At 70.8% G+C, this 113731-nt stretch carries 102 protein-coding genes and 2 tRNA genes (2 of these 104 only partly in view); 53 read left to right on the top strand and 51 right to left on the bottom strand.

Features of this window, described 5'->3' with window-relative positions:
* Both AW270_RS25055 and AW270_RS25060 read right to left on the bottom strand, forming a co-directional pair.
* Nucleotides 1-1833 carry the 5' portion of a hypothetical protein gene (locus AW270_RS25055; protein WP_061298049.1) on the bottom strand. The gene continues 1122 nt to the left of window position 1, outside the view, so the window shows 1833 of its 2955 coding nt (coding positions 1-1833); its start codon is at nt 1831-1833; its stop codon lies off the left edge, out of view.
* Nucleotides 1830-8561, bottom strand: a complete 6732-nt coding sequence (locus tag AW270_RS25060; RefSeq protein WP_061298051.1) for an OmpA family protein — start codon at nt 8559-8561, stop codon at nt 1830-1832. Before AW270_RS25060 ends, AW270_RS25055 begins: the two co-directional genes overlap by 4 nt.
* A 525-nt stretch (nt 8562-9086) precedes the next feature.
* Between AW270_RS25060 and AW270_RS25065 the strand changes: the two genes are divergently transcribed.
* The gene (locus AW270_RS25065) at nt 9087-10277 is read left to right on the top strand and encodes a cofilin family protein (RefSeq protein WP_169807376.1); all 1191 of its coding nucleotides are present in this window, start codon (nt 9087-9089) and stop codon (nt 10275-10277) included.
* A 40-nt stretch (nt 10278-10317) separates the two neighbouring features.
* Here AW270_RS25065 and AW270_RS25070 read toward each other — a convergent pair whose 3' ends face one another.
* The gene (locus tag AW270_RS25070; protein WP_061298055.1) at nt 10318-11349 is read right to left on the bottom strand and encodes an NAD(P)H-binding protein; all 1032 of its coding nucleotides are present in this window, start codon (nt 11347-11349) and stop codon (nt 10318-10320) included.
* A 95-nt stretch (nt 11350-11444) separates the two neighbouring features.
* Here AW270_RS25070 and AW270_RS25075 point away from each other — a divergent pair, with 95 nt between their 5' ends.
* A complete protein-coding gene (locus AW270_RS25075) occupies nt 11445-12392 on the top strand; it encodes a helix-turn-helix domain-containing protein (RefSeq protein WP_061298058.1) in 948 nt (315 codons plus the stop codon).
* A gap of 352 nt (nt 12393-12744) precedes the next feature.
* Here the strand turns inward: AW270_RS25075 and AW270_RS25080 are convergent, their stop codons facing one another.
* Nucleotides 12745-13887, bottom strand: a complete 1143-nt coding sequence (locus AW270_RS25080; RefSeq protein WP_061298059.1) for an alpha/beta hydrolase family protein — start codon at nt 13885-13887, stop codon at nt 12745-12747.
* Between the two features lie 99 nt (nt 13888-13986).
* Here AW270_RS25080 and AW270_RS25085 point away from each other — a divergent pair, with 99 nt between their 5' ends.
* Together AW270_RS25085 and AW270_RS25090 are read left to right on the top strand one after the other, a co-directional pair.
* The gene (locus tag AW270_RS25085) at nt 13987-15123 is read left to right on the top strand and encodes a sensor histidine kinase (RefSeq protein WP_157522572.1); all 1137 of its coding nucleotides are present in this window, start codon (nt 13987-13989) and stop codon (nt 15121-15123) included.
* Nucleotides 15120-15767 carry a response regulator gene (locus AW270_RS25090; protein ID WP_061298061.1) on the top strand — a complete coding sequence of 216 codons (648 nt, stop codon included), beginning with the start codon at nt 15120-15122 and terminating at the stop codon, nt 15765-15767. The genes AW270_RS25085 and AW270_RS25090 overlap by 4 nt, the downstream gene beginning before the upstream one ends.
* A gap of 66 nt (nt 15768-15833) precedes the next feature.
* Here AW270_RS25090 and AW270_RS25095 read toward each other — a convergent pair whose 3' ends face one another.
* Nucleotides 15834-16379: a TetR/AcrR family transcriptional regulator gene (locus tag AW270_RS25095; protein WP_061298063.1), complete on the bottom strand. Its 546-nt coding sequence runs from the start codon at nt 16377-16379 to the stop codon at nt 15834-15836.
* 164 nt (nt 16380-16543) lie between these two features.
* Here AW270_RS25095 and AW270_RS25100 point away from each other — a divergent pair, with 164 nt between their 5' ends.
* The 4 genes from AW270_RS25100 to AW270_RS42180 all read left to right on the top strand — a co-directional run bounded on the left by AW270_RS25100 (nt 16544) and on the right by AW270_RS42180 (nt 21029).
* Nucleotides 16544-17383, top strand: coding sequence for an oxidoreductase (locus AW270_RS25100; RefSeq protein WP_061298065.1), 840 nt, complete (start codon nt 16544-16546; stop codon nt 17381-17383).
* Between the two features lie 138 nt (nt 17384-17521).
* Nucleotides 17522-18976 (top strand): aldehyde dehydrogenase, encoded by a 1455-nt coding sequence (locus AW270_RS25105; protein ID WP_061298067.1) that lies wholly within the window; start codon nt 17522-17524, stop codon nt 18974-18976.
* 91 nt (nt 18977-19067) lie between these two features.
* Nucleotides 19068-20474 (top strand): MFS transporter, encoded by a 1407-nt coding sequence (locus AW270_RS25110; RefSeq protein ID WP_061298071.1) that lies wholly within the window; start codon nt 19068-19070, stop codon nt 20472-20474.
* Nucleotides 20475-20717: 243 nt separating this feature from the next.
* Complete coding sequence (locus AW270_RS42180) at nt 20718-21029, top strand: hypothetical protein (RefSeq protein WP_369409004.1); 312 nt, start codon at nt 20718-20720, stop codon at nt 21027-21029.
* A gap of 48 nt (nt 21030-21077) precedes the next feature.
* On the opposite strand, the gene AW270_RS25120 is transcribed toward AW270_RS42180, so the two are convergent.
* The 11 genes from AW270_RS25120 to selA form a co-directional block, all read right to left on the bottom strand.
* On the bottom strand, nt 21078-21593 hold the full coding sequence (locus tag AW270_RS25120) for a hypothetical protein (protein WP_061298080.1): 516 nt from the start codon (nt 21591-21593) through the stop codon (nt 21078-21080).
* Entirely contained in the window at nt 21590-22090 is a 501-nt protein-coding gene (locus tag AW270_RS25125) for a MauE/DoxX family redox-associated membrane protein (protein WP_061298085.1), read from the bottom strand. The genes AW270_RS25120 and AW270_RS25125 overlap by 4 nt, the downstream gene beginning before the upstream one ends.
* A gap of 3 nt (nt 22091-22093) precedes the next feature.
* Nucleotides 22094-22567, bottom strand: a complete 474-nt coding sequence (locus AW270_RS25130) for a hypothetical protein (RefSeq protein ID WP_061298088.1) — start codon at nt 22565-22567, stop codon at nt 22094-22096.
* 87 nt (nt 22568-22654) lie between these two features.
* Nucleotides 22655-22807: a hypothetical protein gene (locus AW270_RS39030; protein WP_157522575.1), complete on the bottom strand. Its 153-nt coding sequence runs from the start codon at nt 22805-22807 to the stop codon at nt 22655-22657.
* On the bottom strand, nt 22804-23301 hold the full coding sequence (locus AW270_RS25135; RefSeq protein WP_157522578.1) for a hypothetical protein: 498 nt from the start codon (nt 23299-23301) through the stop codon (nt 22804-22806). Before AW270_RS25135 ends, AW270_RS39030 begins: the two co-directional genes overlap by 4 nt.
* Nucleotides 23302-23306: 5 nt before the next feature.
* Nucleotides 23307-23813: a hypothetical protein gene (locus AW270_RS25140; RefSeq protein WP_061298094.1), complete on the bottom strand. Its 507-nt coding sequence runs from the start codon at nt 23811-23813 to the stop codon at nt 23307-23309.
* A gap of 5 nt (nt 23814-23818) precedes the next feature.
* Complete coding sequence (locus AW270_RS25145; RefSeq protein ID WP_061298096.1) at nt 23819-24427, bottom strand: hypothetical protein; 609 nt, start codon at nt 24425-24427, stop codon at nt 23819-23821.
* A gap of 129 nt (nt 24428-24556) precedes the next feature.
* Nucleotides 24557-25306: an AfsR/SARP family transcriptional regulator gene (locus tag AW270_RS25150; RefSeq protein ID WP_061298098.1), complete on the bottom strand. Its 750-nt coding sequence runs from the start codon at nt 25304-25306 to the stop codon at nt 24557-24559.
* 28 nt (nt 25307-25334) lie between these two features.
* Nucleotides 25335-25428, bottom strand: a tRNA-Sec gene (locus tag AW270_RS25155).
* 10 nt (nt 25429-25438) lie between these two features.
* Entirely contained in the window at nt 25439-27115 is a 1677-nt protein-coding gene (locus AW270_RS25160; protein ID WP_061298101.1) for a selenocysteine-specific translation elongation factor, read from the bottom strand.
* Entirely contained in the window at nt 27106-28392 is a 1287-nt protein-coding gene (selA, locus tag AW270_RS25165; protein ID WP_061298106.1) for an L-seryl-tRNA(Sec) selenium transferase, read from the bottom strand. Before selA ends, AW270_RS25160 begins: the two co-directional genes overlap by 10 nt.
* A 48-nt stretch (nt 28393-28440) precedes the next feature.
* On the opposite strand from selA, the gene selD reads away from it, so the two are divergent.
* Nucleotides 28441-29424: a selenide, water dikinase SelD gene (selD, locus tag AW270_RS25170; RefSeq protein ID WP_218009338.1), complete on the top strand. Its 984-nt coding sequence runs from the start codon at nt 28441-28443 to the stop codon at nt 29422-29424.
* A gap of 27 nt (nt 29425-29451) precedes the next feature.
* On the opposite strand, the gene AW270_RS25175 is transcribed toward selD, so the two are convergent.
* The gene (locus AW270_RS25175) at nt 29452-30045 is read right to left on the bottom strand and encodes a TetR/AcrR family transcriptional regulator (protein WP_061298114.1); all 594 of its coding nucleotides are present in this window, start codon (nt 30043-30045) and stop codon (nt 29452-29454) included.
* A 91-nt stretch (nt 30046-30136) separates the two neighbouring features.
* Between AW270_RS25175 and AW270_RS25180 the strand changes: the two genes are divergently transcribed.
* The 3 genes from AW270_RS25180 (at nt 30137) to AW270_RS25190 (ending at nt 33114) form a co-directional block, all read left to right on the top strand.
* Nucleotides 30137-31312 (top strand): cytochrome P450, encoded by a 1176-nt coding sequence (locus AW270_RS25180; protein WP_061298117.1) that lies wholly within the window; start codon nt 30137-30139, stop codon nt 31310-31312.
* A gap of 63 nt (nt 31313-31375) precedes the next feature.
* On the top strand, nt 31376-31963 hold the full coding sequence (locus tag AW270_RS25185; protein ID WP_061298121.1) for a TetR/AcrR family transcriptional regulator: 588 nt from the start codon (nt 31376-31378) through the stop codon (nt 31961-31963).
* Entirely contained in the window at nt 31960-33114 is a 1155-nt protein-coding gene (locus AW270_RS25190; protein WP_061298125.1) for a GDSL-type esterase/lipase family protein, read from the top strand. Before AW270_RS25185 ends, AW270_RS25190 begins: the two co-directional genes overlap by 4 nt.
* Nucleotides 33115-33123: 9 nt before the next feature.
* Here the strand turns inward: AW270_RS25190 and AW270_RS25195 are convergent, their stop codons facing one another.
* On the bottom strand, nt 33124-34122 hold the full coding sequence (locus AW270_RS25195; protein WP_061298130.1) for a TrmB family transcriptional regulator: 999 nt from the start codon (nt 34120-34122) through the stop codon (nt 33124-33126).
* A gap of 90 nt (nt 34123-34212) precedes the next feature.
* Here AW270_RS25195 and AW270_RS25200 point away from each other — a divergent pair, with 90 nt between their 5' ends.
* Nucleotides 34213-37485 (top strand): S8 family peptidase, encoded by a 3273-nt coding sequence (locus AW270_RS25200; RefSeq protein ID WP_061298135.1) that lies wholly within the window; start codon nt 34213-34215, stop codon nt 37483-37485.
* A gap of 59 nt (nt 37486-37544) precedes the next feature.
* Nucleotides 37545-39584 carry a WD40 repeat domain-containing serine/threonine protein kinase gene (locus tag AW270_RS25205; RefSeq protein ID WP_061298142.1) on the top strand — a complete coding sequence of 680 codons (2040 nt, stop codon included), beginning with the start codon at nt 37545-37547 and terminating at the stop codon, nt 39582-39584.
* Between the two features lie 13 nt (nt 39585-39597).
* On the opposite strand, the gene AW270_RS25210 is transcribed toward AW270_RS25205, so the two are convergent.
* The 3 genes from AW270_RS25210 to AW270_RS39035 all read right to left on the bottom strand — a co-directional run bounded on the left by AW270_RS25210 (nt 39598) and on the right by AW270_RS39035 (nt 45043).
* Nucleotides 39598-42786, bottom strand: coding sequence for an FG-GAP-like repeat-containing protein (locus AW270_RS25210; protein WP_061298145.1), 3189 nt, complete (start codon nt 42784-42786; stop codon nt 39598-39600).
* A gap of 69 nt (nt 42787-42855) precedes the next feature.
* The gene (locus AW270_RS25215) at nt 42856-43401 is read right to left on the bottom strand and encodes an RICIN domain-containing protein (protein ID WP_157522581.1); all 546 of its coding nucleotides are present in this window, start codon (nt 43399-43401) and stop codon (nt 42856-42858) included.
* Between the two features lie 1102 nt (nt 43402-44503).
* Nucleotides 44504-45043, bottom strand: a complete 540-nt coding sequence (locus tag AW270_RS39035) for a TetR/AcrR family transcriptional regulator (protein WP_063819330.1) — start codon at nt 45041-45043, stop codon at nt 44504-44506.
* A 92-nt stretch (nt 45044-45135) separates the two neighbouring features.
* Here AW270_RS39035 and AW270_RS25225 point away from each other — a divergent pair, with 92 nt between their 5' ends.
* Nucleotides 45136-46041 (top strand): NADP-dependent oxidoreductase, encoded by a 906-nt coding sequence (locus AW270_RS25225; RefSeq protein WP_061298155.1) that lies wholly within the window; start codon nt 45136-45138, stop codon nt 46039-46041.
* 76 nt (nt 46042-46117) lie between these two features.
* On the top strand, nt 46118-46633 hold the full coding sequence (locus AW270_RS25230; protein ID WP_169807377.1) for a DUF1697 domain-containing protein: 516 nt from the start codon (nt 46118-46120) through the stop codon (nt 46631-46633).
* 41 nt (nt 46634-46674) lie between these two features.
* Here the strand turns inward: AW270_RS25230 and AW270_RS25235 are convergent, their stop codons facing one another.
* Entirely contained in the window at nt 46675-47331 is a 657-nt protein-coding gene (locus AW270_RS25235) for a TetR/AcrR family transcriptional regulator (protein ID WP_061298165.1), read from the bottom strand.
* Between the two features lie 58 nt (nt 47332-47389).
* On the opposite strand from AW270_RS25235, the gene AW270_RS25240 reads away from it, so the two are divergent.
* Nucleotides 47390-48220: an SDR family NAD(P)-dependent oxidoreductase gene (locus AW270_RS25240; RefSeq protein WP_061298168.1), complete on the top strand. Its 831-nt coding sequence runs from the start codon at nt 47390-47392 to the stop codon at nt 48218-48220.
* 146 nt (nt 48221-48366) lie between these two features.
* Nucleotides 48367-48690, top strand: coding sequence for a nuclear transport factor 2 family protein (locus AW270_RS25245; protein WP_061298171.1), 324 nt, complete (start codon nt 48367-48369; stop codon nt 48688-48690).
* A 395-nt stretch (nt 48691-49085) separates the two neighbouring features.
* On the opposite strand, the gene AW270_RS25250 is transcribed toward AW270_RS25245, so the two are convergent.
* Complete coding sequence (locus AW270_RS25250) at nt 49086-49865, bottom strand: hypothetical protein (RefSeq protein WP_061298175.1); 780 nt, start codon at nt 49863-49865, stop codon at nt 49086-49088.
* A gap of 152 nt (nt 49866-50017) precedes the next feature.
* A complete protein-coding gene (locus tag AW270_RS41880) occupies nt 50018-50143 on the bottom strand; it encodes a hypothetical protein (RefSeq protein WP_275477775.1) in 126 nt (41 codons plus the stop codon).
* A 249-nt stretch (nt 50144-50392) separates the two neighbouring features.
* On the opposite strand from AW270_RS41880, the gene AW270_RS25255 reads away from it, so the two are divergent.
* The 5 genes from AW270_RS25255 (at nt 50393) to AW270_RS25280 (ending at nt 56584) form a co-directional block, all read left to right on the top strand.
* A complete protein-coding gene (locus AW270_RS25255) occupies nt 50393-50617 on the top strand; it encodes a tautomerase family protein (protein ID WP_061298178.1) in 225 nt (74 codons plus the stop codon).
* Between the two features lie 110 nt (nt 50618-50727).
* Complete coding sequence (locus AW270_RS25260) at nt 50728-51609, top strand: haloalkane dehalogenase (RefSeq protein ID WP_061298184.1); 882 nt, start codon at nt 50728-50730, stop codon at nt 51607-51609.
* A gap of 515 nt (nt 51610-52124) precedes the next feature.
* Nucleotides 52125-53087, top strand: coding sequence for a 5'-nucleotidase C-terminal domain-containing protein (locus AW270_RS25265; RefSeq protein WP_082801825.1), 963 nt, complete (start codon nt 52125-52127; stop codon nt 53085-53087).
* A gap of 390 nt (nt 53088-53477) precedes the next feature.
* Nucleotides 53478-54053 (top strand): hypothetical protein, encoded by a 576-nt coding sequence (locus tag AW270_RS25275; protein WP_157522584.1) that lies wholly within the window; start codon nt 53478-53480, stop codon nt 54051-54053.
* Between the two features lie 845 nt (nt 54054-54898).
* Nucleotides 54899-56584, top strand: coding sequence for a lamin tail domain-containing protein (locus tag AW270_RS25280; protein WP_061298196.1), 1686 nt, complete (start codon nt 54899-54901; stop codon nt 56582-56584).
* A 60-nt stretch (nt 56585-56644) separates the two neighbouring features.
* Here the strand turns inward: AW270_RS25280 and AW270_RS25285 are convergent, their stop codons facing one another.
* From AW270_RS25285 to AW270_RS25295, 3 genes are all read right to left on the bottom strand, one after another.
* Nucleotides 56645-57022 (bottom strand): hypothetical protein, encoded by a 378-nt coding sequence (locus AW270_RS25285; protein WP_157522587.1) that lies wholly within the window; start codon nt 57020-57022, stop codon nt 56645-56647.
* Between the two features lie 66 nt (nt 57023-57088).
* Complete coding sequence (locus tag AW270_RS25290; RefSeq protein ID WP_061298205.1) at nt 57089-57862, bottom strand: hypothetical protein; 774 nt, start codon at nt 57860-57862, stop codon at nt 57089-57091.
* A gap of 246 nt (nt 57863-58108) precedes the next feature.
* Nucleotides 58109-58741, bottom strand: a complete 633-nt coding sequence (locus tag AW270_RS25295; RefSeq protein ID WP_061298209.1) for a dihydrofolate reductase family protein — start codon at nt 58739-58741, stop codon at nt 58109-58111.
* Between the two features lie 344 nt (nt 58742-59085).
* On the opposite strand from AW270_RS25295, the gene AW270_RS25300 reads away from it, so the two are divergent.
* Complete coding sequence (locus tag AW270_RS25300) at nt 59086-59502, top strand: hypothetical protein (RefSeq protein ID WP_061298214.1); 417 nt, start codon at nt 59086-59088, stop codon at nt 59500-59502.
* 71 nt (nt 59503-59573) lie between these two features.
* On the opposite strand, the gene AW270_RS25305 is transcribed toward AW270_RS25300, so the two are convergent.
* Entirely contained in the window at nt 59574-60146 is a 573-nt protein-coding gene (locus tag AW270_RS25305; protein WP_061298218.1) for a TetR/AcrR family transcriptional regulator, read from the bottom strand.
* Between the two features lie 87 nt (nt 60147-60233).
* On the opposite strand from AW270_RS25305, the gene AW270_RS25310 reads away from it, so the two are divergent.
* From AW270_RS25310 to AW270_RS25325, 4 genes are read left to right on the top strand one after another with little or no spacing between them, the layout of a single operon-like run.
* Nucleotides 60234-60686 carry an anthrone oxygenase family protein gene (locus AW270_RS25310; RefSeq protein WP_061298222.1) on the top strand — a complete coding sequence of 151 codons (453 nt, stop codon included), beginning with the start codon at nt 60234-60236 and terminating at the stop codon, nt 60684-60686.
* A 33-nt stretch (nt 60687-60719) separates the two neighbouring features.
* Nucleotides 60720-62708: a WD40 repeat domain-containing protein gene (locus AW270_RS25315; protein WP_157522590.1), complete on the top strand. Its 1989-nt coding sequence runs from the start codon at nt 60720-60722 to the stop codon at nt 62706-62708.
* Between the two features lie 54 nt (nt 62709-62762).
* Nucleotides 62763-63377: a TetR/AcrR family transcriptional regulator gene (locus AW270_RS39705; protein ID WP_082801826.1), complete on the top strand. Its 615-nt coding sequence runs from the start codon at nt 62763-62765 to the stop codon at nt 63375-63377.
* Nucleotides 63374-64258, top strand: coding sequence for a ketopantoate reductase family protein (locus AW270_RS25325; protein WP_061298234.1), 885 nt, complete (start codon nt 63374-63376; stop codon nt 64256-64258). The genes AW270_RS39705 and AW270_RS25325 overlap by 4 nt, the downstream gene beginning before the upstream one ends.
* 89 nt (nt 64259-64347) lie before the next feature.
* Here AW270_RS25325 and AW270_RS25330 read toward each other — a convergent pair whose 3' ends face one another.
* The 3 genes from AW270_RS25330 to AW270_RS25340 form a co-directional block, all read right to left on the bottom strand.
* Nucleotides 64348-65100, bottom strand: a complete 753-nt coding sequence (locus tag AW270_RS25330) for a DNRLRE domain-containing protein (protein ID WP_061298237.1) — start codon at nt 65098-65100, stop codon at nt 64348-64350.
* Nucleotides 65101-65168: 68 nt separating this feature from the next.
* Complete coding sequence (locus AW270_RS25335) at nt 65169-66485, bottom strand: DNRLRE domain-containing protein (RefSeq protein WP_157522595.1); 1317 nt, start codon at nt 66483-66485, stop codon at nt 65169-65171.
* A 148-nt stretch (nt 66486-66633) separates the two neighbouring features.
* Nucleotides 66634-68016 (bottom strand): Ig-like domain-containing protein, encoded by a 1383-nt coding sequence (locus AW270_RS25340; protein WP_061298243.1) that lies wholly within the window; start codon nt 68014-68016, stop codon nt 66634-66636.
* 169 nt (nt 68017-68185) lie between these two features.
* Here AW270_RS25340 and AW270_RS25345 point away from each other — a divergent pair, with 169 nt between their 5' ends.
* Entirely contained in the window at nt 68186-68563 is a 378-nt protein-coding gene (locus AW270_RS25345; RefSeq protein WP_061298246.1) for a serine hydrolase domain-containing protein, read from the top strand.
* Here AW270_RS25345 and AW270_RS25350 read toward each other — a convergent pair.
* On the bottom strand, nt 68511-71636 hold the full coding sequence (locus AW270_RS25350; protein WP_157522598.1) for a DUF7824 domain-containing protein: 3126 nt from the start codon (nt 71634-71636) through the stop codon (nt 68511-68513). The genes AW270_RS25345 and AW270_RS25350 overlap by 53 nt on opposite strands.
* A gap of 138 nt (nt 71637-71774) precedes the next feature.
* Between AW270_RS25350 and AW270_RS25355 the strand changes: the two genes are divergently transcribed.
* Nucleotides 71775-72338, top strand: a complete 564-nt coding sequence (locus AW270_RS25355; RefSeq protein ID WP_061298417.1) for a DUF3887 domain-containing protein — start codon at nt 71775-71777, stop codon at nt 72336-72338.
* 26 nt (nt 72339-72364) lie between these two features.
* Nucleotides 72365-73318, top strand: a complete 954-nt coding sequence (locus AW270_RS25360; protein WP_082801835.1) for a CPBP family intramembrane glutamic endopeptidase — start codon at nt 72365-72367, stop codon at nt 73316-73318.
* On the opposite strand, the gene AW270_RS25365 is transcribed toward AW270_RS25360, so the two are convergent.
* Nucleotides 73260-74294, bottom strand: coding sequence for a Gfo/Idh/MocA family protein (locus AW270_RS25365; RefSeq protein WP_061298253.1), 1035 nt, complete (start codon nt 74292-74294; stop codon nt 73260-73262). The genes AW270_RS25360 and AW270_RS25365 overlap by 59 nt on opposite strands.
* A gap of 176 nt (nt 74295-74470) precedes the next feature.
* On the opposite strand from AW270_RS25365, the gene AW270_RS25370 reads away from it, so the two are divergent.
* The 3 genes from AW270_RS25370 (at nt 74471) to AW270_RS25380 (ending at nt 77548) form a co-directional block, all read left to right on the top strand.
* Nucleotides 74471-75778: an ABC transporter substrate-binding protein gene (locus tag AW270_RS25370; protein ID WP_082801827.1), complete on the top strand. Its 1308-nt coding sequence runs from the start codon at nt 74471-74473 to the stop codon at nt 75776-75778.
* 61 nt (nt 75779-75839) lie between these two features.
* Nucleotides 75840-76718, top strand: coding sequence for a carbohydrate ABC transporter permease (locus tag AW270_RS25375; RefSeq protein ID WP_061298258.1), 879 nt, complete (start codon nt 75840-75842; stop codon nt 76716-76718).
* Nucleotides 76715-77548 (top strand): carbohydrate ABC transporter permease, encoded by an 834-nt coding sequence (locus AW270_RS25380; protein WP_061298261.1) that lies wholly within the window; start codon nt 76715-76717, stop codon nt 77546-77548. Before AW270_RS25375 ends, AW270_RS25380 begins: the two co-directional genes overlap by 4 nt.
* A 5-nt stretch (nt 77549-77553) precedes the next feature.
* Here the strand turns inward: AW270_RS25380 and AW270_RS25385 are convergent, their stop codons facing one another.
* Nucleotides 77554-78306 carry a GntR family transcriptional regulator gene (locus tag AW270_RS25385; protein WP_061298264.1) on the bottom strand — a complete coding sequence of 251 codons (753 nt, stop codon included), beginning with the start codon at nt 78304-78306 and terminating at the stop codon, nt 77554-77556.
* Between the two features lie 226 nt (nt 78307-78532).
* On the opposite strand from AW270_RS25385, the gene AW270_RS25390 reads away from it, so the two are divergent.
* The 5 genes from AW270_RS25390 (at nt 78533) to AW270_RS25410 (ending at nt 85043) form a co-directional block, all read left to right on the top strand.
* Entirely contained in the window at nt 78533-80410 is a 1878-nt protein-coding gene (locus tag AW270_RS25390) for a primary-amine oxidase (RefSeq protein ID WP_245674846.1), read from the top strand.
* A 22-nt stretch (nt 80411-80432) separates the two neighbouring features.
* The gene (locus AW270_RS25395) at nt 80433-81455 is read left to right on the top strand and encodes an SIS domain-containing protein (protein ID WP_061298270.1); all 1023 of its coding nucleotides are present in this window, start codon (nt 80433-80435) and stop codon (nt 81453-81455) included.
* Nucleotides 81452-82354 carry a BadF/BadG/BcrA/BcrD ATPase family protein gene (locus tag AW270_RS25400; RefSeq protein WP_063819331.1) on the top strand — a complete coding sequence of 301 codons (903 nt, stop codon included), beginning with the start codon at nt 81452-81454 and terminating at the stop codon, nt 82352-82354. Before AW270_RS25395 ends, AW270_RS25400 begins: the two co-directional genes overlap by 4 nt.
* Complete coding sequence (locus AW270_RS25405) at nt 82351-83721, top strand: aldehyde dehydrogenase family protein (protein ID WP_061298275.1); 1371 nt, start codon at nt 82351-82353, stop codon at nt 83719-83721. The genes AW270_RS25400 and AW270_RS25405 overlap by 4 nt, the downstream gene beginning before the upstream one ends.
* Nucleotides 83722-83837: 116 nt before the next feature.
* Nucleotides 83838-85043, top strand: a complete 1206-nt coding sequence (locus AW270_RS25410) for a cysteine desulfurase-like protein (protein ID WP_061298279.1) — start codon at nt 83838-83840, stop codon at nt 85041-85043.
* On the opposite strand, the gene AW270_RS25415 is transcribed toward AW270_RS25410, so the two are convergent.
* The 3 genes from AW270_RS25415 to AW270_RS25425 form a co-directional block, all read right to left on the bottom strand.
* Nucleotides 85015-85926: an aminoglycoside phosphotransferase family protein gene (locus tag AW270_RS25415; protein WP_061298283.1), complete on the bottom strand. Its 912-nt coding sequence runs from the start codon at nt 85924-85926 to the stop codon at nt 85015-85017. The genes AW270_RS25410 and AW270_RS25415 overlap by 29 nt on opposite strands.
* 155 nt (nt 85927-86081) lie before the next feature.
* Nucleotides 86082-87065: a DNRLRE domain-containing protein gene (locus tag AW270_RS25420; protein WP_169807378.1), complete on the bottom strand. Its 984-nt coding sequence runs from the start codon at nt 87063-87065 to the stop codon at nt 86082-86084.
* Nucleotides 87066-87159: 94 nt separating this feature from the next.
* A complete protein-coding gene (locus tag AW270_RS25425) occupies nt 87160-91053 on the bottom strand; it encodes an SGNH/GDSL hydrolase family protein (RefSeq protein WP_157522603.1) in 3894 nt (1297 codons plus the stop codon).
* A gap of 389 nt (nt 91054-91442) precedes the next feature.
* Here AW270_RS25425 and AW270_RS25430 point away from each other — a divergent pair, with 389 nt between their 5' ends.
* Nucleotides 91443-91967, top strand: a complete 525-nt coding sequence (locus tag AW270_RS25430) for a DUF2690 domain-containing protein (RefSeq protein ID WP_061298292.1) — start codon at nt 91443-91445, stop codon at nt 91965-91967.
* A gap of 127 nt (nt 91968-92094) precedes the next feature.
* Nucleotides 92095-93075 (top strand): AraC-like ligand-binding domain-containing protein, encoded by a 981-nt coding sequence (locus tag AW270_RS25435; protein WP_061298295.1) that lies wholly within the window; start codon nt 92095-92097, stop codon nt 93073-93075.
* Here the strand turns inward: AW270_RS25435 and AW270_RS25440 are convergent.
* Nucleotides 93062-93472, bottom strand: a complete 411-nt coding sequence (locus tag AW270_RS25440; RefSeq protein WP_061298298.1) for a pyridoxamine 5'-phosphate oxidase family protein — start codon at nt 93470-93472, stop codon at nt 93062-93064. The two genes, AW270_RS25435 and AW270_RS25440, sit on opposite strands and share 14 nt — an antisense overlap.
* A gap of 95 nt (nt 93473-93567) precedes the next feature.
* Between AW270_RS25440 and AW270_RS38005 the strand changes: the two genes are divergently transcribed.
* Nucleotides 93568-95106, top strand: a complete 1539-nt coding sequence (locus tag AW270_RS38005) for an Acg family FMN-binding oxidoreductase (protein ID WP_169807379.1) — start codon at nt 93568-93570, stop codon at nt 95104-95106.
* 4 nt (nt 95107-95110) lie between these two features.
* Here AW270_RS38005 and AW270_RS25450 read toward each other — a convergent pair whose 3' ends face one another.
* From AW270_RS25450 to AW270_RS25460, 3 genes are all read right to left on the bottom strand, one after another.
* On the bottom strand, nt 95111-95965 hold the full coding sequence (locus AW270_RS25450) for a universal stress protein (protein WP_061298302.1): 855 nt from the start codon (nt 95963-95965) through the stop codon (nt 95111-95113).
* A gap of 116 nt (nt 95966-96081) precedes the next feature.
* Entirely contained in the window at nt 96082-97281 is a 1200-nt protein-coding gene (locus AW270_RS25455) for a cytochrome P450 (RefSeq protein WP_061298306.1), read from the bottom strand.
* A gap of 64 nt (nt 97282-97345) precedes the next feature.
* Nucleotides 97346-97753, bottom strand: a complete 408-nt coding sequence (locus AW270_RS25460; RefSeq protein ID WP_061298309.1) for a VOC family protein — start codon at nt 97751-97753, stop codon at nt 97346-97348.
* Nucleotides 97754-97846: 93 nt separating this feature from the next.
* Here AW270_RS25460 and AW270_RS25465 point away from each other — a divergent pair, with 93 nt between their 5' ends.
* Nucleotides 97847-98818 carry a helix-turn-helix transcriptional regulator gene (locus AW270_RS25465; protein WP_061298312.1) on the top strand — a complete coding sequence of 324 codons (972 nt, stop codon included), beginning with the start codon at nt 97847-97849 and terminating at the stop codon, nt 98816-98818.
* Between the two features lie 4 nt (nt 98819-98822).
* On the opposite strand, the gene AW270_RS25470 is transcribed toward AW270_RS25465, so the two are convergent.
* Both AW270_RS25470 and AW270_RS25475 read right to left on the bottom strand, forming a co-directional pair.
* On the bottom strand, nt 98823-100163 hold the full coding sequence (locus AW270_RS25470) for a sensor histidine kinase (protein WP_061298425.1): 1341 nt from the start codon (nt 100161-100163) through the stop codon (nt 98823-98825).
* Nucleotides 100164-100252: 89 nt separating this feature from the next.
* A complete protein-coding gene (locus tag AW270_RS25475) occupies nt 100253-100885 on the bottom strand; it encodes a CPBP family intramembrane glutamic endopeptidase (RefSeq protein ID WP_061298317.1) in 633 nt (210 codons plus the stop codon).
* Nucleotides 100886-100915: 30 nt separating this feature from the next.
* Between AW270_RS25475 and AW270_RS25480 the strand changes: the two genes are divergently transcribed.
* Nucleotides 100916-101572, top strand: coding sequence for a hypothetical protein (locus tag AW270_RS25480; RefSeq protein WP_061298320.1), 657 nt, complete (start codon nt 100916-100918; stop codon nt 101570-101572).
* Here AW270_RS25480 and AW270_RS25485 read toward each other — a convergent pair.
* Entirely contained in the window at nt 101495-102427 is a 933-nt protein-coding gene (locus AW270_RS25485; protein ID WP_061298323.1) for a DMT family transporter, read from the bottom strand. The two genes, AW270_RS25480 and AW270_RS25485, sit on opposite strands and share 78 nt — an antisense overlap.
* A gap of 142 nt (nt 102428-102569) precedes the next feature.
* On the opposite strand from AW270_RS25485, the gene AW270_RS25490 reads away from it, so the two are divergent.
* The 3 genes from AW270_RS25490 to AW270_RS25500 are packed head-to-tail and all read left to right on the top strand — an operon-like array spanning nt 102570 to nt 104422.
* Nucleotides 102570-103019, top strand: a complete 450-nt coding sequence (locus AW270_RS25490; RefSeq protein WP_061298327.1) for an Lrp/AsnC family transcriptional regulator — start codon at nt 102570-102572, stop codon at nt 103017-103019.
* A 33-nt stretch (nt 103020-103052) separates the two neighbouring features.
* Nucleotides 103053-103457 (top strand): MerR family transcriptional regulator, encoded by a 405-nt coding sequence (locus tag AW270_RS25495; protein WP_063819333.1) that lies wholly within the window; start codon nt 103053-103055, stop codon nt 103455-103457.
* Nucleotides 103454-104422 carry an aldo/keto reductase gene (locus tag AW270_RS25500; protein ID WP_061298331.1) on the top strand — a complete coding sequence of 323 codons (969 nt, stop codon included), beginning with the start codon at nt 103454-103456 and terminating at the stop codon, nt 104420-104422. Before AW270_RS25495 ends, AW270_RS25500 begins: the two co-directional genes overlap by 4 nt.
* On the opposite strand, the gene AW270_RS25505 is transcribed toward AW270_RS25500, so the two are convergent.
* On the bottom strand, nt 104373-105293 hold the full coding sequence (locus AW270_RS25505) for a helix-turn-helix transcriptional regulator (RefSeq protein WP_063819334.1): 921 nt from the start codon (nt 105291-105293) through the stop codon (nt 104373-104375). The two genes, AW270_RS25500 and AW270_RS25505, sit on opposite strands and share 50 nt — an antisense overlap.
* Nucleotides 105294-105427: 134 nt before the next feature.
* Between AW270_RS25505 and AW270_RS25510 the strand changes: the two genes are divergently transcribed.
* From AW270_RS25510 to AW270_RS25515, 3 genes are all read left to right on the top strand, one after another.
* Nucleotides 105428-106471 carry an NAD(P)-dependent alcohol dehydrogenase gene (locus tag AW270_RS25510; RefSeq protein ID WP_061298334.1) on the top strand — a complete coding sequence of 348 codons (1044 nt, stop codon included), beginning with the start codon at nt 105428-105430 and terminating at the stop codon, nt 106469-106471.
* Nucleotides 106472-106543: 72 nt separating this feature from the next.
* Nucleotides 106544-106741: a TIGR02452 family protein gene (locus AW270_RS42185; protein ID WP_369409003.1), complete on the top strand. Its 198-nt coding sequence runs from the start codon at nt 106544-106546 to the stop codon at nt 106739-106741.
* Between the two features lie 12 nt (nt 106742-106753).
* Entirely contained in the window at nt 106754-107356 is a 603-nt protein-coding gene (locus AW270_RS25515) for a TIGR02452 family protein (RefSeq protein ID WP_369409005.1), read from the top strand.
* Here the strand turns inward: AW270_RS25515 and AW270_RS25520 are convergent.
* Complete coding sequence (locus AW270_RS25520) at nt 107346-107897, bottom strand: NADPH-dependent FMN reductase (protein ID WP_061298338.1); 552 nt, start codon at nt 107895-107897, stop codon at nt 107346-107348. The two genes, AW270_RS25515 and AW270_RS25520, sit on opposite strands and share 11 nt — an antisense overlap.
* Before the next feature lie 114 nt (nt 107898-108011).
* Here AW270_RS25520 and AW270_RS25525 point away from each other — a divergent pair, with 114 nt between their 5' ends.
* Nucleotides 108012-108944: an AraC family transcriptional regulator gene (locus AW270_RS25525; protein ID WP_061298340.1), complete on the top strand. Its 933-nt coding sequence runs from the start codon at nt 108012-108014 to the stop codon at nt 108942-108944.
* 238 nt (nt 108945-109182) lie between these two features.
* Nucleotides 109183-110646 (top strand): RICIN domain-containing protein, encoded by a 1464-nt coding sequence (locus AW270_RS25530; RefSeq protein WP_218009339.1) that lies wholly within the window; start codon nt 109183-109185, stop codon nt 110644-110646.
* On the opposite strand, the gene AW270_RS40660 is transcribed toward AW270_RS25530, so the two are convergent.
* The 5 genes from AW270_RS40660 to AW270_RS25555 all read right to left on the bottom strand — a co-directional run bounded on the left by AW270_RS40660 (nt 110643) and on the right by AW270_RS25555 (nt 113426).
* Complete coding sequence (locus AW270_RS40660; RefSeq protein WP_061298346.1) at nt 110643-110954, bottom strand: ankyrin repeat domain-containing protein; 312 nt, start codon at nt 110952-110954, stop codon at nt 110643-110645. The genes AW270_RS25530 and AW270_RS40660 overlap by 4 nt on opposite strands.
* On the bottom strand, nt 110879-111928 hold the full coding sequence (locus tag AW270_RS40665) for a hypothetical protein (RefSeq protein WP_061298348.1): 1050 nt from the start codon (nt 111926-111928) through the stop codon (nt 110879-110881). Before AW270_RS40665 ends, AW270_RS40660 begins: the two co-directional genes overlap by 76 nt.
* A 30-nt stretch (nt 111929-111958) precedes the next feature.
* Nucleotides 111959-112031, bottom strand: a tRNA-Ala gene (locus AW270_RS25545).
* Between the two features lie 12 nt (nt 112032-112043).
* Nucleotides 112044-112859: a cytochrome c biogenesis CcdA family protein gene (locus AW270_RS25550; RefSeq protein ID WP_061298350.1), complete on the bottom strand. Its 816-nt coding sequence runs from the start codon at nt 112857-112859 to the stop codon at nt 112044-112046.
* Complete coding sequence (locus tag AW270_RS25555) at nt 112860-113426, bottom strand: TlpA family protein disulfide reductase (RefSeq protein ID WP_157522609.1); 567 nt, start codon at nt 113424-113426, stop codon at nt 112860-112862.
* Between the two features lie 149 nt (nt 113427-113575).
* Between AW270_RS25555 and AW270_RS25560 the strand changes: the two genes are divergently transcribed.
* A protein-coding gene (locus AW270_RS25560) for a YciI family protein (protein ID WP_061298355.1) crosses the window boundary here: on the top strand, nt 113576-113731 show its beginning. It continues 186 nt past the right edge of the window; only the first 156 of its 342 coding nucleotides appear in the window; its start codon is at nt 113576-113578; its stop codon lies beyond the right edge, outside the window.

Here is a 113731-nt window from a genome sequence, read left to right on the forward strand (position 1 = left end):
GGGATCGTGGAAGGTGGCCTGTTTCGGCTCGGCCGGGTCGGAGTCGGCCCCGGCCGAGTCGGTCCACAGGGCCGTCACGGTCACCACGCCGGTCGCGGTCGGGGCCAGTGCCGGTCCGGGCACCTCGACGACCATCGTCTCCGCCGCCGTGATCGGGTGGACGGTCTGGACGCCGCCGACGACGAGCTTGAGGCTCTGGAGCAGCCGTCCCCCGGCGGGCAGGCCGGAGACCGGCGGCACCGAGACCTCGACACGCAGCGTCCCGGCGAGCGGACCGGCCTGCGGTGGCGTGGTGAGGGCTGGTGGCCGGACGGTCAGGGTGAACACGGGCCGGGGCGGGCGTGGCCGGTCGGCCCCGCTGAAGTCGGTGCGTTCGGCCTTCGACCAGCGCCCGAACCAGTCGGCCTGGGACAGTTGCCAGGTCCCGTCCTGTTCGCCGACGCCGCGTTCGGCCAGCAGGCCGCTGGTGGTGCCGTCGCGGGCGGTGAGTAGCAGCCGGCGTTCCGGCGGCAGTTCGGGGTTGCGCTCGGCGAGCGTCCCTCCGGCAGGCTGGGCCATCGCCGAGGCGAGCCCGGCCGCGGGGACCAGCCGGTCGAGGCCGATGACGAGTTCGCGTTCGGCGTTCGGCGCGGTCGTGGGCAGCCAGCCGCCCGGCACGGGGGCGGCCAGTTCGAGTGCGCCGGGCGGGTCGAGCGGATGTCCGGCGGTCACCGCGAGGATCATGTGCAGCCGGACGAACGGCCGGGTGTCCATCTGGCCGACGCGGTCGGCGTACTGCGCCAGCTCCGGGGCGCGCTGCGCGATCGCGTGCACGGCCGCCGCCCCGTCATGAACCTCGGGGCCGGGGTCGAGCCGCGCCTGCGCCAGCGCCGCCCAGTCGGGCGCGAACAGGCCCTCGACCAGGTAGGCCATGACGGTGCCGAGGGGCGGCGCGAGATCGTCCACGTCGAGGAAACCGAGCCAGCGGGCGATCCCCGGATCGACTGCGCCCTGGTAGAGGTCGATCAGTAGGGGCCGTTCGGAGCCGCCGAGGGTGTCGCCGTTCTCGTCCACGACCGCTTCGGTGGCCGACAGCAGCCACTGCGGCGCGGACAGGTCGTTGACGAGCCGGTCGAGGCTCTTCTCCGGTTCTGGGATCAGGGCCTTGACGCGGTCGTACTCCTTGGCGGGGTCGGCGTAGGGGCACGAGAAGGGGTCGGTCGCCGCGGGGTACTCGTGCATGCCGTAGCGCTGCGGGGCGCCGGTCTTGACGCGGCCCAGTCCCTGGTCCATGCCGTCGTCGGGGCCGGCGTAGCGGGCCCCGGACCGGGTGGGCAGCGGCGCGGTGCGGAACTTGTCGGTGCCGGTCACGACGTCGGCCGGGAGCCAGGCCAGACCCGAGACCACGCCCTTGCCGCTGACGACCACCCGCTCCAGATGGGAGGCGTACACGTGGTAGGGCGCGGCGCCGCGGCGGGCCACCGGCGCGTCGCCGTAGGGCGTGGCCACCACGCCCTCGACCAGCAGACCGGCCGGCCCGCTCTCGCTCCTGCCCTCCACCGAGGCCCAGCAGCAGACGTGGCCCGCCGGGAAGTAGGCGGTGACCGGGTTGTCGGGGGCCACGGTGAAGGGCGGGGTGAGGATTCTCCGCCGCGAGTCCACCCAGACGACGTCTCTGCGGGTGTAACCCTTGGCCTCCTGGCCGAGGGAGGTCCTGCTGACGGCCAGAGGCAGGACGGGCAGCCCGAGCAGCGGGCCGACCAGGACGCGGTAGTGGATTCCGGGGGTGAGGTGGGCGTCGCCCACCCCGTCGACGGCCTGGCCGGAGAAGGCCCAGGAAGGGCTGAGGGTCATGCTCCTGCCTCCATGCGCACCGATCGGGGGACGGCGAGGGCGAACCGGCGGCCGGTGACCGTGGTCGCGGTGACGGTCCCGGTCCGGCTCGTCACCGAGCGGGTGAGGGTGAGGGTGATCGTCTCCGCCGCCGGCACGGCGGTGGGGGCGGCCGGGGTGAGCAGTACCCGCGTCCCGGCCGTGTTGCGGCAGCGCGGGCTCAGCGGCACGCCACCGTAGTCGCAGGCGGTGACCGCCAAGGCGGTCCTGCCGGTCCGTACGACGGCCTCCGGTCCTTCGAGCAGCAGACCGGCGACCTGCCAGGTCCCGCCGGCGTTGAGCCACAGGACCGAGGTGCGGGCCCGGTCGGACAGCGGCCACGGGTCGAGCCCGGCGCCGCGCAGCAGCGTGTCGAGGTCGCCGTCGCCGACCGTGGGCGGACCTGGCGGGATCGCCGCCGTCACGACGGCGTCGGGTGCGATGAACGGTTCGGGCTCGGGCGCGGTGAACCCGAGCGCGGCCAGCAGTCCGGCCGGGCCGCGATGGCGGGAGGCCTGGAAGTGGGTGCGGGAGACGACGACCTGCTCGGCGTCCGGCTGGCCCGTCGGGGTGGCCATGAGCATGAGGTCGTACCAGGCGCCGGGGACCAGGTCGGCGTGGATCTCGCCGGTCGTGCCCCCGAGTGGCGGCTCCTCCAGGCAGGGCGCCTCGCGGATCGCCTCCAGGAACAGCCGCTGCCCGAGCGGGCGGTGGACGTCGAACAGCGGGCCCCAGGTGACCTCGGTCGGCTCGTCGGGGGCGTGGGCCTGCCCGGCCATGCTGCCCGGCGGCGGGTCGGTGCGGCGCAACCGCACCGCCAGCGTCCTGCCGTACCGCGCGGCAAGCTGGTCGCCGTGGTCGATCGCCAGGTGGACCAGGAGCGGGTCGTCGAGCAGGTGGGGCGCGGAGTGCGTCTCCGGCTCGAAGGCGATCAGGTAGCGCAGCAGGGAACGCGGGTCGAAGGCGCGCTCGTCGGTGAGTTCGGCGGGCGGGGCGCCGGTCGTGACGGCCGTCGCGGCGGTCTTGAACCGGTAGGACTGCGCCGGGCCGTCCTTCCAGCCGCCCGCCGGTGGCGTGGCCGGGGGCGCGGGCTGGGCGTCCGACTTCACCCAGCCCTGCCACTGCCAGGAGATCCGGACCGTGTAGCCGCGGCCGGGTTCCAGCAGGTGGCGGTGGGCCGGGACGGCCTGCGCGGCCCGCAGGTTGATCTGGTCGCGCAGGCCCATCAGGAAGGCGGCGTTGGCGTCGGCCTGGGCCGCCGCGGCGGCGCTCACCCCGCACAGCCGGACCAGGCCGACGCGGTCGGCGTCGTTGTCGCCCGTGCCCGGCCATTCGAGGACGCGGACCGCCGACCAGGTCGTCTTGGGCGGCGCGGTGTAGGCGACCAGCGCGCAGGAGCCCTCGCGGGTGCGGACCTCACGCAGCACCTTGGGGGTCCACTCCTGCTCCGGGCCCTCGACGGTGACGCCGAGCACGACCGGGAGCCGGCCGGTGTCGCCGCGGTCGGGATCCTCCTCCTTCGGCGGGCGTTCGCGGAAGTCGCGGCAGACCACCAGCAAGAGCTCGCCGTCGGTCAGGTCGGGGACGAGCCGGGCGTGCAGTTCGCTGCTGCGGACGGTGAAGCCGTGGCGGGTGGCCGTCGCGAGCCACCACACCTCGTCCTCGAACGGGCCCGGGCCCACCCGGCCGGGGGTCAGCGCCTCCCCCTTGGCGGCCAGTCTCGGCAGCGCGGTGGCGATCGGCAGCCCGTACAGGAGCTCCTGACCCTCGGCGGCGAAGCGCGAGGGGAACGGCGGCGAGCCCGGGTCGGGGGTGGTGAAGCGGACCGTGTCCGGGCCGGTGCGGACACCGCCCTTGCCCGGCGCGCAGTTCGAGCGGGGCCGGGGCGGCGGGTCGCACAGCCGGCCGGGGGTCTGCGACGGGTCGGCGTCGGTGCCCGCGCCGCCGTCGGCCAGCCAGTACGTCCACGGCGCCGGATCCCAGGCCAGCAACGCCAGGAACATCCCCTCGGACTCCGAGACCGCGACGTCTCCCTCGGCCAGGACGCCCGGCCGGTGGGTGGGCAGCCACCATCCGGAGTCGAGCGGGCCGGGCAGCGCGGCCCCGCCGTCGGGGATGATCTCGACACGGGTCAGCCGGTAGGCGTACTTCAGCTCGCTGGTCCCCGACCAGAGAGGCCCGGCAGGGCCGGGACCGGGGTTGAACGCGCTCCCGGCCAGCGCGACCGCGACGTGGTGGGTGAACTCGATCACCGGCACGGTGTCGGGCCAGACCGTCTGCTCGGGCCCCGGCGCACCGGTGGCAGCGGTCGCGGTGGTGAACCCGCGCCGGTCGGTGAGCGAGACCTTGCCGATCGGCGGTGGCGGCGGCGGGGCCTTGGGCGTGATCGGGTCGCCGATGTCGATGCCCACACAGCCCTTGATGGAGAAGAAGAACATCGACACCGAGCCGCAGAACCGGCCCTTGAGGTTGACCTTGAGTACGCCGTTGTCCTCCCAGACGGTCGCCACGATCTCACCCGTGGCCGCGACCTTCACCACGACCAGGCTGAGCTCACCCTTGACGAAGATGCCGCCCTTGAGCAGGAACGGGTTGGTGCCGAAGCCCACGAGCAGCTTGGCCGAGGCGGTCAGCTTGATCGGCCCCGCCGCCCACTTGATCTGCCAGCCCGCGCCGAACCCGACCGAGAAGCCGTCGAAGTTGAAGTCGGGGTTGCCGCCCAGCCGGTGGAGCCTGCGCTGCTCGACCATGAGGTAGGCGAAGGCGGAGGCGTTGAGCGTGCCGGGCAGCAGCTTGATCGTCACGGGGTCGCCGGGACGGTTCTCGCTCACCACGCCGTCGGAGCCGATCCGCAGGTAGGCGTCCTTCTTCGGGACGCTCGGATAGGGGAAGTAGCCGTCGATCGGCACCAGCAGTTCCAGCACCTTGGGGATGGTGTAGCGGCCCCGGACGCCGATCAGGACCGCCTCGTCGTCGACCGCGATCAGGCCGACGATGTTCAGGCTCGGGCTGGGCGGGTCGCCCTTGGCGCTGGGCTTGGCCGGGGGCTTCCTGATGAGCTTGGCGTCGATGCCGAAGATCACGGCGGGGTCGGGGAAGGCGACGACGAACATGCCGGTGGCGTTGAAGGTGAACGCGGTGTCCGGGAGCGTGCCGACGATCATGCCGAGGCCGACCGCCCACTGGCCGCGCGCCGGGGCGAACTTGCTCTCGGCTGGAACGTTCCGGTACCAGGCCAGCTCACGGCCCACCGGGTCGTTGGGGAAGCCCGAGGGCAGCGCGCGGGCGCCGTTGGCGACGAACTGGCCGATGAACCCGAACACGCCGAGCCCCGTCGCGCCGAGCGGGATGCCGACCGGCAGCAGCAGACCGAGCGAGATCGACACGAAGTCGGTGGCCGGGTCGAAGGCGAGCGTGCCCATGGCCTTCACACCGACGCTGACCAGTTCGAGCTCCAGCGCCGCCTGGAACGCGCCGCCGTCGCCGACGACCAGACGGCCCTCGCCGCGCAGCACGCCCGGGATGTCCACCCCGACCGCCAGGCCGCGCAGTTCCGCCGAGATCCCGTCGTCGCCGAACACGAACCGGACCGTCGCCCCCTGCACCGAGACGATGCCCAGGTCCAGCGCGAACTCCAGGTCCAGCTCGAACCACGACGACCCGAACCCGGCCCTGGTCCCGGTCACCTGGAGGAGCTGCCCGAGCGGGCCGTCGATCTGCCAGCGGCCCGGATCGGCCAGTTCGAACGACGCGTCGTCGTAGACGAGGGCGACCTTCTCGTACCACTCGGTCTTGGCGTCGTCGAACTCCAGGCCCACCTTCTTGTAGCGGACCTTGAGCGTCGAGTCCTTGGTACGGGCCCTCCCGAGGCCGCCCGCGTCGAGGTCGAGTTCGAGGGAGGCGGTGTAGTCCAGCAGCACCCGGGTCCGGAAGCCCGTGATGTCGGTGAGGCCGCGCTGGCGGTGCTCGACCTCCGCCGAGTGGATGACGACCTCACCGCTCTCGGCCACGGTGGCCAGCGCCCCGGCGGCCACGGCGAGCGCGGCCAGCCGCACGGCCTGGCCGTCCACGCCGGCCGCGCCGATCCCGGCCAGCAGCGCCGGGGCCAGTGCCAGCGCGACGGCGAGGAACTCGGAGTCGACGGCGGCCAGGCCCTGGGGGTCCCCTGAGGAGGCGATGCCCAGCGAGAAGACGGTCTGCCCGGACCGGGAGTCGTGGGTCCAGCGGCCGGTCAGCGTGTAGACCTCGGTCGACGGCTGCCCCTTGGGTTCGGACGGGGCGCGGACCGGCAGGTTCGCCTCGCCGCCGCCGGGCGCCGGCATGGTGACGACGTTCGTCGTGGCCCACTGGAAGGTGAACTCGGCCTGGGTCGGGATGGCGTCGGCCCACGCGGTGACGGTGGGCGAGTCCCAGCGGACGAGCAGCCGGACGAGCCAGGCCAGGCGGGGGTCGCGCGGCGGCGCCGGGGTCACCTCGGTGACGTCGGCGCCGGGCAGGTAGGCGCGGCGCAGGTCGGGGGCGTGTTCCTGGGTGTCGGTGGGCTGCGTCTGACCGGCCGGGTCGGCTCCGGCGGGCGGGGTGTAGGTGCCGCCGACCGCGTAGACGTCGATCCTGCGGTAGCGCTCGCGGGTCTCGTTGGTGACCGTCTGACCCCAGGAGCCGCGTTCCTGCGCCGAGTGTTCCTCTTTGATGAGGTGGGCGGCGGCCTTCTCGTCGTCGGTCAGGCCGGGGATCGCGTTCTGCGCCTGCTCCATGGCCTGGGACGGCGGGTCCTGTTCGCCGCGCGCGTGCACCGTGCCGAGACCGGAGAGCCAGCCGGCCACCGCGTTGGCCCGGTTGCGGGCGAGCACCTTGTTCGTCGCGTCGGCGCCGATGTCGCAGGCGCGGCCGATGACGACGAAGGTCGCGTTCTGGAAGAACCCCGCCCATCCTCGGATGGCCTCCCGGCCGGGGTCCTCCTGGTCGCGGGGCAGGTACTCGTTGAACACCGTCGGATCGCTGGTCTCGAACTCGAACAGGATCCGCAGCCGCCGGATCTCCTTCTCCTCGACCGGCGGCGGAGGCGTCTCGGGCTTGGTCCCGCTGCCCAGCTCGACGGTCACCTCGGCCAGCCCGCCGTCGGGCACGGTCACCGTGTTCCCGTCGAAGGTCGCCCGCTCCGGGAGCGGCGTCAGCGCGGCGTCCTTGAGGAACCCGCTCAGCCGGTACGTCTGCTCGACCGCCCGTACCTGCACGGGGTTGCCCGCGCCGTCGAACACGCCCTGCGCGGTGCCGACGAGGAGACGGCCCTCGCTCAGCACGTCGACCCTGATCCGGCGGGTGCGCCTGTCCGGATCGGTGACCACGATGTAGCTGGTGCCCGGCTCCTCGCTCGGGAGGAGCGAGAAATCGGGTCCGGTACGGGTGTGGGCGTCGGTCCCCTCGCCGTGCCGCCACTTCAGCCGGGCCGCGTCGGCCGGATTGAGCGCCGACTCGAACTCCAGCAGCCGCAGCGCGTCGGCCGTACCGGAGACGAACACCACGTTCGCGAGATCCACCGACCCGACGTGCACGTTCACCTTGGCCGGGTGTCGGACCGCCGGCTCCGACTGGACGAAGGTGTAAGCCGTCGGCGCGTCGCTCACGCGTTCCCCGTCGACCTCTTCCGAGAACGTTCCATTCATGGTCTCGCCCACCGAGGTGGTGAACCAGCCGGAGTCGTTCGCGTTCACCCGCGTGCCGTCGGGGAGGGTCCAGACCATCCTCGGCTGGGTCGCCGCGCCGACCGCCGACGGGTTGAGCTTGGCGCGCATCCTGCCGGTGGCGGGCGTACCCGTCAGGAACGGCACGGTGAGTTCGCGGCCCGTCCCCTGCACCGGCCGGGCCTGTTCCGCTCCCGCGAAATCCTGGAGGAAGTCGACGGCGGCGGCGTTGATCGGCGTCCGGCCCAGCTCGACCTGGATCTCCCCCTGCAACCCGGCCGGGCTGCCGAGCAGCACGTCGCGGACACCGATGTTGACCTTGTCCACGAGCGGCGTGTTCGGCGGCAGGAACAGCGTCGCCTCCGCGATCGAGATGCCCTGCCAGCCGGGCGTCTGCCCGCGCGCCACGATCTCGGGCGGGGTGACCTGCGTGGAGGCGTCGAAGACCAGGCGGTCGACGGTCATCCCGATGTCGGACCCGCCGATGAAGAAGCTCACCGGGTCGAACGTGAGCCGGTAGACCGCGCCCGACGGCGCATCGGGATCGAACGGGTCAGGCCAGTCGACGAACCGGACCACTTCCCCCGAACCGCTCAGGTCGATCCGGACCACACCGGAGCCGACGATCCGCACCCCGCTGCGCGCCGGATCGGGCAGCAGATGCGCGGCCACGGCCGGAGCCGAGGGAACCAGCGTCGCCGGCCGCAACCCCGGCACCTTGATCGCGATGCGGTCGACCACCAGATCCAGGAAGACCGCGTCGCCCGCGGGTTCCAGATTCTGCCCCGCGCTTCGCTGAGCCCGCTTGCGCACCAGGTGGAACGGTAGGCCGGTGTTGAGGCCGGGCACCTCGACGTCCCAGTTGCGCAGCGCGGGGAAACCCAGATCGGCCAGCGGCTGGATCACCCCGGAATGGGTGATCGCGCCCGCGCTGGTGGTCGCCCGGTGGGAGACGACGGCGAGGTTCTCCAGTCGCGCGGCGAGCGCGGCCGGGATCAGAGCTCCCGCGCCGGCGAAGGGCGCGGCCAAATCGAGAAGGGAAATCCCGCGTTTTGCCATAGCCTGACCCCCGTAGTGGTGACAAGCCCCGATGCCCAGGATGGGCAGCCCTCGCAATTTGAAGTCTTTTTCCTGCGGATGGCAATAGTTCGGACCGCTTCCTCCGCTCTGGTGCGCCGCCAGTGGCCCTCTCCAGTGCCGCTGCCTCGCGATTCGGCCGCGCGGCGGCAGAACTGATTGTTCCGAATACCGCTTGGGAGCGACGAATCCGGAGCTCCATCTCGTGGGCGCGATTGATGAAGGCCGAAATGGAGCCCGGGGAAGCTATTGGCATCACGGAATGCCTTGCAGCCGCCGGGGTCGCTCACGCGTGAGGTTCAGGGCCCGTTCCGTGACACACCACGGATGGCCGTCTCGCGATCAGCAGCCTGCGGAGTTCTGGTCGAGCTCGGCCGGGAACCTCTCGGCCCGGCGGGTCGAGCAGGGTCGCCCGCAGAAATGTCGCGTCCCGCCAGTGAACTCCCGTCAACAGCCTCACTATGGTTCCGGAATTCGATGGGCAATGTCGCCGAGAGCCACAACTTTGTGATCTTTCAATGGCATCGGCGGCCCATTAGCGTGGGGCAGGCCGCGCGAAGGGAGCCGTTGATGTCCGGAAACCTCGATCTCGATCCCGATGTGATGACCGCATACTCCAATGTGGTGGAATACCTGGAGTCCAGCTATGTGATCTACCGGATCGACGAGGCCGAATCGGTCATCATCCCGGAGAACGACGGGTCGCAAGACGACGAGGACTCGGAGGACGGCGAGCCCGATCCCCGGACCTTCGACGATTTCCTGGCCGCGCTGCCCGCCGACGAATGCCGGTGGGGTCTGTGCGCGATGGACCTCGGTTCGTACGGCAGCCTGTGCAGTTTCGAGCCTGTCTTGTTCACCTGGCTGCCCGAAACCGCCCCCGCGGCCCAGAGGAAACTCTACGAGGAGTCCACGGCGATTCTCACGCGGGCGTTCGACCGGGTGCTGGTGTTCCACACGGCCACCGACCACGCCGCCCTGTCGAATGGGGCGGTGCTCGACCGGCTGGTGGCCGCCGGGCCGTCACGCGGACTGCCCGTCCCCGACCGGGCGGTCTCCGTCGACCGGCTCGCCCCGAAGACGGGGCAGTTGCTCATGCAGATCCGCGACGAGGCCGGATCGGAGACCGCGACGGCGACCTACGGGCACGTCATCTTCAAGATCAATCGGTTCTTCACGCTCGACGTGGCCCAGACCGGTGACCCCGCCGCACCCTACGACGAGTTTCTCGCGGGCCTGCCCGCCGACGACTGCCGCTGGGGTCTCTACACCCTGGACATCCGAGACCTGGGCTCGGATTCCCACCCCACCCTCACCTTCTTCTTCACCTGGATTCCCGGCGCCGCTCCGGAGAAGACGAGAAGCCTTTATTACAGCGGCAGCGACGGAACCGCCATGGGAGCTTACGAGGCCAGCTTCACCCCCACGGGAATCATGAGGGACAAGGTCGAGGTGATCGCCGAATATTACCTGGGCGATGTCTCCGACCATTCCGCGGTGTCCCGTGACGCGTTGTGGGAAAAGGCCCGCCGAATGTTCAAGCCGACCGAGGCCGAGCAGGAGTGGGACAAGTGGGAGGAGAAGAAAGTGATGCAGGAGGCGAGGGACGCGGAGCAGGAAGCCCACATCAGGCAGGCTGAGGCGGAGGAGGGCGGTATCTACTACTAGCCTCGATCCTTCGCCCCTGGGAGATCGTCGCATGACTTGATCAACCGAATCCGCGGGTCGGAACGTCTAGGGACAGATGTGCCGACAGGGAGCGCAGGAAGTCGAAGGCGTCGAAGGCCGCACCCGCGGACGCCACGCCGGTCGCCTTCGTGCGCCCGGTGAGGATGCGCTCGACGGCCTCGACCGCGAGCGGCGCCGTGATGGCGTAGATGTCCTGGCCGGTGGCGGCGATCCGGCGTTCCTCGTCGCCGGAGCGGACCAGGACGTCGACGACGAAGGTCTGCGCGGACCGCCCGCGCCCGTCGACGGCGGCCGGCGGCCGGGCGCCGGGAGCCGACAGGTCGGCGGCCGCCTTGACGGTCATGTACGTGCGCACCTCCGGCACATCCAGGTGACTGGGCACCGTGACGGCGTCGGCCATGGTGAACTCCCCGAAGACGTTCTGGGGGCCGAGCGGGGCGGGGAAGGACCACTCCAGGGTCGGCCGCGCGCCATCGTGATACTCCAGGCGTCCGCCGGTGAACCGGACGCGGCGGCCACCCCGTCGCCGGTCGGAGACCACGCCGGAGGCGAGCGTCCCGGCCGTGGGGTGCCAGCTGCTCAGGCCGTAAGCGATGTGCACCTCGTCAGCAGCCGTCCAGCCGCCCATCGCGGTGGTGACCAGCAAGTCGCCGAGGCCGCCGTAGAAGGCCATCGCCGGGACCACCAGCGTGCCGGCGGCGCGCTCGGCGAAGTCGGTGAACGTGTCGAGGTTCGCCTCCAGTTCGGCGGCCACGTCGACGTAGGGGATGCCTGCCCGCAGCGCCGCCTCGATGACCGGGCCGGCGGTCGCGGCGAAGGGGCCGGCGCAGTTGATCACGGCGGCCGCGCCGTCCAGCGCGCGGTCGAGCGAGGCCGGATCCTCCGCCGACGCCTCCCGTGCTCGCAGGCCGGGCTCCGCCTGCGCCCGCAGCCTGGCGGGGTCGCGGCCGAGCAGGAGCGGGACGTACCCGCGTTCACACAACTCCGCGACCACGAACCGCCCGGTGTGCCCGTAGGCGCCGAACACCGCCACATTCTGCTTCGTTTCCATGTCTGCTCCTGGGTGTCGTCGTCAGTTGGTGATCCTGTCGCCGCCGGATCCGAGCGGCCAGTGTCGGAAACGACGTGATCCGTACAATTCCCGACATGAGTTCGTTTTCGCGGTCCGTCGCGGTCGCCGCCACCGACGGGATGCTGCACTTCGAGCTGGCCTTGGCCGCCGAGGTGTTCGGCTCCGCGCCCGACGCTCTGCCCGGCCCCTGGTACGAGGTCAGCGTGTGCGGCACCGGTCCCGTCCGCGTCGGCCGGTTCCTGCTGGAGCCCGACCGCGGCCTCGACTGGCTGGTGCGGGCCGGCACCGTGATCGTCCCCGCGCTGACGGACGTGGGGCAGGACCCGCCGGCCGACCTGGTCGAGGCGGTGCGGGCGGCTCACGCGTCGGGTGCGCGCGTGGTCTCGTTGTGTACGGGCGTATTCGTGCTCGCCGCGGCCGGTCTGCTCGACGGCCTGCGGGCGACCACCCACTGGGCCCACACCGGGGAACTGGCCGCGCGCTTTCCCCGGGTGAAGGTCGACCCGGACGTGCTCTACGTCGACAACGGCAGGGTGCTCACCTCGGCGGGCAAGGCCGCGGCGATGGACCTGTGCCTGCATCTGGTCCGCCGCGACCACGGGTCGGCGGTCGCCAACCTCGTCGCCCGCCGCCTGGTCGTGCCGCCCCACCGGGCCGGCGGCCAGGCCCAGTTCGTCAGCACGCCGGTCCCCGCCCACGACGGCCATCCCCTGGCCGAACTGCTCACCTGGGTGATGCGACGGCTGGACCAGCAGCTCACCGTGGAGGATCTGGCCCGCCAGGCGAACATGAGCTCGCGCCACCTGGCCCGGCACTTCCGCCTGATCACGGGCACCACCCCGTTGCAGTGGCTGCTGACGCAGCGGATCCGCCGCGCCCAGGAACTGCTGGAGACCACCGACGACAGCGTCGAGGCCATCGCCTCGGCGGCGGGCATGGGAACGGCGACGACCCTGCGCCGCCACTTCCACCGCACGGTCGGCGTGCCACCGGACCTGTACCGGCGCACCTTCCGCGCCTGAACCGCCGCCGCGCATTCGATCGTGGCGTGCGGGCGCTGGCCGAGCGGCGGCGACATGGACGGGCGGATGGATCCTGTGCAAGGATCCGGCGCGCCCGCAATGCCCCGGATGCCACCGGCGAGGGAAGAGGCGCTGACGCCGAACCGCCTGCGCCCCGCCTGACCCCGCACGGCACAGGCGGAGTCTGGTCACCATCCACCACCCGCCATAGGCGCCTCGGACCCTTGCGCCAAGTGAGCAGTGGTCAGGGGCTGAAGCATCCAGTACCGCCGGGGATCAGTCGGTCGAAGTCAGTTGGGCTGACCGGTTCCCGCAGCGCGGCAGCGGCCTGGTCGTCGACCACGACACGGTTTCAACGTCCGGGCTTGACCTGGGGGAACTCCTTCCAGGGCCGGTCGAGCACGGGCGACGGGCGGCCGTGCAGGAACTTGGTGAAGAAGGCCGAGGTCAGCCTGGTCACGATGCGCTGGCTGGTGCGGTCGCCGATGTCGCCGAAGACCGTGCGCCACGTCTCCGGGTCCTTCGGCTTGATCTGCTTGTCCAGGCCCCACTTGCGGACGCTGCCGCCGAGGTCGATGAACCGGTAGTGGCCCGCGTCGGTCAGGCGGTACCAGCGGTGCCAGCCGGTCAGCTTGGGCAGGAACGTCCCCCATGAGGGGTCCTGTCTCCGGTCGTGGTAGCTGCTGCCCAGGACGAGGAACGGCTTGTCGAGGCCCGTTCTCGCCGTCGGGCCGATGACGAACCCGTCGAGGTTCACGCCCGCGACGAACCGCTTGTCGGACCGCATCACGGCCGCCGTGGTGCCGCCGCCGAAGGAGTGGCCGTACATGCCGACCTTCGCGGTGTCCATCGACAGGCCCGCGGGCGCGATGGAGGGAAGCCGGTCCAGCACCCAGCGGGTGTCGGCGACGCGGACCGCGAGCAGCCGGTTGAGGATCGCCTGGTTGGCCTTGGAGAACGGGTCGCCGCCCGCCAGGCAGAATTTGGGGTCGCTGGTCTTCACGACCCGGCCGCCGGGGAACTCGACGGCGGGTGACTCGTGCGTGCCGCCCAGGGCGACCACCACGAAACCCATGCTGGCCAGCTGCTCGTTCACCGAGGTGTTGTCGGTACGTGAGGCGCACAGCCCGTGGTGGTAGAAGATCACCCGGTGGCGTCCGGGAGCGGGTGCGGCGCCCAGGCGGCTGTGGGTGGTGGCGGTGAACGCCCCGGCGGGGACCGGATAGGTCTGCTGGAGCGCCGCGGCCTCGCCGGGCGGGGCGTAGGGGGCCAGGGGTTTCTTCGAGCCCGGCCGGGCCGGGTACCAAAGCTGGACCATGACCTCACGGGGCGCGCTCTTCGGGTCGAGCGGGTCGAGGCGGTGCGGGTCGGTGAGGTGGACGAGGGTCGTCCCGGTCGGCAGCGGGCCGGTCGGACGGGCCAGCGTGATCGCCGCCGGGGCCGGCATGAGAGTGGCGGCGACGATCAGGGACAGAGCTCCGTGCACGTCGATCATCTCCTGCGGTTGGCTGGATCTCCGAGGGTAGGAAGGGGCCCGGCGGCAGGTCTTCCCCCACGGTGGGGAGGGCGTCCCCGACCGGAGGGGGAGATGGCGGTGGGACCGCAGGTCAGAGACGTCGCGGGCGCGGGCGCGCTGACGGGATTCCTCGTGCTGGGGCAGCTGTTCGTCGTCTGGCTGGTGCAGACCCGGCAGCCCGTGCCGCCGCCGCTGCCGCCCGGGTCGGTGGTGACGGTGTGCCTGCTGACGGTCGCGGCGGGCGCGGCCGTCGCGGTCCGGCGCCGGTGGCCGGTGGTCTCGCTGGGCGCGGCGACCTCGCTGGTCCTCGTGTGCGCGGCGGTCGAACTGTCCGCCCTGGGACCGGGGGTCGCGCTGGTCGTCTGCGCCTACACGGTGGCGACGCTGCGACCGTGGCGGCATACGGTGCCGATCTTGCTGACGGCGGCGGCGGCGCACGCCGCGGGCGGCATCCTCGCGGGTTCCGTCCGGGGGTTGCCCACCTTCTGGGGTGTGCCGGGCCAGGACATCGACGCCATGATCACCGCCACGGTCGCCAGCTACGCGATCCCCGGGACGGTCGGGTTCCTCGTCCGGCGGCGCCGGAGGCAGACCGTGGTGCTGGCGGCCGAGGCCGCCGCGCGGGAACGCGGCCGGATCGCCCGTGAGCTGCACGACATCGCCGCCCACGACCTGTCGGCGATCGTGGTCCAGGCGGGCGCCGCCGACCGGCTCGTCGACCGGGACCCCGAAGCCGCGAAAGAGGTCCTGCGGGCGATCCGGGGGCAGGGCCGCGGCACCCTGGAGGCGTTACGCGCCCTGGTCGGCATCATGCGCGACGACGACGCGGGCGGCCGGTCACCTCAGCCCGGCCTCGACCGGCTCGGTGACCTGTTCGCGGTCGCCGAGGCCGCCGGGATGTCGCTGACCACGTCGATCACCGGCGATCCTCCCCCGCTGGGGCATCAGACCGACCTGGCGGCCTACCGGATCGTCCAGGAGGCTCTCACCAACGCCCGGCGGCACGCCCCCGGCGCGCCCGTGACCGTCACGGTCACCTGCGGCGACGATGTCCGGCTGGAGATCCGCAACCCGCTGACCGGCGGCGAAGCGGGACGGGGACACGGGCTGGCGGGCATGCGCGAGCGGGTGCGGCAGCCCGGCGGCACCCTCGACGCGGGCCCCTCGGGCTCCGAATGGGTCGTGGTCGCGACTCTCCCGGCAGGTGGGCGATGATCCGCGTGGTGCTCGCCGATGACCAGGCGATGGTGCGGACAGGTCTGCGGACGATCTTGTGCGCCGAACCCGACCTGACCGTCGCCGGGGAGGCCGTCGACGGCGAGCAGGCCATCGAGGTGGCCTGCCGGGTCCGTCCCGACCTGGTGCTGATGGACGTGCGGATGCCCCGGATGGACGGCATCCGCGCCACCGGGCGGCTCGCCCGCGAAGGGCTGACGGTGCTGGTCATGACCACGTTCGACCTCGACGAATACGTCTTCGGCGCGCTGCGCGCCGGGGCCGGCGGGTTCATCCTCAAGGATGTCGAACCCGACGACCTGGTCGAGGCCGTCCGGACCGTCGCGGGCGGCCACGGGCTGGTCGCGCCTCAGGTCACCCGGCGGCTGATCGCCGAGTTCGCGCGGACCAGCCCGCCCCGGCCCGACCGGCGCCGCATGTCCCGGCTGACCGACCGCGAACGCGAGACGCTGGTGCTGGTGGCCCGGGGGCTGTCCAACAACGAGATCGCCGAGCACATGATGGTCGGCCCGGCCACGGTGAAGACCCACGTCGGCAGCCTGCTGGCCAAACTCGGGCTGCGCGATCGGGTGCAGGCGGTCGTGTTCGCCTACGAACACGGGGTCGTGCTGCCGGGTCACTGAGCGCAGCGGGCACCAGCATGCCGCCACCTCCGGCGCGGACCGCCGGCGACTGGCTCACCCGCAGGGTCAGGCCACGCCGAGGCCGCGCAGGAAGGCGTCCGCGACGAGGTCGGCCGCCTGCGGGGCATCCACTGCGGGGAACCGGTGGGCGATGCTGTCGACGAGTGCGTCGAGGACCGCACGTGCCCAGGCCGCATCGATATCGGCGCGCAGGTAGCCCTCATCGCAAGCGCGCTGGATGAAGGCGCTCAGGCGCGCACTCTGCGCTTCACGGCGAGCGCTGGCTTCGGGGTCCTTCTGCATCATGCGGCGCGTGTCGACAGGCCACTCGCGGGCGACCGGGATGATCCCCTCCAGATAGCGGTGGAGAGCGACCGGCACCGGCGCCTCGGTCAGCCGCGCCTCGTCCAGCACCCGCTCGGCCGAGTCGAGTTTGGCCTGGAAGACGGCGCGCAGCAGCGCCTCCCGATTCGCGAAGCGGCGATGAACGGTGGTGCGGTCGACACCCGCCGCAGCGGCGATGGCCGCCATCGACGTGCTTGGATCCTCCGCCAGGAGGCGGGCCCCGGTGCGGAGGACGGAGGACAGGTTGCGTGCGGCATCGGCTCTCATGGTCCGGCGATCCTAACCAGCAGTGGTGATTACAGCGCCATCATCTCATGGTGAGATTCATCTCCTCCATATATTGCAACATCGATGTTGCAGTTGACGAAGAAACGACTACATTGAGGTCGCGCCCTGGAGGGCGGCAAGAACCGAGATGAGAGGAGCACGCCATGTCACGGACTTGGCTGATCACTGGTGGTTCCCAGGGGCTGGGCAGGGCCCTGGTTCTTCAGGCTCTTGAGGACGGTGATCGAGTCGTCGTGACGTCCCGCAGGCCGGAGGCTCTGGCTGATCTGAAGGCGAAGTATCCGGAGCGGCTGGAGACCGTGGCGCTGGATGTCACGTCGCCGTCCGAGGCTCGGGGCGTGGTGGCGGCCGCAGTGGAGCGATTCGGCACCGTCGACGTCGTCGTGAACAACGCGGGTTACGCCACCAGCGGTTCGATCGAGGACTTCCCGGAGGACGAGTTCCGGGCGCAGGTCGAGGCGAACCTGTTCGGCGTGATCAACGTGACCCGGGCTGCCCTGCCCGTACTGCGTGGCCAGCGGTCCGGGCACATCGTGCAGATCTCGTCCATCGGCGGCCGGGTCGGCGGCACGCCCGGGCTCAGCGCCTACCAGACAGCGAAGTTCGGAGTCGAGGGCTTCTCCGAGGTGCTGGCGAACGAGGTGGCCCCGTTCGGCATCAAGGTGATCATCGTGGAGCCGGGCGGTATCCGCACCGGCTGGGCCGCCGGCGCCGCGAAGCCGTCCGGACCCATCGCTCCTGACTATCAGCAGACGGTCGGCGCATGGCTGGAGCAGTTCGCGGCCTACAGCGGCAACGAGCCCGGCGACCCCGCCCGAATGGCCCGGGCCGTCATCGCCGCCGTGGACGCGCCCGAGCCCCCGCGCCGGCTCCTGCTCGGCAGCGACGCCCTGGAAATCGCTGTCAGCGCGGAAAAGGCTCGCCTGGCCGAGGCCGACACGTGGGCCGAAGCGAGCCGCTCCACCGACCACCAGACCGCGTAACGACCCTGCAGCTTCGCGTGCCGTCGGTCGCCTGCCCGACGGCACGCGGCCCCGGGCCCCGGTGACAGCGCGGATACCCGCTCGCTCCGGTGGTCTCGCCCCGCATCCACCACGTTTCACCCGAAGAAATCGACAGACATGACTCTTCGCGACAGGCTCTACATCGGCGGCTCCTGGGTCACCCCCAGCAACCCGGAACTGCTCGACATCCTTTCCCCCCACGACCAGTCGGTGCTGGGCCGCGTGGCCCAGGCCGCACCCGCCGACGTGGACGCGGCCGTTGCCGCGGCCCGCGAGGCCTTCGACCACGGCCTCTGGCCACACACCACGCCCGAGGAGCGGCAGGAGATCATCCGGCGCTACGACGCCCTGCGCACCGCCCGCGCCGACGAGGTCGCCACGGCCATCTCCGTCGAGAACGGCTCGGCCGGCTGGTTCACCAAGGTCGGCCAGTCCTTCCTGACCCGCCAAGTCAACGCTTACCTCAAGGCGGCCGAGGAGTTCGGCTGGGAGGAGGTCATCGAACCCTCCGACCCGTCGGTGGCCTTCGACACCATCGTGCGGCGTGAGGCGATCGGCGTGGTCGCCGCGGTCATCCCGTGGAACTCGCCGTTCTCCGCCGCCACCGCCAAGCTGATCCCGGCCCTGCTGGCCGGCAACACGGTTGTCTTGAAGGTCTCCCCGGAGAACTCCCTCAGCATGATGCTGCTGGCGGACCTGTGGCACGAGGCCGGGCTTCCCGCGGGCGTGCTCAGCATCCTTCCCGCCGACCGCGAGACCAGCGAGTACCTCGTCTCCCACCCGGACGTCGACAAGATCGCCTTCACCGGCTCCACGCGTGCCGGCCGGCGCATCGCCTCCATCGCCGGAGAGCACCTCAAGCGGGTCAGCCTGGAGCTGGGCGGCAAGTCCGCGGCTCTGATCCTGGAGGACGCGGACCTGGACGCCGCCGTACAGGGCCTGCGCTTCGGCTCCCTCGGCAACAACGGCGAGGCCTGCATCCTGCAGACCCGCATCCTGGTCCCCCGGAGGCGTTACGAAGAGGTCGTCGCCGCGCTCAAGGACATGGTCGAATCGCTGAAGGTCGGCGACCCTTCCGCCCCCGACACCTTCATCGGCCCGATGATCCGCCCCGACCAGAAGCAGCGTGTCATCGACTACATCAACATCGGCATAGCGGAAGGCGCCCGCCTGGTCACCGGCGGCCCGCACGTCCCCCAGGGCCTGGAAAAGGGCAACTACGTCACCCCGACCCTCTTCGCCGACGTCGACAACTCCATGCGCATCGCCCAGGAGGAGATCTTCGGCCCGGTCCTGGCCGTCATCGCCTACGACGACGAGGACGACGCCGTCCGCATCGCCAACGACTCCGAATATGGCCTCTCAGGCGGCATCTGGAGCGCCGACCCCGAGCGCGCCCTGGCCGTCGCGCGCAAGCTGCGCACCGGAACCATCACCGTCAACGGCTCGCCCATCAGCTTCGACGGCCCCTTCGGCGGCTACAAGGCCAGCGGCCTCGGCCGCGAGTACGGCAAGGTCGGACTCACCGGCTACATCGAGCACAAGTCCATCACCCGGCTCCGGCAGCCGTAGCCCACCGGAGAGGCGCCACCCGCATGCGCGAGACCCGCGACCTGTCCCGCGCCGTCGTCAAGACGCACCCGTTTCCCGGAGAGACAACCCCATGCCCAGCAAGTCCACCCGCCTCATCTTCGCGGTCCTCGCGAGCGGGGCGGGCGTGTTCTCCATGCTGCAGTCACTGATCGCGCCGGCTCTGCCGACCATCCAACACGCACTGCACACCTCCCAATCCACCGCCACCTGGGTGATGACGGCCTACCTGCTGTCCGCCTCGGTGTGCACCCCGATCATCGGCCGGGTCGGCGACCTGGCCGGCAAGAAGCGCACCCTCGTCGCAGTCCTGCTGACCGTCCTCGCCGGCTGTCTGCTCGCCGCCCTCGCTCCGAACGTCGACGTCTTGATCATCGCCCGCGTCATTCAGGGCGCCGGAGGCGCGGTGTTCCCACTGTCCTTCGGCATCATCCGCGACCAGTTCGAACCCGGCAGGGTCAGCGGCAGCATCAGCAACCTGTCCGCCGTGATCGCCGCCGGCGGCGGTGTCGGCATAGTCGCTGCCGGTCCCATCGTGGCCGGGCTCGACTACCGCTGGCTGTTCTGGTTTCCCGTCGTCATCGTCGCCGTCACCGCCCTGCTGGCCCTGCGCCATGTCCCCGAGTCGCCCCGACGGGCGAAGGGACGGGTCAGTTGGTCCGGCGCGGTGCTGCTGTCCGGATGGCTGGTCGCGCTGCTCCTGCCGGTCAGCTGCGGCAGCCGGTGGGGCTGGAGCTCCGCTGCTGTGATCGCGCTGTTCGCCGCGGCCGTCGTGCTCTTCGCCCTGTGGCTGTTCGCGGAGTCCCATTCCCGCAGCCCGCTGATCGATCTGCGCATCATGCGCGTGCGGGCCGTGTGGGCCACGAACGCCGCCGCTCTGCTGTTCGGCGCAGGCATGTCTTCGGTCTGGTCGTTCCTGCCCGGCTTCGTACAGACACCCCGCTCCGCCGGCTACGGATTCGGCGCCAGCGTCACCACGTCCGGACTGCTCATGCTGCCCATGCTGATCGCGATGTTCGTCGCCGGTGTGGTCAGCGGACGCCTGGAACCCAAGGTCGACGCCAGACGCCTGCTGATCTCGGGGGCCGTCTCCGCCGCAGTCGCCTGCGCCATCCTCGCCCTGTGGCACACCCAGCAGTGGCAGATCGCCGTCGCGGCGGGCGTCTTCGGCCTCGGCGTCGGTCTCGCCTTCGCATCCATGGCCAACCTCATCGTCGGCGGCGTACCTGCCGAGCAGACCGGCGCCGCGACCGGCATGAACGCCAACCTCCGCTCCGTCGGCGGCGCCATCGGAACCGCGATCACCAGCCTCCTGGTCACCAGCCACCTCCAGTCCTCCGGCCTGCCGTACGACTCCAGCTACATCCACAGCTTCTCCGCGCTGACCCTCCTCCTGCTCGGAGCCGCCCTCGCCGCCGCCCTCGCCCCGGCCCGCAAAGCCGTCCGTACGCCCCAGCTGACTCCCGCCGCCGCAGAGTAAACGCCGCAAAGTAAACAGGGATGGACATCACCCTGTGAAGATCACCCCGGCCCCGGCCTCCGCGACGACGCTGGCCGACCCCGGCACCCCGTTCGCCGTCGTCGACGTTCACAGGGCCCGGCGCAACATCGAACGACTGGCGAAGCGGGCCGACCGGCTCGGGGTCACGGCGGCACCCCGTGTCCGGTCACCGTCTCCACCCTCGCCGAGGCCGAGGCGTTCGCCGACGGCGGCTACACCGACATCACGTACGCCGTCGGTATCGACCCGCACAAGCTGCCCCGCGTCATCGCCCTCCTGCGCCGCGGCGTCACCCTGCGCGTCCTGCTCGACAGCCGCGAACAGGCTGCCTTCGTCGCCGACGCCTCCCGTGAAGCCGGTCTCGTCGTCCCGGCGCAGATCGAGATCGACTGCGACGGCCACCGCGGCGGCCTCGGGGCCGATGCCCCCGGACTCGTCGCCCAACACCGCGGCTACCACGTCATCGACAGCGCCCGGCCCACGGACGCCGCACCCGCCGTCCAGGCCCACTGGGAGCGCATCACCGGCTGGTGACCAGCACCAGGACCGATGTCACCCTCCTCGACCCGGGTGCGGCATGACTCATCCGGCCTTCGCCGCCTGCGCGCGGGCGGCGTCGGCGATCGCGCCGGCGTCGGCTCCGGTGCCGCTGACGACGATCAGATGGTCTTCGGTGAACACGGCGACCTCTGTCGTGTCGCCGCGCCGCACGAGGTTGGCCGGGCCGGGCCGGGACTCCACCTTCCCCGTCGAGGAACACTCGGCGTAGAAGCGCTTGAAGGTCTGGAAGACGTCCGTGCCGGAGACGACGAGCTCCGAGACCGAAGCCCCGCCGGCCGCCTCGAACACCCGGAACCGCACGCGGGCCTCGGCCGGGGCGATGTCGCGCTTCCCGCACGGCACCATCGCCTCGTCGAGGTCGGCCCAGCGCGTGTCGCCGCTCGCGCCGGCTGTCCAGGGGCCGCCGGGGAGCTGCGCCGCGTCCAGGAGCACCTGCCGCGCCGCCGGACTGCTGGCCACGACGGGCTCCGGCTTCGCGGTGCAGGCGGACAGACCGGTCACCGCGACCGCGACGGCGACGAGTGCCCTTCGGCTCATCCGGGCCTCCTTCCAGCAGACGACGACAGAACCGACAGCGCCGACAGCGCGACGACCGCCAGCAGGGCGGTGAACCCGGCCAGGGCCAGGTGCGGAAGGCGGTCGAGCACGGCCTCCGGAAGGGGCACCGCTCCCGCCGCCATCACGGCGCTCGCGGCGCTCCACACGGCGCCGATGACCGCCTTCGCCGGGGACACGGGGGTGACCGCGTCGAGACAGCCACACGGGACCCGGCCGCGTACCCGCAGCAGAATCAGGAGATACCCGGTCAGCGCGGCGTGCCAACCGGCCGCCAGCGCCCAGACGGCCCGGCCGGGAGCTCCCCCGACCCAGACCGCGATCACCGCGACGCCGAGCACCGGTTCGGCGAGTCCGGCGGCGCGGATCACCCAGAAGGGCAGCAGGCCGTGCCGCCGCGTGACCTCCTCGGCGCGGAGGAACCCCGCCGCCACGAGGAGCAGCGCCCCGGCCAGCGCCACGTCCGCGACCAGGATCACCGGTCACCACCCCATCAGCAGGACCAGCAGCGCGAGCAGGAATCCGGCCGCGCACCACCGGCCCACCCAGGCCAGCCTGCCCAGCAGGTGGCGGTCCCACCGGGCGGGGTCACCGCTCAGCGACCTTGTGAGCGGCATCAGCACCCGGCCCAGGCCGAACCCGAGCCCGGCCAGCAGGCCGGGCAGCAGGCCTCCGACGAGCACGAGGGTGAGCACCAGCGCGTGCGGGAGAGCGGTCGGGGTGAAGGTGCGCACGCCCGTGCCCATCTCGAAACCGAACTGGAAAGGCCCCTCGAACCGGCTGCGCGGGATGATCTCCTGCGGCACCAGCCTGCGGTTCTGGATCAGCCCGAGCGGACGTCCGGCCAGTTCGAAGGCGAGCAGCACGGCCGCCACCGGGATCAGCGCCCAGGTCCGCCAGGTCTCCGGCACCACCGAGACGAGACCGCCGAAGGCCCCCGCGACCGTGCCCGACACCAGCGCGCCCAGGACCAGCCCGGAGGAGAACGCCGTCAGTTGTCCCCGCCAGACCGGCGAGGTCAGCAGATCCGCTGAGTTGAGGCTTCAAACGGAGCCGGACAGCGAGAACCCGGCGACCACCCCCATCAGCGCCCAGGCGAGGAAGTCCAGCCGGCCGGGCCAGACCGCTCCGGCCACCGCGACGACCGCGGTCAGGACGAAGAGGAGCCCGGCCGTTCGGGTGGCGGGCAGGGTCACGGGTTGGCCCGCGAGCAGATGTAGAAGGTGCTGCCCGCGCCGTACACCACGAAGCGGCCGTCGGCGCAGCGGTAGGGGGTGCTGCCGTGCGTCCAGCGCCAGGCGTTCTTCTTCGAGGCCCCGCTCGCGCCGCACTCCACGATCGGCGTGTAGTAGGAGTAGGCGTTGCCGTCGGTGCGGAACCAGCCGTCGCTGCCGCAGTAGCTGCTGGCGTAGGACCCGCCCACGCACACCCGCTGGGGGGTGCCGTCCTTGTAGCCGTCGAAGTTGGCGTAGCCGCTGTTGGAGCAGCCGGACCACTCCGAGCCCGCGGTCGCCGAGGCGCTCTTGATGCGGGCGGGCGGCAGGGCGCCCACCACGGTCAGCGCCAGGGCTCCGCCGAGCACGCCGACCGACTTGACCATCGTGCGTCGCGACACCCGGACCCGGACCGGCGGACGCGCCGCCACGTCCTCGTCGGCCGCCGGCACGTCGGACCAGTAGTCGGGGGTCATGTCCTTCACCTCACGTTCGACGATTCGGGCAGATCCACCCCGAGGAGCCGGTCCAGGTCCGGGTCGGACCCGACCGCGCGGCGCCATTCCTCGACGCCGTCGGGCGTGTACTTGACGAGCGAGGGGGTCGCGCCGACCGCGACCGAACCGAGCAGGTCGGCGTCGATCACGGCCTCGACGTGCGGGGCCGGTTCGACCCAGGCCGCGCACGCCGCACCCGCGCTCAGCAGGACCAGGTGGCCGTCGACCCGCGGCGTCCCGGCCAGATGAACGGCGCGATCCCGGCAGCTCGGGCACTGCTCGGAGACCACGAGGACGAAGGTCGGCCGCCCGTCGGCGGAGGCGAAACGGGCCACCCGCCGGACGGCGGCCGGACCGGGTTCGGCGGCGGGTGCGGCCAGCACCGCCTGCTGGAGCTCGCGCACGATCCTGAGCAGGGCGGAGATCGCGAACAGGGCGATCACCATGCCGAGGAAGGCGAACACGGCCAGCGAGTTGACGACGTTCTGCACGGCGATCAGCTCAGCACGCAGGTGAGGGAGTCGGCGACGGCCGCGAAGCGCGGGTCCCCGGCCTCCCGCGCCGTCAGGATCGTGGTCGTCGAGGTGTTGACCAGGATGGCCGAGCGCAGGACCCGCCCGTCGTCGGCCCGCTCGTCGCGTTTCCACAACGCGCCGCCGCGCACCCGTTTGCCCGTGCCGCCGGGGGTGGGCAGCGATCCGGCCGGGTTCACCTGGATCGAGCAGACGCCTTCCAGGCTGTTGACCGCCAGCAGGCCGTCCATGCGGACCCGCGCGCCGAGCCGGGGGGCCAGGACGACGCCCTCCGGGGCGTCGCGGACGTCGAAGGCGGCGAGCAGGCCGATGAACACCTCGAACGGCACATTGGTCCCCTGGATGAAGGTGTAGACCTCATGGTGCGGCCCGATCCACAGCATGGTCGTGCCGCCGTTCTCCGGGTCCTCGTGGGAGACCAGACGGGCTCCGTTCCACGACACCTCGCGGACGGTGAACCGGTCGTACTCGCCGAGGTGGCGGGCGATGAGCTCGCGCGCACCCGCGGCGCCGGTGTGGAAACGCTGGGCGCCGCTTTCGTTCCGCGCCCAGAACAGGTAGCTCCAGGCCATGGTGAAGGGCTCTGGACCGCCGTCAGCGGTGAGCGTCCGGCCATCAGGTGTTCGCGCTAACATCGCCACGGCACCAGAGTGAGCGGTGGGCGTCCACGGCCGCCATACGACCGCCATACGACCGCCACATCACAGGCCGGCGTCCTCCATGAGGATCCGGTCGTGCAGAGCCGTCAGCGTGGTGGACGGCCCGACCCCGATCTGCTCGACCAGGGCCGCCCGGCAGTCGTGGTAGGTCAGCAGCGCGTCGGCCCGGCGTCCGCTCTTGTGCAGGGCGAGCATGAGGCGCGCGCGCAGGTCCTCGCGCAACGGCGCGCGGGCGACCGCGATCCGGAGCTGGTCGATGGCCTCCTCGTAGGCCCCCAGGCGGATGCAGGCGCCGGCGAAGTCGCCTATCGCGGCCGTCCGGCGCTCGTTGAGCTGGGTGGCGGCGTTGCGCAGCGCCTCGGAGCTGTCGGCGAGATCCTGGAGCGCCGCGCCGCGCCAGAGCGCGAGCCCCTCCCTAAGCAGGCGGGCCGCCGAGGCGTCGTCGCGCTCGCCCAGCGCGGTGGCCGCGGCCGACCGGGCCGCCTCGAAGTCGGCCAGATCGAGCCGGTCCTCGACGTCGGTCACCCGGTAGCCGCCGGGCTCGGTCCGGATCTCCACGCCGGAGCAGGCCAGCCCCTTGCGCAGGTCCGCGATGTAGGTCTGCAGGTTCCGCCGTGCCGACGGCGGCGCGCCGTCACCCCAGAGGACGGCGGTGCAGCGCTCGGTCGAGACCGTGTGAGGGGCATCGAGCAGCAGCAGAGCCAGGAGCTGCCGGTGCTTGATCCGGGTCACGGCGAGCCGGCCACCGTCCGCTCGCTGGATCTCGAAGTGCCCGAGCAGGAGAAATCGCATAGAACTCCAGCCGACTCTGGGGGGAGCAGCGGAGACGGACGGGAATCGAACCCGCCGCGCCGAGGTCCTCGGCGCCACCGGTTTTGAAGACCGGGAGGGCCACCAGGCACCTGCACGTCCCCGTTGATAACGCTACCAAAGAAACGTTCTGGAACCAGAGGTGTCCACGCGGCGGGTGACGCCAAGCCGGTCGAGGTGCTCCAGGAGGGGGACGGCGACCCGGCGGCTGGTGTTCAGCGCGATCCGCGCCTGCGCCACGGTGAACGGCCGGGGCAACCGGGACAGCACCGCGACCGCGTCGTCGGGCGCCTCGGGCGGCAGGACGACGCCGGGCGCCAGCCGGACCAGCTCGCCCGCCGCCTCGGCGGCGGCCAGCGCACGCGCGTCGAGCCCCAGTTCCGCGAGCCGGTCCGCGTCCGGCGCCGCGAAGGGGTCGGCGGCCCAGCTCCGCCGTAGTTCGACGACTCCGGGGGTGCTGGCCGGCAGGACCAGCCGCCCGCGCACCACGCGGACGGAGGTGCCCTCGGCCAGGGCGTCCACGAGCGACCGGTCCGGCAGGCCGAGCGCCTGGCGCGCGGTCTCCGCCGCCATGCCGGGCTGGGCGGCCACGACCTCGGTGAGACGGTGGCGGAGCCCTTCCCAGTGGGCCGGGTCGGCCATCCAGTCTCCCAGGACCGGCTCCGCGGCGACGGGCGTGCCCATGGCGGCCAGTTCGTCGCGCCGGGCCAGGCCGCGCCGGCGCAACTCGGCCGCGCCGTCCGGCCGGCCGGACATCCCGGCGAGCTCGGCGGCCCGCGCCTTCGCCGCTCCCCTGCGCCGCAGCTCCGGCGGGCGGACGTCCAGCACCACCGCGCCCCACACCCGGCGGCTGCCGGGATCACGCAGCAACGCCCGGTCGCCGACCCGTATCGGCATCGGCGCGGGCAGGCTGACCCGCACCGTGTCGGCACCGAGCGCGCGCAGCCGCGCGGGCTCCGCCGCCGTGCCGAGGTGCCACGTCACGTGCTCCGGCGGAGGATCCACGCCGGAGACCCGGATGTCGAGCACCCGCACGTCGAGCCAGCGTCCCGGGGTCGTCAGGGTGTGCCCGCGCCGGGGGCGCGCGCCTCCGCGCAGGTTGACCGCGACCCGCGCGGGGCCGGTGACCTCGGTCCTCGCCACGTTGAGACTGTGCAGCCCGCGGACGCGCACGTCGTCGCCGCCGAGCCGGAGCACGTCGCCGACCCGGATCACTCCCGCGCCGAGCGTCCCGGTGACGACGGTCCCCCGCCCTTCGACGGTGAAGACCCGGTCGATCCACAGGCGTACATCCGCCTCCGGGGCGAGGTCGCCTGTGGGGATGGAGGTCAGCAGAGCGCGTAGCTCCGGCAGGCCGTGTCCGGTGACCGCGCTGACGGCGGTCAGGGGAATGTCCTCCACGGTGCTGCCGCGCAGTCGCTCACGGCAGTGGGCCAGTACAGGTCCGGGGTCGGCGAGGTCCGACCGGGTGACGGCCAGCACGCCCCGGCTGACTCCCAGAGCGTGCAGGATCTCCAGGTGTTCCTGGGACTGCACCGCCCAGCCCGCGTCGGCCGCCACCACGAACAGCACCGCCGTGATCGGGCCGACCCCCGCCAGCATGTTGCCGACGAAGCGTTCGTGGCCGGGCACGTCGACGAAGGCGAGATCCCCCTCCCAGACGTAACCGAGGTCGATGGTCAGCCCGCGCCGGCGCTCCTCCTCCCACCGGTCGGGTTCCATGCCGGTGAGCGCCCGCAGCAGGGTGGACTTGCCGTGGTCGACGTGCCCGGCGGTGGCGATCACCCGCACGCGGCCACCACCGCGTCGAAGAGTTCGCCGTCGCGGTGCGGTGCGACCGCACGCAGGTCCAGCAGGCAGCGACCGCCCTCGACCCGGCCGACCACCGCCGGCCGGCCCGTCCGCAGCGGTCCGGCCAGCGCCTCGGCCACCGCCACCGCCGCGCTCGGGAGCGTGACGCCAGGCGCTCCCCCGCCGCCGACGGCCGCTTCGGCGTCCACCGCCTCGGCCTTCACCCCCGCCTCGGCCAGCCTTCTCACCAGCTCGTCGGCGCGGCGGCGCAGCACGACCGGGTCGGCGCTCAGGGCCTCGCGGGCCGGGTTGGCCGCGTGGGTGAGGGTGGCCTCCAGCGCCGCGAGCGTCAGCTTGTCGACCCGCAGCGCCCGGGCCAGCGGATGGCGGCGCAGTCGCTCCACCACGTCGGCCCGCCCGAGCAGCAGGCCGCACTGCGGGCCGCCGAGCAGTTTGTCGCCGCTGGCCGTGACCAGGTCGGCGCCCGCGCGCAGCCACGTCGCCGCGTCGGGTTCGTCGGGCAGCAGCGGTTCGGGCGTCAGCAGTCCCGAGCCGATGTCGGCGACCAGCGGCACGCCCAACCCGGTCAGCTCGCCGACGGACGGCGTCGCCGCGAATCCCTCGATGCGGTAGTTCGAGGGATGCACCTTGAGCACGAAACCGGTCGCGGGCCCGATCGCCCCGGCGTAGTCGGCCACGGATGTGCGGTTGGTGGTGCCGACCTCGCGCAGGCGGGCGCCGGTGGAGGTCAGCAGCTCGGGCAGCCGGAAGCCGTCGCCGATCTCGACCAGTTCCCCCCGGCTGATGACGATCTCCCGCCCCTGGGCCAGCGCGGTCGCGGCCAGCGCCAGCGCGGCGGCGTTGTTGTTGACGAGGTGGACCGCCTCCGCGTCCGGGACGGCCCGCGCGAGCGCGGCCAGAGCGGCCCGGCCGCGCCGGGCCCGGCGCCCGGTCTCCAGGTCGAACTCGACGTCGGTGGTCCCGCCCGCGCCGCGGATCGCGTCCAGGGCCGGGGCGGAGAGCGGAGCCCGGCCGAGGTTGGTGTGCAGCAGCACCCCCGTCGCGTTGAGCACCTCGCGGGGACCGCCGCCCGGCAGCGACCGCACCACCTCGTCGGCCACGTCGGCGGGGCTGATCTCGCCGTCCCTCGCCCGTCGTTGAGCCGCCCGGACGGCCCCTTTGACGCGGTCGCGTCCCATGAGCTCGACGAAGGGGGCGAGGCGGGGATCGTCCAGGAGCGCGTCGGTGCGCGGGATGTGGCGCCGCGAGTCGGTCACGATAAATCGGGATATACCAATCGGCCGATCCGCGCAATGATCCCGATCATGGTGAGACTGACCCAATACGCCCAAGGCGGCGGCTGCGCCTGCAAGATTCCTCCCGGCGAACTGGAGGACGTCCTGACCGGGCTGGGCGTCACCCCTGCCGACCCGGCCGGGGAACTCCTGGTCGGGCTGGAGACCGGGGACGACGCCGCGGTCGTCCGGGTCGAGGGCGGCACGGCGATCGTCAGCACCGCCGACTTCTTCACCCCCGTGGTGGACGACCCCTACGACTGGGGCCGCATCGCCGCCGCCAACGCCCTGTCCGACGTGTACGCCATGGGCGGCCGGCCCCTCATGGCGCTCAACCTGCTCTGCTGGCCCCGCGAGACCCTGCCGTACGACCTGGCCCGCGAGGTCCTGCGCGGCGGCGCGGACGTGGCCGCGCAGGCCGGCTGCCACGTGGCGGGCGGCCACAGCGTCGTCGACGCCGAGCCGAAGTACGGCATGGCCGTCACCGGCCTCGCCGATCCCGCCGCCCTGATGCGCAACGACGCCGGCCGGGCCGGGGTGCCGCTGTCGCTGACCAAGCCGCTCGGCCTCGGCGTGCTCAACAACCGCCACAAGGCGACGGGCGAGGTGTTCCCGCAGGCCGTCACGGTCATGACCCAGCTCAACGCCGCCGCGAGCGAGGCCGCACTCAGCGCCGGGGTGCGCTGCGCGACGGACGTGACCGGGTTCGGGCTCCTCGGTCACCTGTTCAAGCTGGCCAGGGCCTCGGGTGTCACGGCCGTGCTCGACAGCCGGGAGGTGCCCATGCTGGACGGAGCGCGCGAGGCCGTGCGGGACGGATTCGTGCCCGGCGGCTCGCGGCGCAACCTCGACTGGGTGGCGGCCCACCTGACCGGCTCGGCCGACGAGGAGACGATGGTGCTGCTGGCCGACGCGCAGACCTCCGGAGGGCTGCTGATCGCCGGGGAGGTGCCCGGCGCCCCGGTGATCGGCGAACTGGTGCCTCGCGGGGAGTTCCCGATCGTGATCAGATGACCCGACCGCACCGGATCCGCTCAGCGTTCAGGGTGCGGTCGGTCGCGAGGGTGCCCCCGCGGCGGTCATGACGCCGTGCACCACCCCGGCGATGCGGTCGGCCACCTGGTCGGGATCGGGTCGTCCGGCGTCGAGCCAGGCGATGACCGCCTCGACGGTGAGCACCGGGATCAGGTCGGCGGCCCATTCCAGCCACGGGCCCGGAGGGAGGACGCGGGCCAGGTTGCGATGGGCGACCTCCCGGGAGGCGACTGCCATGAAGTCGGTCAGGTCGCGGAACTCGCGCTCGCGCGCGGCATGGCGGAACAGCAACCGGAATCCGTCGGGATCGGCGCTCGCGGCCTCGACCAGAGCGGGAATCGCGCGGTCGTCGTAGTTGCCGGGGCCGGTCGCCTCGACGAGGCGGGCGCAGGACCGGTCGAGCACGGCCCGGTAGAGGTCGGCCTTGGATTCGAAGTGCCGGTAGAGCATGGCCCGCGTCAGTTCCGCCTCGGCGGCGATGTCGTCCAGGCCGGTGTCGGCGAACCCGTTGCGGGCGAAGGCGCGGGTGGCCGCGTCGAGGATCTGTTCGCGCCGCTCGGCGCGCCGCAACCGCCGGACCGGCGCCGCCTGGTCGACCATTCGGACTCTCCTCTTGTATCCCCCAAAGTGTACAAGTTAGATTCTTATACGTCGGAGTATACAAAGGAGTGTCTACTTATCGGGAGGTCCCATGTCCACGCTTCCGTTCGAGCAGTCGGAAGGCCCGCTGCGCCGCTCCCCTGAGCTGCGCGAACTCCAGACACAGGGTCCGGTGCACGCGGTGACCACGGCGGTCGGCGACCCCGCCTGGCTCGTCACCGGATACGAGGAAGTACGCCGGCTGCTCGCCGACGAGCGGTTCGGCCGGGCCCATCCCGAGCCGGAGCGCGCCTCCCGCAGCGGAGAGTCCGCCCTCTTCGGCGGCCCGCTCGGCGACTTCGACACCGAGCAGAGCGACCATCGCCGCATGCGCGCTCTCCTCCAGCCCCACTTCTCCCCCAAGCGCATGCGCGCCCTGCGTCCCCGGATCGAGGAACTCACCACCACGCTGCTCGACGAGATGGAGGCCGCCGGCTCCCCCGCCGACCTGCACAGCGCTCTCGCGCTGCCGCTGCCGATCGCCGTCATCTGCGAACTTCTCGGCGTGCCCTACGACGACCGCGACCGGTTCCGCGCCTGGAGCCAGGCCGCCGCCGACGTCACCGACCGCGCCCGATCCGAGCAGGGCTTGGCCGACCTGTTCCTGTACGGCCGCGACCTGGTCGCCCGCAAACGCGCCGAAGGCGACCCGGACGCCGATGTGATCTCCCGCCTGGCCGCCACCGAGGGCGTCAGCGACGACGAGGCCGCCATGCTCGGCATGTCCTTGCTGTTCGCTGGTCACGAGACCACGGTCACCGCGATCGGTATGGGCACGTTGTGGATGATGTCCACTCCCGGCCAGTGGCAGGCCCTGGCCGCCGACCCCACCCGCGTCGACGCCACGGTGGAGGAGATCCTGCGCGGCTTCGGTCTGGGCGGCAACGGCCTGGTGCGTTACGCCCGCACCGACCTCGACATGGAGGGTGTCCCGGTACGCGCCGGCGACCTGGTCCTGCTGGACACGGGCGCGGCCAACCACGACCCCGCCGCCTACCCCGAACCGGAGCGTTTCGACCCCGGCAGCCCCGTGGCGCCCCACCTGAGTTTCGGCCACGGGCCGCGCTACTGCATGGGCGCGCCGCTGGCCCGCATCGAGCTGAGCGTGGTCTTCACCCAGCTCGTCACCCGCTTCCCGGCCATGCGCTTGGGACGCCCCTTGGAAGAGATGACCTTCGACCCGAAGACCCTCACCGGCGGGCTGACCGCCCTGCCGGTCACCTGGTGAATCAGCCCGTGCGACTACTGGATCTAGGGAAAAGCCTAATGGCATTAGGTATATCCTGATGGCATGAAGGCAAGCCCTTTGACGGTGGCCTCGATCGTCGAGGCGGCCGCCGACCTGGCGGACGCGACGGGGTTCGACTCGGTCACGCTGTCCGCCGTCGCCCGCCGGCTCGGAGTGCGGAGCCCCAGCCTGTATTCACACGTGAAGGACCGCGACGCGTTGCTGGAGGGGGTGACGGTCCTCGCCCTCACCGAACTGGCGAGCCGGGTGTCGGTCGCCGTGGCGGGACGGGCCGGGCGGTCAGCTCTTCAGGCGCTGGCCGACGCGCACCGCGACTACGCGCGCGAATCGCCGGGCCGCTGGGACGCGTTGCAGCGCCCCGTCGGTGAGGAAGCGGCCCGGTCGGCGGGCGCGCGCGACGTCGTCGCCCTCACCGCCGCGGTCCTGCGCGGCTATCCGCTGCCGGAGAGCGAGCACGTCCACGCCGTGCGGTTCATCGGCAGCACCGTCAACGGCTATCTCCGCATCGAGCGCAACGGCGGCTTCGCTCACAGCCTGCCGTCCGCCGCCATCTCCTGGCAGCGGATCGTCGACGCGCTCGACGCCGCTCTGCGGGCCTGGCCCGCGCCCTCCGAAGGAGACCGACCATGATCACCACCGCCTTCGACGACCGGCTCGTCCGGGGGGTCGCCGAGCTTGAACGCACCCCGCGAGGCGTCCGGCTCCACCGGCTGCCCGGACGGGTGCGCGAACAGTTCCCGGATCCGCAGCTGTCGATGATGGAGGCGCAGCCCTCCGGCGCCCGTCTCGCGTTCACGACCGTGGCGCGGACGATCGAGCTGGTCGTCCATCCCACCCGGGTCGCCTATCGGGGCGCGGATCGGCCGCGCGGGGGGATCGACCTGGTCGTCGGCGGAGAACTGGTCCAGGAGGTGCGGCTGGCCGACGGCGATCTCGTGGAGGTCGACCTCGAAACAGGGGCGACGCGGTTCCGGCCGGGTCCCTCGCAGACGGTGTCGTTCCAGCGGCTGGGCCCAGGTGACAAGGACGTCGAGATCTGGCTGCCGCACAACGAGGGGCTTGAGCTCGTCGAGTTGCGGACGGACGAGCCCGTCCGTCCCGTCGATGCGAAGGGCCCGTTGTGGGTCCACCATGGCAGCTCGATCAGCCACGGCTCGAACGCGAGCGGACCCACTCAGATCTGGCCCGTCGTCGCGGCCCGGCACGCCGGTGTCGAACTGCGCAACCTCGGCCTGGGCGGAAGCGCGCTGGTCGACCCGTTCACCGCTCGCGTCATCCGTGACTCCGCGGCCGACCTGATCAGCGTGAAGCTCGGAATCAACGTCGTGAACCTCGACGCCATGCGGCTGCGGGCCTTCGTCCCCGCCGTCCACGGCTTCCTCGACACGATCCGCGACGGACATCCCGACACACCGCTTCTGGTGATCTCCCCCATCCTGTGTCCCATCCACGAGGACACCCCGGGACCGGGAGCCGTGGACCCGGCGACGCTGGGCACCGACCAGGTCCGCTTCACCGCGACCGGCCGGCCCGGAGACCGTGAGCTGGGACGCCTCACGCTCCGGGTGATCCGCGACGCGCTCGCCTCGCTGGTCGAACGGCGCGGTGACGACCCGAACCTCCACTACCTCGACGGGACCGCGCTCTACGGAGAGGCGGACGCCGCCGAGCACCCCCTCCCCGACGCGCTCCACCCCGACACCGCCACGCACCAGCTCATCGGCCGGCGATTCGCCGACCACGCCTTCGCCCCAGGGGGTCCCTTCGCCTCACCACGGTGACGCGAGACGTCAGACCAGCCCCCGCCGGCTGGCCTGGGCGCCTGCCTGGAACCGGGTCTCGGCGTTGAGTTCGTCGAAGAGGTGGCGCAGCCGGCGGCGGAGGCTGCGCGGGCTGGTGCCGAACTGGCGGGCGATGGCGTCGTCCTTGAGCCCGGCCGCCAGCAGGGCCAGCAGGCGGCGGTCCTCCAGGCCGAGGTCCATGCGGTCCTCGTCCTCCTCGGGAGCGGGATCGCCCACCGGCTCGGGCGGGCTGGCCTGAGGGTACATCGGCACCGCTTCGCGCCACATGCGCTCGAACAGCTCGACCAGGGCGACCACCATGGTGGATCCCCTGATCAGCACACTGCGGCTCAACGGTTGGTGCAGGTGGAGGTGCAGCGGCATGATCGCCACCCGCTGGTCGGCCAGCACCATCTTGAACGGCAGGCCCGGCAGCACCCGCGCCTCCTCACCCACCCTGAGCATGGTGTCCAACTGGTCGAGCGCGCCCTCGTGCTGGAAGGCCTCCGGCGCGTAGATGGTCCGGTAGCGCACGCCGTCGCGCAGGCGGTCGCTCTGGAGCGGGTTGCGGTAGTCCAGCACGTACGGAGGGCGATCGAAGGTGAGCACCTCGTCCTTGGCCTCCTGCTGCACCTGGCGGTACCACCGGGCGAGCACCTCGGGACCGGCCAGCACCTCGAAATGGCCGATGTCGTCCGGATCCTGGCCGACGGCGCGGAAGGCGGTCTCCAGCTCGTCGGCCGTGTCGGTGATCCGGTCCAGTTCGCCCTGGAGGCCGCGGACGAGAGAACGGATCGCGGTCCCCGGGCTGATCGCGGTCCAGCGGGGCGAGCGGCCCCACAACCGGTTGATCAGGCCCTTGGCCTGGAGTCTCGTCAGCGAGGACTGGATGCGGCCCGAGCTCTCGCCGCTCCTGGCGACGAGCTCCTGCAACGTGATGCCGGGAGAGGCCAGCACCGCCCGGTAGATCCGTTCGTCGAACGCGCTGATGCCCAGCACTTCCAGCATGGAGAGATCATGGCCACTTCCGGCGGCTGCCGCAATAGGACACACAGGCACCATTGGCACCAGTGTTAACAAACAGTTAGAAATCTGGTCGTGCTACAGCGAACCCTCCTCACCGGCGTTCTGATATCAGCGCTGGTCACGGCCGCCGCCCCTGCTCAGGCGACCCCCTCCGCAGGCCCGGCCTCCCCCGAACCCGGGCGGGTACCCCCCAAGACGATCACCCTCATCACCGGGGACACGGTCACCCTCCGCCCGCTCCCCGGCAAGCAGACCCAGCTGGACGTCAAGCCCGGACCCGGCCGCGAGAAGATCACCTTCGTGCACCGGCGCGGCCAGGACGGCCTCAGCGTCGTCCCCGTCGACGCGATGCCCCTGCTGGCCGAAGGCAGGCTCGACCCCCGCCTGTTCAACGTCACCCAGCTCACCGCGTTCGGCTACGACGACGCCGCCACCCCCGCCCTCCCGCTGATCGTCACCTACGGCGGCGACGTCTCCCGCCTGCGCGTCGCCGGCGGACGCCCGCTGACCGCGATCGACGCGATGGCTCAGCGTGAGCCCCGCGCCGCGGCGGGCACCCTCTGGAAGTCGCTGACCGCCGGGGCCAGGGCCGCCGCCGCGCCGGAGAAGATCTGGCTGGACGGCAAGGCGAAGCTCTCCCTCGACGTCAGCGTCCCGCACATCGGCGCGCCGCAGGCGTGGGCGGCCGGGCACACCGGCGAGGACGTCAGCGTGGCCGTGCTCGACAGCGGCTACGACCCCGACCACCCCGACCTCAAGGGCCTGGTCGTCAAGACCGCCAACTTCACCGCCGAGCCCGACGTCCGTGACCTGAACGGGCACGGCACCCACGTCGCCTCCACCATCGCGGGCTCCGGCGCCGCCTCGGGCGGTACGCACAAGGGCGTCGCGCCGGGCGCGAAGCTGATGATCGGCAAGGTCTGCGAGCAGAGCGGCAATTGCCCCGACTCGGGCATCATCGAGGCGATGACGTGGGCGGCGGAGAACGGCGCCCGGGTCGCCAACCTGAGCCTCGGCAGCCCCGACGCGCCCGGCGACGACCCGCTGGAGCAGGCCGTCGACTTCTTGACGGAGAAGTACGGCACGCTGTTCGTCGTCGCCTCGGGCAACTCCGGGCCGCAGTCGCTCGGCTCGCCGAGCAGCGCCGACTCGGCGTTGTCGGTCGGCGCGTCCTACCGTGACGCCGACGTCGTCGCCGACTTCAGCAGCACCGGCCCGCGCGTCGGCGACGGCGCGGTCAAGCCCGACCTGATCGCCCCCGGCGTGGGCATCGTGGCGGCCCTGGCCGGGAGCGACTCGTACACCTCGATGGACGGCACGTCCATGGCCACCCCGCACGTGACGGGTGCGGCGGCGATCCTCGCCGGGCTGCACCCCGGCTGGAAGGCCGACCGCATCAAGGCCGCGCTCATGGCCTCCACCGCTCCCGGCGAGGAACTGGGCGCCTACGTCCAGGGCTCCGGCCGGGTGGACGTCGCCCGCGCCGTCACCCAGCAGGTCACCTCCGAGCCCACGGCGCTGACCATGGGCGACTTCGAGCTGCCCGTCCCGCCCGCCAAGCGCACGCTCACCTACCGCAACGACGGCGACGCCGCCGTCCGGCTGAACCTGAGCGTCGTCGCCAAGGACGGCCAGGGCGCGACGGTGACGCCGTTCACGCTCAGCGCCACCACGGTGGAGGTGCCCGCGCACGGCGCCGCGCAGGTCGAGGTGACCTCGGAGGCGTCCGCGATCGGCCGCTACAGCGGCACCGTCATCGCCACCGGTGACGGGGTGTCGGTGCGTACCGGCATCGGCATGCGGGTCGAACCGGAGAAGCGGCGGGTCAAGCTGACCTTCACCGGCTCGGACCGGAAGCCCGCCTCGGCCGCTTTCGCCGGTGTGATCGACCTGGACGCCCAGGAGCAGACGAACTTCGACGTCTCCAGCGGCGGCCTGGAGCTCAAGCTGCCGAAGGGCCACCGCTACACGGTCGTCACGCTCATGCTCGACCACGACGGCACGCTCGTGATGGCCGCCGACCCGGAGTTCACTCTCAACGCCGACCGCGTCATCGCCGCCGACGCCCGCGCGGCCCGGCCGGTGGACGTGCGGACCCAGGAGCCGACGGCCCGCCTGGCCATGGGCATGCTCGGCATGCTCCAGCTCGTCGAGGGCAAACAGCCCTTCGGCGTGGACGTCGACCTGGCCCGGGACACCGACCGCGTCGAGGGGATCAAGGCCATCCCGTCGGGACGCATGGTGAGCAAGAAGTTCGCCTACTACCGGTGGACGCAGTGGGCCAAGCCGAACGGCGACGGCTACGACGCCAGCCCGTACTGGTACCACCTGATGAAGGCCGAGCCGGGCATCCCCGCCGACCCGGGGTACCGGCCGCGCCGCCAGGACCTCGCCGAGGTCGCCTCGGCGTACGCCACCCAGCAGGACGGCAAGCACGGCGAGCGCTTCGCCCTTCCGGTCCTGTACGGCAAGGAGCCGGCGTGGATGCCCTACGGCTCGTTGTCCACGTTCCCGCTGCCGTTCCGGCGCACCGAGTACTTCACGCCGGGCGAGACCACCTGGTACCCGTCGTTCATCCAGTACAAGGCGCTGGACGCCTGGGACAACATCGACCAGTTCTTCTTCGGCCGGATGACGTCCTTCCGGGCGGGCCAGAAGAGTTCCGACCGCTGGAACTCCGGCGTCTTCGCCGCCTCGCTGAACCCGGGCGACGACTCGTGGCGGGAGGACAACTACCTCCAGTTCGCCACCGGCCAGTTCGAGGACGCCGTACCGGGCCGGTACTCCTTCGGCGAGTACCAGAACCCGCGCGCCACGCTCTACCGCGACGGCAAGGAGATCTTCACCTCCGACTCCTACCTGCCCGGCACGGTCGACGTGCCCGTCGACACGAAGGAGAGCCAGTACCGCATCACCATGACGGCCGACCGGGCGGCGGCCATGACCCGCTTCTCCACCCGGGTCGACGCCGAGTGGACGTTCCGCTCGAAGACCCCCGAGCCGGGCACCCGGCAGGTACTGCCGCTGCTGGCCGTCAAGATCAGCCCGGAGCTGGACGACCGGAACCGCGCCGCCACCGGCCGGATGCGCATCCCGCTGACGCTCCAGCGCCAGAACGCCTCCCCCGCCCTAAAGGTGCACCCGCCGACCGTCGAGATCTCCTACGACGACGGCCGCACCTGGCAGTCGACCAAGGTGCACGCCGCGGGCAAGGACGCCTGGGCCGCCGAGACCAACCACCCGGCCACCACGCGCGGGCGCTTCGCCTCCCTGCGCGTGAAGGTCGCCGACGTCGGCGGCAACGCCTTCACCGAGACCGTCATCAGGGCCTACGAGATCAGGTGAACCCGGGGGGCGGCCGTCGTAGGGTGTAGATCGCCCGAGTGATCCGAGAAAGGAGCGGGATGCCGGACGTCCACCCGCTCCGATCCGGAGACCCCGAGCGCATCGGCGCCTACCGGCTGGTGGGCGTGCTCGGCGCCGGGGGCCAGGGAGTGGTGTACCAGGGGTTGGACGAGGCCGGGCACCAGGTCGCCGTCAAACTGCTGCATCCTCATCTGAGCCACGACAAGAACGCCACAAAGAGCTTCCTGCGCGAAGTGGAGGCGGCGCGCCGGGTGGCCGCGTTCTGCACGGCCGCCGTGCTCGACGTGGGTCTGCTGGACCAACAGCCGTACATCGTGAGCGAGTACATCGCCGGAGACACCCTCCAGGCGCTCGTACGCTCCGCCGGCCCCCGGACGGGAGGCGCGCTCGACCGGCTCGCGATCTCCACCCTGACGGCGCTCGCCGCCATTCACGAAGCCGGGATCGTGCACCGCGATTTCAAGCCGGGCAACGTGCTGGTCGGTCCAGAGGGACCCATCGTGATCGACTTCGGCATCGCGAAGGCACTGGATTCGACCACCCTGGCCTCAGGGCCGATCGGCACGCCTGCCTACATGTCGCCCGAGCAGTTCAGGGGCGACCGGGTCACACCCGCGTCCGACATCTTCAGCTGGGCGGGCACGATGGTGTTCGCCGCGACCGGCCGCCAGCCGTTCGCGGGACAGACCGTCCCCGCCCTCGTGAACGCCGTCCTCAGCGAGCGCCCCGACCTGTCCGGAATGCCCGCTCACCTGCTGGATCCCATCGCAGCGTGCTTCGCCAAGGACCCCGCGGCCCGCCCGTCGGCAGCCGATCTGCTGCGACACCTGATCAGGCCGGCGGGCCCGGCCCCGTCTCCGGCGAGGTCCGAGCCCGCGCGCGTACCGGTGAACGACGCGGACACCCACCCGCATCAGACCAGGAAGATGAGTCGCCGGGTCCTGATCGGCGGTGCCGCCGCCGCGGGCGCGGCGGCGATCTCCGCTCTCGCCGTCTTCCGGGACAGAGACCGAATCCCCACCCCGAACGCCGGTGAACAGCACCGAGGTTCCTCCGTGACCGCGTCCCCTCCCCCTTCTCCTTCCCCTTCGCCGACCGCGTCGGCCGAGCCCTTCGGCACGGAGATCAGGGGGCCGATCCCCCTGGCCTCCGGAGACGGCGATCCGACGGCCGTCACCGCCGCCGGAGCCGTCGTCGCCTGCGGCACGTCCAAGGGGATCACCTTCATCTGGGACGCGAACACCACCACCCTCACCCGGCTCGGCGACCGAGGCCCCGCGGTCACCTCGGTGGCGATCGGCACCCACAGCGGCACGCAGGTCGTGGCCACCGGGCACACCGACGGGAGGATACGGCTGTGGAGCCTGACGGGCGCGAAGCTCGCCGTGCTCCGGGCCCGCGACCCCATCGTCGCGGTCTTCGCCGGTCACCGGGCACTGGCCGTCTCCCAGAAGTACGACAGCCTGCGTGACCTGCACAGTGTCGTGCGCCTCACCGACATCGCCACCGGTGAGCAGATCGGCGGCACGATCACCGACCACTTCCAGGGCATCAGCGGCCTGGCGTTCGGCCGGATCGACCAGGACGACGTGCTCGTCACCGGTGACGGCGCGGAACGGATCCGCGTCTGGAACCTCTCGACGGGAAGACTGAGGCATTCCTTCCGCACCGGCGACGTCGGCGGCATCGAACTGCTCGCCTGCGGAGAATCGGACGGCAGACCCATCCTGGTCTCCACCCACCTGGACGCCACCCTCCGCGTCCACGACCTGGTCACCGGGAAGAGCCGGAAGAAATGGTCCTTCAGCGACCGCAGCCCGGACGACCGGGGCGCCGCCGCCCTCGCCACCGGTCACCGCGGCGACATGCCCATCGCGGTGGTCGCCCACAACCCGCTCGGCGGACGCATCACCGTACGGATCTGGAACCTCCGCGACGGCGCGGTCATCGGCGAACTCAGCTCAGCCCCCGGCGGCGCGACCGCCACCGTGGCCCTGGCCGAACTCACCGGCCGCTCCGTCGTCGTCGGCGCGACCGAGGACCGCACACTTCACGCGTGGAGCCTCGGCCGCACCTGACGCTGACGACAGCTCAGCCCTTGCGGATCAGGCCGTTGCTGGTCCAGCCCGTCACGACTCCCGCGGTCGAGGAGACCAGGTAGTCGTCACGGAGATCGCCGTTGAAGTCGGCCAGGAAGAGCTGGTCGCGGGTCGCGCCGACACCCGCGGCGATCTGGCCTTCGGCGATCCAGGTCGCGCCACCGCCGCCGCGGTTGTTCCGCCAGGCCCAGACCCGGGCATGGTCGTTGACCACCAGGTAGTCGTCCCGTCTGTCACCGTCGACGTCGGCGAAGTCGATCAGTGAGCCGGGGACGCCCAAGCCTGAGGCGATGTCACCCTGGGCCACCCACGAGACACCACCACTCCCACCGGGGGTGTTGAACCAGGCCGTCACCTGTGCCTGCGCGCCGACCACGAGGTAGTCGTCGCGGCCGTCGCCGTTGACGTCGCCGAACCTGATCGAGTCGCGCGGCCCCGACCCTGAGGCGACCTCGCCCTTCGACTGCCAGGAGATCCCGGTGGGACCGCCGGGCACGTTCACCCACAGTCTCACCTGGCCCTGCGCGCCGAGCAGCAGGTAGTCGTCGCGGCCGTCGCCGGTCAGGTCGGCGAACCGGACCTCCTCGCGTGGCCCGGCCCCGGCGGCGACCTCGCCGAGGTACTTCCACGACGAGCCGTCGGCACGGTCGTTCAGCCAGGCGCGCACCTGTCCCTGCGGGCCGACGACCAGGTAGTCGGCCCGGCGGTCACCGTTGAGGTCGGCGAACCGCACCTCCGCCAGGGTCGCGCCGACGCCGGACGCGATCACCCCCAGCCGGTCCCACCGGTCGGACGTGGCGTACACGTCGCTCACCCAGGCCGAGACCTGGCCCGAGCCGTTCACCACCAGGTAGTCGCTGTTGCCGCCGCCGTCGACGTCGGCGAACTCGACGTTGGCCAGCGAGGCCCCGACCCCGTCGGCGATCTGTCCCTGGTTCAGCCAGCCCGCGCCGGACTCGCCGAACGTGTTGAGCCAGGCCCGCACCTGCCCCTGCGGCTGGACGACGAGGTAGTCGTCCCGGCTGTCGCCGTCGAGGTCGGCGAAGCGCACCTGGTCGCGCGTGGCGCCGACGCCGGAGGCGACCACACCGGCGTAGCTCCATCCCATCCCGCTCGGGCTCCGGGTGTTGAGCCAGCCCTTCGCCACGCCGTCGGCGTCGAGCACCACGTAGTCGTCGCGCCCGTCACCGTTGACGTCGGCGAAACGCACGGCGTCGCGGGAGGCGCCGACCCCCGAGGCGACCACACCTTGAGAGGCCCAGGAGACGCCATCGCCGGTGCCGGCGTTGAGCCAGCCCTGCGTCACGCCCTGGGCGTCCACCACGAGGTAGTCGTCGCGGCCGTCACCGTCGAGGTCCGCGAAGCGCACGGCCTCCCGTGCCCCGGCGCCGGAGGCGACCTGGCCCAGCGAGCTCCAGGACGTGCTGCCCCCGGCGCGGTTGTTGATCCAGGCCCGGACCTGGCCCTGGGCGCCCACCACCAGGTAGTCGTCGCGGCCGTCGCCGTTCAGGTCGGCGAAGCGGACCTCCTCGCGGGTGGCGCCCACGCCGGAGGCCACCTGACCGTCGTACCGCCAGCCGTTCATGCTGCTGGTCGTCGGGTTCTCGGCACCCTCCGTGGTCCCGCCGCCGGCCCCGCTGTCGGGGCCGGTGCCGCAGGCGCCGGGGAAGCCGTTCCTGGCGGTGAAGAACCCGCCGGTCCGCTGGACGCCGTCGATCGTCCTGGCGAAGGCCTCGGCCATCTTCCGGTAGCCGTTCGCGTTCGGATGGAGCGAGTCGGTCAGGTCGCCGGGAGTGACCGCGCCCATGTCGGCCAGGAAGACCGGCCGGCCCCGCCGTTGGAACTCCGCGACGATGCCCGGAATCGCCTCGTTGTAGCGCTGGATGCGGTTCATGGTCGTCGGGACCGTGGACGGGATGAGGGTGGCGACGACGACCGAGGTCTCCGGCGCCTGGTCGGTGATCCTCCGGATGAGTGAACGCAGCCGGTCGGGGGCGGTGTCGACCGCGACGTTGCGCGCCATGTCATTGGTGCCGATGTGCAGGGTGACCACATTCGGCCGGTGTTCACGGATGGCGCAGGGCGCGATCGCGTTGATCTGGCTGATCGTCCAGCCCGGATGGCCCTCGTGATCCCTGTCCGCCAGCGTGCCGTTCCGCTGGGCGCCGACGTAGTCCAGACCGTCCACGTCTCCGGCCCGGAGCAGGTTCGACAGGTGGGCGCGGTAACTGGAGTTGTCCGGCGTCCCGACTCCGTAGGTGATCGAGTCGCCGAGCGGGAGGACCCGCAGGTTCACGCTGGGAGAGCCCACAGCGCGCCATGCCGCGAGGAAGCCCTCGATGAAAGCGGGCGTCCCGCTCACCAGTCTCGAACCCAGTCGCTGCATGCCGGCGCCGGCCGCCTCCCAGTACTGGACGAAGGCCTTGCCCTGCTCGAACAGCCACTTACCTGCCTTCCCCAGGACGACGGGCAGCAGCTCCTTGGAGAACTTGCTGATCGCCCCTTCCCAGAGGACTCCCTGGAGGGCCGACATCAGGGCCTTCAACAGCGCGTTGCCCCAGGCTCCCGGGTCTGGCTCGGTTGTCTGGGAGATCACGATCGCCTGGTAGATGAGCTGCTGGAAGAACCCGGCGGCGCCGGCACAGAGCACGATGGCGGGCAGGGTCGCCGTGCCGGCGCTCGCCGCGGCGAAGGCGCCGACGCACAGCGACCGGATCACGATCTGCAGGACCAGGGTGGCGCCGTAGACCAGCGCGTCCGCCCACCAGCTGAGGTCCTGGGCCTGCGCCTCGGGGGCCTCGATCGTGAGCGTCAGGTGGGAACCCGAGAGGGCGAAGACGCCGTCGAAGTCCGTCTCCACCGAGAACGGGGCTCCCGGGAGAACCATGCCGTACAGGTTCGACCATTCGTGCGTGGTGTCGGTCAGCAGACCGGGACGGCTGTTGATGTCGTCCACCAGCCCTTGGAGCTGGTGGCGATCGACTTCCGCGGGGATCGGGATGGACAACGTCCGCATGCCGGGCGGGAGCTCGGCCGCGTGCGCCGTCTGCGCGGTGTGGGCCAGGTTCACCACCAGCGTGACCAGGGCGACGATCGCGATCGTGAGCCGCCGCCAGCCGCGAGGTCGTGGCGGCCGCCAGTACCCTCGCGCTTCGACGATGCCGACAGTACTGACAGCCATGCTGCCTCCACTCGGGGGAACGGAACGGCGCCCGCCGGGGGCGGTTCCCCGGCGGGCGGTCACAGTCGGCTAGAAGCCGAACTTCCAGCGCTGGATGCCGTGGGTCGTGAACGTGGTGGCGGGGTAGACGTTGCCGTTCCCGTTGCTCTCGATGAACCGGTTCTGCGAGCCCCAGGGCAGGTAGAAGCCCACGTTGTTCCAGCCGGTGCCGTGCGCGTACCACTTGCGGTTGGAGACGGTGTCGTCCTCGTGGCACTGGTTGGACGTGCGGATCGTGTTGTTGCTGAAGTAGGCGACGCACCGGCCGGTCGCCTTGTTCTTCAGCGCCACCACGTCGTACTGGGGGCCGTTCGGGCCGCTGCGCAGGAGCAGCAGGGGCTCCCAGATCTGGTGGGCGTTGCTGCCGACGGGCAGGTTGCACGGCAGCGTGTACACGTTGCCGTTGAAGTCGCTGTCCAGGCAGCGCCCGGTCTCCCAGTTCCGCAGGACGTTGGCGCCGACGTAGGCGGCGGCCTCGGCGCGGTCGGCCCCCACCAGGCCCAGGGCCAGCGCCATGGACGCGATCATCGCGGCGGCGATCATTCCCCGGACGCGATCGATTCCGATACCTGACATGTTCCCTCGCTGTCGATTCAGGAAGGACACCCCCTCGCGGGTGTCGCGGATTCCCTAATCGCGCATACAAGCCGGACCGAAGTACCGGCTGGTGTACGAGAGATGAACAGACCCTCTTGCCGGGATGTCGATAACGACATCATTCGCCGAGTCGCCGGATGAGCGCACTCGGTGAGCAGGTTTCCGGATTATTAAGAGACGTTTGCCGACCGCATTCGAATCCACGTCCTGTCAACGTGAGAACGGCTCGCCGACACCATGAGAATCTGGCGCGCGCCGCCGTTTCCGGCGCGCGTAGCCGCGTGGCTGCTTGTCAACGTCCAAGACCTTACCGATCCCTTACGCACTTCACCTGCTGACTCATCTGTGGCGCAGCTCACCCAGCCGAGTCCGGGAATGGGGAGAAAATGAGGTGATGCCATAGCGCAGGGTGGAAATCTGCGCACTCAAGAAAGAGCAAAATTCATCTGCCGCTGTCAGGCGGCACACCAGTCCCCATCAGATTGATCGAAGCGGCGGATTCTTTGCCGCGGCATCTACGTGCGACCATTCCAGTCGGCCGCTATCTTGTGGATGGATCTCGTTCACATTCGCAGGAACTGGCTGGGGATGACGCAGAAGATGAACGATAACGGCCCGGTGATCTCCTCCTTTCAGGCACGGTGCCGGAATCGCGGTAAAGCCCTCTCGTCTTTCGCGTGACCTGCTCCCGGTCGGGTGGCGGGTGGTGCCGGGACTGAGGGTGATCTGAGGACTCCCTTCCGTCTTGCTGGTATGCGGCCCGACTGGCTCGTCGGGCTTCCGCTCACTGGTGATACCGGTCGGGTGGAGTTCTCGTTGCATGCGGCCGAAGATTTCTGGCGCCTGCACCGTGGCTGCGGCTCGCGGAGCCGGGAGCCTGGAGACGCGACATGGGAGGCGACGCTGCCGCTCCACCGCCGATTGGGTGCGGTCGAGGGTATTCGGCACTGGTACCGGAGCTGGAGGCGATCTGCGCGACAGGATGGGTGACAGCCCTCACCGGCTCAGCGTCTTGCCCACGATCCGGTGGCCACCTGCCGCGGCTCATCAGGGTATGCCGGGGACTGCTCCGTCGGGCTCGTCAGCTTCCCGCTTTGATCCCGGCCAGCAGCATCTCCAGCAGCCTTTCGATCGCGGCCTCCCGGCTGATCCCCCGCGACCCCCGGACCGACGCGATGGCCAGCATCGCCACCTGTACATCCCGTGGAGACACCCCCGCCCGTTCGACCAGGTCCCGCAGCAGCAGCGCGTTCGCGCGCCGGTCATCCCCGAACGGGTCTCCCGCGTCCCGCGTGCCGAACAGCGCCTGGACCAGCCCCACCGACCGGGCCTGGTGGGCCGCGAAGCGGCGGATGGCCGAGTCCAGGGCCGTCCACGGGTCGGGTTCGGCGTAGGCGGCGCGCATGTCGGCGCGGCAGGCGGCCACGTGGTCGGCGAGGGCGGCGGTGACGAGGTCGGTGCGGGTGGGAAAGTGGCGGTAGATCGTCGCGACGCCGAGCCCGGACAGGCGGGCGATCTCTCGGGTCGGCACGTCCAGGCCCTCCCGCGCGAAGGCGTCACGGGCTACGGCGACGATGGCGGAACGGTTCGACCGGGCGTCCACCCTCTCTTTCCGAGACACTCCGCCCGCACCTCCTCTCACTTCGTCCTGTTCCGGAACATGTGCTTCGGAACCGTGTTCCACCCAGTGTCGTCCACGAAGGAGAGGCAACCATGCTGGCAGTGCAGTTCGACCGATTCGGCCCGCCGGACGTGCTGGAGATCGGTGTCGCGCCGGACCCCCGTCCCGGCCCGGGACAGGTGCGCATCAGGGTCAGGGCGGCAGGCGTCTCGCCGGTCGACCTGGCGCTGCGCGCGGGAACGTCCCCGGGGAGCAAGAACCTCGCGCTGCCGCACATCCCGGGCGTCGACGCCGCCGGAGTGGTGGACGAGGCCGGTCCGGGTGTCGTCGACGTCTCCCCTGGTGACAAGGTGTTCGGCACGGTAGCCCTCGCCGCTCTCGGCGGGGCCACCGCCGAGTACGCGATTCTCGACTTCTGGGGACGCAAACCGGAACAGATGTCCTGGCACGAGGCGGGCGGGGCGGGTTCCGGGGTGGAGACCGCGACCCGTGCGCTGGACCTGCTCGATGTCCGCGACGGCATGACCCTTCTCGTGCACGGGGCCGCGGGCGGCGTCGGGAGCATCGTCGTGCAGCTGGCCGCCGCACGGGGTGCCCGGGTTCTGGGGGCGGCGCGAGTGGAGAGCCATCCGTTCCTGGAGTCCCTCGGTGTCCGGCCGGTGAGCCTTGAAGACGTCTCGCAGAGGGTGGACAGGGCGCTCGACGTCGCCGGAGCCGGGGTCCTGGACGACCTCATCAAGATCACTGACAGCGCGGACGACGTCGTCACCCTGGCCGACTTCGCGGGTCCGTCCAAAGGCGTCCGCCTCTCCATGGGGCAGCCGGCCGGGCAGGTCGATGGCCGTCACGGGCTGGCGGACGTCGCGGCGCTCGTCGAGCGGGGGCTTTTCCGGGTTCCCGTACGCGAGGTCTTCCCACCCCACGACGCGGCGGCGGCCCATGCGCTGGCGGCGCGGCCTCCCCGGCAAGGAAAGGTGATCATCGAGGGCACCGTCTGACCGTGATCCTTGGCCGCCCAGTCCCGGAAGGCTGCCTTCTCCCCGCTGATCCCGACGAGCTGCCAGCATGGGGCGCGTGACCCGATACGTGGCCCTGTTGCGCGCCGTGAACCTCGGCAGCCACAAGAAGATCGCCATGCCCGACCTGCGTGAGCTCTGCGCGAGCCTGGGCCACAGCGATGTCCGGACCTACCTGCAGAGCGGCAACCTCGTCTTCTCCACCACCGAACCAGCGGCCGAGAAGGTCGCCCACGACCTCGAGGAGGCGCTCGCCACCCGACTCGGCCTGACGACCGAGGTCATCCTGCGAACCACGGACCAGATGCGAGCGGTGATCGACGGCTGCCCCATCGAGGTGAACGACCCGACCAAGGTGTCAGTGCTGTTCCTGCGCGACACACCCGCGCCCGGCTGGCTCGACGGACTCGACACCGCTTCGTTCACCCCTGAACAGATGTGGGCGGCGGGCCTCGACATCTACTTCCACCTGCCCAACGGCACCGGCCGGGCGAAACTGCCCCCCGCTGTCGGACGCCGCCTCAAGACCCCGGCGACCATGCGCAACTGGCGGACCGTCACCAACCTCGCCTGAAGAATCGATCACAGTCTTCCCGCTCGGCCACACCGCGTGCTCTAGCGGGCCAGGCGGTCCAGCAGTTCGCCGAGCAGCGCGCGTTCGCCAGGGGTGAGGTCGCCCGGGTCGTCGCCGACCAGCGCGCGCAAGGTCAGTGCGGCGCTCGCACGGGTCGCGGGGGCGTCGGCGGAGGGCGTGTGCAGGACTCCGGCCAGCGCGGCCTCGCGGACGCGTCCGGACAGCCCGAAGTCCGGCTCCGACTGGCTGATCAAGGTGAGCGTGATGCCGACGTTGGCGGCGAGCACCTGTTCGGCGGCGTCGTCGGCCGGCACCTTGAGCAGGCCCTGGGCTGCGGCGGCGGTCAGCCGCTCGCGCAACGCGGCGTGTGCGGGAGCGGTGACGGCGCAGGGCTTTCCCGGCTCGACGCGGCCGTAGAGCAGCCCGTAGAACGACGGGTGCTCCAGCCCGAACCGCACGTGCCTGTCCCAGCCCTCGCGCAGGTCGTTCAGCGGGTCGCCCGAGCTCTCGACCGCCGTGTACTGGGTGAAGCCGTGGTTCACCACGGCGTCGATCAGGCCCTGCTTGCTGCCGAAGTGGTGGTAGAGCGTCGGGGCCTGCACCCCGGCGCGTTCGCACACCGCCCTCGTGGACACCGTGCCGCCGCCCTCCAGCAACTCCGCCGCGGCGAGCAGGAGTCGATCCCGTGCGTTCTGCATGCTTGCTATAGTAACTCATATAGCGCTACATTGCCTGCTATAGCGAAAGGAGAAGTCCATGAGGACTTGGTTCATCACCGGTGGGACGCCCGGAGGGTTCGGCCTGGTCTACGCCGAGGCTGCGCTGGCACAGGGCGATCAGGTGGCGGTGACCGCGCGTCGGCCCTCTGAACTGCAAGAATGGGCTGAACCGTACGGCGACCGCGTGCTGGTTCTCCAGCTCGATGTCACCGATGCCGAGCAGGTGCGCGCGGCGGTCAGGACGGCGGAGAAACGGTTCGGCGGGATCGACGTGCTCGTCAACAACGCGGGCCGTGGCTGGTTCGGCTCGGTCGAGGGAGCTCCTGACGAGACGATCCGCCGCACGTTCGACCTCAACCTGTTCGCCGTGGTCGAGGTGATCCGCGCGGTCCTGCCAGGTATGCGGGCACGCGGCGACGGCTGGATCGTGAACATGTCGTCGGTGGCGGGCCGCGTCGGCGCGCAGGGGTTCGGCTACTACTCGGCGGCGAAGTTCGCGCTCGAAGGACTGTCGGAGACACTGCGCCAGGAAGTCGAGCCGTTCGGCGTGCGCGTGCTCGTCGTGGAGCCGGGAGCGTTCCGCACCAAGGCTTTCGCCGGCTTCCAGGACGAGCCCGTCAACGAGACCGTCGACGCCTACGTGCCGATGGTCGAGGGCGTCAAGGCGGCGTTCGTGGCACACAACGGCAAGCAAGAGGGTGACCCCGAACGCGGAGTGCGCGCCGTGATCAGCGCGATGAACGCACCCGTTCCGCCGCAACGGATCGTGCTCGGCAACTCTGGCTACGACGTCGTCGTCGCGATGCACGAAAACGCGCTCGCGGAACTGCGCGCGAACGAAGAACTCTCACGCGGTGCCGACTTCTGATCGTGCTGCGAACGCGAGGAGCCTCATCGGAGTGGATCGAGTCACCACCCACAACCGACCCGACGAAGCCTGACCTGCTCGGCACCTCGAGCAGGTCAACGTGACGCCGAGGTGCTGCGGGCACCCGAGAAGACCGGAGAGCAGAAATGAACGACATCATCCTTCCCAAGGCTGTCGAGAACTTCATCGCGGCCACCAACGCACACGACGCGAACGCGCTGTCCGCGGTCTTCGGCGACGGGGCCACCGTGCGCGATGACGGAACGACCTTTGCCGGCGAGATCGAGATCCGCAAGTGGATCCAAGAACACCTGATCAACCCCAAGATCGTGATCACGCCGATCTCGTTCGCGGGCGACCGTCTGGTGGCCTCCGGGGACGGTGAGTTCCCCGGCGGCCCCCTGTCCTTCGCGTTCGTGTTCGGCATCAAGGACGACCAGGTCACCGACCTCGCGATCGACCCCGTCTGACCCATCGGCCGGGGCGGTTTGAGGGCTGCCCGGCCATCAGATAAGCGCTTATGGTGCGAGGAGGCGAGCTGACCGACAAGGTCCCGCAACGGATCGAGGCCCTGCTGCCCGCAACGGCCGACCGGGACGGCCCCAGCGTGATCGCCGCCAGGGCATCAACGGGTCTTGTGGCGGTTGCGGCGTCCGGAAGAGGCCGAGCGGGAGACCCGGGCGGTGCTGGACATCCGTACCCCCGTGCTGGGGCCCGAGCACCCCCACATCCTGGGCAGCCGGGACGACCTCGGCGACGCGCTGCGAGCACTCGGGAAGGCGGCTTTGACTGTGTCGTATTCATCGTCACACCGCAGTCCACCGCGACACACTTCTTCGCTGCTGGTGCGGCAGACCGCCCTTCGTCAGTAGGGGAACCATTCGCCGGGAGGGACCGTGGCCGTGTCGCTCGCCGCCGGTTCGGGGACATCCGTCTTCGCGCCCCACCCGCTGAGAAGGGAGTCGGTGAAGTCGGTCCTGGACAGCGTCTCCAGGAGGCTTGAGGTCGCGGACGTGTGGATCCGGCGGACCAGGCCGTCCTGGCCGATCCACAGCCGCCAGGCGATCGTGTTCCCGGCGTCCTTCCCGGTCGGCTTGGTCCGGTTGTAACGGGCCGCAGGCGAGAGCCGGTAGAGCTCCGCTTCGGTGATGACGCCCCGGTAGATGGTCGTCCGGGTGCCGTCGTAAACACCGCCCCGGCCCTTGCTGGTGGCCTTGGCCAGGAGCGCCTTGATCGTGGCGGGCTCGGTCGGGCTGATCCGTCCTGATTCCAGGTGAGGGCTGTACCGTTTCCCGTCCTGCCTGAGCCAGTTCTTGTCGGGAGGGGCCACACAGGTCAGCTCGTAGTGCTTGCAGTAGGCGCGCCCCCTGAAGATCCTCCGGATCGGTGGCGGGTCGAAAGGGGTAGCCGGCTTGTAGAAGGCGCGCCTTTCCACGGCCACGAGCCCGCCGCTTCCGAATTCCGCGCGGAACTTGTGAAGGGTGCCGGGCTGCTGCTTGCCGTCGAATTCCGACCAGTACCTCGTCGTCATCGTGACGCCGTCACCGGCCTTGAACTGGGCGCGGAGCGCGTCGGGCGGGGGCGTGAACGCCGTAGTGGACAGCAGGGCCGCCGCAGCCACCGCGATGCGAAACAGGAGCCTCATTCCACCTGGTGATCACGACGGTCGGTCACGAACGTGTCGCGGAGATCAGCAGGAATTGTGGAGGTTTCGAAAGCCTCCCGCGAGGCCGGTCTCCATATAACGGACGTCGCCGGAAGCGTTGGGGAGTAGTTCCGCCCATGGCGCGCGGCGACTCAGAAGGTGCGCTGCGAACCCATGGCGGTCGGCCCGTCGTAGTCGCTGGTGAGAAGTTCCTCCGGGACGACCACGTAGCCCAGTTCGGTGAGCGCCTGTTCGACTTCCGCGAGACTTGCATCCAACTGCCCGGAAGCGTAACGTCCCAGGTAGAGAAAGCTTTCATTTTGCAAGCCAGGGTCGGCCGAACCGTCATGAGACAGTTGCCGAGACCGGCGGCCCATCGTACGGCGACGCCCCTGTCCCGGCCCCGCCCTTGAGCGAGATGCCGAACCGGCCCGGACCGGTGACGGGCTTCACCACGACACGTATCGAGACACGCCGGACCGCGAGATCCGTAACCGGTCGCAGATGGACATGAGGAGGTCGGGAAGATGCCACTCATCAGGGTTGACGTGCTGGAAAGAACGTTCGACACCGAGGAGAAGGAGCGGATCGTCCGTGACCTGACCGACGCGATGGTCAAGATCGAGGGCGAGAACCTGCGCCCGATCACCTGGGTCCTCATCGACGAGGTGAAGGGCGGTGAATGGGGAATCGGAGGGAAGCCCTACACCGCGGAAGACGTGCAGGCGCTCGCCAAGGGCACGGAGGCCTGATCATGCGGCGGCCGCACTCCGGTCCCCGCGGTGCGAGCGGCCCGCCTCACAGCGAGAGCACTCCACACTCCCGCCGCACCGTTGAACTTGTTGTCAGAGGGAGGCCGAAGATGAACGCCCGTCCCTACGCGGAGAAGAAGTTCGCCGAGATCAACGGCGTCCGGATGGCCTACATCGACGAGGGCCAGGGCGATGCGATCGTGTTCCAGCACGGCAACCCGACCTCGGCCTACCTGTGGCGCAACGTCATGCCACACCTCGAAGGACTGGGCCGGCTCATCGCCTGTGACCTCGTCGGCATGGGTGACTCCGGCAAGCTGCCCGACTCCGGCCCGGACCGCTACTCCTACCGGGAGCACCGGGAGTATCTGTTCGCGCTGTGGGAGCACCTCGATCTCGGCGACGACGTCGTCTTCGTCGTGCACGACTGGGGGTCGGCGCTCGGCTTCGACTGGGCATACCAGCACCAGGACCGGGTCGCCGGCATCGCCTACATGGAAGCCATCGTGGCCCCCGCCACCTGGAACGACCGGCGGGAAGAGGCGCGGCGGACCTTCCAGGCCCTCCGCTCGCCCGCCGGCGAGGCCATGGTGCTCATCGGCAACGCGTTCGTCGAGGAGGTACTGCCGTCGGGGATCCTGCACGAGCTCGGCGAGGAGGAGATGGCGGTCTACCGCGCGCCGTACCTCGAGCCGGGCGAGAGCCGCCGCCCCACGCTGAGCTGGCCCCGCCAGCTCCCGATCGAGGGCGAGCCCGCCGACGTGGTGCGGATCGTCACGGAGTACGGCCGGTGGCTGGCCACCTCCCCGGTCCCCAAACTGTTCGTCAATGCCGATCCCGGCAAGATCCTCATCCGCGGTCCGCGCGCGTTCTGCCGCACCTGGCCCAACCAGACCGAGGTGACGGTGCCTGGCGCGCATTTCGTCCAAGAGGACAGCCCGGAGTTGATCGGCGCCGCAGTGGCGGACTTCGTCCGCGGCATCCACAAGTGACAGCGGGTGCGGCGACCTTGGGGTTCGTCCTTGAGAACCCTGCGCGAGGCGCTCGTCCGGGTCCCCCAAGCCTGTGGCTCCGAGTATGGGCCTCTCAGGAGCGCGACGGCGGGGGCTCGGTAACGCAGGCACCCTGCCTGCGCGGACGAGCGGTCGTCGTCACCGAACCCTCCTCATCATGCGAGCTGAAGGGCCGTCGTGACGGCGTCTGCCAGGGCACGGAGCGGGACGCCGGGGACATCGTGATGGCCGGTGGGGCGGCGCTGATCGGGATTGGCGCGAGATCGGGCGCGTGTTCGGCCGGCAGGGTCAGCGCCCGCCATTCCCGTTCGGGCCGGCCGCCGAGAGCCTGAATCGCTTGACCACGACCTCGGATCCCATCATGACGTCATGAGTGTTCCGTTCTCCGGCCAAGAATTCTCCTTTAAAGGCGTCAATTACCGACATTTAAATAAATGTCAGTCGGCGTCGTTAGTCTCTGCTCGTCCTTGTCATGATCGACAGATGGGAACACTGTGGGATTACCCAGTAAGGCTGGGCGGCTGGCGGCCGTCGCGGTGCTGGTGTGCGGTGCGTTCGCGCCCGCCGCGCGGGCCGATGTGACGCCCGCGGCGGTGCAGAAACTGACCCTCGCCTTCGAGCGTACGACCGCGTCGAAATGTCCGGTGAACTTCGAGGTCTACGGCACGTTCCGAGGGGTGCCGAAAGGTCAGCAGCTCATCCAATATCGGGTCGTCGGCACCGAGACCTGGCAGGACGTCCTGTCCCCCAAATGGCACAGCGGCCGTTTCACCGCCCTGCTCACCACGATCGACTGGGATTACGACTTCGAGAACCCCGACCCGACGTCGGTCCGGATCGAGGTCAGGCAGCCCGACGGTCTCGTCTCCAACGCCCTGTACTACTTCGAGTGCGGCCCGCCCGCTCCCGACGAGACGTTCGGCGAGACCGCGGAACCCGTCGTCCGGACTACATCCGGCGGCCCGCTGGCCGAACTGGTCGCCGACGCCTACCTCGACGCGGCGGCGCGTTCCGGCGCGGACGCCGCCCTGGTCAGCAGGTATGGCTTCCACCTCGACCTCGACGCCGGCCCGGTCACCTACGAGGAGATCTACGCTACCCAGCCGGGCGGTTTCGCGATCGACGCGTGGCAGGTCACCGGCGCCGCGCTGAAGACCGTGCTCGCCCATCCGAACGCGCGGGGCTGGGTGCTCACCCCGTCGTCCTCGCTCCGCTACACGCTGGAGGGCGGCGCCGTCACCGAGCTCACGCTCCACGGCGAACCGGTGGCCGACGACCAGGTGCTCACCATCGCGGCCAACTACCTGCTGGTGGGCGGCTACGAGGGTTTCCCGCGCTGGCCCGGGGTGAGCGCCGTCTATCGCGGCGGCCCGGACGACCGGGGCGCACTGGCGACGTACATCGCGAAGAACTCGCCGATAAGCGCGCCCGCCGGGGACCGGGTCACCATCAACTGAACGATGGCGCCGGGCGGAGGGAATTCCGCCCGGCGCATTCATGGCCGCCCCAGAGATCGCCGAGCCGATCCTGGGCGGGCACCTCCGGGACGAGGGAGACGGTACGGAGCATGGCCTCGATGCCGTACTTCACGTCAGGATCGGCCGGGCCACCATCCCGCAGGGCGTGGCTCAACATGGTGCATGTCCAGTTGGCAGCTCCTTGGCTTCGCCATTCTCATCTGAGCTGGGACATCCCCAGACGGCATCGGTGCACGTGAGTGTGGTCGGGCCGGTCGGTGCCAGGGTGCGACCCTGGCTCGCGGGGGCGGAAAAGTCCAGGGTGAACGAATCCCCCCGAGGCCCGCAGAATGACGGTGTCGTCGTCTCAGGCCTGACAAGGAGCTTGGCATGCGTTCAGCACTCCCACGCGCGCTGATGGCGGCGGTCATCGCCCTCGCAGCGGTCCTTGTCCCGGCCGGGCCCGCGTCCGCGGGCATCTGGCAGCTCTCCGACGGCTTCGAACCGGTGTCGAACCCGGCCGCCCGGTGGGCGTTCACCGACCAGGGCGACTGCGACGCCCCGTACTTCCAGAGCGTCGGGGTCGCCTCGCCGCGTACGGGCACCGGAATGGCCGGTCTGCGCGTTCATAACAGCGGTGGCTGGTGCTCGCTCAGCCGGACCATCGTCCTCACCCCGGTGCCCGCCCACCCCGGCGCCCGCTGCAGCGCGGGCGTCTGGCTGGACCTGCGCAACGCCGCGGCCACCTTCAACCTGGAGGTCATCAACCCGGCCAACTGGACCTACATCGCTCTGAAGACGGTACCGGTGGATCAGACGGTGGACCCGGCCTGGGAGCTGCACACGGTGAGCTGGACCGCGCAGCGCTCCGACGTCGTGCTGCGGCTGACCGTGGGAAAGGCCTTCAACCACACGTTCGCCGCACGCGCAGAACTCGACGACGTCGTCGTCCAGTGCGCCTACTGACTCGAAAGTGGCACCAGCTGGTTGGCTGGCCTGTTTCTGTCGCCGCACGCCCGAGCGGATGTCACCAAGCCTGGACGGGGACCCGGCGGGCGACTACCAGTTGCCCGAGTTGCGCATGACATCGGTCCGCTCAGCGCCGCTGGGAGCTCGGTGCCCAGCGGGCCGAGTCTGGTTGTCGAGCGTCGCGCCGACTCCGCGCACTTGACCAAACTTGATGTTGGGTGAGCGGCAGTAAGACCTGCCGCTCACGACGCCATCAGGCGATATGCGCGATGCCATTCCCTGAATCATGAGAATTGGGCGCAGCGCCATTTACCGGGGGCGATACTGCCGGATTCGAGTTATCGGAAGCCCAGCCGCCTACGCGGGCCAGAAAAGAACGTGACCCCATCAGAATCGGGGGCAGCCCTTGCCACTCCCCCACCTCCGACATAGGTGAGAACCGTGGTGAAGTGGGGCTCGCCTGCGGCGTCAGCTGGCCCAGACGTCAGGCCCAATGGCCAGTCGCTGCGGGGACGGCCCGCCACGCCGGCCCCGAAACGCCAGTCGGGCGAAGGGCTGTAGCCGCCCGGCATGTCGGTCCAGCCGAACGCGCGGATCGCCGACCAGATCCGGACTCGCGGCTCCATCCGGCCGGTAGTGGGCGTGAGTGACAGAATTTCGGCGTTCGAATTGTCATTAATTCGACGTTCCACACGTCCGATCGCTCCGCCTGTCGAATGTTCACCATGACGAGGCCGCATGTTTGCGGCGGGCTCGGTGTGCGTCTGATGACACTTCCGTGAGCCCGCCGTCAGCATGGTCGCGGGCCCGTCCCGCACTTCGACCCGGAAGGTCTCTCGCCGATGAATTCCAGGCTCCGCGCGCTCACGGGGGCCCTGGCCGCCGCCATGGCGCTGGCCATGCTCCCGACCACTCCGGCGGCGAACGCCGCCACGGTTCCGTCGCAAGGATCGACGACGCAGCTCGACGTCGGCAACTGGAACATCGAATGGTTCGGCGCGACCGGCAACGGCCCGGCCAACGAGGCGCTTCAGCAGCAGAACGTCCGGGACGTCATGGCGGGCGCCGGCATGGACGTGTGGGGCCTGTCCGAGATCGTCAGCACCTCGGCGTTCAACACCCTCGTGGCCGGTATGCCCGGGTACACCGGGGTCGTGGCCAACGATCCAGTCGTGGTGAACGGCGCGCAGTACTACTCGGACTTCAGCAACGCCGAGCAGAAGGTCGCCCTCGTCTGGCGCTCCAGCATGGCGACTCTGGTGGGCGCGAAGGTCATCCTGACCGGGCAGAACAGCAACTTCGCCGGACGTCCGCCGGTGGAGTTCACGTTGCGCGGCACGTTCGACGGGGTCACCCGTGATCTGGTCTTCATCGTCGTCCACGCGAAAGCCGGATCTGACCAGGCCGCGTGGAACCTACGCAACCCGGCGTCGCAGGCGCTGAAGTCGTACCTCGACTCGACCTACCCCACCCAGAACGTCTTCGTCGTCGGTGACTGGAACGACGACGTCGACACCTCCATCACCTCCGGGAAGGCCTCGCCCTACGCCAACTTCGTGGGCGACACGGCGCGCTACACGTTCCCGACGCGGGCCCTGTCGCTGGCGGGCGTGTCGTCGACGGCGGGCTACCCCGACTTCATCGACCACCAGCTCATCACCAACGAGGTGCAGGCGAAGTACGTCGCCGGCTCGGCGAAGGCCTTCCAGCCCCAGGCCTACATCCCGAACTACGCGTCGACGACCAGCGACCACTACCCGGTGTTCGCCCGCTACGACTTCGTCCTCGGCGGTGGCGGCTCGAACCAGCCGCCCACGGCGTCGTTCACGCACTCGTGCACCGCCCTGAGCTGCGCCTTCACCGATGGCAGCACCGACTCCGACGGCACCGTGGTGAGCCGCGGCTGGAACTTCGGCAACGGCCAGACCTCGACGGCCGCGAACCCGGCCGTGACCTACGCGTCGGCCGGAACCTACCCGGTCTCGCTGACGGTGACGGACAACGGCGGGGCCACCCACACCACGACCAGGAATGTCACCGTCACCACCGGCGGCGGCGGGCCCGCCAACGTCATGATCAACGAGGTGCTCGCCAACGAGCCAGGCAGCGGCACCGCCGGTGAGGCCGTCGAGATCGTGAACACCGGTGGCACGGCGATCAGCATCGCCGGGTGGACCGTCCGCGACGCGTCGGCGGTGCGGCACACGTTCGCGGCCGGTACGACGCTGCAGCCCGGCAAGGCGATCACCGTGTTCGGCGGAGGCTCCGCGATCCCCGGCGGCATCGTGGCGGTGGCCGCCGGCACGGGTGACCTCAACCTGTCCAACAGCGGTGACCAGGTGATCCTGCGGGACTCGTCGGGCACGACGGTCACGTCGATGACCTACTCGTCGAGCCAGGCGAGCTCCGACGGGGTGTCGATCAACCGAAGCCCTGACGGCTCGGCGACCGGCGCGTGGGTCAAGCACGACACCATCAGCTCGCTGTCCAGCTCGCCCGGCCGGCGCGCCGGCGGAACGGTGTACTGACCGGCCGGCATCCGGCCGGGCGGCGCCACCCGGCCGGATGCTCCCCCGCTACGCGGGACGCTAGTCGAGGACGACGTAGCGGAAGGAGCTGTACTGGTCGTTGTAGGGCTGCGCGCTCTCGATACGGCTGTGGCCCAGGTTCTCGAACCGGCGCGCGTGGCCGCGCCAGTAGGAGTCGGTGTAGAACATCGCCGCGTTGCGGCTCTGGTGCACGCTGACCCGCGTGATGCTGTCGTTGACGCTGGAGCCGTCCGTGTAGGTGTTGTTGGAGAAGTTGTTGTCGGCGGTGGTGAAGCCGGCGACGACGTCGCCGGACGCGTGCTTGTACACGCAGACGGCGTCGGTGCAGCCCGCGGCCTGCGCCGGGGTGACGTTCACCACGACGGCCGTGCCGGCCACGAGGGCCACGGCCGCCAGTGAACGAGTGAGACGCTTCATGTCGGTTCGATGCCTTCCTTCGAGCGGAAACCGAGCCGGGAGAGCCCCGATCCGGTGACTATGGGGTCATTTCGCCGGGACGACCGTCCTGGCGGCGGAGACCAGGGCCGCGATCGTGTTCCTCGCCTCGTCCAGTTCGGCGCGGTTCTCGGAGACCGCCCGTCGCTGGTAGGCGGCCTCGACGGTGGCCCAGACCTGGACGACGTGGGTCTGGCGCTTGCACCGCACGTCGGAGACGGCGACGGTGATCTCGCGTGGCGTGGGGGCGTCGGTCCGGAAGGCGGCGTCGTTGTTGGCCGCACGCGGATTCGGATAGGTGTGGCCGAGAGCGGCCATGCACGACGACCACTCCGCGAAGGCGGCGGCGACCCGGCTGTCGCGCACGGACTGTTCCCAGCTCAGCCCCTTCAGGTCCGTGACCCGCCGCATCGCCGTGCGGGCCTCCTCGGAGGGAGCGAGTCCGGCCAGCGCCTCGCCCTCGCAGCCACCCGGCGGGACGCCGTCACCTGCGGCGCGTCCCCGGCCGTCGGCGGCGGCGGTGTAACCGGCGCTCTGGGTGATCGGCGGGCCGAAAGGCTCCGGGGGTGGGTGGTAGCCGCGGGTCTGGGCGGCCTGCTCGTCCTCGAGCAGGTAACGCTCATGATTGAGCGGGATCGTGGGCGCCGCGTCCCGTACGGGCACGGTGAACCCGAACCGGGCCATGCACCGCCGGAACAGCTCAGTGCGGGCCCGCGCCACCACGGCCTGGTCCTGCGGCGACAAGTCGTAGGCGTCGAGAGGCAGGACCAACGGCCGCGCGTCGGCGCGCAGACCAGGGTCGAGCGACGGCTCCGACTCCACCGTGGCGCATGCAGCCAGCGACAGCAAAAACGAAAAAAGGCAGCACTGAATAGCCCGCGAAAGCACAGGTCAGCCCCCTGTCTGTGCCGGTCGGAAACCCCCGGATCCACATACTTTCAAGCACGGGGCTATTTCGTCATTGCCTTTCCACGCCAAGCAATTGCCATTGGCTGCCAATTCAGCCGATGAAATAATGAAGTGCCGCAGCGTCGTGGAAGTCGGCAGCCGGGGTTCCGGTCCGCGGCTTCAGGCCCCTCGGTCGGAGCTGCGCATGTCCCCGCCGGACGGAGTTCCCTCGGTCAGCCCGTAACGGAGCAGCACCGCGCCGTTGCGCGAGGCGACGGGAGGTTCGAGGAGGGCGAGACTGGCGGGCACCGCACCGCCGTCGAACACCTTCTTGCCCTGGCCCAGGACGATCGGGTAGATCCACAGGTTCAGCCGGTCGAACAGGCGCTCCCGCAGCAGCGTCTGCACCAGGTTGAGGCTGCCGATGACGTGGATGTTCTGGTGGCTCTTTCTCAGGTCCTGTACGCCCGCCACCAGGCCAGGGCCTAACTGCGTCGAGCCTGACCAGGTGAGATCGGGGGTGCCGCGGGAGGCGACGTACTTGGGGATGCCGTTGAAGAGGGCGGCGATGCCGCCGTCCACTCCCTCGGTCTGGCTGGGCCAGAAGGCGGCGAAGATGTCGTAGGTGCGGCGGCCCAGGAGCAGGGCGTCCATGCCCTCCATCCCGGCGCCGACCTGCCGGCCGACCGTGTCGTCGAAGAGGGGCGCTTGCCAGCCGCCGAAGTCGAAGCCTTCGGGGTCCTCGTCGGGGTTACCCGGCGCTTGGGCGACGAGGTCGAGCGTGGCGAACAGGTCGATGTGGATGGTGCCCATGAGGTTCTCCTCGGTACGCCGGTCCGATTAGTCGAGCATTCGTTCGAGGATCTCACGGAGTGAGCGGCCAGGACATGTTCCCGAATGCGGTCGCAGCAAGCCGATGACCCGACTGCCGGGTCGCTCGGCCGCCCTCGCCCCCTGAGACCCTTCCGACATGTGCCTTTCAAGCTAGTTTCAGCCGGCGGAAGCAGGGCGGATTCATCGGCGCAGCTCAACGGGCCCCGCTTGACCCCGATCTGCGGAGAATCCTGCCCCGCCTTGTCGGGCTACGGCGACCTCATCAGAATCAGTTCAGTCTTCAACTAATTAGTCGGAGGCCCCCTGCACGGATGAGGAGAGGCATGAAGCGCACCATCTTCGTACTCATCGGCGTCCTCGGCGCCATGCTCACCGGCATCAATCCCGCGTCCGCGGCCACCTCCCCGGTCGACTGCTCCGCCGGCGGGTACACGCGGGCGTACACCAGCTACATCCCCACCAACATGCAGCGGGGAGCCATCGATGGGCGCAGTTACAACATCGGCGCCGCGATGACGTACGACTTCGAGATCTGCCTCGACATCCCGGACACCTCGACGTTCACGATCGAGGTGCGGATCTGGAACAACGGCACCCAGAGCACCTTCGTGGACGACCGGCCCGGCGACAAGGTCTTCCGCTACTCGCTCGCGCCGAGCAGCTTCTGGCAGGTCTACGGCACGATGACCGGACCCGGCAGCACCTACATCTACTACACCTGGCACGAGAAGCGGCTCTAGCCGCACCCCGGTCGTCAGAGAAGGTCTCCTGCCGGCGCGGGAGGCCTTCTGCCGTCCAGGGCGACCGACGGCTATCGGGACGGGGGCGCCGCGAAACGGGCGGCGAGTTCGGTCACGCGGCGGGCGCGGTGTTCCGGGCGCATGCGCCCGGCGCGCTCCAGCAGGCTGATGCCGTGCAGGGCCCCCCAGAAGAGCTCGGTCGCCGTGCCGTCGCCGTCGTCGCCGATCGTCTCCGCCAGCACCGCGAACCCCGCGCGCAGGTCGGCGTCGGTGTCTTCGTGGGCGAACCTCGCCTCGATCGGCAGCTGGAACATGGCCTCGTAGACCGCCGGATGCTCGTTGGCGAAGTCGAGGTACGCGACGGCGACGGCCTCGATCGCGCGCCTCCCCCGCTTGCGCCCGAGCGCGGCCCGGCACAGCCGCGTCAGTTCGACGAAGCCCTCAAGTGCGACCGCGAGCATGATCTTCGCCTTGCCTCCGGGGAAGTGGCTGTAGAGCACGGGCTGGGTGTAGCCGATGGTGTCGGCGAGGTGCCTGGTCGTCACCGCGGCCCAGCCGTCGGCGTCGGCGCGCTCGCGAGCGGCGTCGAGGATGCGCCGGCGCCGTTCGTCGGTGCGCTGCTGACGTGACGCCTGCTCTGCCATCGAGCCTCCCCTTGCGGTGCGTGAACCCTCGATCTATGTTAGCACTGCTAGCTTTTCTAGCGTCGCTAGATCTGAAGGGGATCTCTCATGACATCCGGACTCGCCGTCATCGCCACCACCGTCGTCGGCCTCATGGTCGGGGTCGAGTGCGCGGTGGCCTTCGTCGTCAACCCGATCGTGCTGCGTCTCCCGGCGGGCGCGTCACTGGCGGCCCGAGCCGACGGCGGGCGCATGCTGGGGCGCGCGATGCCGTTCTGGTACATCGGCTCGCTGCTCCTCACCGCCGCCCTCGCCGCGGTCTCCTGGGGTACGACGACCGCCACGACGTCCCTCGTCGCCGCCGGGCTGCTGGCCCTCAGCGTCGTCATGTCCGTCACCCTGCTGGTGCCGATCAACAACCGGTCGAAGACGTGGACCGCCGACGACCACCCGGACGACTGGCGGGAGCAGCACCGGCGCTGGGACCGGCTCCACCACGTCCGCGTCGCGATCATCGTCGCGGCCTTCGTGCTGGTCGCGGTCGCGGCGGTGACACTCTGACGCGCGCAGGCCGATGATGTGCCACATTGGAACGTGATCAAGAAATTAATGCGCTGGTTCGGTGGGCTTCTGGTCGTCGCCCTCGTGGCCGTGGCCGGGCTCCTCGTCCTGGTGTACACGACGGGCCAGCGTTCCCTCGCCGAGCAGATCGGGCCTGTCTTCCCTGGTCATGGCGGTGATGTCACCGCAGTCGCGTTCGGCCGGATCGACGATGCCCCGGTTGCGGTCACCGGCGGCGGCGACGGGACCGTCCGCGTGTGGGACCCGGTCACCGGCCGGCAGCGCGGCCCTTCCTTCGCCGGTCATGCCGGCCAGGTGAGTTCGGTGGACGTCGGCCGGGTGAACGGCACGCCGGTCGCCGTCTCCGGTGGCGACGACGGCACCTTGCGGGTCTGGGATCTGGCCGCGCGGAAGGAGTTCCGTCCCGTCATCGACGGCCGGGCCGAGAGCCTCACCGCGGTCGCCTTCGGTGAGGTGGAGGGCACACCGGTCGCGATCGCCGGTGCGGGTGACGGCACCGTCAGAGTCTGGAACCTGGTCACGGGCCGCCCGCACGGATCTCCGCTGACCGGGCACGACGAACCCGTGGACGCCGTGGCGTTCGGGCAGGTGGACGGGGTCCCGGTCGCACTGTCCGGCGGGCGGGACGGCATCGTCAAGGTCTGGGACCTGACCACCGGCGTGCAGCGCGGGACCGCGCTGGGCTCCTACAGCACCTGTTCCTGCCGCGCCGTCCTGTCGGTGGCCTTCGGCGAGGTGAAGGGGGTCCCCGTCGCCGTCGTCGGCCAGAGCAGGGCCGTGCGGGTCTGGAATCTGCGGACGGGCGCGGTGCACAAGCGGCTGCGGGGAAAAACCGGGGACGTTCGAGCGGTCGCGTTCGGGGTCGTGAAAGGTGTTCCGGTCGCGCTGTCCGGCGGTTACGGCACTCCGCCGCGCATGTGGAGCCTGCACACCGGCAGGAAGCTGCCGGCGGCCGATCCTCGGGCGGACGGATCGGTTCTGGCGCTGGCTCACGGACGGATCGGGGGGATCGACGTCGCGGTCACGGGGCTCAGCGACGGAACCGTGAAGGTCTGGGACCTCACCACCGGTGAGCCGCGAGGCCCGGCCATGGCAGGGCATCGGGGTGGTGCGCACGCGGTGGCGTTCGGCGAGGTCGACGGCGTCCAGGTCGGCATCTCGGCCGGGGACGACGACGCGGTGCGGGTGTGGGATCTCGCGACCGGCGGGCAGCGGGGCCCGGCGCTGCTGGGTCACCAAGGCGATGTGTACGCGCTCGCGTACGGCGAAGTGGGGGGCGCGCCCGTCGTCGTCTCCGGCGGGTACGACGGCGTCCTGCGCGTCTGGGACCTGAGGACCGGGGAGCAACTTCAAGCCCTCTCGGAGGGTGACTCGATAGCGGCGGTCGCGTTCGGCCGGGTCGGCGGAGAGCCCGTCGTCGTGTCGGCCGGGTACGACGACGTGCTGCGGGTGTGGGACCTGACGACCGGCGTCCAGCGTTTCCCGGCGATGGCGGGCCACTCCGGCAGCGTGCGGGCGGTGGCGGTCGGCGAGGTGGACGGAACGCCGGTCGCGGTCTCCGGCGGGGACGACCGCGCCCTCCGGATCTGGGACCTGACCACCGGGAAGCCGCGCGGCGGGCCGCTCAAGGGCCACCGCAACACCGTGCGGACGGTGGCGCTGGGTGAGGTCGACGGCAAGCCGGTCGCCGTCTCCGGCGCCCACGACCAGGTCCGGTTCTGGGATCTGGCGACCGGCGCGGAGCGAGCTCCCGCGTACGACGTCAGTGGGGGCGCGCTGGCGATGGCAACCGGGCTGGTGGACGGAAAACTCGTCGCCCTGTCCGGCGGCTGGGACGGCACGGTGCGACGGTGGAACCCGGCCTCCGGCCGGCAGTCCGGCTTCGAGACGGAGATCCTCACCGGCTTCGTGCACGCGGTGGCGGTGGGGCGGGCGGACGACTCCCCCGTCGTCCTCACCGGCGACGACCTCGGCGCGGTCCGCTACTGGCGCATGGAGTGAACCTGAGCGTGATCCGGTTTGGAACTGTACGAAACGGTATCGTACAGTTCCGGTATGTCGACGGACCCACCGCCCCGTTCCCGCATGAAGCCCGAGCGGCTCGCCGAACTGTTCGACGCCGTCCGCGAGCTGCTGCTGGACGTCGGCTACGAACGGCTCACCTTCGACGCCGTGGCGTCCCGGGCCCGGACGAGCAAGGCGACCCTCTACCGCCATTGGGCAGGGAGCAAGGCCGACCTGGTCATGGCCGCGCTCACCCAGCACCGTCCGGCCCTGCCCGACCACGCCGGGGCGGCCTCGCTCGACGAGGTGTTCGCCGAGATGGCGCGTACCGACGGCATGCCGAACCGCGACCTGCGCATGGGACTCATGCTGCTGCACGCGGCGGCGGCCGACCCCGCCTTCGGCGCCGCGCTGCGCAAGGAGATCATCACGCCCGGCGTGGACGCGCTGGCCGGGATCTTCGAAGCCGCGGCCGACCGCGGCGAGATCGTGCGCGACGCGCCGCTGTTCCGGCGGCTGGCCCACGTGATCCTCGCCGACCTCGCCTTCTCTCCCCTGCTCAGCGGCCAGGAGGATGACGCCGCGTCCCGGCGGGAGCTGTTCCGGACCGTCATCCGGCCGGCGCTCACCTTCACCGGCCATCCCCGCGACGGAAGGTCGTCATGAGGATTCTCGTGTACGGCGCCGGGGTCGTCGGCAGCGTGTACGCCGTCCAGCTGCACGAGGCCGGGCACGACGTCTCCCTCCTGGCCAGAGGCGAGCGCCTGGCGTCCCTGCGCCGCCACGGCGTGCGGCTCGCCGAAGTCGGCAGCCCGACCGTCAGGCGGATCCCGGTGCCGGTGGTCGACCACCCGGCCGACGGATACGACCTGATCACCGTCCTGGTCCGCACCCATCAGGTCGACTCGGTGCTGACCTCGCTCGCCGATGTCGACGGTGACGTGCTGTTCCTGCACAACTGGGCGGCCGGGGCGCGACCGCTGGGCGAGGTGATCGGCCACGAGCGGGTCCTGCTCGGCTTCCCCACGGTCGGCGGCACCATGGACGGCGACGTCGTCCGCCACCGCGCGGCCGACGCCCTCACCCGCCGGGTCGCGATGCCGATCGGCGAACCCGACAGCCGCGTCACCCCCCGGCTGGAACGCATCGTGAAGACGTTCCGAACTGCCGGGATCAACGCCAAGGCCAAGCCGCAAATGGACGCCCGGCTCAGAACCCACGCCGCGTTCGCGGTCCCCCTCGGGCAGACGGTGCGGGCGGCGGGCGGCCCGGTGGCGCTGGCCGACGACAGGGACGCGGTCCGGGGCATGCTTCACCAGATGCGGCGGAACCTGGCCGCCCTCCCGACGCCGCCGGTCCCGCGCGGCTTCGACGCGCTGCGGACGCTGCCGGAAGGGCTGCTCGTGGGGGTGTTGCGGCGTTTCCTGCGGAGTCCGACGGCCGTCCACAGCGGGCTCAGCAACACCTCGCCCGCCGAGGGGGCCGAACTCGAGCGGCTGGCCGAACAGTTGCGGGTCTGCTCTCTCGTGAGGGCGCCGGAGCAGTGAAGCCGCTGGGACCTGCCGGCCGACCCGCCGACGAGGTCGGCCTCACACGGTCCTCGCCCCCAGCACGACCCGCCGCCCGAGATGTCGCGCTATTCCACGTCGACGGTGACCTCCTGCCAGTCGGTCCACTCCGACACGAGGCCCTGCTGCTCCGCCTTGGCCCGCCAGCGAATCTTCCAGCCGTCGTGCAGCACCCCCTCGGGCACCGTCACCCTGCCCTGCTCACCTGAGGGGACGTCCATCTCGTCATAGCCACTCCAGATCGGCCCCGTTCCCTGCTCCGGCGCGGACGGATCGTGCTCGACCTCGAACCCCACGTAGATCCAGTGGTCGTAGGGGTGGACGGCGGTGACGCGCAGTTCGGGGGTCAGGCTCGTCGTCACCGTCGCCCCGCCGGCCGGCACCCCGCAGGGGGAGGCGACGGTCTGCGCGTTCTCGGCGGCCAGGCCGGGGCGGTTGCCCCAGTGGAGAGGAGCGCCGGACCACGGTCCGGTCACCCGGGCCACCTCGACGCTCTCCCCCTCGCCGTAGCCGCCGCAGTCGGGCGTGACCGTGTGGGAGACCCGCAGAGTGGCCGAGGTGATCACCCCGGGCGGCAGTGTCGAGATGTCGAACTTCAGATAGGCCGCGCCTTCGGTGTCGTCGGGGAGGGAACCGACGGAGAGCACATCGCGGTACGGCGACGCCGGATATGCCGCGGTGTGGGCGGAGGTCACGCCGACATTGGCGATGGGCCGGTAGATCCGGGTGACCTCGGCGGTGTAGGCGTGCGCCGGGGCGGCCGGGACGACGGTGAGCCCGGCCACCGTCGCCACGGTGAGCAGCAGGGATTGCGCCTTCATCAAGCTCCTTGAAAGCGGATGACAGTGCGTTCTGACACCGAATTGGCGAGGACCGACAAATGCCGTCGTCATTCCACATCAATGGTTAATTTCTGCCAGTCGGAAGTCACTTCCAGCGGCGACCCCGACGTCGCCCGGACCCGCCACCGGACCTGGTAGCCGTCCTGGAGCAGCCCGGCGGGCACGACGGCACTCAGCTCCTCCGGGGTGGCGCGCACACCGGGGATGCCGGTCCAGATCGGCCCGGTGCCCTGTTCCGGGACGTCCGGATCGTGTTCGACCTGGAACGTCACCTTCCAGACCCCGCCGTCCGGCTGGAAGACCACGGCGCGCAGTTCCGGGGTGAGGCTCGTCGTCACCCCGCCGGGGAGAGACGGGACGACCTCCGTCGAGCTGATCTCCGGTCGGGGGACGGTCACGACCCCGTACTTCCAGTCGGACCAGCCGGAAACCGTTCCGTGGTCGAGGTTGTGGGCGCGGCCCCGCCACCGGATCTGATGACCGTCCTGGAGCAGCCCCGCCGGGACACGCACCTGCGCCGGCGGTGTCCCCGGCACGGGCGAGGCCACCGTTCCCGTCCAGATCAGGCCCGTCCCCTGCGCTGGGGCGGCGGGGTCGTGCTCAAGCTGGAACTCCGCCGCGAGGGCGCCGCCGACCGGGTCGGACACGTAACCGCTGAAGGAGGGCCGCGCCGATCTCACGATGGTGCTGAGCCCCTTCTGGATCGAGGGCTGGACGCCGGTCTTCACCAGAGCGGGCGCGGAGTAGGCGTCCATGGTGATCGTGAGCACCGGCCTGTCGATCTCCTCGTTCTCGCTGGACGCGAGGATCCAGTAGCCGTCGCCGGTGATCTCGTCGGCGGGCTGGAGGACCAGGCCGTGGTCGGCCGCGCCGTCCCGCCACTCCTGGACGAGGTCGGTGACCGGCCAGGTCATGTGGTTGGGATAGATCGCGCACGGCTGGCCGGTGACCTGGGCGCCGTCGGGGGTCGACCCGGGCGTGTTGCCCCACCACAGGAAGTCCGGGTCCCAGGCCTCGGTGACCCGGCGGACCTCCAGGACGTTCCCGCCGTCGGGATCGCACCCCGGCGCGGCCGAGGCGGTGACGCGTAACGACGCCGAGAGGATCTCACCGGGCGGCAGCGACGCCGTGTCGAACTTCAGATAGGCGTGGCCCCGGGTGGAGTCGGGGAAGTCGCCGACCCCCAGGGACCCGCTGCCGGGCGAGGCCGGGTGTTCCTCGCTCCAGTTGCTGCCCGCGACGGCGACGTCGGCGACGGGGGTCAGGTGCAGGGTGATCTCGGTGGGGTCGTCGGCCGCCGCGGCGGGGGCGACGGCTAGGCCGGTCGCCAGCACGACGGTGACCAGCACGGGTAGTGCCCTCATCAGGCTCCTTGGGATGCGGAGATGATCAATGGCATCGCGCAAGGAAACTAACAAAATTCCTTACTGGACGAAATATCGACATTTTCCGTCACTTGTCAGAAATGGCCGATGGCCCGGGAGAAGTTTCCCGGGCCATCGGTGAGAACCGCTACTTCATGGGACGGCAGGGCGGCGTCTGGAAGACGACGCCGTCGAGGAAGTTGCCGAACGCGCCCCCGCCCGCCGACGAGACGGCCTGGAAGGAGAACCGCGTCGTGGTCTGGCCGGCCGGGACCGTGTACGTGCCGGTGTACTGCCGCCAGGCGGTGTTGTCGGTCGCGATGTTCGGCGAGGTGGCCCCGGTCGGGGTCTGCGCCACAGTCGCGCCGGGAGCGCCGATGAGCACCTGCATGACGTCGGTGCCCGCGCGGCCGCGGTGCCAGATCGACCAGCTCATGACGGTGCCCGGCACGGTCGGCACGTCCTGGTAGAGGGTCGACGGCTGGGTGGCGTTGAGCTCGGCGAACTGCTGGCCGTCGGCCGCGGGCACGCCCTGGTAGCCGCTGCGCCAGATCTCCAGGAACCCGTCGGAGGCGGTGGTGCGCCAGCCGGCGGCCGGGTTGGTGGACGCGTCGGGGATGTCCCAGCGGGCCGAGGTGACGGCCGGGGACTCGAAGCTGCTGTTGGCCAACCCGATCGGGTTGGTGACACAGGTGACCACGACGGTGACGACCGCGGTGCTGGTGCCGCACGGCGTGTCGATCGTGTAGGTGAAGGTGTCGGTGCCGCTCAGGCCGGTCGGCGGCGTGTAGAGGACGCCGTTGCCGGAGACCGTCGCGGTGCCGTAGGCGGGCTTCCCGACGGCGGTGATCGTCGCGCCCGCGCCGATGTCGTTGGCCAGCACCGGGATGGTGACGGCCGTGTCCTGCGGAGTGGTGGCGGTGTCATTGACGGCCGTCGTCGGCGAGATGGCCGCGCCGTTGACGATCTGGATCGGCGGGGCCTGGGTGTTGTTGCCGAGCTGGCCCGGGAAGGCGATGACGCTGCTGATGCCGCTCGGGCGGATGCTCATGCTCCGGCCGGCCGTGCCGGGCTTGACGCGGAAGGTGAGGACCTTCGCCGCGGGGTCGCTCTTGGCGCCCGACGTGATGGTCAGGGTGGTGCCGCTGATGGTGCCCGTGCCCGACTGGCCGATGACGTCGGCGCTGGCGAGCAGCGAGGAGATGTCCCAGCGCGTGGTGTACGTGGTCACGAGCAGCGGCCACTTGTTGGTGCGATGGCCCAGGCGGAGGGTGAAGGTCGAACCGGGCGCGATCTGGCCGCCCCACAGCGCGGGCGTGGTGTCCACGGCCACGTTGCCGGTGCCGAGCTGCATCCCGATGACGTTCTTCCAGTAGTAGTTCACCGGGTAGTTCGCCTGGCCCTGCCGTACACACTGAGCCGCTTTGGTCCGCAGGTCGGGGGCGGCCGAGGCGGTGCCCGAGACCGCCGACGCGGTCGCCAGGGTGAGCAGCGCGGCGGCGAGGGCGGACGTGCGGCGTGCTGACTTCAAGACGAGCTCCGTTCTCGTAGATCAACTCGACGGGAACGTTACTTCTCGCGTTCGCGACATCGCGCAAGGTGACACAACCAGTTGATCATGCCGTTACGCCTTGACGATCTCGCCATCACCTCCGGCTGCCTAAGGTGATGGACCGTTACCGATAGTGAAGAGGTGCCGCATGCCCGTCCCCGTCGTCCGAGGAGTTTCCGCACTGATCGCGACCGGTGCGCTGATCGCCGGCACGGCCGTGCCCGCGCTGGCCATCGACGGCCAGTGGCCGCCCCCGACGGGGAGACCCGGCGAGGCGGTCACGGTACGGGTGGACGGGTTCGGCTCCGGACTCGGTCTGATGAGACTGACGCTGCCGTGCGGCCCCCAGATCTGGGGTCACAAGGGTCACATTCCCGGCTACGTCACCTACAGCTTCCACGACGACCGGCGCAGCCTCACCGTCGCGGCCAATGCCCTGCACTCCCCCGACGACGCCCGCACCGACCAGGCCCTCAACCAGGCCCTGACCGCCCACTTCTGCCCTCCGGCGCGCCGGATCCGGTGAGCTGGGCGTGCAGGCGCCCGCACTCGTGGACGAAGCGGATCGTGCGGCGGCTCCTGGCGAACTCGGCGACGACCGGGATCTCCCCGCGTGCACCCGTCCACCGGGCCACATCGGTGGCGAAGGCGACCAGCTCGGTCTGGGGGGCGGTGATGCGCCGGCCTTCGCCGAGCAGCTCGGGCAGCATGGCGCTCAACATGCGCCACACCTCGTGGTGGCCGCCCGCCTCGGCCAGATCGGTCAGGGCCCTGATGACGGGCCGGGTCTCCAGCCAGGTGCTGCGGATCAGGCGGGCGAGCTGCCGGCCCACCGTCTCGGCGGGCAGGTCGCCCCGCGCGGCCATGCGCAGGACCAGCGGAATCGTCTCGGACGGCGCCGCGCCGAGCAGATAGGCGACGATCGTCGCCGTCGCCTCGCCCAGCGGGCCGTCGGCGGCGGCCATCCGGGAGACCTCGTTCTGGCCCACGTTCGTGGACCAGTAGCTGCGCAACGTGAAGGGCAGGAAGTTGACCGCCACGACCTCCCGATGGGACGGCACCATGGCGGGCCAGGCGCCCATCGCCCCGCCCTTCTCCTCGTCGGTCCAGTCGAACGGCTGCCGCAGCGCCACTTCGTCGATGAGCCGGACCCCGGTGGGCGCGGCCTGGAGCACCGGCGTCAGCCGGCCGCCACCCCCTTCGGCCGTGTGCGGCCAGGTGACGCCGCACTCCGGGTCGGGCAGGCCCTCCCCGGTCAGCCAGGTGGCGACCTGGCGCGCGGCGGCCGAGTCGATCGCGGCGGCACGTGCGGCTTCGACCGGGTGGCTGCCCCTCGGGAGCCGGAGCAGCGCCTGGGCCAGGTCGGCCTCCAGCGGCTCGCGGCCCGCGGCGGCACAGCGCTCCAGGCGGTCGACCAGCACGGCGGGGTCGAGGTGGCCGCGCAGCCAGGTCGGGGTCGCCAGCAGCACGGGCGGCAGGCTGCCGGCGCGGAGGGCGTCGAGGATCTCGGCGTATCGGTGCAGCAGGAAGTCGTGGAGCGGGGAGAGCGCGTTCGGGTGGGGTAGCAGGTGCTGCCGCCGCCACTCCTCGGCCTCGGGGAGCGGGTCGGGCTGGAAGGAGCGCCGCCGGGCCGGGAAGTAGATCACCGTCACGGCCGCACACGGCTCGTCGTCGCCCGGCGGAGGCACCGGGCCACCCGCGCGCATCGCCTCGATCCGGCCGGGATGGACGCCGAGCTCCGCCATGCGGCCGTAGACGCCGTCCATGACGAAGTCGGGCATCGCGTCCCCGGCGGCGGCGGCCTTCTCCTCGTCGTGATCGTCATGGATCCACGGCGGTTCGGCGACATCGACGACCGGTTCTTCGACGGGTTCTCCGTTGAGGGAGACCCAGCCGTTCGCGTAGGGGATCTTCTCGCCGTTCTCGCGGGCCTCGGCCGTGGACGGGCCGTCGTCGCTGGTCCAGGTGATGAAGATGGACCGCTCGGGGGCGTCGTCGTCCAGGTAGTGGCCCGGCCGTGCGCGTCCGTAGCTGAAGGTGATCCCCCGGTGCACCCGTTGCGGCAGCGCGATCGCCGCGCCACGGGTCACGGCGACCACCTGCGTCGAGTAGCTCTCGCCCTCCCAGAACCGCTCCGGCCCGAGCGGCGGCACCCTCGGCACGCTGCCCGGCGAGACCAGTTCGGCGGCCAGCGCCGTCTGCCACGCGCTGGGAGTGGTGCGCCGCTCGCCGTCCTGCCAGTAGCGGGACTGCTGCTCGACGTAGGGCGTGAGCCGGCGGCGCAGTTCGGCTGGGTCGGCGTGGATCCCGGCGACGAAGGCGGCCAGCCAGTGCTCCAGATGGACCCCCTCGTCGAGGCCGGAGGGGACGATCGACGACTCGGGGAACGGCTCGGCCTGCGGCGGTTCCGGGAGCGGCGGGAACTCCTTGCGCTCCGGCGCTTCCTCGACCGGGACCGGCCCGCCGAACCGCGTCGCCAGCGCGGAGCCGAGCTCGGCGGGCAGTTCGGGAATCGCCGCCAGGAACGCCTCGGCGTGATCCGCGAACGGACCGGCGTGCTTCAGGGTCAGCTCGGCCGCGCGGTTGCGCACGTCGAAGGACGCGTGCGCGTACGCCGTGGTCAGTGCGGTGACGAAGTCCTCCGCGCGCTCCGGGGCAGCCCGGATCGTCTGGTCCGTCCAGCGCAGACCCAGAGCGGCGAGCTTCGCCTCGGCGCGGAAGGTCAGCGCCTCCACCGCCTCGACCAGGTCGGCGTGGTCGAGCGGCAGCGCCCTGCGTATCTGCGCGGCGGCGAGTTCGGCGACCGGTCCCGGGGCCGACGGCAGCAACCGCAGGTAGTCGCGCACGCGGGGCGCCGACTCGGCGGGCGTGGGGTCGAGCAGCGTGTGCAGCCGGACGAAGAACCGCAGGTCCTGCGCGTCTCCACCGCGCAGGAACCGGCTCACGCACCCGTCGAGCGCCTTCTCCCTGGGCAGCTCGCGAACCGCGGCGGCCAGCCACCGGGTCGGCTCGGGCTCCAGCCTCTCCTCCCGCAGGGCGCGGCCCGCGCCGTCGGCGTCGAAGACGCGCGGCAGCAGAACCGGGAGCAGCGGATCGCCCTCGACGCCGGGCGCGGTCAGCCAGGCCGCCACCAGGGGGTCGTGGTCCGGCGGCGTCGCGCCGGACTCGCGGAGCAGCGCCACGGCCAGCGGCGCGAGGCGGTCGGCGGGCCGCCGGATCCGCTGGGCCAGCCGGACCGCGACGTCGCGCCGCCACTGCGGCGGCCGGGTGGCCGCCACCCGGCAGACCGTCGCGATGTCGAGCTCGGCCCAGCGGCGGTTGACGTCGCGGCTGGTCATCCAGGTCACGGCGGCGGCCGGGCCGGTGATGACGCCGATCCCGGCCAGCAGCAGCGTCCCGGCCAGGTCGTCGAGCAGCAGGCCGAGGTCCCAGGAGTCGAGGCCCCGCCGGGCGCGCAGTTCCTTGACGATGCCGGGCAGGTGCCCGCCCAGTTCGGCGCGCTCCTCCTCGGTGAGGGTGACGAGCCGGTCGGCCAGCCGGGTGACCGACTTGTCGGTGATCAGCTGGGAGATCTCCACGGCCTGCGTCGCTGAAGTCATGGCCGGGACTGTAGATCTCCCCACCGACAAACGCTCTCCACAGCGCGCAAGCTTTCTTGACACACAGCCTCTTTGTAAAGCTATAGTTTACGAGTGCAAGAAAAATTGACAGAGGCCCTGGAGGTCCTGAAAGCGCGCCTGGAGGCGATCCTCGCTTCACGTGTCCTGACGAGGAGCGACGACTGGGCCGACTCGATAGGGCGCGCCGTGAGCATGCAGGCCGCCGCCGACGACGTCGTGCGTGCCGTCGTGCAGCAGGCGCGCCAGAACGGCGCGACGTGGCAGGTCATCGGCGACGCGCTCGGCGTGACCCGGCAGGCGGCGTTCCAGCGCTACGGCAAGCCGATCGACCCGCGAACAGGAGAACCCATGAACACCACTCCCCTGCCCGGCGCGGCCGAACTGGCCGCCTCGGTGATCCAGGACCTCGCGTCCGGGCGATGGACGCGGGTCACCGAGCAGTTCGATCCGAGCATGCGCGACGGCCTGTCGGAGGACGCGCTCGCGGCGGCGTGGGCGCAGATCGTCGGCCTGTCGGGGGCTTTCGAGGGGCTCGGCGAGCCTGAGGTCACCCGGGCGGGCGACGTGACGATCACGAACACGCCGCTCGCGCTGGAGGCGGGCGACTACACGGCCCGGATCGTGTTCCGCGACGACCGCACCATCGCCGGTCTGCACATCCTCGAAAGGCAGGCGCCATGACCGTCGAAACGCCGGGCGGATCCCGCATGACCAGCCGCGACGTGCGCGCCGTGGGCGTGTTCACCGCCCTGGCGGTCGCGCTGGCCTGGCTCGTCGCGCTCCCGCTCTGGTGGGGCGACGGACTCGCCAGCCGATGGTTCACCCTCGTGGCCGCCGCCATGATGGCGACCCCGGCGATCGCCGCCCTCGTCGTCGTGTTCCTCGTCGAGCGGCCACGGCACAAGACGCTGACGCTCGGGCTGTGGCCGCTGCGACCGGTCAGGAGCCTGATCGGCTACGCGGTGCTGGGGATCGTCGTGTCCATCGCGCTCGTCCTGGTTGCGCTGCCGATCGGCGCGCTGCTGGGGGTCTACCCGGCCGATTTCGTGAACTTCTCCGCATTCCGGCAGGTCCTCGCCGAGCAGGCGGGAGCGGCCGAGATCCCGATCCCGATCGGCGCGCTCGTCGTCATCCAGCTCGCCGTGCTCCCCTTGGCGGCGTTCATCAACCTCATCCCGGCGCTGGGCGAGGAACTCGGGTGGCGGGGGTGGCTGCTGCCGAAACTGATGCCGCTCGGCACGCTCCCCGCCCTCCTGATCTCGGGCGTGATCTGGGGCCTCTGGCACGCGCCGCTCGTCCTGCTCGGCTACAACTACCCGGACGCGCCGGGCTGGCTCGGCCTGACCGCGATGGTCGGCATGTGCGTCCTGGTCGGCGCGGTCTTCGGCTGGCTGCGGCTCCGATCGGGCTCGGTGTGGCCCGCCGCCCTGGCGCATGCCGCCTTCAACGCGGCGGGCGGCACCTACCTGCTCTTCGCCAGGGCCGGAGAGCAGGTCGACACCACGCAGGCGACGATCCTCGGCTGGAGCGGCTGGATCGTGCCGCTCGCCCTCGTCGTGATCCTGCTCGCCAAGGGACAGTTCGCCCCGCGAGCTCTCGGGATCAGTGCTGAACCGGCTCCCAGCGGCCCGTCTTCATCGACCGGTAGCACGCGTCGATGATCCGGTTGACGACCACGCCGTCGTCGAAGGTCTCCAGCGGCGTCTCGCCCGCCGCGAAGCAGTCGACGAAGTGCCGCATCTGCTGGGAGAAGCCGTAGGCCCTGGTCTCCTCCGGCACCGGGTAGACCCAGCCGGTGTCCGCGTCGGCCTTCTCCACCAGGTAGCCGACGGGCTGGGTGATGAAGCCCCACACGGGCGTCGAGGCGGTGTCGGTGACCAGGCGGCCGGCGCTGCCGACGAACTCGTGGCGCAGCTGCATGCCGCCCTTCTCCACCCACGACGACTCGATCGAGGCGACCTGGCCACCGGCGAACTTCAGCAGCGCGATGGCGGTGTCCTCACCGGTGGTCTTGTCCTGGTGGGCCAGCGTCGCGCCCCACGCGAAGACCTCGACGACCGGGTTGTCCTTGCCGAAGAAGTGCCGGGCCGACTCGACCGTGTGGCAGCCCATGTCCAGCAGCGCGCCGCCGCCCGCCGTCTCGGCGTCCCAGAAGTGGGGGGCGTGCGGGCCTGAGTGGCCCTCGCGGGCGCGCATCCAGAGCACGTCGCCGATGCCGCCCGCCTCGACGATCTCGTGGGCCTTGGCGATGTTGGGCGAGAAGACCGAGCTCTCGGCGTAGCCGTGCCAGATGCCGGCCTCGGTCACCACCTTGAGGATCTCCTCGGCCTCCGGGCCGGTCCGCGCGAGCGGCTTGGTGCACACGACGCCCTTGCCAGCGGCGGCCACGTGGCGCACCGCCTCCAGATGCACCTCGTTCGGCAGCGCGACGACGACGAGGTCCACGGCCGGGTCCTCGCAGAGCGCCTGCATGGTCTCGTGTGGTCTCGTGTTGCGTCCGGGCCGGGCGGCGAAAGCGGCGGCCCGCTCGGGGGATCGGGAGTAGTGCGCGACGAGCTCCGCACCCTTCACGTCGTCGAGTGCGTCGGCATAGCACTCGCTGATAAACCCTGCACCGAGCAGGCCGACACCGATCATCTGGTCCTCCGGACGCGGTTCCAGGCGGCAAAGGGCACGCCGTGGATCGAAAGGTAGCATCACCGCAAACCAAAGCAATACCTCTTGTTACCACGCAGGTCATCTGTGTACGCTGCCGCATCAGGCGCTGGCCTCCGGGGGAGCAAGCGATCAAAACAAAAGTGAGAGGCAACCCCATGCATGCAATACGTGCATCCGTTGCGTTGGTCGCGGCGGCGGCCGCCGTCCTGACCTCGGCCTGCGCGCCGTCGGCGACACCCGTGACCACCGGTGGCGGAACTTCCGCCCCGGCCGCCGCCGGCGAGAAGACCGTGCTGACACTGGGAAGCTGGCGTACCGAGGACCTGGCGATGTGGGAGGACGAGATCCTCCCCGCCTTCGAGAAGTCCCACCCGAACATCAGCGTGAAGTTCGCCGCGACCAACACCAACGAGTACAACGCGGCCATCCAGTCGCAGGTGGACGGCGGCACCGGCCCCGACCTCATCACCTGCCGCCCCTACGACGTCAACCGCTCGTGGATCAAGAAGGGCTACTTCGAGAAGCTCGACGGCAAGCCGATGCTGGAGGCGTTCGAGCCGCTGGCCCTCGACCCGTGGTCGGACGACGCGGGCAGCCGCTACTGCCTGCCGACGGCCGCCGTGCTGGCCGGCTTCTACTACAACAAGGACATCTTCGCCGAGCTCGGTCTCCAGGTGCCGACCACCCAGGAAGAGTTCCTGGCCGTGCTCAAGAAGATCAAGGACAACGGCAAGTACACGCCGCTCGCGGTCGGCTCGTCGGAGTCGTGGCAGCTGGCGTACAACGGCCTCTACAGCATCGGCCCGGTCTACTGGAAGGGCGAGGAGGGCCGGCAGGGCCTCATCAAGGGCACCAAGAAGGTCACCGACCCCGACTTCCAGAAGGCCTTCGACGCGTTCGCCGCGTGGAAGCCCTACCTGCCCAAGGGCTTCGAGAGCCTGAAGTACCCGGACATGACGCAGCTGTTCACCCTCGGCAAGGCCGCGATCCTGCCCGACGGCTCCTGGAACATCAACCAGGTCGCCGTCGACGGCCTCAACGTCGGCGTCTTCGGCCCGCCGACCGACGTCGCGGGCGGCGACCGCTACCTCCAGGAGATGCCCGACATGGCCATCGGCGTCAGCGCGGCCAGCAAGAACAAGGCCGCCGCCGAGGAGTTCCTGGCCTGGACCGCCACCCCCGAGTTCCTGGAGCTGTACGTCAACAAGCTGCCCGGCTTCTTCTCGATGGCCAAGCAGCCCGTGACGTACACCAACCCGCTCGCGCAGGCGTTCGCCGACCTGAAGAACGGCGCCAAGCTCACCCCGCGCCTCGGCCTCGACCGGCTCAGCGCCGGCACTCCCCCGTTCGACGACGAGGTGTGGCGCGTGCTCCAGCTCATGCTCAACGAGGACCTCAGCACGCAGAAGGCGACCGAGGAACTCCAGAAGGGCCTGGCCAGCTGGTACACGCCACAGCAGTGACACCCGTGCCGGGCCCCCGTGGCGGGGCCCGGCACGACTCCGCGATTTGGAGAGGCACCTCTTGAACCGGGCCCACTACCGCTACTTCCTCGCCTTCACCCTGCCCGCGCTCGCGGTCTACGTGGTGTTCGCGGCGCTCCCGCTGGTGAACTCCATCTGGTACAGCCTGTACGACACCGACTCGGGCGTCGCCAGGTTCGTCGGCCTGGAGAACTACGTCTACCTGTTCACCAACCCGACGACCAGCGAGCGTTTCTGGAACGCGCTGACCAACAACCTGGAGTTCTTCGCCATCCACCTGCTCGTGGAGGTGCCGCTCGGCCTGCTGCTGGCCGCGCTGCTCACCTCCGGCAGGCTGCGCCGGTCGACGGGCGTCTACCGGACGTTGTTGTTCATCCCGACCACGCTGTCGGTGGTGATCGTCGGCTTCGTGTGGCGGCTCATCATCAACCCGCTGTGGGGCCTGGTCGACTTCCCGCTCCTCGGCGACGAGCGCACCGCGCTGCCGACCATCTCGCTGATGTCGGTCTGGCAGTACGTCGGCATCCCCATGATCTTCCTGTACGCCGCCCTGCTGGCCGTCCCCAACGACGTGCTGGAGGCCGCCCGGGTCGAGGGGTCGGGCGCCTGGTCGACGTTCTGGCGGGTGAAGTTCCCGCTGATCGCACCGCAGTTCGGGCTGATCGCGATCCTGACGTACATCTGGACCTTCAACGGGTTCGACCTCGTCTTCGCCCTGAACGGCTCGGCCCCCGGGCCCAACTACAGCACCGACATCCTCGGCACGCTGTTCTACCGCACCTTCTTCGGATCGAGCGGGCAACTCTCCGACCTCGACCTGGGCGCGACCGTTGCGAGCGTGATCTTCCTGATCATCCTGGTCGTCACCGCCGCCTACTTCGGGCTGCTGCACCGCCGTCTCAGGAGTTACGAACTTTGAAAAGCAACCGAGACCGCGCCGGGTCGCTCGTGACGCACGCGCTGCTGATCTTCTTCGCGCTGCTCGCGGTCGCGCCCATCCTGGTGATCGTGGTCAACTCGTTCAAGACCACGCCGGGCATCTTCGGCCAGCCGTTCGCGCTGCCGAACGCCGAGACCTTCAGCCTCGGCGGCTACGAGCGGGTGTTCACGCGCGGGCAGTTCGTCACCAACTACGGCAACAGCCTCATCGTCACGGTCGGGGCCACGGTGGCCACGCTGGTGCTGGCGACGCTGGCGGCCTTCGCGCTGACCGAGTATAAGGTGCGGTTCGCCCCGCTCGTGGGCGGGTTCTTCGTGCTGGGCATCATGCTGCCGATCCGCCTGGGCACCGTGCCGATCATCAAGACGATGATCTCCTGGCAGCTCATGGACACGTTGACGGCGCTGGTGCTGGTCTACACGGCGATGAGCCTGCCGCTGGCGATCGCGCTGCTGATGACGTACTTCAAGGCGGTGCCGGGCGCGATCAAGGAGGCCGCGCGCATCGACGGCGCGGGCGAGCTGCGCACCCTGTCGATCACCCTGCCGATGGTCCGGCCTGGCTTGGCGGCGGTGGCGTCGGTGACGATGCTGCCGATCTGGAACGACCTGTGGTTCCCGCTCATCCTCGCGCCGAGCAAGGAGAACCAGACGGTGACGCTCGGCGTGCAGCAGTTCGTGGGGCAGTTCCTCAACGACTACCCGGCGCTGCTCGGCGCGCTCACGCTGGGCGCGGTGCCGCTGATCGTGCTGTTCGTGGTGTTCTCGCGGCAGTTCATCCAGGGCCTGAGCGCGGGCATCGGCAAGTGAGAAGGTCAGCGCTGGAAGCTGGTGCGCAGCCGGTAGCGGTCGCCCCGGTAGCAGACCATCGAGGAGAACAGCGGGGTGTCGTTGGCGCCGTAGACGAGCTGGCGCATCACCAGCACCGGCTTGCCGACCTCCAGCTGGAGGTGGCCCGCCAGGTAGTCGTCGGACTCGCGGGCCTCGATGGTGGCGTTGGCGCGGGCCGGGTGGAGGCCGACGGAGGCGATCTGCTCGTAGAGGGAACCGGCGGTGAAGTCGAGCTCGGCGAAGCCGGGGACCAGCTCGGCCGGGATCCGGGTCAGGTCGAGGGCGGTCGGCACGCCGTTGAGCAGGCGCACCCGCTCCAGCACGAACAGCGGGGTGCCCGGCGCGATGGACAGCTGCTCGGCCTCGTCGAGGTCGGCCGGCACCACCTCGTGGCGCAGCACCGTCGAGCTGGGCGTCAGGCCCATCTGGCGGGCGGTCTCGGTGAACGACTCCAGGCTGTTGGGCCACTCGCGGGCGGGCGCTCCGGCGCTCGGCGCGACATACCAGCCGCGGCCGTGGGAGGGGCTGAGGATGCCCTCTTCGACCAGGGTGCGCAGCGCCTTGCGCAGGGTGACGCGGCTGATGCCGAGCCGCTCGCACAGCTCGCGCTCGGGGGGCAGCCGGCCGCCCGGCTTGAGCATGCCGGTGCCCAGCTGCTCCTTGATGAGGTTCACCGCCTGGATCCACAGCGGCTCGGGGTGATCGGCGTGGATCGACGGCGACGTCGGGGCGTTCACGCTCGCATTATCGCGGAACCACCCTCCGGTACGCAAACCACAGAAGACCAGATGAGTCCTGGTTTATCCCGGCCGGATATCCCGACAAACCTGTAGTCACCGGCATGATCAGGCAGATCCGTCTGCCGTTACGGTCACCCGAATCCAGCCTTTCGGTATCTCTGCGTCCGTATTGGTATGGCGTGGTACACACTTTGGTACTAATCTGGTTATGAGAGGAGTCATCGTGAGGGAACACAGCACACTCCGCGCCGAGGAGATATCGGCGGCGCGCGAGATCCTCGTCCGCGAGGGCCTGCTGAACGAGACGACCCACGTGTCGTACCTGGGCCTGAAGGAGCAGGACAAGCGCAAGCCGGCGGGGGCGCGCGAGTTGCGGGCGATGCTCGTCGACATGGCCGACGGCCGCTCCCACGACGTGGTGGTCCGCCCGTCGGACGGCGCGCTGGTGTCGTTGACCGAGCTCGACCCGGCGGTCGACGGCCAGGTGCCGGTCATCATGCTGGAGTTCGCGATGGTCGAGGCGATCGTGCACGCTGACGAGCGCTGGCTCGCGGCCATGCGCCGGCGCGGCCTGACCGACCTGTCGAAGCTGCGCGTGCAGCCGCTGTCGGCGGGCCGGGCGATGACCGAGGACGAGCGGGGCCGCCGCCTCCAGCGCACCCTGACCTTCCTGCAGAAGGACGAGCACGACCTGCCCTGGGCCCACCCGGTCGACGGCGTCGTCGCCTACGTGGACGTCATCGAGAAGACGGTCGTCGAGGTGCTCGACAACGCCGTCCTGGACGTCCCGCAGGAGGACGGCAACTTCCACCTCGCCTCCTATGTCGGCGAGACCAGGCAGGGCCTCAAGCCGATCGAGATCACCCAGCCGCACGGCCCCAGCTTCACCATCGACGACGACCAGGTGCTCGACTGGCTCGGCTGGAAGGTCCAGGTCTGCTTCGACTCGCGCGAGGGCCTGGTGCTGCGCGACCTGTCGATCAACGACCGCAGGGTCGTCGACCGCGCCTCCATCGCCGAGATGGTCGTCCCGTACGCCGACCCCAGCCCCCAGCGCTGGTTCCAGACCTTCTTCGACGGCGGCGAGTACCTGCTCGGCAACTTCGCCAACTCCCTCAAGCTCGGCTGCGACTGCCTCGGCGAGATCACCTACCTGGACGCCGTGGTCGCCGACAACGCGGGCAACCCGCGCGTGATCCCCCAGGCGATCTGCATCCACGAGGAGGACGCCGGGGTGCTGTGGAAGCACACCTCCCACTTCACCAACTCCAGCGAGGTGCGCCGCAACCGCCGCCTGGTGATCTCCTTCTTCGTCACCGTGGGCAACTACGACTACGGCTTCTACTGGTACCTCTACCTCGACGGCACGATCGAGCTGGAGGTCAAGGCCACCGGCGTCGTGTTCACCTCGGGCCACCCGAACCCCGGCGGCGACTACGCCTACGCCACCGAAGTCGCCCCCGGCCTCGGCGCCCCGCACCACCAGCACCTGTTCAGCGCCCGCCTGGAGATGGCCGTCGACGGCCCCGCCAACTACGTCGAGGAGATCGACGCGGTGGCCGTGCCGCGCGGCCCGGAGAACCCGACCGGCACCGGCATCACCCAGCGGGTCACCCGCCTGCGCCGGGAGAGCGACGCCCCCCGCCTGGCCGACGGCCGGAGCGGCCGGGTCTGGCGCGTGGCCAACCCCGAGGTGCGGAACCGCCTCGGCAGGGACGTCGCCTACGTGCTGCACCCCGAAGGCATGCCGGTCCTGCTGGCCGACGCCGAGTCCGACCTGTACGGCCGGGCCGTCTTCGCCTCGGGCCACCTGTGGGTCACCGCGTACGACCCCACCGAGCTCTATCCGGCCGGTGACCTGGTCAACCAGCATCCCGGCGGGGCGGGCATGCCCGCCTGGGTCGCCGCCGACCGCGACATCGACGGCGCGCCGATCGTGCTCTGGCACACCTTCGGCATGACGCACTTCCCGCGCCCGGAGGACTGGCCGGTCATGCCGGTGGACACCACCGGTTTCAAGCTCAAGCCATCCGGCTTCTTCGGCCGCAACCCGACGCTGGACATCCCGGCGTCCGGCGGCGCCACGCACTGCCATTCGTGACTCATCGATATCTGGGGAAAGCATGTCAACGCCGAAAGAAGGTCACATCTCCTTCGCGTCCGCGCGGGCCGGTCAGGCCGCCGCGCTGCGGACCGCGATCGAGCGGCTGAGCAGGGACGTCACGGTCCGGCAGGCCGAGGGCTGGTTCCGGGGAGATGGCCCGATCTTCGTCGCCATCGGGGCCAGCCACGCCGCCGCCTGCGCGCCGGTCTGGACGCTGCGCAGCCGGGGCGTGCACTCCTGGCGGCTGAGCGCGGGCGACCACCCGCTGCCGTTCCCGCGCAGCGCCCACCCGCTGGTCGCGGTGTCGCAGAGCGGGCGCAGCAGCGAGACGCTGGCCGTGCTCGGCACGGTCGACCCCGATCTGCGGTACGCGGTCACCAACGCCGCCCCCTCGCCGATCGCCGACCTGGCCGGGCGCGGCGTGTCGCTGGGCGGCATCCCCGACAGCTACGCCTCGACGATCGGCTACACCGCGACCGTCGTCGCCCTCGGGATGATCGCCGAGGCGTGGGACGGCGGCACGGTCGACCCGACGTGGTCGCTGCTGCCGGGCCACGTCGACGCGTTGGAGAGCGCCCTGGCCGAGCGGGCCGGGGAGCTGGCCGCGCCGTTCGCCGCCTCCCGGGCCGGTGACTTCGTGGGCGGCGGGCCCTCCGCCGGTTCGGCCGAGGCCGGGGCGCTGCTGTTCCGCGAGACGGTCCGGCTGCCCGCCGCCGCGATGAGCACCCGCCAGTACCTGCACGGCGCGATGGAGTCGGCGGGCGACACCGTGCACGTGCTGTTCGGCGACGACCGCGAGCTCACCCTGGCCCGCACGCTGGCCGCCGCGAACCACCCAGTGATCCTGGTGACCTCCGCCGACGTCGAGCCCGGACCCTCCTTGCAGGTGGTCCGCCTGCCGTCGGTGTCGCCGAACCAGCGGGCGGTGCTGGAGGCGTTCGTGCTCCAGGCGCTCGTCGCCCGGACGGCCGAGGACGCCGGCGTCGACATCGAGGAGTTCGTGTTCGACAACGCCGACACGAAGGTCGGGGCGGCCCTGTGACGGTATTCGCCGGGCTGGACATCGGCGGCACCAAGACCCACCTGCGGTTCGAGACCTCCGACGGCCGGGTGCTGGCCGACGTGGTCGACCCGACCGACACCTGGTCGGCCACGCCCGTCGACGAGGCGGCCCGCTGGATCGCCGGCCTGGTCGAGCGGCACCGACCGGCGGACGCCACGCTCGGCGCGATCGCCGTGGGCGCGCAGGGCTGCGACGACGAGCACCACTGCGCCGAGTTGTCCCGCGCGCTGTCGTCGGCGGCCGGGGTGCCGGCCGCGGTCACCAACGACGCCGCGCTGCTGGTCCCGGCGGCCGGGCTGACCTCGGGCATCGGCGTGATCGCCGGCACCGGCTCGATCGCCGTGGCGGTGCGGCCCGGCGGCGGGCTGATGTTCGCCGGCGGCTGGGGCTGGGTCATCGGCGACGAGGGCAGCGCGCCCGCCCTGGTCAGGGAGGCCGTGCGGGCCGCGCTGACCAGGAACGACACCGGCGACGGCGGCGACGTGCTGCTGGCGCTGCTGATCGAGGCGTTCGGCGTGCCCGGCGCGGTCGGGCTGGCCCGCAGCGTCAACGACATCCCGACGGCCGAGCACTGGGCGCCGAAGGCCCCGGCCGTCTTCGCCGCAGCCGCCCGTGGTTCGGCCGACGCGCGCGCCGTCATCCGGGCGGGCGCCGAGAGCCTGGCCCGCCTGGTCGGCGTGCTGGCCGCCCGGGGCGCGGGCGTCACCGACGTGGTCGCGGCGGGCGGGGTCATGACGGGCCAGCCCGACCTGTACGCGGCCTTCCGCGACGCGGTCACCCGGGACCATCCGGGGCTGACCGTCCATCTGCTGAGCGAACCCCCTGTCACCGGCTCGGTCGCGCTCGCCCGGCGTCTCCAACCTGAGGAGCAGACATGAATTCAAGGGACAAATCGACCGGTGAGACGCTCGGCTCGGTGACCGAGTCGACGGTCTCCGACGTCGACGCCGCGGTCGGCCGGGCCGCCGCCGCCCAGCCCGCCTGGGCCGCGCTCCCCTACACCGACCGCGCCGCCGCGCTGCGCACGGCCGCCGCCCGGCTTGAGTCCAGGGCGGCGGAGGTGCGCGACCTGATCGTGCGCGAGACGGGGTGCATCCCCGGCAAGGCCGACTACGAGATCGGCGCCGCCGGCGGCGAACTCCACGCCGCCGCCGCGCTGGCCGCCCGGCCCGTCGGCGAGGTGCTGCCCTCCAACCACGCGGGCCGCTTCAGCCTGGCCGAACGCCTCCCCCTCGGCGTCGTCGCCGCGATCACGCCGTGGAACTTCCCGCTGGTCCTGGGCATGCGGGTGGTCGCGCCCGCGCTCGCCCTGGGCAACACGGTCGTGCTGAAGCCGTCGCCGGAGACCCCGCTGAGCGGCGGCTCGCTGTTCGCCGACCTGTTCGACGGCGACGTGCTCCAGATCGTGCAGGGCGGTCCCGAAGTCGGCGAACGCCTGGTCACCCACCCCGACACCGCGATGGTGCACTTCACCGGCTCCACCACGGTCGGCCGTGCCATCGCCGCCCAGGCGGGCGGCCTGCTGAAGAAGGTGTCGCTGGAGCTGGGCGGCAACAACGCCCTGGTCGTCCTGGACGACGCCGACCTGGAGCAGGCGGCGATGATCGGCGCCTGGTCCAGCTTCCACTACCAGGGCCAGACGTGCATCACGGCCGGACGCCACATCGTCCAGGCCGGGATCGCCGACGCCTACGTCGCCGAGCTGACCCGGCGGGCGGCGGCCATCAAGGTCGGCGACCCGTTCACCGAGGCCGTCGGCCTCGGCCCGATGATCAACGAGCGCCAGTTCACCCGGGCGGCGGAGATGCTGTCGGAGGCCGTGGCGGCGGGCGCGTCGGTGCTCACCGGAGGACCCGGCGAGCCCCCCTTCTTCCGCCCCGCCGTGGTGACCTCGGTCGACCCGGGCACGCGGCTCTGGCGGGAGGAGATCTTCGCCCCGGTCGCGCCCGTGCTGGTCGTGGCCGACGAGGAGGAGGCGATCCGGGTCGTCAACGACACCGAGTACGGCCTGGTCAACTCGGTCGTGACGGCCGACCTGCGGCGCGGCCTGGCGGTGGCCCGCCGGTTGCGCGGCGGCATGGTCCACGTCAACGACGCGACCCCGCAGGACGAGGCGGGCGTCCCGTTCGGCGGGATCGGCCAGTCGGGCCTGGGCGGCCGGTCGGGCGGCGACGACAACCTGGAGGAGTTCACCACCCGGCGCTGGCTGACCACGACGGACCTGCCGGTGCACTACCCGTACTGACCCTGCCGGGGGGAGGACCGCCGGTCCTCCCCCCGACACCGACCCACATCATGACCGCCGCATCCGTGCCGAGGGCCCTTACCCTGCGGCGGAGTGACGCGGAAGACTGTGGTGGCATGAGCCTCGACATCGCGCGGGTTCGCGCGCTTTATCCTGCCCTCTCTGACGGATACGCCTGGCTGGACGCCGCCGCCGGCACCCAGGTCCCCCGGCCGGTGATCGACGCCATCGCCGCCGCCTACGCCGAGGGCATCGGCAACACGCACGGCGCGTTCCCGGCCAGCGCGCGGTCGGACGCGATCGTCGCGCGGGCGCGGCAGGCCGTGGCGGACCTGGTCGGCGGTGACGCGGGTGGCGTGGTGCTCGGTCCGAACATGACCACGTTGACCTACCGGTTCGCGTACGCCCTGGCGAAGGACTGGGGGCCGGGCGACGAGATCGTGGTGTCCCGGCTTGACCATGACGCGAACGTCCGCCCCTGGGTGCAGGCCGCCGAGCGGGCCGGGGCCCGAGTCCGGTGGGCGGCCGTCGAGGTGCCGAGCGGGGAGCTGCCCGCCGAGCAGTACGACGAACTGGTGACCGACCGGACGAGACTGGTCGCGGTCACGGCGGCCAGCAACATCCTGGGCACCATGCCCGACGTCCGGCGGATCACCGACCGGGCCCATGCCGTCGGCGCGCTGACCTACGTCGACGGCGTGCACGCCACCCCGCACACCCCGATCGACATGGTCGCCCTCGGCGCGGACTTCTACGCCACCAGCGCCTACAAGTGGTCCGGGCCGCACATCGGCGCCGTCACCGCCCGCCCCGAACTGCTCGGACGCCTCTCGCCCGACAAGCTCGCCTCCTCTCCGGCGGAGGTCCCGGACCGGTTCGAGACGGGCACGCTGCCCTTCGCCGACCTGGCGGGGGTGGCCGCCGCGGTCGACCACCTGGCCGGGCTCGACCCGGACGCGACCGGCACCCGGCGGGAACGGCTGCTCGCCTCGATGACGGCGGTCGAGGCCCACGAGCAGGCCGAGCTCGCCCACCTGCTCAAGGGGCTGTCCGCGCTGCCCGGTGTCGGTCTGGTCGGCTCGCCCCGGCGGCGTACGGCCACCGCGTTCTTCACCGTCGCCGGGCACACCCCGCGCCAGGTGGCCGAGCATCTGGCCGCCCGCCAGGTCAACGTGTGGGACGGGCACTGTTACGCCTGGGAGCTCACCCAGGCCTTCGGCATCCGCGACAACGGGTCGGGCGTCCGGGCCGGGCTGGTCCACTACAACGACCGATCAGACGTGGACCGCCTGCTCAACGCACTGGAAGACCTGACCACCTGACGGTTCGATCGAGTGCCGCCCGGCCGGCGGGTCCCCAGTTCGGCTTCCCGCCGGGAAGGCCGCGATCCCCGTTCTGCCCCATGAGCATCAGGAAGAGGCTCTTCAGGGCGGCCAGCCCGCGCGCTCGCCGGACCGCCGCCTCGTCCGCCTGCGCGTACGTGGCGAAGAACTGTGAGGCCGTGCCCTCGGGCAGCAGCACCCAGGCGGCGGCGAGGTCCCACGCCGGGTCGCCGGCGAACAGGTCGCCGAAGTCGACGATGCCCGAGAGGGTGCCGCCGGAGACGACGACGTTCGCGGGGTGGAGGTCGCCGTGCACCCACACGGGCGGGCCCTCCCACGCGGGGGCCGCGACCGCGTCGTCCCAGACGGCCCGCACGTCGGCGGCGACGTCGTCAGGGGCGACGGCCTGGAGGAAGTACTCGAAGCCGTCCGTGCAGTTCCGGGGATGGGCGCCGCGGTCCGTGGCGGTCGGCGCCTCGGCGGGCGCCTTCACATGGAGCGCCCGGAGGAAGCCCGCCAGCGTGTCGGCCGCGTGGGCACCCCGGCTGATCGAGCCGTGGTCCAGCGGCTCGCCGGGAACCCACGTCATCACGGTCCAGTGCTTGGGGAAGCGCTCGGAGGGTTCGCCGAACCGCACGGGGGTCGGCACCGGGAGCGGCAGGCGCGGGGCCAGAACCGGTAGCCACCGCCGCTCCTTGAGCTGAAGCTCCGGGGTCGGGTCCATGCGCTGCATGCGCACGGCCAATTCGTCCCCGAGGCGCCACATGTGGTTGCCCCAGCCGCCCGCCACCTCGCGGACGGCCAGCTCCGCGAGGTCGGGATGTTGCTCCAGCAGCAGGTCACGGACCAGGTCGGCGGTTATCTCGAGATCAGGTCCAGTCATGCGATGTCACGATAGCGAGGCCGGCGCTCACCCTCCGGCGAAGTGGCCATGGGGGTGCGGATCACCGAGTCTCGAAGTGCTGATCTTCGGGACGGACCCCGTTCCCGCCCGCCGACCAGGTGATCGACGAGCGCGACCGGTGAACCTCGATCTCGTCACATGTCCAGGGTGAGCTTTTGCCAGTCCGACCAGCCCGTCTGGAACGGCCCGCCGTACGCGCCCACCCGCCAGCGGACCTGCAGGCCGCCTTCGACGAGGCCGTCGGGGACGGTCACCACCGCCTGGCCGCCCGAGGGAACGTCCAAGACGGTCTTCTCCCAGATCAGGCCGGTTCCCTGGAGCGGCGCGTCCGGGTCGTAGGCCATCTGGAACACCACCCGCGTCGAGTCGAGCAGCGGATGCGTCACCGTGGCCCGCAGTTCGGGGGTCAGGCCCAGGCTCACCGTCGAACTCTCGCTCTCATACGACGGGACGACCTCGCGGGCGGTGATCTGGGAGACGTCGGCGGCCACGGTCCCTGCGTTCCACGCCGACCAGCCGGAGACGGTGCCCGCCGTCACGTTGTGGGCGCGGACCCGCCAGCGGATGTGCCAGCCATCGTCCAGCAGCCCCGCGGGCACGACCACCGACGGCCTGCCGAAGCTGGACACCGGGGCGGTGGTGGTGGTCCAGATCTGCCCGCTGCCCTGATCGGGGACGCCGGGATCGTGCTCGACCTCGAAGTCGGCGGTCAGAGTGCCACCGGCGGGGTCGACAACCTGCGTTTGGAGGCGGGGCGTCAACCCGGCCACCCAGGTGTCGGCGCCGTCCTCGTGAGTCGCGATGGACGACGCTCTCGTGGACGGAGCGGAGGGCACGTCCATGGTGACCGTGAGAACGGGCACGACGTCGAGCGGGTTGATCCACGAGGCGAAGGTCCAGAGCCCGTCGTCGGTGCTCTCGTCCGGAGACTGGAGCACCAGTCCGTGGTTCTCCGCGCCACCGGCCCAGGCGTTGACGATGTCCGTGACCGGCCACTCCACCTTGTCGGGGTGGACCGAGCACTGCTGGGCGGCGATCTGGGCGTCTTCGCCGGTCGAGGCGGGCTGATTGCCCCAGTGGAGGAAGTCGTCGGACCAGGGTCCGGTGACGCGGCGCACCTGGACGCCCTCCCCCACCTCGGGCCCGCAGGCCGGCAATCGGATGCCGCGTGGATCGGGGAGACCGCCTCAATCCACGCGGATCAGAGGAGAATCACATGTCAATCTCCGGGCGTCGCAGGAACGTCATCAGAGTGGATGCGTACCGGGAGGTGCCGCCCAGGTTCGGGTGAAACGACTGTGCCGACAGACCGAGGGTGAACCAGGGGTTGTCAGGGATGCGGAGCGGAGGGTTCTCACCCTGCGTATAGGTGAGGACAGGTCCATTGATTCCCGGCAAACTGCCGCACAGCGCATTGCCCTCGAAGGAGGTCCTCGGGTCGACGAACCACACCTTCGGCCGGTTCACGTGCTGTGTCCTGAGGTGGGTCGTCATCAGTTCCAATCTCTCAGCCAGTTCGTCGGCCATGTCGTTGAGCCAGAGCGCCTCACCCAGGCTGATCCCCGCCGTCGCGTCGACCCGGATGCCGGTTTCGGGATCCCACAACTTGATCGGGAAGGAGCGCAGGCAACTCCCGAGGTTCGACAACAGGCGCGGATAACCCATCAGCGCGATCGTGGCGTTGGGCGCCTTCTGGTTGATCTGGAGCAGGACCCGCTCCACCGAGGGCAGCACCCTGCTGCCGAACTTCTCCGGCATCGCCTCCGACAGAGGTTTGCTGTCGCCGGGCATGGTGGTGCCCTGGCAGTCGGCGGTGACGGTCTTGGCGCAGTACTCCATCACCTCCGTCCATCCGGCGTCGTTGCCGCCGATCGACATGGTGACCAGGGTGGTGTTGTCGTCGAGGAATCCGGCCTCCAGCTGAGGGATCTCATTGTTGCCGCGCTGGCTTCTGGACTCCTCGTCCCACGCGTTGCGGGTGCCGTACGACAGGAGGTTCTCGGTTTGGGCCCCTGAGCAGGCCACCATGTGGAAGTCCAGGTTGTTGTCGAGGTTCTCCTCGCGTGAGCCGATGAGCCACTCGGGCTGGTCCTTCAAAGTGGCCTTGCGGGGCCAGGCCCATTTCGAGCGGTGGCAGCCGTTCGCCTGGGCGCTGTCCCTGCCGTCGGAGTCGGTCTCACGGTCGTAGTCCATGCCGGTGGCCATGTCGGTGGCGGCGCCCTCACCCGAGGTGAAGGAGTCGCCGAACGCGACGACGAAGTTGTCGGGCTTCCTGCTCAGAGGCTGGATCGCGACGGCGTCCCAGGCCACGTTGTGCACGCCCGACAGGTGGGCACGGCCCTCGCCGTCGTGTGTCAGGTTGCTCAGGCTGATCTCCGGGGTGCCGTTGAACCGGAACACGCCCAGCGACACCCAGCGGTGCCGCTGCTGGCGCCAGTGGGATTTGGCGTTGATGGTGCGCTGGGCGGTGCGCCCGTCGCCCATCTTGATCGTGTACGTGGCCTGCTGGGTCTTCGAACCGTGGTCGGGTACGTGGACCAGCACACGTGCCCACTTGTTGGTGAGCCCGAAGTTCAGCCGCCACGTCCCGGTGAAGCGGAAGTCCTGCTGGGTCTGGCCGTTATAGGAGTGACCGAACCAGAAGTGGCCGTTGAAGCCGCCGCCGAGCTGGTGGAAGTCGATCTTCGATACGTAGCCGCGTGAGCTGTCGGCGAAATCGAAGCTGAAGGTGCCCTGGTTGGTGAACGGCCGTGGCGAGCACCCGCGCGGGGACGACACGTCGGCCGGCACGTCGTCGATGATGTAGGAGCCGCTGGGTACGCCGGTCAGGGAACAGTTGGACTTGAACCAGGCGTTCCAGTCGGCCGGTTCGGCCGCTCCCGGGTTGTACCGGATCGACTCCTGGCCGCAGGAGACGTACTGGGTGCCGGTGATGTCCCCGGGGATGGTGCCCAGGCAGCTCGGCTTGTAGGTGGCCGACCTGTTCCACCAGCAGCGGCTGCCGGCGTCCAGGCACGGATTGGCCTGGGAGGGGTCGCAGCGGTTGGTGGTGTTGCAGAACAACGATCGCGGAGGCTTCACGTTGGTACGGAAGTATTTGTCGGTCCACCACGCCTGCGCGTAGCCCGGCTCCCAGGTTCCGGCGAACGGGTCCTCCTTGATGATCGGGAATGCGGCCCAGCCCATCACCTTCTCCGGGTAGGGCCATTCCTCCGGTTTGGCGGCGTCGGCGGGTGAGCCTTCCCCGTTGAAACCGTTGAGGAAGGGTGTGCGGTTGGCACGGTATTCCGGGTTGATCGGGTTGTTGAACCAGCCCAGGCCCCAGTTGCCGTTCGCATCGGTACAGCTCGGCGAGGGCAGGCAGCCGGTCGTGTTGCCGTATTCGGCGTCACGGGGTTGCACACCGGAGTTGTAGGCCCACAGCGCGGCGAACCAGTTCTCGATCCACTTGGGATTGCCGCTGTTCATCCGGATGCCCTGCGACCAGGTGTGGTTGTACTTGTCTTCCAGGATGCGCAGACCGGCGGCGATGTTGGTGGCGTAGTCGACGGCGATCGCCTGCTTCTGCGTGGGGGTGCGGGAGGTGCTCTCCGTGCGCATGCCGTCGGTCACCTGGGAGACGCCGTAGCCGCAGTCGGACTTGTCCCAGCGGACCACCCAGGAGTCGCCGGCGTCCTCGTCGGCCAGGCCGTAGAAGTTGCCGACCAACGGGTTGCCGTACACCCCCTCCAGAGCCCGCGGCGAGGCCTGCCACATGTTCGATTCCTGCGCGAGCACACCCAGCAGGATCTGCACCGGCACCCGCTGGTCGGCACCTGTGCCGGTGACCAGGCCGAGCCGGGGATACATGCCCTGGGGCGCCCACGCGGGCAGCCCCGACGACTTCCATCCGGCGGGGCGCACTGTCGTCAGGGCGCCTTGAACGGCCAGGTTGGCCGCCCACTCGACCTGCGTCCAATGGGGCTGGTAGACCTGCGTGGCCGAGGAGTTCCGGGCCACCGCGCAACCTCGGTCGGGGTCGACGGGGGTGCCGCCGTACGGGCCACCCATGGTCCTCGCCCTCGACTCGGCGCTGTGGAGAGCCTTCCCGCGTGCGGGACTGGGGGCCAGACCGCCGGCGATGCGGTCGGTGGCGGCCGAACTCGGCGTGAGGGTGAAGTCGAACCGTTTCCCGTCACGCGTCAACGTCGCGGTCACCCCCAACGAACGTGCGCTGCCCGGCTCGACCGGGTCCGTCGGCGCCACCGTACGGCCCTGGGCGTCCTTCTCCACGGTCGGGCTCAGCACGGCCTCGCCCAGCGTGGACACCTGCGCCTGCGCGGACGCCTTGAGCCGCCGCACGCTGGGGGGCAGGACCCCGGTGCGGGTGGGTTCGCCCAGCAGGAAGACCCGGCCCTCGGTGCCCGAGGCGAGATCCAGACCGGTCAGCGGCCCGCGTGCCAGTTCGCTGACCCGGCCTGCTCTGACGTACTTGGCCACGCCGGTGGTGTCGCCGTGAGCCTCCAGGAACGCCACCCCGCCGTCGGTGTCGGCGCGCAAAGAGTAGGGCGGGCCATGGGTGGCGGCCAGGGTCCGGCGGCTGCCGGTGGCGTCGATCTCCTCCAGCCCGCCCGATCCGGCCGCGACCACCCTGCCCCCAACCGGGACGGCGGAGGTGACCTGCCCGTCGACCTCGTGGGCGCGGGTCTGACGGCCGGTGGCCGCGTCGTACACCAGCAGTCGGGTGCGGCCCAGGTCGGTGGCGCCCGACTGGGTGAGCACCGCTGACTCGCCGGTCCCGCAGCCGGGGTTGTAGTAGGCCAGTGAGACGGTCTTGTCGAGTTTGCGTACCAGGCCGGAGGCGAGGTCGACCGTGGCGGCGAAACCGCCCCGGCTGAAGAGACGTTCCCGGTTGGCGAACTGGCGCGGCGCGTAGACGACGACCGCGTTTCTGCCGGAACCGGTCAGACACGCGTTGCCGATCCACCGGTCGGTCTCGAATCCGGGCTCGGCGAGCGTGGCGGCCGTTCGCCATGAGTAGCCCGACTTGGCGTCCGCGACCATGAGGTGGAAACCCGTCGTGTCGCCCCACGTCGTCCACAACACGTCGTCCGACGGGCTTTTCACCGGAATCGATGGTGCGACGGAAACCGAAGGCGCAGGGGAAGGGGAATGGGCCGCCGAAGGAGCGGAGACGACTGCGGTGAGTGCGAGAGGTGTCACCAGGGCGAGCAAACCGGCCACGCGACGCGCGAATGAGGGCATTGCGACATCCAGTCAATGAGACGTCGGGGGAGGTCGGGCGATGTTACCGACCGGACAGTAACATCCGCGGAATGACGCCTTATTTGCAGACCGCGCCCGTTTATTGCCTTATCGCGACACCACGCGCCGGGGCCATTGATGGACGCTTCTGGTCAATAGTCCGGCGCGCGAAGGCAACGCCGCGTGAATCCGCCGTGGAAATCTGAAGACGATCAGCACCACGACGCATGCACCCTTCGAAGGAGCCACTCTTGCTCAGACGACTCCTGGCCGCGCTCACGGCGACGGCAACAGCCCTCTTCCTGATCCCCGTCCTCACGAGTTCCCCGTCCGCGGCGGCCCAGGCCCTGGCCTGTTCCTACAACAGCTGCACCGGTCAGAACCCCACTGCCCACGGCTGCAACGCGACACTGACCCCCGAGGAGATGTTCCTCCACGGCATGTACACGGTCCAGCTCAGGTACAGCGCGCCGTGCTCGGCGTTCTTCGCCCGCGTCGTCCGGGACGACTGCAGCCTCATCCAGGGGATGGCGTGGGTGAAGGTGGAACGTCAGATCCGCTCGCCCTACGGCTGGTACACCAGCCACAACATGTACCGGGTCCAGTCGGGCGTGCCGTGCAACGGCGGCACCGGCTGGTCGTACATGGTGCCGAACAACATCGCCACCGACGACAGGTTCCGTGCCTGTTTCTCGAACTACATCACCACGCACGGCGGCCAGTCGTCGATTCCCGCGAGCTCGTGGACCTGCACCCCCTTCTGGGGCGGGGCGTGATCGCCCAGGTGAAGATCTGGCACCAAAAGGCAAATGACAACTGTCAATAATGTCGGGTGAAATCTCTTGGCGGGCTGCGCCCGCCAAGAGGCTCGTTGTACTGCGGTGACCGCTTCGGGGGCTATCGATGCAGACGACTCTCATTCGGCTTGACCACCTACCCGCCCACGACCGCTTCGATTTCTGGTGGGAGACAGTCGCCGCCTCGGTGGTCTCCGTGGACGCCGCCAGCGATCACGCCACCGATTTCTGGGCCGAGATGACCGCGGTCGATCTCGGCCGCGTACGGCTGTCCCGGGTGCGCTGCGCCCCCTTCCTGGCGCGCCGGACCGCACGACGCATCCGCCAGTCCGACCCGGGCCTCTACCAGCTCAATCTCACCTTCGACGGCCGGGCAGGCCTCGACCAGGAGGGCCGCCAAGTCCTGTTGCGTCCACAGGATTTCGTCCTGTACGACACCTCCCGCCCCTTCCACGCCTGGTCGGCCGCCGGTACCGGCGGCTTGGCGGACGGCATAGTGGTCCAGGTTCCGCACGCCGCTCTGCGGCTTCCCGCCAAGACGATCGATCGGCTCCTGTCGGTTCGGATCCCCACCGGGACGGGCGTGAGCGCCCTGCTCGCCGCTTTGCTCGAGAAGCTCATCGGACGGCGAGACCGGTATCTGCCGCCCGTCGCCACCTGCCTGTCATCGGCCATCACCGAGCTGATCACCGGGATGCTCACCGAACACGCCGGGATCGACGCCCATCCCGAACCCGACAGCCGGGGCGCGACCGCCATTCTCGGCGTCCAGGCTTTCATCGAGCGTCACCTCGGCGATGACGACTTGACCCCTGCCACTGTGGCGGCAGCCCATCACATGTCGCTGCGCCACCTGCAACGGCTCTTCGAGCGCCAGGGCCTCAGCGTGGCCCAGTGGATCAGAGAGCGCCGTCTCGACCGCGCCCGCCGCGATCTGACCGATCCCCTGCTCGACGCGCTCACGGTCGGCACGATCGGCGCACGTTGGGGATTTCGCAACGACGCCCATTTCAACAGGGCCTTCTGCATGCTGTTCGGTGTCTCACCCGGTGCTTACCGCCGCCGAAGGCAGCCTAGATCCGGTTGATCTTCCGGCCGGTCACACGCTGGGGTGCGATGCGGATGTAGTGGTCGCGGTCGCTCCCGGCCCATGAGTCGACGTCGGCGCCCGCCGACAGTTCGCTCCCCGAGACGTGATGGGCGGGTCCCTGGATCAGGACAGTCCATCCGTCGCGGTTCCGCTCGTCGATGTGGTCGACCTGAAAGGCTATTTTCACTTCCAGATCGTCAATTCCCGATGAAATGCCCTGATCCATGGTTCCGCCTTTGCGAATGCGGAACACAACCTGACCGTCGATCAACCGGTAATTCACCGGGAACACCGTCAGTCCTGTGGCCTCGCCGAATGCCACCCGCCCGATGCCGCCCTGCTCGATGAGCCGGAGGCACTCCTTTTCGTCCAGTTCCTCGAGAGTCGTGCTCACGGTAACTCCCTCGGTCTGCTAGGAAGGAAGTAACTGCTCCTTATTGTACCTTCCGCCCGATTTCGGAAATGGGCGGCGGTGTGGACGGTGGTCCTATGCCAATCAAAGTCGGACAGGTGATGGCCCGGACGGCGGTCGCGGTGCGGCGGGGCACACGTCGTGCGGAGATCGCGTCGGCGATGGGCGAATACCGGATCGAGGGGGTCGTGGTCGTCGACGACGACAACCGTCCGGTGGGTGTCGTGGGGGATGCCGATCTGAGCACCGCGAAAGGGCCGACCGCCGGTGACCTGATGATCTCACCGGCTGTCACGGTGACGCCCGGTGTGAGCGTCAGGGAGGCGGCGCGGCTCATGGACGTCCACGAGACGGAGCTCCTGCCCGTCGTGGACCCCGCCAGCGGGCGGATCGCGGGTGTCGTGACGTGGTCGGACGTGGTGCCCGTCCTCACCCACCTGGCCGATGAGCTGCGCGAAGAGGTCGTCTCGGTGATCCGGGAGATGACCGGCCTCGACCCCGGCACCCTCTCGATCACCGTCGACAAAGGCGTCGTCGGCCTCGCGGGGCCCGCCCCGGCGGGGACGCCGGTCCCCCGTCTGGTGGAGGCCCTCCGTGGGATCGACGGTGTCGTGGAGGTCAGTTGTGATCTCGGGCCGCCGTCGGTTCCGCCCGGCGGGGGCGATGCCGACCTGGAAGCGGTGGTGGAGGCGGCGACGTGGGCGCCGTCGATCCACAACTCCCAGCCGTGGTCCTTCGCCATCGCCGGAGAGGAGATCAGTCTCCGCTCCGACGCCGATCGCCGGCTCCCGGTCAGCGATCCGCAGGGACGGCAGCTGACGATCAGTTGCGGCGCGGCCCTGTTCAACATGCGGACCATCATCCGCGCCATGGGCCGTCAGCCGCGGATCCAGACGCTGCCCGATCCCGACCGTCCGGGACTGGTCGCCACGGTGCGCGTCGGTCCCGGGGAACCGCCGACTGAGGAGGTGGAGACCGTCCGCGAGGAGATCCCACGGCGGCGCACCCAGCGGGATGGCTTCGCCCGGCGGCCCGTGCCCGATGATCTGGTCGACGCGCTGACGGCGCTGGCCGCCATGGAGAACGTCCGGCTGGTCCCGCTCCGGTCGCCGGGCGACGTGCGGATCGTCGGGGCGCTGACCATGGTCGCGCAGGAGGTTCAGGAGCGTGATCCGGAATTCGCGCTGGAGATGATCCGGTGGGGTCTGCGGCCCGGGAGTCCGCGCAGGGACGGCGTGCCCGCCGACGCCTATCCTCGCCGGACCCCGCAGGCCCGGCCGGAGTTCCCGCAGCGTGACTACAGCCGGGGGCAGGGCTGGGGCACCGACGACGACGGGTCCGGGACGACCGGAGTGGTGGCGATGATCACCACGACCGGCGACGAGAGGATCGACTGGATCCAGGCGGGGCAGGCGCTGGAGTCGGTTCTCCTGTACGCCTCCTCCCAGGGCGTCCAGGCCGCGTTCCACACCCAGCTCCTGGAGTATCCGCAACTGCGGGAGTTCCTCCGCGAGAAGCTGTGCTCCGGCGAGTATCCGCAGGTCGTGCTCCGCCTGGGTTACCCGCTCGGGACGACCCGCTCCTTCCGGCGTCCCTTGGTGGAGGTCCTCTCCTGACGGGTCATCGCCTGTCCTGCCGGTCCGTGACGACGGCGACCGGGCAGTGGGCCCGGTGCAGCAGGCCGCATCCCACCGATCCCAGGGCGGCCGAGCGGAGGACTCCCCGTCCACGCGAACCCACGATGACCAGGTCGGCCGTGCGGGACTCCTCCGAGAGCGCGTGCACGGGGTGATCGCAGACGCCGACGTGCTCGACGGGGACGTGCGGGAACTTCTCCGCCCAGGCGGCCAGCTGCTGCCGGACGAAGCTCATGCGCTCGTCGTACAGATCCTGGATCAGGGTGCCGTAGCCGGCGGCGGAGGCCGCGAGCGCCGGCGGTTGCCAGGCGTACACGATCTTGAGCCGGGCTTCGCGCCGTTCGGCCTCGGCGAAGGCGAAGTCGAGTGCCGTCTCCGACTCCTCGCTGCCGTCGAAACCGGCCAGGAGCTCCCCGTAGACGTGCCGGGGGGACGTGCGGACGACGACGACCGGACCTGCGACGTGGCCCGCGAGGGCCAGGCCGACCGAGCCGAGGATCAGGCCGGCGAAGCCGCCCATGCCGCGGCTGCCGATCACGACCTCGTCGGCGCCCATCGCCTCCCGGTGGAGCTGGTCGACGACATCGCCCCTGGTCAGCTGGGTGCTGATCTCGATGTCCGGGGCGCATTCCGAGGCCCGCCGCCGGGCATCGGCGACGATGCCCTCGTGGTGTCCGCGTTCCGTGTCGTGGATCTCCCGGTCGCCCATGGTGAGGGGCGGCCAGACGTGGATGATCCGCAGGGCCGCGTTCCTGCGGGCCGCGTCGCGCGCCGCGTACTCCACGGCGGCGAGAGAGGGCGCCGATCCGTCGACGCCCACGACAATGGTCGAAGTCATGGTCGTCCTCCCCTTCATGGGTGTCTCCCGGTTCTTTCTCCACTGTCTCTCCGGGGCCGGGAGGGGCGAAGGGGCGAGGTGACTTCGATGGGAAACTTTGGCCTTGCCCGGGTCGGTCAACGCTGCTTCGGACCTGATCTGACCGGCAGACGGCCCGGCCGGTGCACCAGGCCGCCGGTCCAGGGGATCTCCTCAGGGGGGACGGCCAGGCGCAGGCCCGGCAGCCGGGTCACCAGGGCGCGGATCGCCTCGGTCAGCTCGACGCGGGCCAGCGCGGCGGCCAGACAGCGGTGGAGGCCGTACCCGAAGGCGATGTGAGGCTGGGGCGGGTGCCCGGCGAACCGGTGGATGTCGAACCTCCCGGGATCCGGGAACGCCTCGGGGTCGTGGTTGGCCGCCAGAAGATCCGGCAGGACCACGGTGCCCGCCGCGACCGGGCAACCGCTCGGCAGGTCGACGTCCTGGGTGATCCGCCGCAGGAAGGCGCTGGCCGGAGGGCCGTCGTAGCGCAGCACCTCTTCGATCGCGGTCGGGGTCAGGTCGGGATCGGCGGTCAGCTCGGCCCACGCCTGCGGGTGGAGGAGCAGCCGCAGCACCCCCTTGGTGATCATCGAGGCGGTCGTCTCGTGTCCGGCGGTGATGAGGGAGAAGACGGTGTTGACCAGTTCGCCCTCGGTCAGCCGGTCGTCCTCGTCGCGAGCGGCCACCAGCAGGTCGATCAGGTCGTGTCCGGGGTGGGCGCGGTGGTCGGCGACCAGTTCGGCGCAGTACGCCATGAACTCCGTGTAGCCCCGGTGGCGCATCATCTCGTCGGCCGTGGAGGTGGTGAGGAACATGTCGGTCCAGGCGAGGAACTGCTCGTACCTGTCCAGGGGCACGCCGAGCAGTTCGCAGATCACCCGGCACGGGATCTGCACCGCGAAACGGCTCACCAGGTCGAACTCGTCGTCCACCCCGTCGATCAGCTCGTGGGCGATGGCGACGATCCTCGGCCGCCATCGTTCGACCTGGCGGGGCGTGAAGGCGCCGTGCATGATGCGCCGGTAGCGGGTGTGCTCGGGCGGGTCCTGGTTGACCAGGGCGTCGGGGTCGTCGTCGATGCCCAGCCCCGCGACGAACCTGGGCAGCCCCGGCAGCCGCAGGTTACGGCTGGACGCGGGCGAGGCCAGCAGGGCCCGGACGTCCTCATAGAGCACGGCCACCGGCACCAGGTCGCCGCTCGGCATGGGCGCGGTTCCCATCGGGTCGTGCTCGCGGCGGCGGGCGTAGTCGGGGGACGGCGTGCCCAGCGGGCCTGGGCGGATCTCTGCGGTCATCGCAACCTCCCGACGGAACGTAACACCCGGAGCGCGTCGAGTAACCCCTCCGATGCGGGAGGTCTCAGGTGTTCCGCGCGAGCCGCCGACGCGCGAACTTCTCGACGGCCGCCGGGGTCACGGGGGTGAAGAAGTTGACGAGGTTGCCGTCGGGGTCGCGGAACAGCAGCGACCGGTTGCCCCAGGGCATCGTGGTGGGCTCCTGGACGACGTCGGTGACGACGCCGGTCAGGTTCCGGTGCACGTGGTCCACGTCGTCGACGAGGAACTCGACGATCACGCTGCGGTTGTCCTCCGGCCGGGCGAAGGGCGGAACCGTGCGGGTGCTCGCGATCGCGAGGGTGGCGCCCGCCGTCGCGATCTCGGCGAAGTCGTCGGTGGCCCACGCCGCCCGCGCACCCGTGGCCCGCTCGTAGAACTCGACGAGGCGGGCCACGTCACGGGTGACGATGCGGATCGAGACGAAGTCCATGGAAATCTCCTTGGCTGTGCTGGTGGCGTACACGACGCAGGCTAGGAGAAATACTGGACAGAATCGGTCCTCTATTCGCATTAGGCTGCGGACATGCCTCGACCCACCGGCCGCGTGCTGACGCTCCTGGAGCTGCTGCAGTCGGGCGGCACCCGGACCGTGGCCGAACTCGCCGACCGGCTCGGCGTCGAGGGGCGCACCGTGCGGCGCTATGTGGAGCAGCTGGTCGACCTCGACGTGCCGGTGGAGTCGGTGCGTGGCCGCTACGGCGGATACCGGCTCTCCCCCGGCTACCGCCTGCCTCCTCTCATGCTCAGCGACGACGAGGCGGTGGCCGTGCTGCTCGGCCTGGTCGCCGGCCGCCGCGCGGGGTTGACCACGGCGGAGCGCACGGCGGGCGAGACCGCGTCGGCGAAGATCCGGCGGGTGCTGCCCAAACACGTCGCCCGTCGGCTCGACACGCTCCTGGAGGCTCTCGCCTTCACGGATCGGCCCGGCGTGTTCGACACCCCGGACGCCGAGACCCTGCTCACCGTCGCCGACGCGGTGCGCCACCGCCGCCCGCTCTCGATCCGCTACACCGACCGCGACGGACGGCGCAGCGAACGCACCCTGCACGCGTACGGGATCGTCGCCCATTCGGGCCGGTGGTACGTCACGGGCCGGGACGACCGGATCGGCGAGGACCGGACCTTCCGGCTCGACCGCATCACGGACGCGCGGACCCTGCCCGGCTCGTTCGAACCACCGCCGGATCCCGACCCGGCCCGCCGGCTGCTGGCGGCGTTCGCCACGGCGGACTACCGGCACGAGGTGACCCTGCGGATCCACGGCACGGCCGAGCAGATCCGCGCCCGCCTTCCCGCCGCCGTCGCGAGCCTGGAGGAGCACGAGCCCGGGGCGGGCGAGCGCTGGATCCGGGTCGAGCTGCGGGTGGAGCGGCTCGACTGGCTGCCCCCGGTCCTCGCCTCGCTCGACCGGCCGTTCACCGTCGAGCGCCCCGGCGAACTACGCGACCTCGTCGCCGCGCTCGCCGATCGCCTCGCGTCCCACGCGAGGTCCTGAGCCGTCAGGGGGCGAGGACGGGCAGCCGGAGGACGAGCCTGGCCCCTCGGTCGCTGTCCTCAGCGGTCAGGGTGCCGCCGTGGGCCTCCGCGAGCTGGCGGGCGATCGGGAGGCCGAGTCCGGTGCCGCCGGGGTCCCTCACCTTGGACGCCTCCAGGCGGGTGAACCGCTGGAAGACGGCCTCACGCTGATCAGGGGCGATGCCCTCACCGTCGTCGGCCACCTCCAGAACCGCCTCACCGGCGTTCCGCGTCAACCTCACGGTGACGGTGGAGGCGGCGTGGCGTTCGGCGTTGTCGAGGAGGTTGCCGAGCAGCCGGGCCAGCTCGATCCGGGAGCCCTCCACCCGCACGCCGGGCGTGAGGCACCGGCGGAGCTCGATCCTGGCCCGGCGGCGTTCCAGTTCGCCGGTCACCAGTTCGGCCAGGTCGAGCGGCTCGCGGTGGCAGCCGACGCCCGCGTCCAGCCGGGCGACCTGCAGGAGATCGCAGATCAGGGCCTGCATGCGGTCGACGCTCTCCAGCAGGGCCTCACCGGTTCGCGGCCAGTCGGCTTCGGCCGGGTCCATCATGGCCTCTTCGATCCGGGTCCGGATGGCGGTCAGAGGGCTGCGCAGGTCGTGAGAGGCGTCGGAGGCGAAGCGGAGCTGCTTCTGCACCGCCGATTCGGTCCGGTCGAGGGTCCGGTTCGCGGTCTCGGCCAGGTCGCGCAGCTCGTCGTGGTATTTCGGCACCGGCACCCGGTGCCTCAGGTCGCTGGAGGTGATCCGGGCGAGGGTGCCGGTGATGACGCCCACCGGCTGGAGGGTCTTGCCCACGATCCGGTGGCTGCCCATGGCGGCCGCCGTGACCAGCAGGACCCAGCTGACCCCGAGCGAGCCGATGAGCTGCGGGCTGACGTACCAAGGAAGGGCGGGGACGGCCACGTCGAGCTGCCAGACGCCGTCGTCCCGGTGGACGGGATAGGCGAGCACGATCATGCACCCGCCCGGGAACACCTCGGAGTCGCAGGTCGTGGTGGTGGCGTAGGCGTCGGGATCGGGGTGCAGCCTCGTCATCGGCGGGTTGCCGGTCATCGTGGAGATGGCCGTGACCATGGTCCCGGTCGGGTCGAACACCTGGACCGCCTGCCCGGGGTTGCTCTGGGTCAGATCGGGGACGTCCCGGCGCAGCTGGGCGCCGATGTTCACGGCGTTGGCGAAGAGCTGCTCGGTCCGGTGGTCGATCGCCGTCTGGCGGACCATGACCACGATGAACACCGCCATGGCGGTGCACAGCAGCGCCATCACGGCACCGGCCACCACACCGAGGCGGATGCGGATCGAGCGACGATGCCACCAGCCCATGCTGATCATCCCCCCACATGACCAGACACGCCTCCTTGGTGGTCCTAACCCATCCAGCCATAGAGAAACGGACACCAAGGCATGAAATATCACCTCTGGAGCGCCCCTGAGAGGAGCGCGGCGAAGGTGAGGGCGTTCATCGTGCAGTGGACGAGAATCGGCACCACCACGCCACCCTTTGTCCGGGCCCATGCCAGCGGCAGGGCCACCACGAACACGGTCAGCCACGCGTACGGCTGCCAGAGGTGGTACACCGCGAACAGGGCACACGAGATCACCGGCCCTCCGGGGGTCCGGGGCTGCAACCAGCCACGGAAGTAGAGTTCCTCCACGACGGGCCCGGCCAGCACCGGACCGGCGATCCACAGCGCCACGGTCACCGGGTCGAGGTCGCCGGGGGCGGCGGACAGCGACCATCCGAGCCCGGCCTCGCGCAGGAGCGGCTCCAGCCAGGACACCGTCCCGCCTCCGAGGAGCGACGCCGCGAGTGTGATCGCGAACAGTCGGCCGGCTCGTCGCGGCGCCCGGATCGGGGGGAGGCCCCGGCGGAAGGCGTACAGGACCAGCCCGAGTTCGACGGGCACCACGACCAGCAGGACGCCGGCCGCCAGCGCCCACTCAGGGCGGGCGAACAGCGGGGCGGCCAGGACGGCGAAGGCGAGCAGCAGAACGCCGGGGAACAGGTGCAGGAAGATCGCCACCGGGAGGCGGAATCGGGTCATGGGCGGACCCTCGCTGCTAATCTCCTCGAAATGGAACCTGGGCCGTCGAGTAGCTCCCGGCAGACCCTGACCACCGCCGCGGCCGCCCACATCCTGCTGCGCCCCGACGAGCGCCGCTTCCTGGAGCCCTTCATGGGCCGCGAGCGCGGCACCGCCGAAGCGGCCCGCGAGGTGGGCGTCACGGTGGAGCAGATGGCCTATCGGGTGCGTGCCCTGTCGGCCAAGGGCCTGCTGGAGATCGCGGGCCGCCGGCCCCGCAAGGGCAGGGCCATCGTCGTCTACCGCGCCGCCGCCGAGATCCGGGCGTCTTTGGGCCTGCTCCCCGAGGCCGACATCCACCATCTCTTCGACCTGGTGGACCAGGGGACCCGCACGGCGTTCCTGGCCGCACTGGCCCGCCAGGCCGGGCGGGCCGGACTGCTCGACTGGGTGATCCGATGCCGCCGCGAGGGCGACCAGGTCCACCTCGACATGACCCCCTCCGAGGGGGACTGGAATCCGACGACGCTGCTGAACGAGGCCGCCCCGGCCGTCCTGTTCAACTGGGCGCCCCTGGCGCTGGACGCACAGCAGGCCAAGGCCCTGCAGCGGGAACTGATGGAAGTGCTGTCACGGCTGCCGGTGAGCACCTCGGCCCCCACCCATCTCCTGGGCCTGTTCCTGACCTCTGTCGAGGAACCCGGCTGAGGGCGCGTCGCGGCGCGGCCGACGGGTGGCCAGCACGGCTCCGGCCAGGATCAGCAGGGTCCCGGTGATCGTGCGGGCGGTGACCGGTTCGGAGAGCAGGAGCACCCCGGAGGCGACCGCGACGACGGGGGCGACATAGGTGATGAACGCGGCGCGGGCCGGGCCCTCGACGGCGATCAGGCCGAAGAACGCGGTGAAGCCGCCCGCCGTGCAGGCGACGCCCAGGGCGAGGACCGCGAGCAGGACCCGGGTGGTGATCTGAGGCTCCGGTTCGGTGACCACGGCCACCGCGAGCAGCGGGCCGGCGGCCAGGGTCAGCATGCCGGCGCTGACGGTGAGCGGGTGATGGCCGGGGAAGAGCCGGTGCATCAGCACCGCGCCCACCGCGTAGCAGGCCGAGGCTGCCAGGATCAGGAGCGCGCCCGCGCCCCCGCCGGCCACGCCGAGCAGGGTGACGACGCCGGCGAAGCCGAGCGCCGCACCCGCCCACGCTCCGCGGGTCAGCCGCTCACGCTCTCCCCAGAACAGGCCCAGGGCCAGGATGAACAGCGGCTCAGTGGCGATCAGCACGCCGGTGAGCCCGGAGGGCACGGTGCGCTCGCCGATCGCGATGAGCGTGAACGGCACCATGACCTCCACCACGGCCAGCAGCGACAACGGCCGCCATCGCTCGCGCAGCAGCCGGGGCAGGCCGCGCCGCCACGCCAGGGGCAGCAGGACCAGGGCCCCCAGCACGACCCGCCCGGCCACCACGCCCACCGGCCCCAGTCCCTCCAGCGCCACGCTGATCAGTAGGTAGGGCACCCCCCAGAGCACACTGGTGATCACGAACAGGGACAGGCCACGGCGGCTCATTGGAACTCCACGGGGTCGAAGGCGTGCCTGGATGAGGCACGCGCAGACCGTACGCAAGAGCCCTCGCTCTCCGGAATGCACACCATGCCCGTCGAACCGCGTGAAACTTGCCATTCGACAAGTCGCGGGGTGTGATCGCGGCATGGCCTCTCTCGACACCACCGACTGGCAGCTGCTCGCACTGCTCCAGGAAGACGCCCGGCTCGGCTTCCGGGAACTCGCCCGCCGCGTGGGACTCAGCCCACCGGCCGTGGCCGCCCGGGTCCGGCGGCTGGAAGGCCTCGGGGTGATCACCGGCTACGGCGCCCGCGTCGACCCGGCCAAGGCGGGATGGCCCGTGCAGGCGTTCGTGGTGCTGTCCACCACCGGCATCCGCCAGTCCCACCAGACCGCCCACCTCGCCCTGACCGCGCCGCACATCCTCGAAGATCACCGCGTCACCGGCACCGACGACCACATCCTGCGGGTGGTCGCGCACGAGATCGGCGCCCTGGAGCCGCTGATCGACCAGCTCAACGAGCTCGGCAAACCGGCGACCTCCTTCATCCTGTCCTCACCGAAGCCGTGGGCCCCGGTGCCTCCGTCCGTTTGACCTGTAGTGCGCTACAGGTGGCACTGTGGACGCATGAGCGAGGTTCTGCTTCCCGAGGTCACCGTGGAGGTGCCGCCCGAGGGCCTGTCGATCTCCGAGGTGTCCCGGTTGACCGGGATCGGCGTCGAGGCCCTGCGCTACTACGAGCGCGAAGGGCTGCTCCTGGACCCCGCGCCGCGCGACGGCGGGGGCCGCAGGCGCTACCACGAGGGCGACCTGGCCTGGATCTGCGGCCTGGTCATGCTCCGCGAGACCGGCATGTCCATCGCCGACATCCGGCTCATGGCCGACCTGTGCCGCCGCGACGGCACCGAGAAGGAGCGCCTGGAGCTGCTGACCCGTCACCGGGAACGCGTGCTCGCCGAGGTACGGCGCACCCAGCGCCACCTGCGCGCCATCGAAGCGAAGATCACTAGTTACGAGGCATCCACCATATGAACGACGTCAGTCTCGGTGCACTCCGCGTCTCCCCCCAGGGCCTCGGGGCCATGGGCATGAGCGCCTTCTACGGCACCCGCGACGAGGCCGAGGCCATCGCCACCCTCAACCGGGCCGTCGACCTCGGGGTCACCCACATCGACACGGCCGAGGCCTACGGTCCCTACGAGAACGAGAAGCTCATCGCCAGGGCGCTGGGGGCGCGCCGCGACGAGATCACCATCGCCACCAAGTTCGCCCTCGACTTCGAGAACGGCGCGGTGATGGACGGCAGCCCCGCCCACGTGCGCCGCGCGGTGGAACGTTCCCTCCGGCACCTGGCGGTCGACGTGATCGACCTCTACTACCTCCACCGGGTCGACCCGGACGTGCCGATCGAAGAGACCGTCGGCGCGATGGCCGACCTGGTCACCGCCGGGAAGGTCCGCCACCTGGGCCTGTCGGAGGCCGCCCCGGACACCGTCCGCCGGGCCCACGCGACCCACCCGATCGCGGCGGTGCAGTCGGAGCTGTCGCTGTTCGCCCCCGGCCCGCTCCACAACGGCGTGAAGGACGTCCTGGACGAACTGGGCATCGGCCTGGTGGCCTTCTCCCCCATCGGCCGGGGGCTGCTGGGCGGCGGGATCCGCAAGGTCGAGGACCTCGACGCCGACGACGCCCGGCGCACCCTCCCCTGGTTCACCCCGGAGAACATCGCCGCCAACCAGCACCTGGTCGACCGCGTCACCGCCGTGGCGGCCGAGCGGGGCGCGACCCCCGCGCAGATCTCGCTGGCCTGGGTCGCCGCGCAGGGCGCGGTCGCCATCCCCGGCACCAAGCGGCGGCGCTACCTGGAGGAGAACGCGGCGGCGATGCAGATCACGCTCACCGCCGCCGAACTGAAGGCCTTGGACGAGGCGGTCCCGGCCGGATCGGTCACCGGCGCCCGCGACACCCCCGCCGGCCTGGCCAGGAACCACCTGTAGCGGCATCGTCGAGCACGGCTCCCGCTCCAGGGGTTCCCGCGGCGGCCCAACTGGCCAGGAGGCGGAGTTTGTCGTCCGAATCGGTGCCGGGTTCGGCGCTGTAGCCGACGAGGGTGAGGTTGTCCGCGGCCAGGGCGAGGGCCTCGTAGTCGAGGTGCAGGGTGCCGACGAGGGGGTGGCGGAGCGGTTTGGCGCCCTTGTGGTACTGGCGGACGTCGTGACGGGCCCACCGGGTGCGGAAGTCCTCGCTGCGCGTGGAGAGTTCGCCGACGAGGTCGGTGAGCTGCTTGTCGAAGGGGTCGCGGCCGGCCTCGGCCTGCAGGAGGGCGACGGTCTCGTCGGCGGCGCGTCGCCAGTCGCCCCAGAAGGTGTGGGAGCGGGGGTCGAGGAAGACGAACCGGGCGTGGTTGGGGGTGGCCCCGCGGGCGGCTTCGATCATGGGGGCGTACAGGACGCGGCCCAGGGCGTTGAAGGCCAGGATGTCGCAGCGGCCGTTCATGATCAGGGCTGGGGCGTCGGTCATGGAGTCGAGCAGCCGCCGCACCCCGGGCCGCACGACCCCCGTGGCCGGGCGGTGGCGGCGGCGGGCGGGACCGGCGGCGCGGGCGAGGTCCTCCAGGTGGATGCGCTCCTCCTCGTCCAGGCGCAGGGCGCGGGCCAGGGAGTCGAGGACCTGGTCCGACACCCCGGACAGGTTGCCGCGCTCCAGCCGGGAGTAGTACTCCACGCTCATCCCGGCGAGCTGGGCGACCTCGGCGCGGCGCAGGCCGGTGACGCGACGGGTGCCGTAGGAGGGCAGCCCCGCCTCTCCCGGTGTGATCCTGGCTCGGCGGGAGGTGAGGAACTCTCGGATCTGGCTGCGCTGGTCCACGCCGTCCAGGCTAGACGGCCTTCCCGATGGCTGGGGTGCCCTGTCAGTACACCTCTGGCCAGTGCCTTCCACCGGGCCCTGGCCTGCCCTTTTGATGGGTCGCGGACATCCTGTCGACCCAAGGAACGATCTCCATGCTTGTGCACGCCTATGCCGCCCCGGCCGCCACCGAGCCGCTGGTCCCCACGACGATCGAACGGCGCGACGTCGGCCCCCACGACGTCCTCATCAAGATCGAGTACGCGGGCGTCTGCCATTCCGACATCCACACCGTCAACGGCGACTGGGGGCCCCAGCCGTTCCCGCTGGTACCCGGGCACGAGATCGTCGGGATCGTCGAGCGGACCGGCGCCGAGGTGACCCGTCACCGGGCCGGGGACCGCGTCGGGGTGGGCTGCATGGTGAACTCCTGCGGCCGGTGCGCCAACTGCCGGGGCGGCGACGAGCAGCACTGCAGCGAGGGCATGGTGCCCACCTACGCCGGCACCGACCGGGACGGCACCACCACCCAGGGCGGATACTCCACCCACATCGTGGTGGACGCCGGATTCGTGCTGTCGATCCCCGAGGGCCTGGACGCCGCCGCGGCGGCCCCGCTGCTGTGCGCGGGCATCACCACCTACGCGCCGCTGCGCCGCTGGGGCGCCGGTCCGGGCAAGAAGGTCGCGGTCGTCGGGCTCGGAGGCCTCGGCCACGTGGCCGTCAAGATCGCCCACGCCATGGGCGCGGAGGTCACCGTGCTGTCGCAGTCGCTGAAGAAGCAGGAGGACGGGCTGCGGCTGGGCGCCGATCACTACTACGCCACCAGCGACCCCGGCACCTTCACCGACCTCGCCGGCCGCTTCGACGTGATCATCAGCACGGTCAGCGTGGACGTGGACGTCAACGCCTACCTCAACCTGCTGGCCCTCGACGGCGCCCTGGTGAACGTCGGCGCTCCGCCCGGACCGCTGACCATCGGCCACGCGTTCCTGCTGACCCAGCCCCGCCGGGTGTTGACCGGGTCGATGATCGGCGGTGTCGCCCTCACCCAGGAGATGCTGGGCTTCTGCGCCGAGCACGGCATCGGGGCCGACATCGAGATCATCTCCGGCGACCAGATCAACGACGCCTACCGGCGCGTCCTCGCCTCCGACGTGCGCTACCGCTTCGTCATCGACGCCGCCACCCTCGCCTGAAACCATCCGGCGGCCGGGGGCGGGCGAAATCCGATCGCGCGAACCTGGGAGCACCTGCCAGTCTTTCTCACTATGAGTACACGATTACGGGCGATCGCCCGGGAAACCGTCGAAATCGTCGACAAGGGCGGATACCTGACGCCGTCCGGCCGCTGGGTCGACATCGCCTTCGACCGGACCCTCACCCGTCTCCACCTGCCCGACGAGGAACTCCCCCGCCACGGCGGCACCACGCCCCGGATAGAGGTCGTCAACCAGACCACGCTCTAGGCGGCGCGGGAACTGGGCGGCGACCTGGCCGCGCTCGTCTTCGCCTCGGCCAAGAACCCGGGCGGCGGCTTCCTCAACGGCGCGAAGGCCCAGGAGGAGGACGTCGCCCGCGCCTCGGGCCTATACGCCTCCCTCTCGGCGGCCCACGGGTTCTACCGGTTCCACCGCGAGCAGGGCGACCTGCGCTACAGCGACCGGGTGATCTACTCCCCCGATGTGCCGGTGTTCCGCGACGACAGGGGCGCCCTGCTGGAGGAGCCCTACCGGGTCGCGTTCCTGACCTCGGCGGCGCCCAACGCGCGGGCGATCGGCGACAGCCGGTGTGAGTCGCTGCCGGAGATCCCCGGCCTGCTGCGGGCCCGGGCCGCGCGGGTGCTCGACGTCGCCGCCGCCCACGGGCACCGGCGGCTGATCCTAGGAGCGTGGGGGTGCGGGGTGTTCGGCAACGACCCCGCGCAGGTCGCCGCCGCGTTCGCCCAGGCCCTCGCCGGGGCGCAGCCCTTCGACCTGGTCAGGTTCGCCGTGCTCGACGGCCGGCCCGGCACGCCCGTCTTCGACGCGTTCGCGCGCGCCTTCACGTGTCCGGCCCAGCGACGACGCCCGCTCAGGTTCTGACGGTGCGCAGGGCCGTGCCCCAGGACAGGACCTGGTCGAGGACGAGGTTCAGCCGGTCCTCATGGGAGGCGGCGGGCTTGAAGCCGTCGGCGAAGTCGGTGTGGATCGACAGGCCCACCTGGTTCGACACGGTGGCCACCCTGAGCAGGCCCAGGACGTGGCGCAGGTGCGAGATCGCCCGGGGGGCGCCGTCCACGCCGTAGCCGACGAAGCCGGCCGCCTTGTCGGCCCACTCGTGGTAGAGGAAGTCGAGGGCGTTCTTGAGCGCGCCGGGATAGGAGTTGTTGTACTCGGGCGTCACGATCACGAACGCGTCCAGGGGCGAGATCGTGGCCGACCAGCGCTTGGTGTGGTCGTGTTGATAGCGGCCCATGGCGGGGTGTTCGGGTTCGTCCAGGTTGCCCAGGCCGTAGTCCTTCAGGTCGACGAGTTCGTATTCCGCGTCGCCTCGTTTGACCGCCAGGTCGTATACCCACTGCGCCACCGCCTCGCCGTTGCGGCCGGGACGGGTGCTGCCCAGGATGATGCCCACCTTCAGCATGCGGAATGCCTCCTCATTCGGTTACGGGAACCACCGTAGGAAGCACCGCTGAGATAGTGAATGCGCCGTTGTCCAACATTTATACGCGATCGTCTCAGGGTCTAGACTCCGCGCATGGACATGCTGAGCGACGTGGTGGCCTTCATGCGGGGCGGCCGCCCCGCCTCCGTCCGGATCTCGTGGCGGGCGCCCTGGGGGGTGGCGTTCCGCGTGGCGCCCGGCTCCGCGGGGTTCCATGTGGTGCTGCGCGGGTCCTGCTGGCTCATGCCCCCCGACGGCGACCCCGTTCCGCTGAGCGTGGGCGACGTGGTGTTCCTGCCGCACAGCGGCCCGTTCGGGATGGCCGACGATCCCGCCAGGCCGCTGGTCGAGTCGGACTGCGAACCGCATTCGCACCTGTTCGCCTCGGCCGGCCTGGCGGGTGACGGGGCCGAGACGGTGACCCTGGCCTGCAGCTACCGGATCGACCCCGACCGGACCCACCCGATCCTCAACGCGCTGCCGGGCGTGATCCACCTGCCCGCGACGCTCGGCAGCCATCCGGAGCTGCGGGCCGCCGTCGAACTGCTCGCCGCCGAGATCGACAGCCCGCGTCCCGGCACCGACACCGTCGTGTCGTCCCTGCTCGACATGTTGCAGCTGTACGTGCTGCGGGCCTACTTCGACACCCAGGAGGAGCCCTGCACGACGTCCGGATGGGCCGCCGCGCTCGCCGACCCGGGCATCGGCCGCGCGCTCGACGCCATCCACCGCACCCCCGCCCACCGCTGGACGGTCGAGTCGCTCGGCGTCCACGCGGGCATGTCGCGGGCCGGCTTCGCGCGCCGTTTCACCGGGCTGGTCGGGCAGCCGCCGCTGGCGTACCTGACGTGGTGGCGCCTGGTGAGCGCGGCACGCATGCTGCGCGAGTCGGAGGCGTCGGTGGCGGAGGTGGCCGAGCGGGTGGGTTACGGGTCGGAGTTCGCCTTCGGCAACGCTTTCAAGCGGGAGTTCGGCGTCGCGCCGGGCCGGTTCCGGCAGCGAGCCGGTCGAGCGGTGTCCGCATGAATGCGTTCAGAATTCTCAGTCTCCGCCACCCTTGGCGCTGAAGGTGGGTTGAGCAGGCGTTATGGCCGGTTGTGCGCGGTGATCGGCGTCACGCGCGCGCCTTCTCGACCTCCCGGGACTGACTGTCGTCAGCGAGATCTTGACACCCTCGTGCGCCGAGCCCAACACTGTGCGGAAACACGGCCGAAACACAATTCCAGAACCGCACATGTTAACGCTAACAGAAATGGACCACACCATGGCATCGTTACGCCGGTTACTGGTCGCCGCGGTGGTGACCATGCTCACCGCGGCGGTGGGCGTCGTCGTCTCCGCGCCGTCGGCCCATGCCGCCACCAGCCAGTTCCGAGGCATGAACTGGGCCGTGCTCGGTGACAACTTCAGCACCGGCACGCTCGTCGTGCAGGGCCTGAGCCAGTCCGACAGCAACGCGACGGTCCGCGCCAAGGCCAACTCGCTCTACGACAGCATGGAATACCTGATGGGGGTCAACACCGTCCGGCTGCCCATCAACACCCACACGGTGGCCAACACGAGCTGGTGGAACGCCTACCGCGGCGCCATCGACGCCGCCGCCGAGCGTGGGTTCAAGGTCATCCTGGCCTACTGGGAGGACGGCGCCGCCTCCGGCGGCCGGATCACCAACCTCGCCGCCTGGAACGCGATGTGGTCCAGCGTCATCGGCACCTACGGCTCGAACGGCAACGTCTACTTCGAGCCGATGAACGAGCCGCACGGCTACTCGTCGGCGGAGTGGCGCAACGTCGCGGCCAACTGGCTCAGCGCTCACCCCTCGGCGGCGCCCGGCCGGGTGCTCATCGGCGGCACCGGCTTCAGCCAGGACCTGCGGGACATCTGCAACGACAGCCGCTTCAACGCGACGCTGCTGTCCTTCCACTACTACGCGTTCTTCTACGGCGCGATGACCTACGACGAGTTCCGCAGCCACATCCAGACGCGCCTGGGCAACTGCGCCTCCCGCGCGGTCGCGACCGAGTACGGCGCGCCGATGGCCACCGGCCTCAACTACGGCGACCCGGCCAGCACCGACAACTTCGTGCGCTACCTCCGCGCCGTGGCCCAGGTCATGCGGGACAACCAGATGGGCGGCACCTACTGGCCCGCCATCGGCGGCAAGGTGACCGCGGGGCTCGGCTACGACCACTACTCGATGTTCGCTCTCGGCGGCAGCGGCACCACCCTCAACCTGTCCACCCGCAACGGCTACGGCGCCAACCGGGTCCGGTACGGCTGGGGCGACGCCGTCAACGACTCGCCCCCTCCGTCGGCGTACCGGATCGACGCGCGCCACAGCGGCAAGACCATGAACGTCCAGCAGCCGAACACCAGCAACGGCGCGCGCGTCAGCCAGAACACCTACGGCGGCAGCGCGTGGCAGCAGTGGCAGTTCCAGGACGCCGGCAGCGGTTACTGGCGCATCGTCAGCCGCCACAGCGGCAAGTGCCTCGACGTGGTGAGCGCCTCGACCGCCGACGGCGCCGACCTCGTCCAGTACACCTGCGGCACCGGCAACAACCAGCAGTTCCAGATGGTCACCAACGGCGGCTACTTCCAGCTCCGGGCCCGGCACAGTGGCAAGTGCGTGGACGTGCCGGCCGCGTCGACCGCCGACGGCGTGATCATCAAGCAGTACACCTGCAACAGCGGAACCAACCAGCAGTGGTCCCGCACGGCCGTCTAGAACAGATCGGCCAGATAGGTGCGCCGGTGCGCGCGTACCAGATCGGCCGGGGACCGGCCGTGCACGTCGGCGACGTCGGCGCGCGCCCCGGCCGCAAGGAGGGCGCGGACCAGCGCGGACGGCCCGATCGCGACCGCGTGGTGCAGCGGGGTGCGGCCGTCGACGTCACGGGCGTGGACGTCCAGCCCCGCCGCCAGGAGACGGGGCAGCAGGAGCTCGTGGTCGACCAGGCTCAGCAGATGGAGCAGGCCGCGGCGGTTGCCGTCCCTGACGTGCGGGTCGATGCCGGCGTCCAGGAGCTGCCGCACCGCCGGGGTGTCGCCGTGCTGGACGTGCAGGAACAGGCGCTGCCGCTGGAGGCGCAGCTCGCGGGGCAGCCGTCCCCGGCCGGTGGTCCACGCCATCTGGGCCAGGAAACATCCCGGCGAGACGCCGCCGAGTGAGCGCAGCGCGCGTTCGCGGCGCTGTTCGTCGTGGCTGTGCGGGATCCGGAGCGCGCCGTCGCCGAAGGCGACCTCGTGCCATTCCGTGCCGCAGCGGACCCGTACCGGAAGGAGCGGTTCGGGTCCGCGCGGTCCGGCGTCGGCCGGCGGCGCCTGCCCAGGCCGCGTTCGGCCAGCAGCGCCGCCTCCGCCCCCAGCCGGGCCACGTTCAGCGGCAGCCGCGCCAGCGCGTCGAGGTGGTGGGTCCCCTTCAGGTATCGGCCGTCCGCCACCAGCTCCAGGTCCAGTCCGGCCGCCTCGAAGGCCTCCTCGACCCTGCCCTGCTCGTGGAGCGCGGTGACGCGTTCGGCGTGCGGATCGCCGCCGCCGTGGCGTTCCAGCAGTTCGGCGGTGTGCCGGGCGTCCCAGAGGTGGCGGACGGCAGTCCAGTCGTCGGACGTGGGCGAGGTGGGGCCGAAACGCAGCGTCAGTCTTTGCGGGGCCTCGACCCGCTCGGGAAGGACGACGTGGAGGACGCCGGCGCCGTGGCGGACGAGGGTGACGCGGCGGCGGACGGCGAGAGTGCCGGAGACGCCGGTGCCGCGCGGCAGGTGCCAGCGCAGCAGGTCGGGGACCAGATGCCGGAGGTCCTCGGCGAGGGCCGCCGCAGTCGCCGGGCCGTGCACGCGTTCGACGGTGACCAGGTCGAAGAGGACGTCGACACCGGCGGCGGCGCAGGCCCCTCGCCAGTCGCCGGCCAGGCGGCGTTCGGTGGCCTGCTCGATCATCCACCGGGGGACGGCGTAGCGGCGGATCCGCTGCCAGCGGATCAGTTCCTCACGGGCCGCTGCGGACCCCACGTGTCTCCCTTTCGGCGCATCCCGGAACGGCACGATCGGCCGGAATCGAACCGGCGTCCTCCCGGTTGCAGACCGGACGCGACGACCTCTGCGCTACGACCGTGCCGCCGAAACCTTATCTCCTGCGCACGCGCCTACGCATGGCCAGCGCCAGGACCGCCGTCAGCGCGAAGGCCACGGCGATCGGCCAGACGCCGAGGGCGTCGAGCCAAGCGGTGATCCGGCCCTGGAGCTCGGTGACCGCGCCGACGACCGGGTCGTCGGCCGAATGGCCGGCGTCGACGCGCAGTTCGTACCAGCCGTAGTAGGCGACGTACAGGCCCGCGAGCAGCAGAAAGACCCCGCTGGCCCGCGAGACGTAGGGCAGGACCGCCCGGGTCCTGCGGACCGCCGCCTCCTGCGCCAGCGCGACCAGCAGCGCCAGCAGCCCGACGACCAGCCCCATGCCGACGCCGTAGGCGACGAACGCCACCAGCCCGCCTGCCACGTCACCCGCCCCGGACACCAGCCCGGTGACCGCCAGGAACGGCGCGATGGTGCACGACAGCGACGCGACCGCGTAGGAGGCGCCGTACCCGTACAGGGCGAGGAACGAGCCGGACGGACCGCCGACCTGAAGCCTCGGGATCCGCAGCAGCAACTCCCGGCCGGACGCCAGCCAGACGCCCAGGATCATCAGCACCCCACCGGTCACGACGGTGACCCACGGCAGATGCGCCTGGATCGGCGCGGTCACCACGCTGATCACGACGCCGAAGATCCCGAAGACGGTGACGAACCCCGCCGTCATCGCGGCCGACAACCGCAGCGCCAGCGGCACGCCGCCCGGCCCCGACACCAGCAGGGCCAGGAAGGAGGGCAGCATGGCGAAACCGCACGGGTTGAACGCCGCGACCAGCCCGGCGGCCAGCGCGAGGGCGACGTCGTCCATCTAGAGGGCGTGCTCGTCGATGAGCGAGGACAGCTCCGCCTCGTCCAGCGGACCGACCGCCGAACGGGCGCCGCCCTCGGCGTTCACGATCAGATAGGACGACTGCGAGGTGACCTTGAAGTGCTTGTAGAGCGCGCCCGTACGATCATCGAGCTGGATCATCCCCGAGGTTCCGGTGCGGGAGACGAACTCCTCCATCGCGTCCTTGCTCCTGTCGAGACCGGCCACGCCCATGAAGGCCACCTTGTCCCCGTACTTCCGCGCGACCTCGGCGACCGCCGGCCCCTCGGCCTGGCATTTGTGACACCACGGCGCCCAGAACCACAGCACCACCGGCTTCCCCGCCAGACTCCTGCCGTCGAACGCCGCCCCGTCGAGCCCGGTCGCGGTGAACCTGAGCAGCGCGGGAACCTCAACCGAGGGGGTGGGGTCGGGCACAGGGTCGAGCGTGGGGGCGGTCGCGGAGACGGTGGCCGCCGGTGCCGATACGGCTGGATCGTCGGTCGCGCCGCCGCAGGCGGTCAGGGCCAGAGCCGCTGCGGTGAGGGATGAATGGAGCAACTTCATGACGGTCACCGTAGATCGGCTTCATGCGCGGCAACCCTTACAAGCCGATGACGTCGCCAGTCGCAAAGTTCGTCGGCTCGACTGTCGTGGTCAGCAGGCGCCCGATCGTCTTTCCCTTGAGGCTTGGTTCAGGCAAAGGAGGACTGACGGTGAAGTATGTCCTGATGTTTGTGGAGACCGAGGAGTTCGCCAAGGAACTGGAGGCGATGGGCGACCTGGAGCGCGAGGAGGCCTATGCGGCGGTCGGCCGCTGGTTCGCCGAGCACGCGGGCAAGATCACCCATCACACGCATCTGGCTCCGGTG

The sequence above is a fragment of the Herbidospora cretacea genome (assembly GCF_001570605.1).
Taxonomy (GTDB): domain Bacteria; phylum Actinomycetota; class Actinomycetes; order Streptosporangiales; family Streptosporangiaceae; genus Herbidospora; species Herbidospora cretacea.

What these genes read in the sequence shown, in the direction of transcription:
- AW270_RS25065 (WP_169807376.1), top strand. Translation starts at nt 9,087, where the DNA reads ATGGGCAATGTCGCCGAGAGCCACAACTTTGTGATCTTTCAATGGCAT.
- AW270_RS25070 (WP_061298055.1), bottom strand. Translation starts at nt 11,349, where the DNA reads ATGGAAACGAAGCAGAATGTGGCGGTGTTCGGCGCCTACGGGCACACC.
- AW270_RS25075 (WP_061298058.1), top strand. Translation starts at nt 11,445, where the DNA reads ATGAGTTCGTTTTCGCGGTCCGTCGCGGTCGCCGCCACCGACGGGATG.
- AW270_RS25080 (WP_061298059.1), bottom strand. Translation starts at nt 13,887, where the DNA reads ATGATCGACGTGCACGGAGCTCTGTCCCTGATCGTCGCCGCCACTCTC.
- AW270_RS25090 (WP_061298061.1), top strand. Translation starts at nt 15,120, where the DNA reads ATGATCCGCGTGGTGCTCGCCGATGACCAGGCGATGGTGCGGACAGGT.
- AW270_RS25095 (WP_061298063.1), bottom strand. Translation starts at nt 16,379, where the DNA reads ATGAGAGCCGATGCCGCACGCAACCTGTCCTCCGTCCTCCGCACCGGG.
- AW270_RS25100 (WP_061298065.1), top strand. Translation starts at nt 16,544, where the DNA reads ATGTCACGGACTTGGCTGATCACTGGTGGTTCCCAGGGGCTGGGCAGG.
- AW270_RS25105 (WP_061298067.1), top strand. Translation starts at nt 17,522, where the DNA reads ATGACTCTTCGCGACAGGCTCTACATCGGCGGCTCCTGGGTCACCCCC.
- AW270_RS25110 (WP_061298071.1), top strand. Translation starts at nt 19,068, where the DNA reads ATGCCCAGCAAGTCCACCCGCCTCATCTTCGCGGTCCTCGCGAGCGGG.
- AW270_RS25120 (WP_061298080.1), bottom strand. Translation starts at nt 21,593, where the DNA reads ATGAGCCGAAGGGCACTCGTCGCCGTCGCGGTCGCGGTGACCGGTCTG.
- AW270_RS25135 (WP_157522578.1), bottom strand. Translation starts at nt 23,301, where the DNA reads ATGACCCCCGACTACTGGTCCGACGTGCCGGCGGCCGACGAGGACGTG.
- AW270_RS25145 (WP_061298096.1), bottom strand. Translation starts at nt 24,427, where the DNA reads ATGGCCTGGAGCTACCTGTTCTGGGCGCGGAACGAAAGCGGCGCCCAG.
- AW270_RS25150 (WP_061298098.1), bottom strand. Translation starts at nt 25,306, where the DNA reads ATGCGATTTCTCCTGCTCGGGCACTTCGAGATCCAGCGAGCGGACGGT.
- selD (WP_218009338.1), top strand. Translation starts at nt 28,441, where the DNA reads ATGGTGAGACTGACCCAATACGCCCAAGGCGGCGGCTGCGCCTGCAAG.
- AW270_RS25175 (WP_061298114.1), bottom strand. Translation starts at nt 30,045, where the DNA reads ATGGTCGACCAGGCGGCGCCGGTCCGGCGGTTGCGGCGCGCCGAGCGG.
- AW270_RS25180 (WP_061298117.1), top strand. Translation starts at nt 30,137, where the DNA reads ATGTCCACGCTTCCGTTCGAGCAGTCGGAAGGCCCGCTGCGCCGCTCC.
- AW270_RS25185 (WP_061298121.1), top strand. Translation starts at nt 31,376, where the DNA reads ATGAAGGCAAGCCCTTTGACGGTGGCCTCGATCGTCGAGGCGGCCGCC.
- AW270_RS25190 (WP_061298125.1), top strand. Translation starts at nt 31,960, where the DNA reads ATGATCACCACCGCCTTCGACGACCGGCTCGTCCGGGGGGTCGCCGAG.
- AW270_RS25195 (WP_061298130.1), bottom strand. Translation starts at nt 34,122, where the DNA reads ATGCTGGAAGTGCTGGGCATCAGCGCGTTCGACGAACGGATCTACCGG.
- AW270_RS25205 (WP_061298142.1), top strand. Translation starts at nt 37,545, where the DNA reads ATGCCGGACGTCCACCCGCTCCGATCCGGAGACCCCGAGCGCATCGGC.
- AW270_RS25210 (WP_061298145.1), bottom strand. Translation starts at nt 42,786, where the DNA reads ATGGCTGTCAGTACTGTCGGCATCGTCGAAGCGCGAGGGTACTGGCGG.
- AW270_RS25215 (WP_157522581.1), bottom strand. Translation starts at nt 43,401, where the DNA reads ATGTCAGGTATCGGAATCGATCGCGTCCGGGGAATGATCGCCGCCGCG.
- AW270_RS25225 (WP_061298155.1), top strand. Translation starts at nt 45,136, where the DNA reads ATGCTGGCAGTGCAGTTCGACCGATTCGGCCCGCCGGACGTGCTGGAG.
- AW270_RS25235 (WP_061298165.1), bottom strand. Translation starts at nt 47,331, where the DNA reads ATGCAGAACGCACGGGATCGACTCCTGCTCGCCGCGGCGGAGTTGCTG.
- AW270_RS25240 (WP_061298168.1), top strand. Translation starts at nt 47,390, where the DNA reads ATGAGGACTTGGTTCATCACCGGTGGGACGCCCGGAGGGTTCGGCCTG.
- AW270_RS25245 (WP_061298171.1), top strand. Translation starts at nt 48,367, where the DNA reads ATGAACGACATCATCCTTCCCAAGGCTGTCGAGAACTTCATCGCGGCC.
- AW270_RS25250 (WP_061298175.1), bottom strand. Translation starts at nt 49,865, where the DNA reads ATGAGGCTCCTGTTTCGCATCGCGGTGGCTGCGGCGGCCCTGCTGTCC.
- AW270_RS25255 (WP_061298178.1), top strand. Translation starts at nt 50,393, where the DNA reads ATGCCACTCATCAGGGTTGACGTGCTGGAAAGAACGTTCGACACCGAG.
- AW270_RS25260 (WP_061298184.1), top strand. Translation starts at nt 50,728, where the DNA reads ATGAACGCCCGTCCCTACGCGGAGAAGAAGTTCGCCGAGATCAACGGC.
- AW270_RS25275 (WP_157522584.1), top strand. Translation starts at nt 53,478, where the DNA reads ATGCGTTCAGCACTCCCACGCGCGCTGATGGCGGCGGTCATCGCCCTC.
- AW270_RS25280 (WP_061298196.1), top strand. Translation starts at nt 54,899, where the DNA reads ATGAATTCCAGGCTCCGCGCGCTCACGGGGGCCCTGGCCGCCGCCATG.
- AW270_RS25285 (WP_157522587.1), bottom strand. Translation starts at nt 57,022, where the DNA reads ATGAAGCGTCTCACTCGTTCACTGGCGGCCGTGGCCCTCGTGGCCGGC.
- AW270_RS25295 (WP_061298209.1), bottom strand. Translation starts at nt 58,741, where the DNA reads ATGGGCACCATCCACATCGACCTGTTCGCCACGCTCGACCTCGTCGCC.
- AW270_RS25300 (WP_061298214.1), top strand. Translation starts at nt 59,086, where the DNA reads ATGAAGCGCACCATCTTCGTACTCATCGGCGTCCTCGGCGCCATGCTC.
- AW270_RS25305 (WP_061298218.1), bottom strand. Translation starts at nt 60,146, where the DNA reads ATGGCAGAGCAGGCGTCACGTCAGCAGCGCACCGACGAACGGCGCCGG.
- AW270_RS25310 (WP_061298222.1), top strand. Translation starts at nt 60,234, where the DNA reads ATGACATCCGGACTCGCCGTCATCGCCACCACCGTCGTCGGCCTCATG.
- AW270_RS39705 (WP_082801826.1), top strand. Translation starts at nt 62,763, where the DNA reads ATGTCGACGGACCCACCGCCCCGTTCCCGCATGAAGCCCGAGCGGCTC.
- AW270_RS25325 (WP_061298234.1), top strand. Translation starts at nt 63,374, where the DNA reads ATGAGGATTCTCGTGTACGGCGCCGGGGTCGTCGGCAGCGTGTACGCC.
- AW270_RS25330 (WP_061298237.1), bottom strand. Translation starts at nt 65,100, where the DNA reads ATGAAGGCGCAATCCCTGCTGCTCACCGTGGCGACGGTGGCCGGGCTC.
- AW270_RS25335 (WP_157522595.1), bottom strand. Translation starts at nt 66,485, where the DNA reads ATGAGGGCACTACCCGTGCTGGTCACCGTCGTGCTGGCGACCGGCCTA.
- AW270_RS25345 (WP_061298246.1), top strand. Translation starts at nt 68,186, where the DNA reads ATGCCCGTCCCCGTCGTCCGAGGAGTTTCCGCACTGATCGCGACCGGT.
- AW270_RS25350 (WP_157522598.1), bottom strand. Translation starts at nt 71,636, where the DNA reads ATGACTTCAGCGACGCAGGCCGTGGAGATCTCCCAGCTGATCACCGAC.
- AW270_RS25360 (WP_082801835.1), top strand. Translation starts at nt 72,365, where the DNA reads ATGACCAGCCGCGACGTGCGCGCCGTGGGCGTGTTCACCGCCCTGGCG.
- AW270_RS25365 (WP_061298253.1), bottom strand. Translation starts at nt 74,294, where the DNA reads ATGATCGGTGTCGGCCTGCTCGGTGCAGGGTTTATCAGCGAGTGCTAT.
- AW270_RS25370 (WP_082801827.1), top strand. Translation starts at nt 74,471, where the DNA reads ATGCATGCAATACGTGCATCCGTTGCGTTGGTCGCGGCGGCGGCCGCC.
- AW270_RS25395 (WP_061298270.1), top strand. Translation starts at nt 80,433, where the DNA reads ATGTCAACGCCGAAAGAAGGTCACATCTCCTTCGCGTCCGCGCGGGCC.
- AW270_RS25405 (WP_061298275.1), top strand. Translation starts at nt 82,351, where the DNA reads ATGAATTCAAGGGACAAATCGACCGGTGAGACGCTCGGCTCGGTGACC.
- AW270_RS25410 (WP_061298279.1), top strand. Translation starts at nt 83,838, where the DNA reads ATGAGCCTCGACATCGCGCGGGTTCGCGCGCTTTATCCTGCCCTCTCT.
- AW270_RS25415 (WP_061298283.1), bottom strand. Translation starts at nt 85,926, where the DNA reads ATGACTGGACCTGATCTCGAGATAACCGCCGACCTGGTCCGTGACCTG.
- AW270_RS25435 (WP_061298295.1), top strand. Translation starts at nt 92,095, where the DNA reads ATGCAGACGACTCTCATTCGGCTTGACCACCTACCCGCCCACGACCGC.
- AW270_RS38005 (WP_169807379.1), top strand. Translation starts at nt 93,568, where the DNA reads ATGCCAATCAAAGTCGGACAGGTGATGGCCCGGACGGCGGTCGCGGTG.
- AW270_RS25450 (WP_061298302.1), bottom strand. Translation starts at nt 95,965, where the DNA reads ATGACTTCGACCATTGTCGTGGGCGTCGACGGATCGGCGCCCTCTCTC.
- AW270_RS25455 (WP_061298306.1), bottom strand. Translation starts at nt 97,281, where the DNA reads ATGACCGCAGAGATCCGCCCAGGCCCGCTGGGCACGCCGTCCCCCGAC.
- AW270_RS25460 (WP_061298309.1), bottom strand. Translation starts at nt 97,753, where the DNA reads ATGGACTTCGTCTCGATCCGCATCGTCACCCGTGACGTGGCCCGCCTC.
- AW270_RS25465 (WP_061298312.1), top strand. Translation starts at nt 97,847, where the DNA reads ATGCCTCGACCCACCGGCCGCGTGCTGACGCTCCTGGAGCTGCTGCAG.
- AW270_RS25470 (WP_061298425.1), bottom strand. Translation starts at nt 100,163, where the DNA reads ATGGGCTGGTGGCATCGTCGCTCGATCCGCATCCGCCTCGGTGTGGTG.
- AW270_RS25475 (WP_061298317.1), bottom strand. Translation starts at nt 100,885, where the DNA reads ATGACCCGATTCCGCCTCCCGGTGGCGATCTTCCTGCACCTGTTCCCC.
- AW270_RS25480 (WP_061298320.1), top strand. Translation starts at nt 100,916, where the DNA reads ATGGAACCTGGGCCGTCGAGTAGCTCCCGGCAGACCCTGACCACCGCC.
- AW270_RS25485 (WP_061298323.1), bottom strand. Translation starts at nt 102,427, where the DNA reads ATGAGCCGCCGTGGCCTGTCCCTGTTCGTGATCACCAGTGTGCTCTGG.
- AW270_RS25490 (WP_061298327.1), top strand. Translation starts at nt 102,570, where the DNA reads ATGGCCTCTCTCGACACCACCGACTGGCAGCTGCTCGCACTGCTCCAG.
- AW270_RS25495 (WP_063819333.1), top strand. Translation starts at nt 103,053, where the DNA reads ATGAGCGAGGTTCTGCTTCCCGAGGTCACCGTGGAGGTGCCGCCCGAG.
- AW270_RS25500 (WP_061298331.1), top strand. Translation starts at nt 103,454, where the DNA reads ATGAACGACGTCAGTCTCGGTGCACTCCGCGTCTCCCCCCAGGGCCTC.
- AW270_RS25510 (WP_061298334.1), top strand. Translation starts at nt 105,428, where the DNA reads ATGCTTGTGCACGCCTATGCCGCCCCGGCCGCCACCGAGCCGCTGGTC.
- AW270_RS42185 (WP_369409003.1), top strand. Translation starts at nt 106,544, where the DNA reads ATGAGTACACGATTACGGGCGATCGCCCGGGAAACCGTCGAAATCGTC.
- AW270_RS25520 (WP_061298338.1), bottom strand. Translation starts at nt 107,897, where the DNA reads ATGCTGAAGGTGGGCATCATCCTGGGCAGCACCCGTCCCGGCCGCAAC.
- AW270_RS25525 (WP_061298340.1), top strand. Translation starts at nt 108,012, where the DNA reads ATGGACATGCTGAGCGACGTGGTGGCCTTCATGCGGGGCGGCCGCCCC.
- AW270_RS25530 (WP_218009339.1), top strand. Translation starts at nt 109,183, where the DNA reads ATGGCATCGTTACGCCGGTTACTGGTCGCCGCGGTGGTGACCATGCTC.
- AW270_RS25550 (WP_061298350.1), bottom strand. Translation starts at nt 112,859, where the DNA reads ATGGACGACGTCGCCCTCGCGCTGGCCGCCGGGCTGGTCGCGGCGTTC.
- AW270_RS25555 (WP_157522609.1), bottom strand. Translation starts at nt 113,426, where the DNA reads ATGAAGTTGCTCCATTCATCCCTCACCGCAGCGGCTCTGGCCCTGACC.